Raw genomic sequence first — 86,894 nt, forward strand, 5'->3', positions numbered from 1 at the left:
CAGTAATCAGCGGTACATCTTCGTCAATCATTGTATAGCCGAGCAATAAATCAGGCTTCATAATCTGATTCAACCGAACTGGATTATTGCGGTATTCCTCTGGCGTTATTCCAAATGCGCTTTTGAATGTTTTTGTAAAATGCTCATGGCTATGAAAGCCATATTCAAGGGCAATATCCAGTATGCGCCTGCCCTTATCATCGAGCGTTTCACATGCCCTTGCAAGCTTGCGCATTTTAACGTACTCATTTACAGGACGCTTCACAAGGCGGGTAAACAGGCGTTGAAAATAGAATGGCGAAAGAGCGGCAATCTTTGAAAGCTCTTCCGGCGAATAGCTTTGTGCTAAATTGTCTTCAATGTGATCAAGTACCTTTTGGATTGATTCCCATGCGTGCATAATAAAACCTCCGTTATATATTATTATTTACTATGCTTTAATTCTATATAATAAATAAATTGCCCGCTTGTCTGTCAATGCTCTTTTTTGATTCGGTCCATGTAACAAAGACATATAGTTTCATCAATCAATAATATCACATTGCGATAAGTCATATCGTAATGTTAGCCTTAAGATTCATATTTGGAAAAGGTATAGAGATAAAAACAAGCGGTCAATAGATGGTAGAACTATCTCTTCTTTCATGCTATTTACCTAATCATATGAAAAAATTAATGCATCCCTTAATGCTTCTTAATCATTCTAAGAAAGAATATTAATAATTGGAATAATGAAACTATATGATGTATAATAACATGAAATAATTGTTGTGCATTCAGTTAAGGGGGAATCTATATGTTTGAGTTCCAAGATTTTGATTATTTGACCGATGGAGAAATTGATTTAAAGATTGAAGAAAAAGCACCATCTAATGAGGAAAAGGGCTATGTACCTGTATATAAATACAGAATTACATTACATAAATCAGACGATGACATAGGTTCTATTGACATTCGGATCGGGAACAATGAAAACTTGTACTACGGGGGGCATATTGGCTATATGATTAAAGAAAGTTATCGAGGAAATAGTTATGCGTCAAAGGCGTGTAAAATCATCAAAAATGTAGCGGTTGCACACGGGATGAATAGACTTATTATAACATGCAATCCAGACAACCTGCCATCCAGAAAAACCTGCGAAAAGGCAGGACTTAAACTTAAAGAAATAGTAAATTTACCACCATATAATGAGATGTACGAAAGAGGAGAGCGGCAAAAGTGCATATATGAATGGATTTTAGGATAGCTGTTATTTCAATTCATTGTATATTTTGAATTAAGGGAACTTTTTAGTGAGTTCCCTTAATAAATGGCAGATAATCAGCACTAACAGCAAATTTTGATGTAGAAAAGAAGCTTTTAAACCAGTCCCTTAAGGGGCTTATTTTATGCCAGAGAGGCCGGAAGGAGCATTTATGAGCAACATTATAAAAATAAACCCTAGTATTTACAATGAAATCTTGTATTTACCAGGGTAAAATAATGGAGACAACAGGGCTCGAACCTGCGACCCTTTACACGTCAAGCAAATGCTCTCCCAGCTGAGCTATGTCTCCATAGGAGCATTGTAACTGAAAACCTGAAAAAAGGCAAGCGAAATTCTTTCATAAATTTGAAGATTTTACAGCAGCCAATCCAGTTGATCGCACCTGCTTTGAAGCTCCATAAAAAACTTTGATACGTGGTATCCATCCATGAGGGCATGATTAGCCAGGATTGATACCGGTATCTTTAAATTTCCCTCTGACTTAAAATACTTCCCCCAGGTAATACGGGGATTGCTGTCTGCAGGAATCGGAACTGGTTGAATGATAGACGTATAGCTCACCCATGGAAGGCTGGAAAAGTAAAAGAGCTGATCTTCGTCTTTCCCGTCTGAAAGAGACTGGGATTGTCTGGCCATTTCCTGCCGCTGCTTCCCATCCTTTAGATAGGCGTCAAAGGGCAGCCGGTCGTCTGCGGTGCAGTAACAATAGTTTTCGCCTTCTAAGGCCAGAGTATAGGAAGGAATGCAATGGTCATATTCGATGATTCCATCTCCATGAATGCGGTGGCGGAATTCCGGGATAGAGTTGGCTGCCTGGGCGGACGCATAAAGGAATGTCAAATAAAAGGGCAGTTCCTTTTCTTTCATGGCGCTCATAAAATATGTAATGTCCAAATTTACAGTCATACCTACGTATGGGTAAGCGAATTTGCGGAAAAGGTTAAATTGATCTTTTCGCAGATAATGTTCCATGTCAAGATATTGATAACTCATAAAACATACCTCCTAATTTTATAAACCAATTGCGGCATAGAGCCTTAGGAAATGCGCAGGTAATATGCGCAATCATGATACAAAAAAAACCGGAAACCTTATAAAATAATAAGGAAAACCGGCATTCTTAAGTATATTGTCAATCCGAGTAACAGGATCTGAACTGTTATCCCGTACAAAAAACTGTAAATTCAAGCTTTTTTTGACGTGTGTATCATCTGTCTTCAAGCTTGTCTTCAAAATTAGTATAATAGAATAATGGAAAGGAGTCAATAGTGTCGTGTACAAACTTATCTGACTTCAAATATCTTGCTCCACAAGTAAGACACTTATAGAAATTTGGTGCTTCGTTCTTATTTAGCTAGAGTTTTGGAATTGCCGTATTTTCAGACTGCGCAATAGAAGCAACGCATCTATTATATTTTTCTTGTGCTATTTACACACACCACCTTTCTAATTAATAAAATAAACACTAACCGTAAGGACAGTGGTGCATGTTAATAGTTACAATATTTAATTTCTAAATGAAAGCACGGATTTATAGATTGTCGTATCATATGAGTCAAGTGCATTATGAAAACGTAAGATTCCTTATTCTATGCGGGATAATAAAATGCCGTTTGATATATCTCCTCCGATTTCACTATAAAAATAGCGAAGCAAAAGGTGCTTGACAAAAGTGTATAGCAACCATATACTATTAATATGGAAGAGATTAAAAACAACAAACATAAAATTGCATATGAATCTTTAGATTTGGCGTTTGCTCTAATGGAACTAGATAAAAAGACACGTTACTATGGAACGGATGTGCCAATTTTTCACTCTGAAATACATGTAATAAAGGCGATATACGAACATCCATGCATTCACGTGGGTGGTCTGGCGGATATTCTAGGCGTGACAAAAGGGGCTGTTTCGGAAATAATCAAAAAACTGGAGAGAAAGGCTCTGGTTATAAAGGAAGTTGATGAGCTGAATTTATCTAGATATTCACTGAGCCTATCGAAAAAAGGGGAAAAAGCTCATAAAATCCATATGCATTACCATGCTATTTTAAATGGTGTCGTGGAAACTGAGCTGCAAAATGCCACTGAGTCTGAATTGAATTTTTTGTCAAGCTTCTTGTTATCCCTTATAAGCAGGATTGAAAATTTCGATGAAAATATTGTTGAATAAAATTTTTGCACAAGTGTATGGTAACTATACACATTTTTATTATAATTAGGTTAGGAGTAACTAACATGAAAAAGAAAAGAATATCAGAAGCAGATATTACTACTGATAATATTGAAACTAATGAGCGGAGATATAGACAAATGCTTCAAACTAACGAGAGGATTTTCGGTGCTATTTATAATTCCTTTGCTTCGTATGCTCCCCTTGGTTTTTATCCATATGCATATTCAATGCTTCAACAATACAATCCTATTGACAACGTGGAGGAAAATAATAAAATTGAAGAACTTTTAAAAAAGCAAGATGAATAAATCATTATATCAAAGAGTAAGGAAACCATACACATTTTGCGTATGATTATCGTAAAAGGGGGATGGACAGCGGTGTATCAGAATATGCATTGTCATTCAAGAAAAAAACTTAGTCCTTCAAAGGAAAATTATTTAAAAGCTATATATAAGTTATCCGAAACAGAACAAGCAGTACGCTCAATTGATCTTGCTGTCTATTTAGGAGTTTCTAAACCAAGTGTTAATAATGCTGTGACCATATTGCAAAAGGAAGGATTAGTTATTAAACCTTTACGTGGGGAAATCTATCTCACAGATGAAGGGTATAACCAAGGGAAAATCATTATATCTAAATTTCAACTAATAAAACAATTCTTAGTTACCTGTTGTAATGTTAATGAGCGGATAGCGAGTGAAGATGCTTGTAAAATGGAGCATCTTATCAGTGACGAAACTACGTTTGCTTTAAAAAATATTTTAATTAACAATAAAGCGCCGTTCCTCAAACAATAAATAGAAGAGTGTATTTACTCTTCCGAATTATTTTACTTGTCTAATATTTTTAGACTTTCTAATCTTATTTAAATGTGCAATTGATTTCTGGATTCAGTTACATAATATTTCTTGTACTGGCTGTAAGTGTGATGCAGGTTACCTTCACTACCAAATGAATATCCTAATCGATGCAGCTCAGCACTTTCTGATTTTGTAATTTCTACGATTGTAAAAACCTTCTTTCTTAATATGTATTTCCGTAAAATACGGTAGCTGGCTAAGTAGGAATTGAACCTACGACATCCTGTTTAGCAGACAGGCGCTCTAATCGACTGAGCTATTAGCCAAGAAGATACCAATGGCAACGCTGCTAGAATTTGTAACGCTGCTATTAATTGACTGTTCCGGAGTTTGAATTAACTGATAAATTTGGTGGAACAGCGGTTATGGTGAAAGAAAAATAAAATGCTGATTTGAACCGCTTATCGTCAATTCAGAAACGGTGCAAAACACTTGGCTTCTTTTCTTTTTTAAAACCTTAAGAATATATCGATAAGGTCGATTATAAATATGTAGTATTATAAAAGGAAATGTGAGGTGATAAGATGAATGAAGAAACATTAGTATTTGGTAAAGGTATTAAAATTTGGAGCATCATCTGTATCGTTTTAAGCACACTTGCTTTAATTGTCAATTGTACGTTGGGATTTTTTGATTTGGCTGTTATAGGTGCCGCTGTCTGCGCAGCTTATATACTGTTGTTAATTAAGAAAAGAAAGATTGCTTTTTATGCCATTGTAGTTTTTACAATAATTATAATAGTTCTAAATGTGGCAATACATGATGTAGGTATTATAACCTCATTATCCGGTTTGATAAATCCTATCGTAACATTTGGCTTTCTATCAAAATACTGGAAACAGATGGAATAGGTTAATGCTCATAGGCGTACTGCCCGATCTATTTAGCAGAAGTCAGAACATACATGTCTATACCTGTGTACAGAGTAGAGAATTCAGAGAATATTGAAGCGAAGAGTAATAAGGTGATTATATAGAAGCAACTATCTAAAACGGTGGTTGCTTTTTTATTACGAGTAAAACAGTTTTTTATGAAAATACGGCTTGAGAGAGATATTTCAAAGAAGAAGTGAGAAAAAAGAAGATATTTTCATGCTCTCAGAATTGTGATAAAATAATAATAATATGACATCGGAGGCTGATGTTAAGGTAAGGGTTTTTCACTAGCCTCCAATTAGAAGGGACGATAGAAAATGCATATAAAAAAAGGTAATAAAATAATGCCTCCTCCTTGGCTGGCTTACCCAAAGATTGAACGATACTCAATTGGTTGGCGCATGGGTTATGGAGAGGATTACATGATTCGATTTTCCACTTGGTGGGATACCCTTTCCCAAGAAGAACGAACGGAGTACCAGACCTTATTTCCAGAACCAGTCACTTGGAAAGGCTGGTGGGAAGATGATGATACCAATCAAGTACTAACACATGAAGAATTTAATATTCCCTTATGGCAGCAACTTGGAGTGCCTAAATATACTCTAACACAACTCCAACAGAAGGTTGCCAATGGTAAGCGGCATGACTTATGCCTGTTTTGGGGGCACCAACCGTCAAAAGATGGAAGTATCACCAAAAGCTGTTTCAGTCAATGGTGGATAGAGGAATTCTGCTCTTTAGCTCAGAACTACTGTTGCATGGAACAATTTATGATGGAACAGAAAGCAAAACTGTTTGGAGACAAGGAAATAGGGCAACAGATTATTGAGATTCAAAATCCCAATCAAATTAAGACGCTTGGACGAAAAGTCCGAGGTTTTGATCAAGCGCTATGGGATAAGACCAAATATTCCATTGTACTTAATGGAAACTGGTGCAAATTCTACCAGAACCGAGCTTTAAGGGACTTTTTGCTATCGACTGGCGACAGTGTTTTGGTGGAAGCAAGCCCTTATGATGCGATATGGGGAATTCGACTCTCTGCTGACTCCTCTGATGCACAGAACCCGTTGAAATGGCGCGGACAAAACCTATTGGGATTTGCGTTGATGGAAGTGAGAGATGAGCTTCGCAGGATTACACAAAATGAATCCCTTTGCGATTGGAGCATGCTAGATCAGTGAATAATCTAATAACACTTTTTTATATAGAAAACAATTAAAGCAGCCTTTTCGGCTGCTTTTTAAATACAAGATTTGATCTGAAGTGAGGTGACTGCAATGTCGTTTTATTTTCCGATAATATCAAGCGATATCGAGGGAAGGAATATCAATCGGAGTAACAGGATTTGAACCTGCGACCTCTCGGCCCCCAGCCGAGCGCGCTACCAAGCTACGCCATACTCCGTTTTCTTGACACATATGGTATTATAGCAGAAAGTTTCCGATTGGTAAAGTATATTTCTTGAAAAAATTTCAAATTTAATATATTATGGTAAGGAGACGATTATATAGGAAGAAAAATAGGTGAAGATAGATGAAGCCAATTGTAAGCTTTGATGTAGATATGACACTGCTGGACCATAAAGACTGGACAATTCCTGCCAGTGCCTTGGAAACCATTGAAAAATTGAGGGAAAATTATACCATCGTACTAGCAACAGGCAGAGACATGGATTCTATTTTCAGCACTGCAATCCGGGATGAGGTAAGACCGGATGCGGTCATCCATCTCAATGGGACGAAGGTAACTGTGGGAGATAAGGTTATTTATGAACATACTTTTGATAAGGTACTTCTGAGAAATATTCTGGCCTATGCGGAGAAAACTCCTTACAGCGTTGGAACTACCGTTGGGGAATGGGATTATTATGTAAATCCCGAAGTGGTAAAAAGACATGATGCAACGCTTTGGGGAGAATGCGGAAGAAGATTTGAAGATCCCAAAAAGCTTATGGAGCTTGAAGTGAGGACCATGGCCTATATTGGAGATGAGGCTGGAGCAAAAGCCATGGAGGAGGAATTTCCGGAAATACATGTACATATGTTTGCTGATAAACGGGGAGCAGATGTGGTGGAACGGAAGGCTTCAAAAGCCATGGGCCTGATGAGGCTCTGCGAATATTATAAAATACCTCTTACGGATACAATAGCATTTGGAGACAGCATGAATGACTATGATATCATTAAAATAGCAGGCAAGGGAATTGCCATGGGCAATGCCATGACTGAATTAAAGAAAGCGGCCGATTACGTCACGGATCCTATTGATCAAGAGGGAATTAAAAATGCCTGCCTCCATTATGGAATGATCCGGCAGGAGGATTAAAAATGGCAGAACATTACGATATACTTGTGATCGGCGGAGGTCCAGGCGGATATACAGCTGCTATAAAAGCCGCTGGTCTGGGACTTAAGACCGCCATTGTAGAGAAGGAGAGACTGGGAGGAACCTGTATTAACAAAGGCTGTATTCCTACAAAGGCCTTGCTTCATGCCTCCAGTATTTTTGAAACTCTTCAAAACAGCGATGAATTCGGGGTATCCACAGATTTTATTTCTTTTGATTTTAAAAAGATGCAGAATTATAAAAAACGTTCTGTAAAAGCGTATCGCAAGGAAGTGGAGGAGCTAGTTAAAACAGCTGGGATAGACATCATTTGCGGAACAGCAACCATACGCCGGGGGCGGACCGTAGAGGTGAACGGCCTGGAAGGCAAGGATTATTATGAGGCAGATCACATCATCATTGCCACCGGGGCAAAATCGGTAATGCTAAAGATTCCGGGAGCGGACCTTCCCGGGGTGTTGACCAGTGACCGCCTGTTAGCTTCTGATACATGGAATTACGACCGCCTCACGATCATTGGCGGCGGGGTGATCGGGGTGGAGTTTGCCACCATTTTCAGCGCCCTCTGTTCCCACGTGACTATATTGGAGAGCAAAGCCCATTTATTAGGGCCTATGGACTCAGAAGTATCCCAGGCCCTGGAAGAGGAACTTAAAAGAAAAGGAATCGCGATCCATTGCAGGGCAAATGTTAAGGAGATCCGGGAGGAGTCCAATCAAGGACTGACTTGTATCTTTGAAGTGAATGGAGTAGAACAAACCATCCGCTCCGGACAGGTCCTCATGGCAGCCGGACGGGCTCCTTATCTGGATGGACTGATGGGACCGGATGTGAATCTTGAGATGGAAAATGGCCATCTGAAAGTAGATTCAGAATTCAGGACCAGTGAGCCGGGGATTTATGCCATCGGTGATGTAGTGGCTGACATCAAGCTTGCCCATGTGGCGGCCGCACAGGGGACATATGTAATAGAAAAGATTGCAGGAGTTGAACATACTACACGGCTTTCTGTGGTGCCCAACGGTATGTTTGTCAAGCTCCCTGTGGTACCGAGCTGCATTTATACGGAACCGGAAATCGCCTCTGTAGGGCTTACCAGGGAGGCGGCTATCGCCTGCAGCATGAAGGTGAGATGCGGACGCTATTCCATGAGCGGAAACGGAAAATCCATTATAGCCAGGGAGCAGAATGGATTTATCCATCTGGTATTTGAAGAATATTCCGGTACTCTTGTGGGAGCCCAGATCGTATGTCCCAGGGCAACCGATATGATCAGTGAGATGGCGACGGCTATTGCGAACGGTCTGACAGCAGAACAGCTTATGCTTGCCATGCGCGCACATCCTACCTACAGCGAAGGAATCGGTGCTGCTATAGAAAATTATTATGAAACCAAAGGAGAGATAAAGCGATGATTCAGGAAAGACTGGAACAGTTAAGAAAACTGATGGCGGAGCACCATATGGATGCTTATATGATCCCAACCTCGGATTTTCATGAATCCGAGTATGTGGGAGAATATTTTAAATGCAGGGAATTTATAACCGGATTCAGCGGATCAGCTGGTACGGCTGTAATTACGAAAGATGAAGCAGGTTTATGGACCGATGGCCGTTATTTTGTACAAGCAGGCAAGCAGCTTGAGGGGACCGGAATCACCCTGCAGAGAATGGGACAGCATGGAGTTCCTGAGATCGGGGAATATCTGGATCAGGTGCTTTTGGAAGGCGGCTGTCTGGGGTTTGACGGACGGGTGGTAAACTGCCAGCTGGGGCAGGACTTAGAAAAGCTTCTGGCCGAAAAACATGTGACCCTGGCTTATCAGGAAGACCTGGTGGATGTTTTGTGGAAAGAACGTCCGAAACAGTCGGCGGAACCGGTATGGATCCTTGAGGAAAAATACAGCGGAAAATCTTCTGCACTAAAAATAGAAGAATTAAGAAGCCAGATGAAGAAGGAAAAGGCAACCATTCATATCCTTACATCTCTGGATGACATTGCATGGCTTTTAAATATCCGCGGAAATGATGTGGAATGCAATCCGGTAGTTCTTTCCTATGCAATGATAACCCTGGACCGTGTCTATCTTTTCATCAATGAAAAGGTGTTAAAGGATGAAGTGAAAGCTTACTTAAAGGATCTTTCTGTAACAATATGCCCTTACAATGACATTTACACAGCAGTTTCACAGTTAAGAGATCAGAAGGTTCTAGTAGAAACAGGTAAGACCAATTATGCCATTGTAAAAAATCTTGACAGCTCCAACCGCATCATTGATAAAATGAACCCCACCGCCCTTTCAAAAGCCATGAAGAATCCGGTGGAAGTGGAAAATATGAGAAAAGCTCACATTAAGGATGGCGTAGCCATGGTAAAATTCATCTATTGGCTGAAACAGAATGTGGGAAAAGAAACGATCACAGAGGTCAGCGCCCAGGAGTATCTGGATCATCTGCGTTCCGAACAGGAGGCGAACCTGGGACTGAGCTTTGATACGATTTCCGCCTATGGCGCCAATGCAGCGATGTGCCATTATAAGGCCACAGCGGAAAGTGATGTGAAGATAGAGCCTAGAGGGCTTTATCTGGTGGATTCAGGCGGACAGTATTATGAAGGAACGACTGATGTGACCAGAACCATTGCAGTAGGGCCGCTGACAGAGAAAGAGAGAGAGCATTTTACTCTTACTGTTATCAGCATGCTGCGCCTGGGAGCGGTGAAATTCCTATACGGATGCCGGGGACTGACCCTGGACTATGTAGCAAGGGAACCGTTCTGGAGCCGTGGCATTAATTATGACCACGGGACCGGTCATGGAGTAGGATATCTGCTAAATGTCCATGAGCGACCCAATGGGATCCGGTGGCGCATGGTACCGGAGCGCCAGGATAACGGTGTTCTGGAGGAAGGCATGATCACTTCTGACGAGCCTGGAGTATATATTGAGGGCAGTCACGGCGTCCGTACAGAGAATCTGATCGTTAGTAAGAAGGCGGAAGAGAATGAGTATGGACAATTTATGGAATTTGAATTCCTGACCATGGTTCCTATTGATCTGGAAGCCATTGATCCCTCCATTATGACCGAACATGATGTGAAGCTGTTAAATGATTATCACAAAGCCGTTTATGAAGCCCTTTCCCCGTATTTTACAGGAGAGGAAGCAGTGTGGCTGAAAGAGAATACAAGAACTATTTAGATAATATAACCAGGCAGAACCGTAGATTATGGTTCTGCCTTTTTTTGATTGTCCGCGTTTGCTTTAAGCCGCAATAATATGGGAAAAACCGCTTCCAGATCTTCTTTGCTTAAGTTTCTCATCAACGCAGCGGCTTCCCTTAAAAGAGGCTGATCTTTTCTTTCCGTTTTAAAAAATTCTATGGGAGTAATTTCAAGATAATCGCAGATTTCAAAAAATTGTTTCATAGATGGCATGGAACGTCCTGAAGAAATTCCCTGGATATAGCTCTTATTTTTTCCCAAATCCAGGCTCATTTGATATTCTGAGATATTTTTTTTCAAGCGAAGCTCCGTGATTCGATTCCTGACAAACTGTTCATCCAACATTATCACCTCTAGGTTAATCATAAAGGATATTCTGCGCAGATGCTACGTATTGTATGCGTAATAATGGCAGAAAAACAGGTTGCATATACGGATGAAAAGCGTTATCATATACCTTATACGAATGGAAAAGAAGCGGGATGAATGATTCCGGCAGGTACAGGGGGAAGGATCATGGCAGGTAATTCAGGAAGGCGGTTCGAAAGGTGGAATTCGGTGAACGAGCATGAGTTCTTCCGTTATGATGAGACGGAGCAATTGTACAGAAATATAAACTTATTTAAAGATACGGTTTTATTTGAATATTCTTATGTAGATAAGAGACTATATCTGTCACCAAACGCCAAAGGACAGATAGATTTGCTGAATTTTGAACGTATTCTTATTAAGCATAGAAGCAATGCCCCCCAAGATGGAGAGATCCGTTCGTTTGAATTCTGTCTGGGAAAATCGGGGGAACCATATCACTGGTGCAGTTGCAAGCTAACTGCTCAATGGGAGGATCAGACAGAAAGCCCGGTCAAGCTTATTGGAAAGCTTCAGGATATTACCGGACTTAAGGCAAGGGAAGAGCAACTGTTACTCCAGTCCTTAAAGGATGGACTCACCGGTTTATACAATAAAATGGCCTTTAAATACCGGGTAGAAGAGAAATTAAAGTCCGGCGGACCAGGTTGGCTCTGCATGATCGATATAGATAATTTCAAGGAAATCAATGACTGCTTCGGCCATCTGGCCGGCGACCGGATCCTGATGCAGGTAGGCGGAATGCTCTGTGATATTTATCCGGATCCGGATCTGGTGGGCAGGGCAGGCGGAGATGAGTTTGTTGTTTTTACAACCAAAGATAACGTCCAGGAAAGAGCGGACAATCTGTTGGATCGAGTAGAAAAGATCATACCGGAAGAAAAGTGGCACGTTTCTGTCAGCATTGGAATTGCTCCCAGCACCGGAAAGCGCGGGGAGGATTATCAAAAGCTGTTTTCCAAAGCGGACCAGGCCATGTATCAGGCAAAACAGAATGGAAAAAACCGGATTGCTTTTTTTTATGAAGATTGATGATTTGGGAATTATGGTGATTGATGATTTAGGAATTATGGTGATGGATTATATAGAATGGAAAGGTAAAATGGGGCAGGAGATGTTTATCCTGTCCCATTTTATTTATGCTATTCCTGCTCGGAGGGTAAATCTACCAGTGTGTATTCACATTGGATTGCTGGGAGAAACTTATCCAGAAGATCCTCGGTTTTAAACTTTAAGCTGGAGGTATTTATGCAGGGGTGGCAGCCAAAGAATTCCTGAGATAGCACATCCTTGTCAATCAGCAGCCTGACACGGCGGTTTTTATCGTTCATAAGCCCAAGGACTGAAACAGAACCGGGGGTGATATCCAGGAATTCTTCCATGAATTCCGGTTCTGCAAAAGAGAGTCTGGCCGAGCCGATTTGCTTAGAAAGGGCAGCAGTACGGAACTTCTTTTCGCCAGGCAGCAGCAGGAGATAGAAATCAGTTTTCTGAGCATTGCGGAGAAATAAATTTTTGCAGATTTCTATTTTTAACAGCGCATCAACCTCCCGGCAGGCTTCTATGGTTGGGAGTGGGGAGTGATCTACACGCTGATAGGATATATTTAGTTTATCCAGTAGGTCATAGGTGCGGACTTCCTTGGGAAGACGTCCGGTTAAATCATTGGGACGCCCATTATAAAGGGTTTCATCCAGGTAAAAGGTATCGTTTGTATGAACCATGAGTTGCACTTCCTTTTGTCTTTTTATGATTTATTATATATGAGAGGAGAAAAAATTCAAGTATTTCTTGAATGTGTGGAAGTATTTAGTGGTTTTGGAGGTGGAGATGTATTATAATAGATGAGAATAAAAATGGAAGCTAAAGACCCGGCGGAAAGGTAGGATTGGAAGTATTTTTTGAGGAGGCCGGGATTTTATTATGTAAAGGGATTAAATTAGGAATGGATTAAAGATTTGAAAGAGATTAATAATAGGAAGAGTTTAAAGATAGGTGAGTTTAAAAATAGGAAGGTAGATTGCATATATGATAGATAACCGGTTGAAGAAAGAGAAATTCAGAAGTGATAGAATGGCAAAAGGCAGTGATAATAGGAAGATAGAGGGGAAAAAGGGTAAGGAAAGCGGCTGGAGCGGTAGTAAGACCGATAGTAGGAATGGCAGTAGGAACGGTAGCAGCATGGGTGGTAGGAGCGATAGTAAGAGAGATAGTAAGACTGATAGTAAGACCGATCGTAGGAATGGCAGTAGCATGGGTGGCAGTAGCGACAGTAAGAGCGATAGTAAGACTGACAGTAAGACCGATCGTAGGAATGGCAGTAGGAATGGTAACAGCATCGGCAGCAGGAGCGGTAGTAAGAACGATCGTAGGAATAGCGGTAGGAACGGCAACAGCACTGACAGCAGGAACGACAGTAAGACCGATCGTAGGAACGGTAATAGTATCAGCAGCAGAAGCGTCAGTAAAACCGATAGTAGGGACGGTGGTAGGAACAGCAACAGCATTGGCAGCAAAAGCGTAAGTAAGGCTGATAGTAGGAATGGCGGTAGGAACAGTAACAACATCGACAGCAGGAACGGCAACAACGCGGGCGGCAGTAAGTCCAATAGTAGGAACAGCGGCAGGAATGACTATGGCACTGACAGCAGGGACAGCGGTAGGACTGGCTATGGCACTGACAGCAGGGACAGAGGCAGGACTGGCTATAGCACTGACAGCAGGGACAGAGGCAGGACTGGCTATGGCACTGACAGCAGGAACAGTGGTAGGAACAGCTATAGCACTGACAGCAGGAACAGTGGTAGGAATGACTATGGCACTGACAGCAGGAACAGCGGCAGGAATGGCTATGGCACTGACAGCAGGAACAGCGGTAGGAATGGCTATGGCACTGACAGCAGGAACAGCGGCAAGAACGGCTATAGCACTGACCGCAGGAACAGCGGCAGGAACGGCTATAGCACTGACCGCAGGGACAGCAGCAAGAACGGCTATAGCACTGACAGCAGGGACAGCGGCAAGAACGGCTATGGCACTGATAGCAGGAACGGCGGCAGGAACGGCTATAGCGCTGACAGTAGGAACAACAGCAGGAACGACAGTAGTATTGGCAGTAAGAAAGGGCATAGTGGAAATATGCCTAATAGGACAAGTAGAGAAAAAAGATCCTCATCCAAATGTCCGGTATCCCGTATATGCGGAGGTTGTCAGCTTTTGGACATGCCTTATGAAAAACAGTTGGAACAGAAACAGAAATATCTGGAAAAATTGCTGAAGCCATATTGCCACGTTGCGCCGATTATTGGGATGGAGAATCCTAATCATTATCGCAATAAGGTTCATGCAGTATTTGACCATGACAAAAAAGGAAATCCGGTCTCAGGCGTATATGAGGCGAACTCCCATAGAGTTGTTCCGGTAGAAAACTGTATGATCGAGGACCAGAAGGCGGATGAGATTATCGGGACTATTCGAGGTATGTTGAAGTCCTTTAAGATACGTACCTATGATGAGGATTCGGGGTATGGATTATTGCGTCACGTACTGATACGAAGGGGATTTACCACAGGAGAGGTCATGGTTGTTCTGGTGACCGCCTCACCGATTTTTCCTTCCAAGAATAATTTTGTGAAAGCGCTGAGGGAGAAACATCCGGAGATCACTACAATTATACAGAATGTAAACGGCAGGGAAACAAGCATGGTGCTGGGAGATAAGGAACATGTGCTGTATGGGAAAGGATACATTGAGGACATTCTGTGTGGCTGCCGTTTCCATATTTCTTCCAAATCTTTTTATCAGGTAAATCCGGTGCAAACGGAGATTCTCTATAATAAAGCCATTAAGGCCGCAGGGCTCACTGGTAAGGAACGAGTAGTTGATGCTTATTGCGGGATTGGTACCATAGGTATCGTTGCCAGCAAGTATGCAAAGGAGGTTATTGGGGTTGAGCTAAACCGGGATGCTGTAAGGGATGCAGTGGAAAATGCCAAGATCAACGGTATTAAGAATGTCAAGTTCTTCTGTAATGATGCGGGAAAATTTATGGTAAATATGGCGGAAAACGGAGAGCATGTGGATGTAGTGTTTATGGATCCGCCTAGGAGCGGAAGCACGGAGGAATTTATTGATTCCGTAGCGAAAATGAAACCGGATAAGGTTGTTTATGTGTCTTGCGGGCCGGAGACGCTGGCAAGGGATTTGGAGTATTTTAAAAAGAAAGGGTATGAGGCGAAAATGGGATGGGGTGTGGATTTGTTTCCAGCGACCGAGCATTGTGAGATTTGCGTCGAAATTTGTCGCACAAAATAACAAACGATAATGTGCGCTATAGCCTCTATATGGTAAAATAAAAGGTAGCTACAATTAATTAATTTCTAAGGAATTGATGTTACTTGAAAATAGTGGTTTGAATTTCTGCTTATGCCGATAAAGATTTACATCTTAAACAGATGTAATCAAAGCAAATGCATAGAATATATTGAAAAAGTATTGACTCCCAGAATTTTTACATAATGTTCTGGGAGTCTGTTTTTTTAGGTTTCATTATCTTGTGAAAATATGTGTATGACCTCTGTACACACATATTAACGTAACTGTGGAGAAAATTCGAAATGGCACATTCTCTTTTAATCTTGGCACATTCTTATTTCTCAATGATTTTTGAGGTATCTGATTGCATCTACCAGGTGGTATAATTTTCTTATCAAAAATATGGGAAGTGATACCTGTGGTAAAATAGGTTACTTAAAAGGTTGGAATAGAAAATAAATTAATTAACATCAATTAGAGATAAAGTTGTGGAGTTGGAGAATAATATGGAAAAAAAGCATACCTTGCTTGAACTGCATGATTCTCCCAAGGTCCCCATGGTTTAGGATTAGGTGAGGCTGAACCTACGGTAGCAATCTGGCCAAAACTTTGTGAAAATTGGCTTCAAGGATTATAGTATTCCGTTTATTAATTTCAAACTCGGAATGGTTAGTTCAAACAACAGAAATAGTATCACGGTGAGTCATTGGAGAATTAAGCGTGGGGGAATATGGAGTATCTTAATAGACTTTTGCTTTATATTTGTTTTATTAATACCATATATTGCCCCCCATGTATAGAACAGAAAAAACCAGAAAAACACCTTGACGGGATATGTGTTTTCGCTTATTATAAAGGAAATATAGTATCTTTAAACTAGGAAAGGTAATAACAAATATGAACTCGATACTTAAATGGGTAAAATTGGAATCTATTATGATCGCAATATTTCAAGTTAAGGCTAGAAGTGCGTCCAAATTTAATAGATTCAAAGTTAACCATATAAGGTTTTTGGAGTATTCAGATTAATATCATTTGATATTACGGTGATAATTAAAAATTAGCAACCCAAAGCTTATTGGCTTTGGTTTTTTTTCGTTCATTTTTAAGTAAAGTGTAATGTCAGAGTTTAATTATAAGAAAGGTCAGGTAGAGTCATGATAGAATTAAGTATTAATAATTTAACGAAATTTTATGGAGCGAACAAGATATTTGAAACGATATGCTTTGAGGTGAAAACTGGGGAGAGGATTGGGTTAATTGGTAAGAATGGGTGTGGGAAGACTACAATTATGAAGATTATTATGGGCAGGTTTAAGGAAAGTAACTTAAATTTACAAGGGCGGTTTGAGGATACCGGGCAAGTGCAGGTTGGGGAAGCTTCGTATGGGGAGGAGGTTTCAGAAGATTATCAGGCAGGAGAGGTAAATCTTCGTAAAGGGATTAAGGTAGGGTATTTAAATCAGATACCTGTTTACAGTGAGGATACCAAAGCGATTGATGTAATCCGCATGGCTTTTCAAAAAGTCTTTGATTTGAAGAGACGGTTATCAGAGCTTGAAGGGGTGTTTCAGACTTCTTCGGGTGAGAAGCTTGAAAAAGCGCTGTTAAGTTACGGACGGCTCGCGGAGGAGTATGAGATAGCCGGTGGATATGAGCTGGAAACGAAGATTAACAAGATTACAGAAGGACTTAAAATTAATGATATTTTAAAGCAACTGCCATTTCACAGTTTAAGCGGCGGAGAAAAAACCAGAGTGATTTTGGCGAAGATACTTCTTGAGGAGCCAGATATTCTGCTTCTTGACGAACCTACCAACCATCTGGACTTAGAAACCACAGAATGGCTGGAGGGCTTTTTAAAGGATTATAAAGGTTCTGTTCTGATTATATCCCATGACAGATATTTTCTGGATAATGTTGCTATGAAAATCGTGGAGTTAGAGTTTAGCCGGGCTAATATTTACATGGGGAATTATAGTTATTATGTACTGGAAAAAGAGAGACGGTTCTTAATTGACTATAGGAATTATATCAACCAGCAGAAAAAGATCGAACAGATGGAAAAACAGATTGAGCGTTACCGTATCTGGGGAAATATGAGAGACAGTGAAACGATGTTTAAACGGGCAAAGGAGTTGGAAAAACGTCTGGAAAAGATTGAAGTATTGGATAAACCGGTCCTTGAAGGCAGGAAGGTGCGCCTTAATCAGGATAGCGCAAACCGTTCCGGAAAAATGGTATTAGAAACCAAACACTTAAGTAAAAGTTTTGGTGATACGGTATTACTAAAAGACATTGATATGAAAGTTTATTATCAGGATAGTGCCTGCATTATCGGGAAAAACGGCTGCGGCAAATCTACCCTGCTTAAGCTGATATTAGGAGAATTAAAACCAGATTACGGTACGGTAAAAATTGGTGCTCAGGTTAAAATCGGTTATCTGCCTCAACAGGTTGTTTTTGAAGATGAAGAGCAGACCATACTTGAGTACTTTTCTGGTCTTCACAATATTACTTATGAAGCTGCCAGAAGCCAGCTAGCAAGAGTATTATTCTTTAAAGATGATGTCCATAAGAAAATAAGATTCTTATCCGGTGGGGAGAAGAGCCGGTTAAGGTTATGTTCTTTAACCTTTGAAAAAGTGAATTTTATGATTCTGGATGAGCCTACCAATCATTTGGATATTGATTCCAGGGAAGTGCTGGAGGAAACTTTAACCGCATTTGAAGGAACCCTGCTATTTGTATCCCATGACCGGTATTTTATAAATAAAGTTGCAGGTAAAATCATCTCATTTGAAAATAACCATCTTATTACTTATCCGGGAGATTATACGTATTATCAGGAAGAATTGCAAAAGGCGGGAAAATTTGAGGACCAGTCAAACGAAAAGGCTAGGGGTCTAAGCAACTTGTTAAAGGTTTATGAAGATGATAAGCGTTATAGGAAGGAACAGTCCCAAAAGCCATATGAAAAAAAGCCTTCCATTGGGGTAGAAGTGAATCAATACAGCAGAACGGATAACAAATCCAGGAAGTTGAATACGCAAAAGTCAGATATTCTTGAGAATGAGATTGAAGCCATAGAAACTGCATTAAAAGCATTGGAACAAGAGATAAATAATAATAATTCCAATTTCGAATATTTACAGGAACTATTCTTAAAAAAAGAAACTATGGAAAAAGAACTGAATTTCGCTTATGATAAATGGGAGAACTGTCAGTAATACAGAAAAATTATCACCTAATTTTCGGTGAAGGAAATATTAATTTACTTGAAAAGCTTAATATTGTCAGGCGTAATCATTGCAGGTGTGTGATTGAAACAAAAACGGTTGCATCTTTGCAGGAGTCATTAAATTGGTTGGTAACCCATTGGAGCAATAAGTAAATGCAAGTAGATAAGCTCAAGGCGCCAACGGGTCTCTTTTTTTCTATAAGTATTAGTCAATTTAATGTCTACGCCAAGGCCAAAATGCGTCTTTCAGGAATCTGCATTACTGCCTCAACACATGTGGAGGTAATACTCTGTTGCAGAAAGCCTGAGGCAGAAGTACAGAAAAGTTAACCAATTTGACATATTAAAACGGATAAGTAAATAATACAGCAAATAAAGATAGGCATTAGTGTAATTGTACCGTAGGGTAAATATACGTTAATGTCTTGGGGGTAGAATGCTCTGAAATACAACTATCTTGAGCAAATGAAAGAAGGTTTGTAATGATTAGATCAGTAATGAAGGATGTCATTTTTCTGAGTCAGAAGTCAGAACCGGCAACGGAAGCGGACAAGCAGGTGGTTCGGGATTTGCTTGATACTTTAAAAGCGAATGAAGTAGGTTGTGTAGGACTGGCGGCTAACATGATTGGTGTCAAGAAGAGAATAATAGCAGTGAATATGGGTTTTGCTAATATTGCTATGATTAATCCGGTGATTGTGAAGAAGTCTGGTGCGTACGAGACGGAGGAAGGCTGTCTTTCTTTGGTTGGAGTTCGCAAGACCACCAGATATATGGATATCGAGGTAGAGTTTCAGGATATTAATTTCAATAAACAGTGCCAGAAGTATTCCGGATGGATTGCACAGATTATACAACATGAAATCGACCACTGCGATGGCATAGTGATATAGAAGTATAGGAATTGATGGAAGTTGTAATAGTGAAATGAATACTAAAAAGGCGGAATAGAAGGATTTAATGCTTAACAGAAGAATCAGGAGGTAAGATTATATGGTACAGGCAGGAACAAAAGCACCAGCATTTTCATTTTCGGATCAGAATGGATTGATGCACACGTTGGAGGAGTACAAGGGTAGGAAGGTTATTTTATATTTCTATCCAAAGGACAATACTCCGGGCTGCGCCAAGCAGGCTTGCAACTTTGGAAAGTTGTATCCGCAGTTTCAGGAAAAGGGAGCTGTGGTTCTTGGGATGAGTAAAGACAGTGTGGCATCTCATAAAAAATTCGAGGAAAAGTATGGACTACCATTTACATTGCTTTTTGATACGAAACTTACCTGTATTCAGGCATATGGTGTCTGGCAGGAAAAAATGAATTATGGTAAGGTTAGCATGGGAGTGGTTCGAACCACATATCTCATCGATGAAGATGGAATAATTCTAAATGCTTTTGGCAAAGTGAAGGCAGAGGAGAATCCGGCACAAATGCTGGCGCAATTTTAGGATATGAAGATAATAATTTCTCCGGCAAAGAAGATGATTGAGGATGCGGATTCCATTGAGGTTACCGGAATGCCCGGATTTATTAATGATGCTAAAATATTGATGCATGAAATGAAGGCCTTGTCCTTATCAGAGGGAAAAGCTTTGTGGAAATGCAATGATAAATTGGCAGAATTAAACTATAAGCGCTTCAAAGATATGGATTTGATGCATAGACTAACACCGGCAGTAATAGCATATGAGGGCTTGCAGTATCAGCATATGGCTCCGAAAGTGCTTACAACTAGGGCACTTTCGTACCTATCAGATCATTTGCGGGTTTTGTCAGGCTTCTATGGTGTACTCAAGCCCTTTGATGGGGTAACGCCATATCGACTAGAAATGCAGGCAAAGCTATCCGTGAATGATTGTAAAGATTTATATGATTTCTGGGGAGAACGGTTGTATCATAGTCTAGTGGACGATGACAGAATTATCCTTAACTTGGCTTCTAAGGAATACTCACAATGCATCGAGAAATATATCACACCGAAGGATCGATTTATTACGATTGAGTTTGGTGAGCTAGTGGAAGGGAAAGTGAAGCAAAAGGGAACAATATCTAAGATGGCTCGTGGTGATATGGTGCGGTTCATGGCAGAGAATAATATCTCTGATCTGAATGGTCTCAAGGATTTCAAGGAGCTAGGATTTACTTATTGCAAGGAGCTTTCCAGCAACTCAAAATACGTATTCATAATGTGAGGCGAGAGGTTGTCGTGAGAACATACCTGTTTGGGCTTCATGGCAATATGAGAATATCGGAAGACGTCCAACGGGGGCACTGGAACCGGATAAGAGGCGAGATTAGTAATTGGTACAAGACACTTTGTATCTCAAAAGACAAAATAAGATTTAGTTCACTAAGAGAGCAAGGCAAAGATAATAATCGGAACCTTGCTTTCTTAGTGTGATTTTGATTTGGGAGATAATTTTAAAGCATTAGTAATGTACATATCGAAAAGGGTAAGGCTTCTGCCAATGGATAACCATACTTTCTGGCATCATTATTGTAACGTCGAGACATATGGAGACGGTTATTCTGTTGTCCCAATAAAAACCAAAAGATAGAATTGAAGCTGACTTGGATTTGGGCGAGTTGGATGCAACAAGTGTTGAATCAAAAGCCATTTATGTCAGAGGAGGCAAGACGACCACAGTGTCTGGAGGAGAAAGAAAAGGCGATTTCGGAAGCGTCGAAGCATTTTAGGATTGTAGCTAATTGAAAAGCTTTCTATAGTAATTTCTATATAAATTCTACGATTCGTGGGTGTGATTTTATGAGTGATTGAAATATAATATCCTCAAAGAAAGGCGGTGTCGGTTTGAATCAAGTTAAAATCGGAAGATTTATTGCAAAAATGAGAAAACAGCAGAATTTGACTCAGTGTGAATTAGCTGATACTCTTGGAATTAGCAATAAAACTGTAAGTAAATGGGAATGTGGAAACGGAATGCCTGAATTGTCCCTTATGATGCCGATTTGTGAAATTCTCAAAATCAATCTTAACGAGCTATTTTCAGGAGAAAAGCTGACCGATGCAGACTACAAAAAGAAAGCAGAGGAAAATATAATGAAGCTTATAGAAGAATCGGAGAAAATGAAAAAGAACATTGTCGGTGGTAAAGTTTTAGGTAAGGTGGCTAATATTGATATGAATGTGAGCGAAGCCCATAAAACTAATATGGAGTTTTGGAATACAATAGGTAGTGAGTTTTTGGGTGTAACAGCGTTACCAAAGTGGGGAGGTTATTTACCATCAGAGGAGAAGTTGAACTTACTTGGAGATTTGTCAGATAAAAGTGTGCTCGAAATCGGCTGCGGTAATGGTCACTCCTTAAGATATGTTGCAGATTTAGGGGCAACTGATTTATGGGGATTAGATATATCTGAAAATCAAATTGAAAGAACTGAAAATTATCTTCAAACCCAGGGAATCAGTGCTAAACTAATTTGTTCACCTATGGAGGATGAATGTGGATTACCAATTGATTATTTCGATTTGGTTTATTCCGTTTATGGAATTGGTTGGACAACAAGCTTGGACAAAACCTTTAAGCGCATTCATTCTTATTTGAAAAAAGATGGAGTGTTCGTTTTCGGTTGGTCACATCCTATTCATAAATGTGTATCAGTTGAAGATGGCAAACTTGTTTTTAGTAATTCTTATTTTAATGAAGAATGGTATTGTGGTGATATGAGCGACAAAGAAATTATGCTCTCTAATCGTAAGATGAGTACATATATTAACTCTTTAGCCGGAAATGGTTTTATTGTTGAAGAACTTATTGAAGAAACTGACAAAGAAAAAGCAATGGCATCAGATAATGATTTTGGCAGAAAAGCATTAATGTTGCCAACGGCTTTTGCCATTAAGGCCAGAAAATTGTAGGATCGGGGGAATACATTTCTTTGGATAGAATATGTGAATATTATTATGGAACCTTGTTAATAGATAACTAAATATGTCAAAACAAAAGTTGTGTGATTTTGTCATTTGCTGATAAATTACCAAAAGATATAGAGCGTTACCGTATCATGACCACGAAGCCAAACGGAATAGTTACAAATTCCTAAGTAATATGATACAATATAGTAAATGATTCAGGGGGTAAGTTTTAAGGGAGCAATGGAAATAAGATAAATAAGATGAAAGATGATGGAGCTGGAAAAATGAGCAAAGGAAAAGCAAAGCATTTGGTAGTGATCTCCTATGATGCATTTTCTGAAGATAACTGGCAAAAGGCAAGTCGGCTTCCCAACCTTTCCCGATTAATAAAAAGCGGAGCATTCAGTACAAAATTAAAAAGCGTCTATCCGACTCTTACCTATGTAGTGCATACCACTATGGTGACCGGAGTTTATCCGGATAAGCATGGAATCTACCATAATACCCCTCTCCAGCCTTTCATTGATGAAGAAGAACAGGCGTGGTTCTGGTTTAAAAAGGATATCAAGGCACCTGCTGTGTATGATGCTTTGAGAAATTGTGAAATGAAATCAGCCGGAATCCTGTGGCCTGTTACCGGAAAGGCCTCCATTCGCTATAATCTTCCGGAGATAAAGGCAATCGGACGTGAGAATCAATCTCTTAAGATCTTAAAAAATGGAAGTCCATTTTTTTGCATGGGGCTTGAGAAAAAATATGGAAAATCAAGAAAAGGGATTGAACAGCCTTACCTGGATGATTTTACAGCTATGTGCGGAAAAGACACCATTTTAAGAAAAAAACCGGAACTTCTGATGATGCATTTCATTGAACTGGACGATGCGAAGCATCATTATGGGACAGACAGTCCTGAGATCGACAAGGTTCTGATCCGGATGGATGAACGAATCGGTAAGATTATCGAGGCAGTTCGGGAGGCAGGCATTTTTGAGGAAACGGTTTTTCTGGTGTTGGGAGATCATGGGCAGAAAACTGTAAGGTACAAGGTAAAGCTGAATCAATTGTTAAAAGAAGAAGGCCTTATTTATGAAGAAAAAGGGAAAATGTTTTGGAGAGCCTATATACAATCTACAGGAGGGTCTGCCTATTTGCACTTAAAGGAAAATGACGAGGAAGCGAAGCAGCGTGCACTACAGATTCTTCTAAAAGCGGCAGAAGATAAGAATTTAGGTATTGAGAGGATCTATACCAGAGAAGAACTGGAACGTTTTCATGCGTTCCCGGTTTCGGGGTATATGCTGGAAGCAAAGACTGGTTACTGTTTTGATGACAGTCTTACCGGGTTCCTTGTGACTGACTTGGAGAAAGAGAATAGAAAGTATGCAACTCATGGGTATTCACCAGAGAAACCAGAGTATCGATGTTGCTTTGTAGTATCAGGAAATTGTATTAAGAAAGAATACCAGTTGGAAGAAATCCAGATGGTAGATATAGCTCCTACGATTGCAGCAATTCTCGGCATTGATTTTGGACCTTGTGACGGCAGAGTGTTGGATGAGATATTCAGAATAAATACAAAATCGTAAAACACTTGGGAAGAAATAAGCTTTATAGTACTTATCTGCTGACATTACTATGAATAAATCGAAATATATAGGAAGATAATAGTAAAGATAAAACTATTATTGATACATGAGAGAATGTCAAATAGATGCAGGAGATTAATATGGCAGCCAAAATAAATTTAAGCGAAATAACAATAACTGAATTAAGTAAGATAATAAAAAATAAGACTTTCTCTATAAAAGAGATTGTTTCACAATATTTAGAGCAAATTGACTCTTACGACAAAGGTTTTAATGGATTAAATTCTATTCTTGAGATAAATTCTGATGTTATAACAATAGCAGAGGAGCTTGATGAAAGAAATAATGATGATTCTGGTTTGCTTTATGGGGTACCTATTCTTTTAAAAGATAATATAAATACAGCAGATTGCTTGCACACATCCGCAGGGTCACTGGCATTGGCAGATTCAAGTCCAGAAACGGACGCTGAGATTGTTAAAATTTTGAGAAAAAAAGGTGCTGTTATTCTTGGCAAAACAAATATGACTGAATTTGCCAATTATATGACGAAAGGAATGCCAAACGGATATAGCTCCAAAGGAGGAATTGTAAAATCACCATACGTTTTAGGTGAAAACCCGGCAGGTTCTAGCACCGGTTCAGGAGTTGCAGTAGCAGCTAATTTATGTACGGCAGCTTTGGGTACGGATACCTCTGGCTCTATCATATCCCCCGGTTTAAAGAATGGTATTGTAGGGTATCGTCCAGGTAAGGGTAATTTGAGCATAAAAGGCATTATACCGATAAGCTTTTCTCTTGATATGGTTGGTCCCATGACAAGAACTGTTAAAGATGCAATCATTATTTTTAATGAAATATCAGCTAATAAAATACATTTTGCAGAAAAAACAAATCTTAAAGGTACTGTAATAGGAATTGATCAATCTGCCATAGATAATATGTCGCAGGAAGAAGAAAAGAAGGCTAATGGCGTTTTAGATAAGTTAAAGGAAGCTGGGGCGATCTTAAAACGAATACATCTCGAAACAATTCCTAATAAAAAGATGGATAATATTAAGAAGTATGAGTTTAAGCATGCTATGAATCAATATTTAGCTGAGTTACCACTGGATTATAAAATAAAAAATTTAAAGGAAATAATTGAATTTAACAATATTCATAAAGAAGAAACATTAAGATATGGTCAAACATTATTAGAAGATGCCCAGAATAATACCTCTGGTGAAATGACAGAATCTATTTATCTGGATACGTTAAAAGATATAGAGTTCACTAAACTATATATGAAAGATCAGCTAAAGGATGTAAATGTGTGTATTGTATTTAAAGATCACCCAATTGTTCAATATACAGGTTTACCTGCGATTACAGTACCCTGCGGGCTATATAATGATGGAATGCCTTTTGGTATAAATATCATCGCTCAAACTGATGAAGAACTATTAAACACAGCTTATGCAATAGAACAAATCGCAGGCAGAAGAGTTAAACCTAAATTTATTGGATATTAAGTAAGCTGTGATTATACTGAAAACTGCTAAGACTAAAATTAGACATTAGAAAATAAGAGTGGAGGTATAGCGGCCTGATTGCTTGCGATAAAGCCGCAAGTTATGTTGGAACAGTGGCTGCGATGGAGGTTCAATCAAATCCGAGCATTCTTCATAATCACCACTACTATTGCCCCATTCTGAGGCAGTATGATGATGCATTTAGAGCATAAGCAACTACGGAGATTTTGAAAAGCACCTTGCTTTGGCAGGTGTTTTTTTCATAGAAGTAGAAATCTTAAATCGTTTCAGTAAAAAATGACAATACATTAAACGCTAAAATAAAAGGCGTGTGATTAAAAATTCGCGTCTTTTATTTGCGTAAAAATATAAGAGTTTATATTGGAATACGCTATGTAATATGCTAAGATAAATAAAATAATAAAAAAAATGAGGATGATTATATGAAAGTTGGTCATAAAATTATCATCTCAAAGACCAAAAAAGGAGATACTTATTAAAATAAAATATAAGAAATAATGGTGAAGTGGAGGGGAAAATGGAGAAGTTTGAGAAAACAATTGATTATTTTATTCAATATGAAATAATGAACAGATTAAATGATATCGAACTAAAAGAAGGAAAAGGTATACATCTAAGTAAAGAGACCTTTTTTGACGTTGATAATATCCGAACGATAGTTAATGAGAATAAAGTCGATAAGATTACGAATTTAGTCAAGAAAATTAAATTTAAGGATAATAAATATTGTGCGAAAATATTACCGGATATACTACAATTATTGATATACAATAACGGAAAAAATACGGTAAAAGAAAGCCTGAAAAGCATAATTGACAAAGACAAATATAGCTTTCCAGATGATTATGATGATAATATTTGCGCTGTTTCAAGTATCATTATGGATAATACATTACTGGTTCTGTATCCAATTTTAGCTTGTGGGAAAAGAAAAGTACCATTTATAACCTTTGAGTGTGAAATTGAAAAAGATAAGTATGTTATTAAAAACTATAAAGTACAACAGGAAGCTTTTAGAGTAATTGTTGCCAGTATACTGAATTGCGGAATAAGAGAAGTGCATGATGCCTTAGGCAGTGAATTTTACAAATTGCTAAGCTCTTTATCCAGTATTAAAAATCCGGATATTTTTGAAACCATAAAGATTATTAATGAAGATATGAAAGGTAAATTTGCCAATGAAGGATTTACGAGCATATGGGATATCAAGGACTATGAATGGTGGGCGGTAACTGAGGAGTTGGTAATTACCATCGAAGCGTTTAATGAATTACAGCAGCCTATTTTTCGCGAGGAATTGAAGCATTTGAAGGAACTTACAAAGAATTCAAAGGTTCCTTCTATTATTCAGAAGTATCTGTACTCAAATAAAAGAGCGGTGCCTATTGATTATATACATAATGGAACTCATTATGGCAGCTATGACAGCAATTTTTCTGTAAATGAAAAGCAATGGAAGGTTATATCAGCATATAATTCAAGCGAGCTGATATCTGTTAGCGGCCCCCCGGGAACTGGAAAAACTACAGTTCTAAAAGAAATTATTTCTGACAATTTTGTTAGAAAGATGAAAGACTTAATTTCTGTTTGGAATGAACCATGGGAAGAATTTGGTCAAGGAAACCAAAAAGTATTTTGTTCCCCTTTTAATGGAGAATGCAATAAATCTATGGTATTAACCAGTACTAATAATGATGCAATTGATAATATAGGTCTGGAGCTGCTTAGAGAAGTTGAGTATTTTAAGGATATCGCACAGAATCATTTGTCACAACAGTATAAAAATGAAAATTTTAAAGGGATTTTTTGTGCAAGGCTTGGTAGAAAAAGCAATATAGATACTTTCAACCTCGGAGCACTTAAACCGCTGATAGGATTATTAAAAGACACGGATGCTTATGACGAACAATTATCGTTGCAACTGATTGAGGACTTCAATAGTGGGTGGGAGTTAATTGCTTCTGCTGAAACCGAAATCAAAGATTATATAAACAGCCGGACAACTCTTTTAAATCAGTTAATACACAATGATATCATTCAAAAAGAAGTAACCATTGAACTGGTTCAGACCGCAAAGAATGAATTCCAAGACGGTTATGACGATTTAACTAAATTAATTAATAATAATGAAGAAATCTTGTGTGTGTACGCGGATAAAATGATTGATATTACCAGACTGCTTGCCGATACAGAAAATAATATAAAGCAGGAGAAAGTGGATATTGAGAATATAAGTAAAATAGTTGATCAAATTTGCAAATACAGAAAAGTTCCATTAATAGGAGAGCTAATTGTTAAAATTACTAAAGTTGAAAAGGAAAACGGAACGCAGGAAGAATTAGAGAAGCAATTGGAAGAGAGAAAGCGTAGGATCAGCCATTATAGTTTAATCAAAGAAAATATGTTCCGGGAATATGAGGAAAAGAATAAAAACGTTGAAGCAATAAAGTCGGAGTTGCAGGAACAAAAAAAGAAGCATAAGAAGAAAGAAGAAAATCTTATCATATTGGGACAGTTTCTAAGCTTAATAGAAAAGTTTGACTTAATTAAGAGGAAGTATCTATTAAATTGTGATTGGGATACTAATGAATACCTGCTGTTTAATGATATTGCATTTGTTAAAAAAAGAAATCACTTATTTAATCTTGGGATAAAAGTTAACGAGGCGTATATTTATAAGAATAAAAAGAAAATTATATATAATTTGGAAAAGGTATATCCTGATAGCTGGTTTCGGGATTTCTTCAGAGGGAATTTTAAATATGATAAGATTTATACAAAGTATATAAAGGTGATGTGGGAAACTTTGTTTTTATGTTTTCCCATTGTTACAACCACCCTGCATTCGTTTGATAAAAGTAAATTTCATATGATTGAAGGTATTTTTGACACAATTATGTTTGATGAATCTGGACAGGCACTTCTGCATACTGCAGTGGCACCGTTATTCAGGGCCAGAAGAGCTATTATAGTGGGAGATGTATTTCAGCTTGAACCAATACGGGGAGTTGAGGAACGTCTGGTAGAAAGCTATGAGTTTGAAGCTGAAATAGAAAGTGCTATAGACATCGAGAGAAATAGTGTACAGAATGGTGCAGACCGAGGATCTGATGTTTACGAAATGTTAAATAATCAGAGAGTTGGAATTATATTGGATGAGCATAGACGCTGTGAAAAGGCAATTGTGGAGTTTTCAAACAAATATGTTTATGAAAATCGTTTAAAAATAATTAAGGGGGATGAGAGGAAGGCGTTTTTGGAAAGAAATCTTTGCTTTATTGATGTTAGAGGCACAAAGAATAAAAATAATGAGAATCTCAGTGAAGTGAGTATTTGCAAAAATATAGTAAATTTATATATAAAGCAATACGGAGAGGAGTATAGAAATAAAATTGGGATCATCACACCATTTAAAAACCAGGCTAAACTGTTAAGCACACATATACCCAGGGTTGATATTGGAACTGTTCATTCTTTTCAGGGACAAGAAAAAGAAATAATTATTTTAAGCACTGCTGTTGATGATACACAGAGAAATAATGGAGTGAGTTTCGTTGGCCGAAAGCCTAATTTCTTAAATGTTGCATTTACAAGAGCAAAAACACAATTAATAGTAGTAGGTAATTATGAAGCATATAAATATAGCAATAACTATCTGCTGTATGCAGTGGAAACAATAGAAAAGTATGGGCATATATTTTCAATTTATAAAACTGAACTAACAGAAAATATTGATAAAGTATACATTGGGCAGTTTTTAGATTTATTTAAAATTGAAACGTCACTATCTCAAAAATACGAAGAACTATTTAAAGAATACACGGTTAATGGCTTGATGCTTACACCTCAAAATCATCATAACTTTCTTTTAAATGCAATACAAAAATCTAAGGAATCTATACACATTGTATGTCCTTGGATTACAAATGCAGTAGTGAACGATGAGATGCTTGAATTGGTAAGGCACAAAATCAATGATGAGAATCAATTTGCTATATGCTTCGGATATAATCAAACGAAATATACCCTGGATCAAGCAGAAAAGATAGTTGAAGCAGATAATTTTGGTGATAAAAAAGGACATCTTGAAGCTATTAACAAATTGAAAGATATAATAAAAGAAAACCTTAAGTATTCTCCTCCCATTCATACAAAAGCATTGATAATTGATGAAGAATTTATGCTTATTGGTTCTAATAATTGGTTGTCAAACAGTGGAGGTGGAAAGATTGCTAGGGATGAAATCAGCTGTATCATAGATGAAAAAGAAATGATTGACTATGTGAAGAGAAGATATTTTTAATAATTGACAGACCATAAAACTGTACGTATACATATGTATTGGTATCCTATTTCGGGAACTGCATATTAATGTTGGGAAGTAATATTGTTTGGTCGATAAAATGAGCTGAAAATATGGACTATATTTTGATAAATAGATATATAAGCACTTAAGAAAGGAACGTGTATCTGTGAATAAATGAACAGATGCGGAAAATTATAATGATAAAATTAAATGATTATTTATACTCAGGCGATACCGTTCTTAAGATATTACAGAGATATACTAAGGATTTGAAACAGTCGTCGAAAGAAACTCATAATCAGATTGATCTTGTGCACTGTAATTTTCTACTTCAAATTACGGAACTTTTACAGCACAACGAATTCCTGACTTCGCAGTCTCAGCGTATTCGGGAATTCTATAAATATATGGCAAATGAATATCCTTTTCTTGCGTTTTCTTTTAAGGGCCGAATTAAATCTCTAATACGCGCGGAAGCAAAATTTAACGGATACATTGTGGAATATATTTACGAGTATTATATTAAACACGGCTATTATCCTTCACTTCCTGAACTGAAAAGCTATTTAAACTGTTTTCGGGACCTGATTGCATACAGAATCGTGATTTCTCTTCCCAAATGTCATCTGAAAGAAGGTGAGATTTGTGCGGATGAAGAAAAAAAATATCTATATGATGTTGCCAACCAGTTGCTTGGTTTCATGGAGGAACGCGGATTTACTGCAGAAATCGCTTCCTTTAAGGGAGAGAATAAATCGCCTTTGTTAAGAGAGAGCATAAGCCCATATTATAGAGATTATGTTGTAAATCCAGAGTCTAGTGGCTATCGTTCACTGCATATAACATTTTATGATAACATTGCACGTTGTTATGTGGAAGTACAACTTCGTACAAAAGAAATGGACGATTTTGCTGAAATTGGTCCTGCCAATCATTTAGGTTACGAAAAACGACAGGAAAGTGAAAGAGCTAAACGAGATGCAATTCCAAAAGGAGAAAATATTTATTTTGATGATGCTTATGAAAGAGGTATCATGCTGCAGCTGCTTGAATTATCGAAATTGGATGTAAATATGTTTTCAGCAGTGAATAATTCACTTATTAACGATGGATGTGGCCTGTACCGAGGAAGACTTATTCTTCCGTACGAGCATCTTTCAAGATTCCAAAATGACCTTGTTGATTAATGATTTGTGAAGCAATGAGGGATGTGTTTTTTTGACTTGATGAGTAGTCAGGGGAAACTTATTTTACTCTGGGATAAATTTATATGTTCAAAATTGAACACAGGCTGAAAAAGCTGTTTTTTACATCCTTAAAACAGGTTAAAATATAGGTGGCATAAAGGAGATAAAATTATGAATGATAAAACTGTGGTTTTAAATGCCAGTTTGGTAAATTATGATGGGAACATTGATTACTCACAAATTGCATCTGAAGTGGCAATCTATGATGAAACGTCTGAAGATAAAATTTTAGAGCGAGTTGACGGTTTTACAATCGTTGTAACAAAAGAAATGAAAGTCACTGGTGACATTATTAGAAAATTTCCTCATAGTGTAAAGATGATTTGCGAAGCCGGAACTGGATATAATAATATAGATTTGGATGCAGTGCGTGAAAAAGGAATTATATTATGCAACATCTTTGCGTATAGCAGTGAGCGAGTGGCCCATACAGCTATTCTTATGATTTTAAACCTGGCAAGCTCAATGCAAAAACAGATTCGTATGCTTTCAGAAGGTAATCATGATAATTTTCATAAACATTTAATGGTAGACCATGTGGAATTAAACGGTAAAACACTGGGAGTTATCGGTTATGGAAATATTGCAAAAGAAATAATCAAAGTAGCTCAGGCAATGGGAATGAAGATTTTAGTATCGACCAGAACTCCCAGAGCCGATGTGGACAATATTCACTTTACAACAAATGAAGAAGTTTTAATGCAAAGTGATTTTATTTCTCTTAATTGCCCTTTAAACGAATCAACAAGACACATGATCAATAAAGAAACCTTAGCAATGATGAAACCGACAGCATATTTAGTCAATACTGCACGGGGAGCGTTAATTGATGAAAAAGCATTGATTGAAGCATTGCAAAATAATGTAATTGCAGGTGCGGGATTAGATGTGCAAGAAGCAGAACCATTAGATGATGCAAGTCCATTGTATACAATGGATAATGTTATCGTTACTCCGCACATGGGATGGCGGGGATTAGAAACAAGACAACGTTTAGTTTCATTGATCCAAGGTAATATCAGAGCTTTTTCTGATGGACAGCCGATCAATAGAGTAGACTAAATAATGCAGGCCCATTTTTGATAACAGTTCCCTGGGTATTGCCGCTGTCAATATACACTGTCCCTTGGCGCGGATGCCGTTGTCCCTCCCGACCTTTGGAGTAGAGAATTTGTATGTTGAAAGTTAAGTGGCCTTTTGCGAAAAAGGTTCTAGCAATTGTCGTTTTGGCTCTGGATTTTAGTCAGATGTTTTTATGTATAAATAGACAAAAACAGTACTATATAAATCTGTAAATTTAAAGATGGAGAGTAAAATTATCAGAGAAATATTTTTGATTTTGAAATTAAAATTGACAATATATTAAATAAGTGTTACAATAAATACGTTAGCACTCTCTGATCACAGATGCTGACAACATACAAATAAATAGAGCTAATAAAAGTCACTTTGTATAAAAGTGGCTTTTTTTATTATACGAACAGCAATGTGCGCAGTCTCATGAGTGAAAGTCGCGTGTTCGGCCTGGCGATGAGAGCATAACGGAATATCAAGGGTGTCCATCGTGAGGTGGAATCTGAAAGAAGGTGGGAAGAAACGGGGAAAGCTTCTCGGATAATTATCTGGTAGGGGAAATGCTGTGTATGAAAGAAGCTCTGGTACATTCAGGTTAGCAGAGAGCGTAGAAAGGTACAGAACTAAAGTTCTGATATCAAAAAAACAAATAAAGGAAAAAGAGGTGATTTTAAATGGGAGATAAAAATCCAAAGAAGCTATTAAAGAAGAAAAAAGTTAAGAAAGAAATTGTACAGCCGGAAATTGCAGCAGAAACAGTCGCAGCAAAGAAAACGAAGAAAAAATAATAAATAAAACGAAAGCGAGATACTTAATTTGAATAAAAAAAGAGTATTAGTTGGCAGCCCGGTTTATCAGAAAACAAAAATTTTGAAGGCGTTTTTAAGTTCATTAAAAAATCTTAGGCGGAATACCATTGAGATTGACTATATGTTTGTTGACGACAATTTTGATGATGAAACCAGTCAGTTGTTAGCTGGCTTTGAAAGAGAAGAATCGAAGGTTATTATCATCCGGGGTAAGGGACTAGGAGTGTATGAGTGTAATGACGAGTCCCATTTATGGAACGACAGCTTAATGTTAAAAGTAGCGAATTACAAAAATTCTATTATCAATTATGCAATCGACAATAATTATGATTATCTGTTTTTTGTGGACTCCGATTTAGTTTTGCACCCTAATTTAATAGAGCATTTGAAAATTCAGAATAAGGATATAATTTCTGAAATATTTTGGTCTCAATGGCATAAAAACAGACCTTTCGAACCGAATGTTTGGCTGTATGACGAATATGATTTGGTTCCTAAGAAATTAGGCGAAGTTTTAAGTGATAAAGAGATGGGAATACGGCAAACCAAGTTTTTAAACCAGCTTAAGATACCGGGCGTGTATGAAGTGGGCGGATTGGGAGCGTGTACATTGCTAAGCAGAGCATCATTGATGAAAGGCGTCTGTTTTAAGCCAATTAAAAACTTGACCATACATGGTGAAGACAGATTCTTCTGTATACGTGCAGCGGTTCTGGGCATTGATCTTTTTGTTGATACTACCTATCCGGCATATCATATTTATAGAGAGCAGGATTTGGCTGGAGTTGAAGCTTACGTAAAAGATTGCGAAGCTGACCTTGCCTTTGCGCGTCAATATAAAGAAAAAGGAAATAAAATCACTCTTTCCATGATAGTAAAAAATGAAGCAGGACGTTATCTGAAACAGGTATTAGAAAGTTTAAAGGGGCATATTGATGAAGCTGTCATCATAGATGACGCAAGCTCTGATAATTCAATAAATATGTGCAGAGCCATACTAAAAGGAATTCCGGTGCATATCATACAAAATGATAAATCTATGTTTGCGGGTGAGGCCGAACTTAGGAAAAAGCAATGGGATGAAACTGTGAAAACAAATCCAGATTGGATTTTAAACCTGGATGCTGATGAAATATTAGAAAAGAATTTTTGGAAAAATGTACAGGAACTCATTAATAACCCAGATTATGATTTGTATTGCTTTCGGCTATATGATATGTGGGATAAAACTCAATATCGGGAAGATAAATATTGGAATGCACATAGCGTTTATAGACCGTTTTTAATGAGATATCAACCTGACTTTAAATATATATGGAATGAAGCGGCACAACATTGTGGAAGATTTCCCATAAACACGTCCTCTTTTCCAAAAGCAGAATCAGAGTTCAGAGTAAAACATCTTGGCTGGGCAACGCCCGTCGATCGAGAAGAAAAGTATAAAAGGTATCAGCTTTTAGATCCGGATGCTATATTTGGAATTAAAGAACAATACGATTCCATCCTGGATACCGATCCAAATTTAGTAGAATGGGATGAGGATTAAATGCAATGAAAATTGAAAAAAAGAAGATAAATGTTGGTGTTGGTTTTGTAACAGGACGAAAAAATTTTAAAAATGTTGTAAAAACCTATGTCGATAACTGGAATGAATCCGGACTTATTGATAAGAAAAAAATTGCTGTTCATCTGTTTGTGGCATATGATTTAAAGTATTACAGTACAAAAGTAAGCGATTACAAAATTACAGACGATGAGATATTGACATTGGTGGATTCCGCTTATTATTTAGGAAATTCTGCAATAGCAAATGAAATGCAATATCTGGTAGAAAAAGATGTTATCACCCTAAAAGAAGCAAAAATGATTTTTGGTGAAGGTTATGCAATGAAAAGAAATGCAGTTTTATATTTTGCGTTAAAAAACAAAATGGACTATCTTATTTTCCTTGATGATGACGAATATCCAATCGCAACTATAAAAATAAACAACAGTATTGTTTGGAAAGGTCAAGAAGTATTATCAACACATATTAACAATATTAAATATGCAGATATGACTCATGGGCATCATTGCGGTTATATTTCTCCAATACCTCAGTTGGATTTTAACGAAAAGCTTTCGGAAGACGAGTTTAGAATTTTCATTGAATCTATAAGCAATGATATTATTAATTGGGACTCAATAAAAGAAAAAATGAACGATGGCGGTGTTACATATGCCGACCTTGATATTATTAATAGTGATACAATTGAAACAGTTAAAGAAGTAAATGGAATGAAATTTATTTCGGGTGCTAATTTGGGCTTTAACCTCAAAAATCTTGATAAATTATTTCCTTTTTATAACCCACCGGGAGCAAGAGGAGAAGATACTTTTTTAAGTACCTGCATTGTTGAATGTAATATAAGAAAAGTTCCTTGCTATACGTTCCACGACGGTTTCTCTAATTATGAACATTTACTTTTAGGAGTTCTTCCTAACAGATTAAAAGCTTTAAAAGCGGATTCAGGGGCTATTACAACTAGATTTCTAAAAGCTTCAATAGGCTGGATCAGGTACAAGCCACTTTTACTTTATATTACGCAAAGAGATAATTATGAAGCAGAAATAAAAAAAATGAAAGAGGATTTATCTGTGGTTATTCCTAAAATTTGCAATTATTTTGGGAATGATCAATTTAATAATATATTAGACGAACTTGAATTCTATCACTCACATGTTGAACAACACTATAGCGATTTTGAAAATACAAAGTTAGCGTGGTTGAAGATAATTAAGTTTTTAAAGATTAATGAAAATATATCAAAAAATGAAATAAGATTGAAGTGACACATGTTCTGACAATACAAAAGGAGGAAATAGCAGGATGAAAACAGTTATGCTGGTCTTTGGTACACGCCCGGAGGCAATTAAAATGTGCACTTTGGTGAATGAATTAAAGACTCGAAAAAATTTAAAAACAATAGTCTGTGTATCTGGGCAGCATCGTCAAATGCTGGATCAAGTATTGACAGCTTTTAATGTAATACCTGGTTATGATTTGTCAGTTATGCAGGAAAATCAGACGCTATTTGATATAACGACCAACATTCTTAATCGCATTAAACATATTTTAGAAGAAGTTAAACCTGATGTGGTATTAGTACATGGCGATACTTCTACCACTTTTGTAACTGCTCTGGCTTGCTATTACCTGCAAATTCCGGTTGGACATGTTGAAGCTGGACTTAGAACGTATAATATTTTCTCACCATATCCGGAAGAGTTTAACCGCCAGGCAGTCGGTATTATAGCAAAGTATCATTTTGCGCCCACAGAATTATCTAAGAATAATTTAATTCATGAAGGGAAAGTCCCTTCATCGATCTATGTGACTGGAAACACTGCGATTGATGCACTAAAAACTACGGTGAGAGAGGAGTATACTCATGAACAGCTTACATGGGCTAAAGACAGCAGGCTCATTATGCTGACTGCTCATCGCAGAGAAAATCTTGGAGAACCACTTAACAATATGTTCAGAGCAATAAAGAGAATTGTCGATGAAACACCAGATATCAAGGTACTCTATCCCATTCATATGAACCCAGTGGTGAGGGAAGCAGCCAGTACAATCTTTGGCAAACATGATAGAATAAGAATAATTGAACCTTTTGATGTTTTGGATTTTCACAATTTTCTTTCAAGATGTTATTTGATATTGACTGATAGCGGTGGGATACAAGAAGAAGCGCCGAGTCTGGGAAAGCCAGTTCTGGTTATGCGTGATACAACAGAACGGCCCGAGGGGATAGCAGCGGGCACTTTAAAGCTGGTTGGAACAGATGAAGGAGTAATCTATAAAACATTTAAACAGCTCCTTAATGACAAAGCGGAGTATGAAAAAATGAGCTATGCGAACAATCCATATGGTGATGGGCATGCAAGTGAAAGAATAGCTGATATATTGGAGAAATCATTTGGTTATTGAAAATTTATGATATAAAAATGTGGGAAAGGATGAAAACGATGGAATACCAATACGCCATCCTTAGGAGGAATTTACAAAAAAATCAGAAGCACGGTGCTTTTTTACTGCACCGTGCTTTCTTCGGGGATCTTACGGCTGTTTATAGAGATGCTTTATAAATTGCGAGAACATCCGCACTTGTTAAGGGATAAAAGGCATTTTCAAGACCATTAGATGCTTTTTCAGCCATAGTAACCAAATGTTCTTCGGTTACTCCAACCTCCCTTAAAGTAGAGGGAATATCCAGGGAAGCATAGAAGTTCTCTAATTTCTTAATGGCTGAATCAGCGATTTCATAGGGATCAAGACTAGAATCAATACCCCATACATTTACACCGAAGTCAACAAATTTTCCTACAGTCTTCTCGTTGAGGATATGTTTCATCCAATGAGGTGTAATGATTGCCAGACCGACGCCATGAGTGATATCGTGATATGCGCTTAGCTGATGTTCCATAGGATGAGCGGAATTTACAACATCATTTCCTCTCCAGGTAATCCCGTCAATAGCGAGACTGGATGCCCACATAAGATTAGCACGGGCTTCGTAATTATTCGGTTCATGATAAGCGATTGGTCCATAGTGGATGCAGGTTTTCAAAAGGCCTTCAGACAAACGATCCTGGACATATGCTCCTTCAATATTGTGAAAATAACGTTCCATAATATGGGACATAATATCTGCGGTTCCTGCAGCTGTCTGGTTTTTCGGTACGGTAAAGGTGTATTCCGGATCCAGGATAGAAACCTTTGGATAGAACAATGGGCTGAAGGTACCCAGTTTGTCGTTTGTATTCATGTCGGATATAACTGCAAATCGGTCCATTTCTGAGCCGGTAGCGGCGATGGTCAGAATAACGATCAGCGGAAGCGCTTCCTTAATCAGATTTCCGTTTTTCACAAGATCCCACGCATCACCCTTATATTTCACAGCTGCAGATATTACCTTAGCACAGTCAATGCTGCTGCCGCCTCCCACAGCAAGAATAACATCCACATTATTTTGCCGGCACAGTTGGACTCCTTTACGTACAGTGTCAATTCTGGGGTTAGGCTCCACACCGGCAAGTTCAAAGCTTTCAACTCCACTTTGAGAAAAGATGGTCTGGATGGTTTGATATAGGCCGGTACGCTTTATGCTTCCTCCCCCATAGACAAGCAATACCCTATGTCCGAATTTTAGAAGAGACTCTTCTAAATGTTTGATCTGACCTCTTCCAAAATATATTTCAGTTGGAATTTGATAAGCAAAGTTATTCATGATGATACCTCCGTTTTATTAGTGTTTTTCTGTTTATTATAAGCGGTTACTTGTTTTAATATTATATTTTGTACAATGATGATACCATAACGACAAGGAGGATGTTTTTCTATTCAGCTCAAATATACATGACAATTCAGCCCAAGTACTTCCCTACTCCCTAATGATATGATATATATGTATATGACAGGAAAAATCCCTTGAAAGGAGGAAGAACAAATGGTTGAAAGAGTGTTAAAAGTCCCTCAGGGTTTGGTATCACCGGAAAATAGTCAGCGCGTACTTAAGCTTAATGGACTTTCTGTTATTAAATCCTATACGTTTACTCAAAAACGGAAAGGTACTTTATTTCTGGAGGATCATCTTCTGCTGTTCGTTCAGCACGGGATTTATTCCATCAGCTATGGTGGGGAAATTTATACGGTTCATCAAAATGAGATGGTATTGCTGAAAAAAGCAATTTCAATCCAATATCAAAAAACAGAAGCCCCTGGTGACCCGTGCTTATTAGAGTATAAAATGTTCTTTTTAAAAGATGATTTATTAAGGGAATTTTTTAAAATGGCGGATATCAAAGCAAAAAATCCCCAGCTGACGGTTCCTGTTTCTGTGAGACCGGTAAATGAGCGGCTTATCAAGTATGTGGAGTCCCTGGAACCATACTTTAATGAACCGGAAAAGGTGGATGGAAACCTTATAAAAATCAAACTACTGGAGTTGTTATATGACCTTGCTGCTACAGATGAAAATCTGATGCAGCAGCTGATGCAGTTAAAACAGCAGGTACGCGGAGATATTCCTAAGATCGTGGAAGAAAACATACAAAATCCAGTATCACTGGAGGATTTGGCTTATTTATCAGGCAGAAGCCTTTCAAGCTTTAAAAGAGACTTTCAGCTCATATATAACATGTCTCCTTATCATTGGCTTAGAGAGAGAAGACTGGATCGAGCAAAAGAACTCTTGATGAACACCGATATATCGGTTACAGATATCTGCTTTATGACAGGGTTTGAAAATGTTGCACACTTTTCAAGAGCTTTTAAAGAGCGGTATGGAAATTCACCCATATCATACAAACGAAAATATAAATTTATTTAACTTTATAATATTAAATAGTAATTGCAATTAACAAAAACCAAGGCCTCACCAGACTCATCGGACTTCTTTTTTGTATACTCAAGGCAAGTAGAGTGTGTTATTCAAAAGAACCCGTTTATTTATTCAAAAACATAAGAAATACGGTAGACGCAGTCCAAAAAACAGGACTGCGTATTTTAGTTCCGAATAATACACAAAGACATTGAAAAAATGCCATATTGTGAAAGCCGGATCATTCGAAAGAAATTACAATAAAGAAAAGGGTTTGTATAAACAACGAGGAGGATTAAGGATGCATCGAAAGACAGCGCTGATTACAGGTGGAGCAAGAGGAATAGGGAAGCAGATTTCTTTGGATTTAGCTGCGGAAGGATACAATATTGTAGTTAATTACCGCAGTGATAAGGAATCGGCCTATGAGATATGCGAAAAAGCCAAAGAGAATGGGGTAGAAAGTCTGGCTGTATACGCAGATTTGGGAAGCGTCAAAGATATTGAACAGATGTATCAAATTGCCTTTGAAACATTTGATGTGATAGATTTGGTTGTAAACAATGCAGGAATCAGCAGTGAAGTATATTTTTTAGATGCAACAGAAGAAATGTTTGATGATATGACTGCAATTGACTGGAAAGGACTGTTTTTCAGCAGCCAGATTGCTGCAAAAAGGATGGTGGAAAAGAATGTGAAAGGAGTAATCATTAACATTTCATCCAATCAGGTAGAAGGGTGCTGGCCAAGAGCGACCATCTATGGACCGACAAAAGCGGCTGTTACAAAGTTTACCAAAAATGCGGCGATGGAGCTGTCATTAAAGGGAATACGCATGGTTGCAGTGGCTCCGGGCTATACGGATGTGGGCTGGGAGCCTGGAGATATCCGGTTGGAAGCGGCAGAACGGCTCCCTTTCAAACGATTCGCAACTACAAAGGAGATCGCTCAGGCGGTCGTCTATTTGGCATCGGATAAAGCGGCATATATTACAGGGACTTCCTTAATGATAGAAGGAGGGGCCACTCTTCCTGTGGTTGCCGCCAATGACTTTGTGGAGGTAAAGTAGGATGGAGGAGTATCAATACTACAATCAGCTTTTAAAAGGAGATGGAGGTGCCCTGAAAAGAGCATTGTATAAGTCTATGGGATTTACGGATTCCGCTCTGGAAAAGCCGCTGATTGCCATTGTCAATACATACACCAATGCAACGCCGGGCCATTATAACATAAATGAAATGTGTGATCAGGTGAAAAAAGGTATCGAATCAAACGGCGGTACGGCCATGGTGTTCGGTAGCATTGCACCATGTGACGGCATAGCAGAAGGGCATGATGGGATGCGGTATATATTACCATCCCGGGATTTGATAACCTCTTCGGTTGAATGCATGGTTAGGGCTCATAAATTTGATGGACTGGTATTGCTTGGTTCCTGCGATAAAATTGTACCGGGTCTTTTGATGGCGGCTGCAAGGCTGGATATCCCATCTGTTTTCTGCAATAGCGGCCCCATGATGCCTGCCGTGTATAAGAATAAACATTATGACGGAAATATAGTAACAGAGGCAATCGGCTGGAAACAGCGGGGAGAAATCACACAGGAAGAATTCCGGGAGATCGAAAATATTGCGGAGCCTTGTGTTGGTTCCTGCGCCATGCTGGGAACTGCAAATACAATGGGCTGTTTGGCGGAAGCAATGGGAATGAGTTTACCGGGAAGCGGAACCGTGCCTGCAATTTATTCCAAACGCATGCAGATTGCATACACCACGGGAGAAGTAATCGTTGATTTGGTTGCAAAAAAAATTACAGCCCGTCAGATCATCACAAAAGACTCCATTTATAATGCAATGGCCGTTTTAATGGGAATCGGCGGATCAACCAATGCCATTATGCATTTACAGGCGATACACAAAGAAGCAGGATTAGGGGAGCTGCCTCTTACCCTATTTGATGAATTAAGCAGAAAAATACCTCAAATAGCATCGGTCTATCCAGCATCTCCTTACGATATGGTGGATTTTTATGAAGCTGGAGGTGTACCTGCGGTCATGAAAGAATTGGAGCCTCTGCTCCATATGGAATGTCTCAATGTTTCCGGAAGTACCATGGGAGAGTCTTTAAAACAGTTCGGTTTTACCAGACGCAGGGAGGTAATCAAATCCACCAGTGAACCCTTTCACTTAACAGGAGGGGTAGCAGTCCTAAGAGGAAATTTAGCACCCCTTGGAGCCGTTGTAAAACCGGCAGCCATACCGGACCACATGATGAGAATAGAGGGGAAGGTCCAGGTATTCCAGAGTGAACAGGAGGCGTGCTATGCCATATTAAATGGGCTGGTGGAAAGAAATACCATAATTGTTCTTCGCTATGAGGGCCCCAAAGGCGGCCCCGGTATGCCGGAAATGTATCGTCCTATGAAATGCCTGGAAGGCATGAATTTATCAGATAGTTGTGCATTGATTACAGACGGAAGATTTTCCGGATCCAACCGGGGATGTTTTGTTGGTCATGTTTCACCGGAAGCCTACGAAGGCGGGATTCTTGCTCTGGTGGAGAATGACGATATCATTCGAATTGATGTGGACAAAAGAGAGATATCCTTATTAGTGGAAGATACCGTATTAAATGAAAGAAGAAACCATTGGATCCGTCCGGAAAAAGAAGTTTTAGACGGATATTTAAATACTTATAAAAAAATCAGCCAATCAGCGGCACAAGGCGCAGTGGTGGAATAGGAGCATAGTATGATTGAATGGAAAAATGATGATGAATTGTTTGAATTATTGAGGAGTGAATTGTATTCAGCCGTAATCGGTGACATTTTAGATAAGATGGGGTATTTTCATCAGTTTCTGCCCCAGAGAATACAGCCAATCAATACCGGAATGGTAGTGGCGGGACGTGCAATGACGGTGTTGGAGGCCGATGCGTTCGAAGAGCTTTCCAATGGGAAAAATCCCATAATGAGGAAACCCTTTGGACTGATGCTGGAAGCTTTGGATGATTTAAAAAAGAATGAGGTGTATATCTGTACCGGCTCTTCTCCTTCCTACGCTTTGGTAGGAGAACTGATGTGTACCAGGATGCAGATATTAGGCGCTGCAGGGGCGGTAGCCAATGGTTTCCATAGAGATACAAATGGAATAGAGGAATTAAAATTCCCCTGTTTCTCCTATGGCAGATACGCACAGGACCAGGCTCCCAGGGGAAAAGTTATTGACTTTAGAGTGCCCATTGAGATTGAAGGAGTACGCATTTATCCGGGTGATATTATTTTCGGTGATTTAGAGGGGGTTCTGGTAATTCCAAAAGCAGTAGAAAAGGAAGTCATTCAAAGGGCATATGAAAAAGCTACGGGGGAGAAGATCGTGGCGGAGGCAATAAAGGGCGGAATGGGTGCGAAAGAATCATTTGACAAATATGGGATAATGTAAACAACTGGAATTGCCATATCTCACCGGTTATGATATTATGATACCGAATATTGCTCTGCTGCATTTTGGTTGTATTGCACTAAGAAAGTCAAAGGGGTTATCGTATGCAGGGAATCATGAAAAACATTTATTCATTATTAAACCATGAAGATTATAAAGTGGCAATAAGAAAAGCCGGAAAATATAAGTTCCAGAAAAGTTACAGATTTGAGATGCATAAGCACCAGGAGCAAGAGATTAATTACATAAACGTAGGCTGTTGTGTCATGAAGATTCATAATGAATATGTTCCCTTAAAAGCGGGTGACTGCATTATTATTAATCCCTATGTAAGACATTCTTTTATGGTTGACATGAGCAACGCATGCTGCATTACCCAGTTAGAGTATTCGGTAACCGTTCCAAAAGAGCTTGAAGGAAAAATACCGGCATTGAATCAGACGGGAACTTATAGGAAAATGGTATCCTGTGAGAATTTGTGTAAGGCCCTGGAGAATGTGAGCAGAATTTTTCGGGAACAGACGGAAGAAAATGAATACACAAGCGCCCAGTTGGAGCTGGCTCTGGCTCAGATGTATATCGTGTTTTCGGAACAGTATATTAAAATGGAAGAAGAGGAAGATTCTGAATTACATGGGGTGGTGGGAAAAGTAATCCGGTATATCAACGACCACATAGAAGAAGAACTCAATATGGAGGAAATTTCCAGAAAGTACCATGTAAGTGACAGATACATCCGAAAATACTGCAATAAATACCTTGGGATGAATTGCACAACCTATATCACCATGCTCCGCATAGCAAAAGCCAAGGAATTGCTCTGGAACAGTAACAAGAGTATTACTGACATTGCCATGCGGACGGGGTTCAGCAGTTCTCAGTATTTCAGCCGTGTATTTCGCAAATATGCAGACATGACACCGGCGGACTACAGAGAGATGTGGAGAGGAGAAACTGCGGATGAAATATAAAAGAGATGTCATCGCCACAGATCTTCGATTAGGGGAAGGGTGTATATGGGATCAGGCACGAAATAAGGTGCACTTTGTGGATATCGAAGGATTTACCATTTATTCTTATTCCTTGCATGACGGAACCATAGAAGAATTTAATATGGGAGATTATGTTGGCTGTATTGCATTAAATGATCAAGGTGACTTGATTGCAGCGGTCAGAAACAGGATCATCCGTTTGAATCTGAGCACCGGGAAGCAAGAGTCCGTTATGCAGATCAGCCTGCCCGAATATATTCGTTTCAATGATGGAAAACTGGATCCATATGGAAATCTGTGGGTCGGGACCATGGCTATTGATCAGACCCATCCCAAAGCTCATGGGGCGGGATCCTTATACTGTATAAAAGGAGGAAGGGTCATATCCAAATACGATGGCTTCACTATTTCCAATGGGCTGGTCTGGAATCCATCAGGAGATAAATTCTATCACATCGATACCCCAACCCAAAAGATTGATGTATATGACGTGGTGGAAGAAGGAGTCTTAAGCAATAAAAAAACAGCAGTTTCCATTGATGAGAAGGAAGGGGCTCCCGATGGAATGTGCATGGATGGCCGCGGCCAACTGTGGGTTGCAATGTGGGGCGGGGGAAAAGTTTGTTGTTATGACCCCGGTACAGGAAGTAAAATCAAAGAAGTGCAGGTGCCGGATCCAAATGTATCCTGCTGCATAATAGGCGGGGCGGCTAAGAATTTATTATTTGTTACCACAGCTCAGGATGAGCATAAGAATCCAGGAAAGGTGTATGTATTTACCAGGGAACATATACAGGAAGAGTGGTATTAGCTTTATGGCATGACGGGAAGAAAAAAGGACAAGGGAGAATCGGCATTTCCCCTTGTCTTTTTGTGTGTAAAATTATTATCAATTAGTTCCGAATAATACACAAAAAACCAGATAAAGTTCCTGTGAGTTAAAGAGAATCATTGGAATGATTGATATAATGTCTATAGAAAGTCATAAAACATCAGTGTGTTTTATTTGATTTGCATAACACATATCATGAAACGGTCAAAAAGGTTTGATATTTGGTGAGGAGAAAATACACATGGGCCATGTACTTGAGTTTAAAAATATTTCAAAATATTTTCCGGGTGTGAAAGCGCTGGATCAGATATGCTTCCAATCCTTTGGGGGAGAGGTACTTGCATTCCTGGGGGAAAATGGAGCGGGAAAGTCCACATTATTAAAAGTGCTGAATGGGGATTATCAGCCAACGGAAGGAGAGTACCTGCTGGATGGGGTACAAAAGCATTTTAACACGCCTCATGAAGCAATTCAGGAGGGAATCAGTGTTATTTATCAGGAAAGGCAGATACTGCTGGAGTTAAGCGTTTCGGAAAATATTTTTCTGGGCAGAATGCCGGCCAACCGGCTGGGCGTGATAGATACTGCCAAAGCCAATAAAATGACACAGAAAATCATTGATGAGTTTGGTCTGCCGATAGTGCCGACTGCCAAAGTAAAAGATTTAAGCATTGCCTATCAGCAGATGGTTGAAATCATGAAGGCTTATAGCAGAGAGAATCTAAAGGTCATTTGTTTTGATGAGCCAACAGCCAGCTTAAGTGATTCGGAAATTGACAGTCTGTTCCGGATCATAGAAAAACTAAAAGAACAGGGAAAGATTATTATTTATGTTTCACATCGAATGAGTGAAATACAGCGTATTGCAGATAAAGTGGCTATATTCAAGGATGGCCGATACGTGGATACGGTAATAACCAAGGAAATCGAGGAGAAGAAGCTGATCAAGATGATGGTCGGCCGTGACCTGGGTGATATTTTCAATAATCTGGACCGGAATAAGCAAATAGGAGATGTCCTTTTAGAAGTAAAAGATATCTCTTCCGATTATGTGAAGGAAACTTCATTTACCTTGAGAAAAGGTGAGGTGCTGGGATTTTCCGGTTTGGTAGGGGCAGGCAGAACAGAATTAATGCGGGCAATTATAGGGGCAGATAAGCTTCGGACCGGAGAGATTTATCTGGAGGGAAAAAGGATCACCAACCGATCCCCCAAAGAGGCAATAGAAAACGGCATTGTTCTTGTACCGGAAGACCGTAAACTGCAAGGGATTTTATCCAACTTAAGTGTTTCCGGCAATGTGAATATATCCTTAATGGATAAAAATTCTAATAAATTTGGTGTAATTGATACAAAAAAAGAAAAAGTTGAAGTAGAAAAAAGCATAAAAAACTTTCGGATAAAGACTCCTTCACCGGATAAGAAGATTGTGGAATTATCGGGAGGCAATCAGCAAAAATGTATTGTTGCCAGATGGATTGCCACAAATCCCAAAGTGTTAATTCTGGATGAGCCGACCAAAGGAATTGACGTGGGTGCAAAGTCTGAATTCTATAGCATGATCTGTGAATTCGCAAAGCAAGGGCTTGGAGTTATCTTAATATCTTCAGAACTGCCCGAAGTAATTGGTCTCTCTGATCGAATTATTGTTATGAAATCGTTGCGGATATCGGGAGAAATCAAGCGTGAGGAAGCAACGGAAGATGAATTATTAAGATTAGGAATGATAGGAGAGTAATGATAATGAACAAAAATGAGAGAAAGAATAAGCCGATGAAGGCCGGTATTGCAAAGCGAATTGTCAATGGAATCGGAGAAGATAAATTAGTCCTGTCTGCTGCGATTATTGTAGTATTTGTACTGTTTACTTCCTTAAACCGAAATTTCTTAAGTATGCAGAACATGATTAATCTATTGGTAGCCGCATCCCTGGTGGGAATGGTAGCAGTGGGCCATACTTATCTGATTATTGCTGGACAGAATGATTTATCTCCAGGATCCCTGGCAGCATTTTCCGGAGTCCTTGTAGCCTTATTGTTGAACTGGGGAATGCCGCTGCCCGTTGCCATTCCTCTGACCTTATGCAGTGGAGCAGTGGTAGGGCTGTTTAACGCCTGGATGGTGAATAAAATCAAGCTGGAGGCATTTATTGCCACCTTGGTAACCCAGGCAATTGTGAGAGGATTTGCCTATATCATCTGCAACGGAAAGCCGGTTGCCATAAGCAACAAATCCTTTATCCTATTAGGAAAACTGAGGATTTTGAATATTCCGCTGGCAGTCTGGTGCATGATTTTGTCCTTTGTAATCTTTGGGTTCATTCTATCAAAAACAAAATTCGGACGCAGCATTTATGCAATAGGGGGCAGCACGGAAGCTGCGAGATTAGCAGGATTAAATCCTCAGAGAATGAACACCCTTTGCTTTGTTATTATTGGTTTGCTCACATCTTTAGGGGGAATCATATTTTCGGCAAGAATGAATGCAGGTCAGCCGTCAGCCAATATTAACCTGGAGTTTGATGCCATCACAGCGGTTATATTAGGCGGGGTCTCCTTTTTAGGCGGTGTGGGAAGCATGGGCGGAACCGTGTTAGGGGTCATTCTGATTCAGGCATTTAATACAGGACTTATTATGGTTAATGTGCCCAGTTTCTGGCAATATGTAGCCCGGGGAGCCTTGCTGCTGTTTGCATTGGCATCAGACTATATCAGAAAGGAAAGACGGGAAAAGGAATTATTGGCAGCAAGCATGAAAAATGCAATATAGAGATCGTGATATAGAGATCTCAATATAGATACATACAGTATTCAGTAACATTTCACATGAAAATGTGGATTGATATAAAAATCTTAGAGGAGGAATAAACAATGAAAAAAAGGCTGATAAGTGTATTGGTATGTGCAGCAATGGCGGGGGCAATGTTAGCAGGATGCAGCACAGCGGAGACAACTAAAACGGAAACCGGTGGGGAAAAAAAGATTCAGGGGGATGAAAAATTAGTTGTTTATGGTATTTACAAAGCCGGAGATCAGACTTGGTTTATTGATGAAGGAGAAGCTGCAAAAAAAGCAGTAGAAGCAGCAGGCGGAGAGTTTATCTATGTTGATGCAAAGATGAATCCAGAGGAGTATTTAAAGGCCATTGATAACGCAATTGCCAACAATGCTTCCGGTATTGTAACCTGTATTCCGGATCAAACCATGTCCCAGGCGGTCATTGACAAAGTACAGGCTGCTGGCATTCCCATTGTGGCCGCTGATGATGCCCTTCAGAATGCTGCTGGTGAAAAACTTGCACCCTGGGTTGGAATCAACGCCTATAAAATTGGTGAAGCAAATGGAGAATGGTTGGGGAAATACGTAAAAGATAATAATCTTTCTTCTGATGGAGAAGTAGGATTGATGGTTATGACTATGGATACTGTATCCAGCTGCGTACCAAGAGCAGAAGGTGAGTTAGATAAGTTCACAGAATTGGTTCCGGATTTCAACAGCGGCAACATTTTCAAGGCGGATTACGACGGAACCACTGATAAGGGAAATATGGCCGCGGCAGCAGTTATTACTGCTAACCCACAGATTAAGAAATGGCTGGTAACAGGTGCAAATGAGGAAGGCTGTATTGGTGCGGCGCGTGCACTGGAAAGCGCAGGGCTTGACGGGGAGGCATGCGTAGTAGGGCTTGGTGCGTACATGTCCAAAGATGAGTGGAATAATAAGGGGGCCGAAGGAACCTGCGTAAAAGCTTCCGCTTATTTCTCTGCAGAATCAGTAGGTGCTGGCTCCGTAAAGGTACTGTTGGACCTTATAAATGGAAAAGAAGTAGAAAAGGAAATTGCAGTAGATGCAATTGTTGTGACTCCAGAGACTTATAAAGAGGTTATGGGAAGCTATGCAGAATAGAATGACCTGGTAAAGATCCTCGAACCTATAAAGTCCTCCAAACCGATGACGATAACGGATTCGGTTTGGAGGTCTTTGTAGATTATCTGTTGCGGACAAAATCCCGGCCGCGCAATCAGACAAACGGCTCCCTCACGAGTATATTAAATTGTTTGTCATTATATTATTTTGATAGGATGCCAAGCTATTATTTTGCTCATTATACCGGTCTATGAGAAAAGAAAGCCGAAGCAGGAAAAGCGTATTAATGTCTGTAAGATCAATCCGGCATATTTCAGTGATACGATTTAAACGGTAGACAAGGGAATTTCGGTGGATATATAAACTTTCTGAAGTTAATTTAATGTTACACCCCTTTTCTATGTAGATATATAAGGTCTTATACAGCTGCGAACCATTTTCATGGTCATACTGATTGAGTGCTGCCAGAGCAGGATGACAGTACCACCCTAATTTATCTGGATTCTTTACTTCCGAAAACAAATCATAAATCTGATAATCCTGATAGAGGTATACCAATTCTTCCGGGTTTAATTTATGGCCCAGCTCCAATGCGGCATGGGATTGTTCATAGTGGCTTACAAAGTTTTCAATGCAGGAAAAAGAGTTACTGATTCCCATCCGTATGTGTTCCTTTTTAGAAAAATATTTCAATATTTCCAGTAGCTCTAAACCTATTTCAGTATCTTCTTTTAACGGAATAACCGCAACGATCCCGTTATTATGATAAGTAACATGGGTACCGGGTATCTGTGTTTTCAGATTCTTGCATATAAAATTTTTTAAGTAAGGTTGTCCAGGATTTCTTGCAGGACGAATGAACAAAACCCGCATTTTGGCTGGAAATTGAAGTTCTGTCAGTCTTGGCATGATATCCTTTGATGGTGTTCCGATCAACATATCAAATAAAACTTCATGATAAATGCTGTTTTTTTCAAATAAGTCCGATTTATAGTATGAAATGGTGTAGCTGATCACATGGCTTATTGTACTTAACATTTCAAAATGGGAAGGAAGAAAGTTGTTTTCTCCTTCTATCATCAATAAAAATCCAATCTGGGTTTGATTATGAAATACTTTACTGCTTAACTTACGGAAAGGAGATTTGGTGCAGGTAACTTCTATGGCGGCTGTAGTCTGGGAAGCGTTGCGTATGGATTTCAATTCTTTTACTTCATTAATAAATTCATAGCAGCAGTATCCCTTCTTTGTATTCTCTATCCAAAGAGGATCGAGGACAGGGATAGATGTAGAATTGGCAATGATTTTAAAATTCATATCACAGAACAGCAAAGAATTTCCAAGCCTTACAGAGGCAGCATCAATAACGGCTTCAATGTTATGGGTTTTATCAGCGATAGCAGTAAGTTCCTCAAAAATTCCTTTATGAGCCGCTTCAATCAAAGTTTTTGCATCGTTGAATATGGTAAATAAAGAGTCTTCTGCTACCAAAGCGATATTACTTCCCACAGTGGAAAGGGGAGGCGCTGCAGAATCCGTGCGTGCAATTATGCATTGAGATGGAATAGATACTGCATTTTCTAATTGTTTATCATAACCAAAGTAAAGAGTATTCCTAATCGTATTATCATGCTTGTTGTCAATCAAAGCAACATCCTGTATTTCTAAATCTTCTCCTTGTGATAGGATATCAATTGAATATTCTTCTGAGATTTTTTCTACAAACTTTGTAAATTTCATAGTTTCCCCCATTTTAGAAATGATCTGTTTAAAATATATTTTTACTATAGTGCACGATGAACAAATTGTCAAATTTTTATCATACATGGTACACATTGATAAATTGCTGATTTTAACGTATTCTTATGGCATTATGAAGGTTATGGCTTCATGCAGATAATCTTATATACAGGAACATCGTAGGAGGGGAAAAATGTATTACAAATTATTTGAAGAGGGAAGAATTGGAAAGGTAACGATTAAGAATCGTTTGGTCATGTCTCCGATGGGGTGCGGACTTGCCAATCTTGATGGAACGCCGTCTGATGATATGATTGCTTTTTACGAAGCAAGAGCGGTTGGCGGTGCAGGAATCATCATACCAGAGATTACCCGTATCAATGATGCGCATGGGGCAGGGCTTATGAGACAGCTGTCAGTCACAAAAGACAGGCATATCGGGCCACTGGCTGAACTTGCGGAAGCAGTACATAAGCATGGCAGCAAGATATTTATACAGTTGCATCATCCTGGACGTGAAACGGTGTCTGCACTTATTGGCGGACAGCCGGTAGTTGCACCGTCTCCGATTCCTTGTAAATTAGTAAAACAGGAGACTCGTGCACTTACCACAGATGAAATAAAACAATTGATTTTGCAGTTTATTGAAGGCGCAGTCAGAGTTCAAAAAGCAGGTTGTGACGGTGTGGAATTACACGCAGCACATGGATATCTGCTGCATCAGTTTCTGTCTCCTTATACAAATAAAAGAGAAGACGAATACGGGGGAAGTTTTGAAAACCGTCTAAGAATGATGATTGAAATTATCGATGGAATACGGAAAGAATGTGGTCCGGATTTCCCGGTCGGTGTCCGGTTAAGTGTAGAAGAATTTCTGGATAAGACAGGTGTAACAGAAGAGTATATCCACATTCAAGATGGTGTAAAAATTGCCATGGCCTTAGAGCAGGCAGGTATTGATTTTATTGATACCAGCTGTGGATTATATGAAACAGGCATGACCTGCATAGAACCTATTTCTTTCCCGCAGGGGTGGAGACATGACATGCTTTTGGCAGTAAAAAGTCATGTGAAAATTCCTGTAATCGGTGTATCGGTATTTAGAGAACCTGCAGTAGCGGAAAAATTCCTGGAAGAAGGGGTAGTGGATTTTATTTCCATGGGACGTACCTGGAATGCCGATGAAGAGTGGGGGAAAAAAGTACAGGAAGGAAGAGAAAATGAGTTACGCAAATGCATCTCCTGTCTGCGCTGCTTTGAAAGTCTGAATGAATATAACGCTGCCGGTTTACCGCCGGAATGTGCATTAAACCCCAGATATGCAAGAGAGCGGAAATATGGGAATCTTGTTCACGATACCAAAGGACATACTGCAATTGTTGTTGGCGGCGGACCGGCTGGAATGTGTGCAGCACAAACCCTTGCCCTTCGTGGAGTCAAAGTGACTTTGCTTGACCGTCAGAGTGAACTTGGAGGAACCGTTAATCTGGCCAAGAAACCGCCGTTAAAGGAACGTATGCAGTGGATTGCCGATTACTATAGCGGTGAATTCAAACGGCTTGGAGTAGAAGTAAAATTAAATACGGAAGCAACCGCAGATATGATTATGGAATATAAGCCAGATGCAGTCATTCTTGCCACAGGCTCTGCATCTATTATTCCAGGAAAAATCCCCGGAATAATGGGCGACAACGTATTTACGGTGGAATCGGTGCTGTCAGGTAATTCAGCATTAAAAGGGAAAAAAGTAGCTGTGATCGGTGCAGGGCTTACAGGACTTGAGACGGCAGAATATCTTTGTGAAGAGGGAAATCAGGTTACCATTATTGATATGCTTGATAAGCCTGCTCCAAATGCAAACCATACCAATGTAGCTGATGTCTGTGGACGCCTGGCTAAATCCGGTGCAGATTATTTGCTGGGGCATTCCTTAAAAGAGATAAAAACCGATAGTATTGTACTGGAGAGATTGGAAGATCACGCAGAAGTAAATGTATCTGCCGATGCGGTCGTACTTTCTCTTGGATTCAGACCGGATCAATCTCTGGTTTCTGAATTAGAAGCAAAGGGTGCAGAGGTGAAGGTAATAGGAAGTGCCATAAAAGATGGAGCTATCGCACCTGCAGTACGTACAGGTTATGAAGCAGGATGTGAATTATTTACGGAAAAACAAAAAGCTCCAAGCTTTCGGGTTTCAAAAGATGAAATACCAAACTTCGGCAAGATATCTCTAATGGATAATCAGGAGGGACTCTACATCAGCTATCTTACTGACCCGGCAGCAATTGCGCGGATACTTCCGCCCCCATTGAAACCATTTTCTATGCCGGTAGTTACCTTATCCATCTGCCATGTGAATAATCCCACATTTGCAGATGACTACTATGAAGCTATTTTGGGGGTTTATGCGACCTACGGCAAGACACTTGGCTTATATACGATGGGTCTGGTACTTGGCGGATCCGGAGCTGAAATGGCAGTACAATGCGGCCGTGATAATGGAAGTATTCCAAAGAAGCTGGGAGGAGAATTTGTCATTAGAAGAAATGGTGACACGGTAACTGCAGGAGTAACGAGAAGAGGAACACAGCTTGTAGAAGCAACCATGAAATTAGGTGAATATAATAATCCTCTGACCGCGGCTCTCTATCAATTCCCGGCAGCAGGCAAGCAGACATTTGGAGGCGGGTTCTATTTCCATTTTGACCGGATGCCGGATGAAAACGGTGTTTCTCATTTCCTGAACGGAGCATTGCTTATGAATCAATGCGAATATAATTATCAATCATGGGAGCCGGGAATTGTATCGCTCAATTTAAAATCAAGTATTGATGACCCATGGGCAGAGCTTCCTGTTAACACAATAATAGGCGGTGCTTATTCAAAGAACAGTTTGTTAGTACATAAACTTAATTTAGTGGAAAAATTAGAAGCCAATGATGTAATTCCATATTTGTTGACCGGACGCTATGACCGTACGGCATTTATGGAAACAGGCCGTATTTAATTCGATTTTTGGGAACATTATTTGTAGTCTCGATTGATAAAAAAGAAAGGATGTATATAAATATGGAAAATTTTTTTGATTTAACTGGAAAAGTAGCTGTAGTAACAGGAGCAAGTTCAGGTCTTGGTGCAGATGCGGCATTAGCCTATGCAAAAGCAGGAGCAGATGTTGCATTACTGGCAAGACGTACTGAAAAGTTAAACGAAGTAAAAGCAGAAATTGAGAAAACAGGCAGAAAGGTAATTGCAGTCGGATGTGATGTTACAAATGAGGAAAGTGTAAAGACAGCAATGCAAACAGTGTTTGATACCTTCGGCCACATCGATATTTTGCTAAACAATGCAGGAATTGCTGTTCGCGGCGGTGTAGACAGCATGTCCGTGGAGGATTGGGATAAATCCTTTGATACGAATGTGAAGGGAATCTTTTTAGCAAGTAAATATGTCCTTCCGCAGATGAAGGAAAGAGGCTATGGTAAAATTATTAATATCGCATCCGTAAATGCAGTTGTTGCAGATAAGTTTGATGTATTTATCAGACATTCCTATAATTCCTCCAAAGCTGCAGTGGTCGGCTTGACAAGAGGTATGGCAGCTTCTTATGCTAAATATGGTATCACTGTGAATGCCATTGGACCGGCTCTTTTTGAAAGTGAAATGACGAGTGAAACTTTATTTAAGTCAGAAAAATTTCTGAACCAATATAATACATTGAACCCGGCAGGACGTCCAGGAAGAAGAGGGGAATTAAATGGTACGGTTCTCTATCTTTCCAGCGATAGTTCCAGTTATGTTCAGGGCCAGTTCATAATCGTAGATGGCGGCGGAGCCCTTGTATAGAGTTACGTGTTTTAACTGGCAGTAGTACAAAATACGGCAATTTGCTTTCAAACAGCTTCATCTTAAAAACACGTTCAAAGTTTTGGATAAAGACAAAACCGGACGTGTTTTTATTTTGGCATATTATATTGGAAAACAGCAATGTAATTTTGAAAAAAGTGTAAACCTCCAAACTGAGTAATTTTATTTTACATCAGTTTGAAGGCTCACACAAACTTTGGGATGCTCTGTTTTTGCTGTTGTTATATCATTAAATCAAGTGATATTCTCTGAGCAGTTTTTCAATATCTGTACCCGCAATCTTCTTCATAGCTTCATTGAATACAACTTTAATATTGGGGTCAAGTTCTAAATCTGTAATCCTTTTACCATCTCCCAATTTTGAAGTGGCATTAAGCAGATCACGAACATCATACGTGCTTCCCCAGACTTCGGGTACGCCTCGGTCAATATCCAAAAGCGTATAGACACTTTCCATAGCGGTACGGACAGAGTATTCAATTGTAAAAATCGTATCACGTTTTGTCTCGGCAAATTGGCCAAGGAAAGCGAAGTTTACGCTGCCTGCCGGAATAACGTCAGGGCGGTCACCTGCTTCTCGCGGCATAAAGAATGCAGTAATATAAGGCATCATACAAGGTACCGTGTTAGCGCTGTGCTCAGCCATGTCCTTAATCTCATTTTCCGGAACACCCATGTGATACAACCACTCCATACAGATTTCCTTGCCTGTGCATTCACGCATAGGTTTTTTGACATAATTGCCGGGTTTGTCAGTAAATAAACCGTATATCCAGCCAACCAACTGATCCTTAGGCTGATTGCGGAAATGAGGCTGACGGTTAAACGTCCAGCTGAGCAGCCAGTTGGAATCCTTAACGGTTACAATGCCACCGGTAACCACCTTGCCGCTAAATGGATCACGTTTACAAATTTTCTGGATGTAAGGAGGAATCCGGTTATCAAGCGTTGTTACGGTTGCAGACATCCAGTTGCTTTGCTCTGCATCATAACAGAATTTATCCGGGTGTCCGAAGGACGGATCCTGAGCCGCTATTTTGCGCCACATATCCCAGCCGCCGCCCTGCTTGATTTCATGGTTGAAAGCTGCAGGAGCGTTTTGGCTGCCGATAGAGGAGTTTTCAACGCAGCCGCCGTTCGTGATAAATACCAAATCGTTTTCAGTCAGATCGATGTGCTCTTTCGCATTGTTCCGGATAATTTCAATGCAGGTTGCAATTTTTTTATCTTCTTGAGTATCAAATAATATATTTTCCACCTTGGTGCCGTAATGGAACTGGACATCATGAGCTTCCAAATACTTGACTAACGGCAGAATCATGGATTCATACTGGTTGAGCTTTGTGAACCGGACTGCCGTAAAATCAGGCATACCACCAATATGATGAATGAATCGTTTGATGTACAGTTTCATTTCCAGTGCGCTATGCCAATTTTCAAAAGCAAACATGGTACGCCAGTACAGCCAGAAATTGGAATTCAGGACTTCGTCGCTGAATAATTCAGAAATACGCCGGTTATACAGAGCCTCGTCCGGTGTGAAGAATAGTCTCATGATCTCCTGCATGCCTTTGTCTGACAAGGTAAACTTGCCGTCAGTGTGGGCATCTTCGCCTCGATTAACTGTTGCACGCATGAGAGAACTGTTGGGATCATGCTTATTGAGCCAATAGAACTCATCAAGCACACTGGCACCTTCCTTTTCCAGCGACGGAACAGAATGGAATAAGTCCCATAAGCACTCATAGCGATTATCCACCTCGCGTCCGCCGCGAATCACAAATCCAACGTCGTCATATTTGTAACCATCGCAGGCGCCGCCTGCAAGAGAATCCTTTTCTAAAATATGGATTCTTTTTCCATCCATCTGTCCGTCACGAACAAGAAAAGCCGCGGCAGCAAGTGAAGCAAGACCTGAACCAATGAGATAGGCTGATTTGCCGTCAACACCTTTTGGTTTCTCTGGTCGAGCGAGTGATTCATAATTTCCTTTAGAATAATACATAGTAATTACCTCCATGATTATTAGTTTGTCTCAACATCACCAGTATATTATTTATTGAAATTATTACAATCATCAATATAGCTGTTTTGTTAAGAATCACATCATGCCGGCAATATTGTATAGTTTTTAATCATTTTGAGTGATTTGATTAGATCTGTTAAATTGATACCGGTTTAAGGCTCTTGATACATCTCCATGAATCAAAGTACTGACCTGATCTATAATTAATTGGGGGTCCTCACGCATGTCCTTTTTGATCCAATCCATAAGTAAGCCCACAAAGGCAAAATTATAAAAGTTTGCGATGAACTTTTTATCTGATTCCGTAACAGACATGCCGGCTGCTTTTTCCTCGACAACTCCGATCAGCAAGTCAAAAGTGATTGCATAAAAATAGTCTTCGATCTTTTCTTTACTGATCGAATGATAAACATTTGAAATAAATGGTTTATTATCAAGAACCATTTGAAATGTTTGTAAAAAACCTTGTTGCCAAGTCTCATATGTTTTTTTACCGTTAATTGCTCTTGCCGTTTCCTCATTACAAATCCATTCAATTAAATCATAAATATCTTTGAAATGATAATAAAAGGTCATTCGATTGATTCCGCAATCATTTGCAATGTCTGAAATGGTGATTTTATTCAGTGGTTTCTGTAATAAAAGATTCTTGAGCGAGGTTTCCAGAGCCCGCTTTGTTATCTGCGACATTCAAAAGGCCTCCTTAGCGTGATTTGGATTTCATAAGATCTGTATAAGCGAAGAAAAAATACCATTAGGTTCGGTCATGCTGTTATTCTGATTTTAAGGTTTCATTATATCATATATTTCATGAACGTGAAAGTTATGAAAAATAGCGATAAGGTGATTGATTTGTGATTATCAGCTATAGCTTTGAGATGCCTGAATCGCCGGTTATTTCCGCATATCTTGACGTTATACCAAAACGCCGATATAATAAGGTGATAAAAATGACAATGCAACAACTGAATAATCTTGTTTATTTAATAGCAGGCGGGGGAAAGTGGGATTTTGACACGAAGTATAAAAGAACGGTTGCATCACATTGTGAAGTTTGTGTCAAACTATATCGGAAATAAATACCATAGGAGGTAATCATGATTAAGGTTCAAAACTTGTCCTACTCATATCCGCAAAAGGATTTATATAAAAAAGTTTCATTTACAATAGAAGATAATGTACATTGTGCATTGATCGGTACCAACGGTACAGGAAAAAGTACGTTACTCGATTTACTAATGCACTCCGAAGAGTATCTGTACGATGGGAAAATAGAAAATGACAATGCAGGCAGAATCGGATATGTCAGTCAATTTTCGCAATTAGACCCAAAAGAAGATATGACCGTGTTTCAGTATATCAGCGATGAATTTGTAAAGCATGAGCAGAAAATATTAGACCTTTGTAAGGAAATGGAGACTGCTGAAGACCTGGAAAATATCTTCGAGGAATATCAAAAAGAGTTAGATGAATGGAATGCGATTGATGGAGAGTCTCACGGAATCAATATCAAGAAACAATTAAAACTGGCTAATCTGCAAAAGTTAGAAGAACAGAAAATCAATAGTCTGAGTGGGGGAGAATTTAAGCTGGTTCAGGTAATCAGAGAGATGATGCTGAGTCCAAGGTTTCTTATTATGGATGAACCGGATGTGTTTTTGGATTTTAATCATCTGAATTCATTAAGAAATCTGATCAATGCCCACAAAGGAACACTTCTTATTATTACTCATAACCGGTATTTGTTAAACCATTGCTTTAACAAGATACTTCATATGGAAAATATGGATGTTCAGGAATTTAACGGAACCTATACAGAATATAATTATGAACTTCTCGCCACGAAGATTGATTTAGTAGAAGCAGCAGCTGCAGACCAAGCTGAGATCGACCGTCAAAGTAAAATCTTGCAAAAATCCAGAGCGAGAGCGTCGGAGATTGACAACGCATCCCTTGGAAGAGCCGTACACGCAAGACAGACCTTGGTGGATCGTCTGAAAGCAAGAAAAACAAAGGCCCCTTTCGTAGATATCAAACAGCCGGAGATTTATTTTGGACCGGAAAACGAAGTGGCAGATGAAAATATTCTGGAATTGACAGATTACAGCGTTGCATTTGATGAGCAGCTTTTAGAGCATGTGAATTTTGAAATGAAGCCTGCAGAGCATGTAGCAATTTTGGGGAGTAATGGAACAGGAAAAACAACAATGCTTTGTGAAATCTTTGAAAATAAAAAAGACACGATCAGGATTAGTGAAGATGCAAGGGTCAGCATGTTTTCCCAGATTACTGGCTCATTATATGACGATACAAAAACGTTGTTTGAAATCTTCGAAGATAAAGGCTTTGATAGAAAAATTGATATAGAAAACTATTTGAAAAAATATGGCTTTGAAGGAGAGACGCTTGGTCAGAAAGTGAGTGAATTATCTGGCGGAGAAAAGGATCTGTTTCAATTAGCGGTGCTCTCATTAGAAAAAGCCAACTTCCTGCTGTTAGATGAACCGACGGGGCATTTGGATGTTTATGCGCAGATTGCATTAGAACAGGCGATTTCTGAGTTCAAAGGTGCAATTCTTATGGTGTCCCATGATTATTATACGGTGGCAAATTGTATGGACTATGTACTTTTGATAGAAAACAACACTGTGCGCAGAATGAGCAGCCGAAAATTTCGACAGATGATTTATGCCAATCATTTCGATAAAGATTATCTGCTGCTGGAGCAAAAGAAAAAAGAGACAGAAAACAGAATTCAACAGCTGCTTCGAACGAATGAATTTGAAATGGCAAAGGTTCTGATGGAGTCACTAGAAGAGATTATTAAAAAAATGAAAATGTCAATGACATAGTTGCAATAAGTTTCATTATACAGTATAGAACTGCTGTCCCAGCACATTGCGAAATTTGCTGTCTCTTATGGAAATGACCCTGATGATATTTATAGTTCACTCAACATTTAGTATGTGAGTTGTTAGTAAAGGTGATTGCTATGCTAAAACAAATAGAAAACAGAAGAAGCATTCGGAAATATGTAAATAAAAAAGTTGAAAAAGAGAAACTTGATCAGCTATTAGAAAGCGCTAGGCTAGCACCTTCTGGAAGCAATACACAGCCTTGGACGTTCATTATCATTGAATCGGAAGATACGAAAGAAAAACTTTCAATTGCCGATCATCATCAAACATGGATGATGACAGCTCCGTTATTCATTGTGTGTGTTGCAGATATTCGATGCCGTATACCCATAGGTACTGAAGTCAGGCTGGATGAGAATAGTTCTGAGCCGGAACTTAAGCAAATTATTCGGGACACAGCAATTGCAATGGAACATATATTGCTCGAAGCGGAGCATCTGGGGTTGGCGGCCTGCTGGACAGCCTGGTTTGAGCAAGATGCTGTCAGACCTGTCTTAAACATTCCAGATGATAAATATGTGTGCGGGATCATTACTTTAGGATATGGTGATGAGACACCAAAACAGCGGCCGAGAAAAGCGATGGAGGAAATTGTAAGATACGAAAAATGGTGATGTCCGAACTGGCAAAAGGCCCGATCCAGCACAGGGAAAGAAGCGATAACAAGATAGACGAAAAACCCGGCTTATGGTAGAATGTGGACAAGACAGTAACCGGCTTCGGGCCAAAGTAGTCCGAAGTAAGATGATCGCCTTTGGCATTTAAGGCGTACAAGGATTCTTTATTTGGAGGTATTCGCGCTATGGCTGATGAACTGAAAATCAAAATGTACTCATTTACGGTGGATTGCAAAGACCCTTATGAACTAGCAAAGTTTTATGCGGCGCTGCTCAAGTGGGAAATACCATTTTATGATGAAGACTGGGCATGTGTAGGCGCTCCGGGAACGGAGCAGGGAATGTATCCAGGTATAACGTTTCAACGGAATCCTGAGTATAAACCGCCTGTGTGGCCGGATGAGCCTAAAACGCAGCAGCAAATGGCACATTTAGACCTCGCCGTCAATGATTTGGAAAAAGCAGTTGAATATGCAATTCATTGTGGAGCGACAATCGCAGATAAGCAATTTTCCGATGACTGGAGAGTCATGCTTGATCCCGCCGGACACCCTTTTTGCTTATGTCAGATGAAATCATTGATCGAAAGTCCCCATTTTGCGTTGTTATAGAAATCACAACTTAATAAAACCCCTGCGCCCTATTGGCATAAGGCGGAGGTAGTAAAAGTGGGAGAGAGTGTCAAGGATAATACGAGCGGCTACGCCGCCCTTGGCACTCCCTCCCGTTTTCGCTTATGGAAAACAAGGTAAAAAAGCCTCCGTGTGACATTCCCGCCCCATTCCATTTGGTAAAAGATATGTCTCCGGCGGCAACGGCATTTGAAACGATAACGGCATTTGAAACAGCAACGGTATTGAAACAGCAACGGCATTTGAAACGGCAATTGCACTTGAAACGGCAGCGCCTGCAGAGTGTATAACACACGACACTCTGCTTCGCAAAACCGTGTGCCAATGGGGATACTGCCACCTATGGATTCCTCACAACATAACAGCGGTATGCACTTTATCAGGTGCATACCGCCTTTTGTTGTCAGCAGTCCGTACACGGTCTGCCCGTAGTTCTTTGCAAACGAACCTAAATACAGTATAAATAAACAAGAATTTGGGAATTTGAGCAGTAAGATATGAAAATATATTTCGAATTATGGACAAGATAGTTATAAAGGACATGATGCAATTATTTTCGAAGTTTTATTTTAAAGATTGCTTCGATATTATACTTGAAGAATATCGGTATCATATGAATCCCGCAGGGAGGGTTTTATATTACCTTACCTGCTGGTCTTTCCGGAGGTGAAAATTTTACACAAATTTTACCTATAATTAACATAGATAATGCTTTAAATATCATTTATTATTGTATAATTAATATTTGTTGTGAAAAGGAAGATAGAATAAAATATTATAAAGGATAGCACTTCTTATTAAAGCTTTAATAAGGAGTCGATTAGCGAGGGTGACGAATGGATGATCAAATGTTAAAGTCTGGGCAAAAAGCCAAGATAAAAACAGATGCGGTAAACCTTTTTTATGGCAACTTCCAAGCGCTGAGAAATGTTACAATGGATATTAAGGAATGTGCTATAACAGCCATAATTGGGCCGTCGGGATGCGGTAAATCTTCACTTCTGCGTCTTTTTAATCGTATGAATGACCCGATACCAGGAGTTAGGGTAGAGGGAAAAATTTTGCTTGATGGTGTTTCTATCTATGATAAAAATATGGATGTTGTTGCACTGAAAAAAAGAGTTGGTATGGTTTTTCAAAAACCTAATCCCTTTCCCATGTCTGTGTATGATAATATGGCTTTTGGTCCAAGGCATCATGGAATAAAGCAAAGAGCCCGTCTTGATGAGATCGTGGAAAGGAACTTAAACCAGGTTGCTTTATGGGACGAAGTTAAGAACAAATTGAAAGAATCTGCTTTTGATCTTTCTCCGGGCCAGCAGCAGCGTCTGTGTATTGCCCGTGCATTGGCTGTAGAGCCTGAGGTTTTATTAATGGATGAATCCTGCAGTGCTCTTGATCCGGAATCTACAATGCAAGTTGAGGGGTTAATGGAAGAACTGGCCCAAAAATATACGATCATTATTGTAACTCATAGTATGGAACAAGCGGCAAGGGTGTCTCATATGACTGCGTTTATGATGATGGATCATGATAGAGCGGGGACATTGGTCGAATACGCTCCAACAGCAGAAATTTTTGCTAATCCTAAGGATAAACGCACCGAGGACTATATTACAGGTCGATTCGGATAAAAAATTTTAAAATGTGAACTTGCAGTTCTTTAATATATTCTGAGAAATGGAGGAAATCGAACATTGGAGTTTTATCATAGTAGATGATTTTGATGTTTGATTTTTGTGAGAGACATGAGGAAAAAGATTGTAACATGCAAATTATTAAGACGAATAAAAGGTTCTGTCAGCATAGTGATATTGACCCTTTCTATGGGGGTGCTGACTGCATGCAGCCAGGCACCTGGCTCAGCCACGATTGTTGCAGGCTCAACTTCCGTACAACCCTATGCTGAGATTCTGGCAGAAGAGTACATGGCTTTAAATCCGGACGCTGTGATTGATATCCAGGGCGGAGGATCTTCGGCCGGCATTACGGCAACCAAGACTCACAGTGCTGATATTGGAATGTCCTCCCGTGCATTGACCGATGAGGAGAAAAATCTGTGGAATGTGGAAATTGCCAAGGATGGATTGGTATTAATCGTGAACCCCAGGAATCCGATACAAGACCTTACTTCAGATCAGATCCGCGATATTTACGCAGCTACAATTACCGACTGGAGTCAATTGGGAGGCTCAAAGTCAAAGATCAATATCATAGCGCGTGAAGAAGGATCAGGTACAAGAAGTGCCTTTGCGGAGCTGTTGATGGATGAAGAAGAGATAACTCCAAAAGCTATCGTCCAGGACTCCAATGGGGCGGTACGGCAATTGGTTGCGGATGACCCCAATGCGATAGGATTCATCTCTTTGGGTTTGGTTACGGATGAAGTGAAAGCTTTACATTTAGATGGCATCGAAGCGACACGGGAAAATATAATGAATGGCAGCTACAAACTTTCCAGGCAGTTTTTATTTGTCACCGACGGTGAGCCGACCGGATTAAATAGGGAATTCATAGATTTTACCCTTTCTTCAGAGGGGCAGAAATTACTGAGTAATGAGGGACTTATTCCATCAGAAGAGGGGGCAGGGAAATGAAGAGTTTTAAGGAAAAATTATCTGAGCGTGTGTTTCTTCTAATTGCTCTTTCGACTTTATCGGTGCTGGCACTCATCACTGTGTTTATATTTATAAAAGGTATACCTATTATTGCCAAGGTTGGTATAATTAACTTTGTTTTTGGCATGAAATGGGCTCCAAGCCAAGGCGCCTATGGCATTTTCCCGATGATCGTGGGATCTGTATCGGTTACTTTAGGAGCAGCAATCCTGGGAGTTCCCATTGCCATTTGCTGCAGTATTTTTTTGGCTGAGTTTGCTCCTGCAAAACTTAGAAACATATTCAGACCCGCCATCCAGTTGTTGGCTGCCATACCTTCTGTTGTATATGGCTTCTGGGGAGTATTGTTCGTTGTACCAATGATACGTAATTACCTGGGAGGGCCGGGCTTAAGCATATTGGCCGGTTCCATCATTTTGGGTATTATGATCCTGCCAACGATTATCAGCATCACGGAAGTATCTCTCCTTGCGCTGCCGCGCCATTATAAGGATGGGGCGCTTGCATTAGGATTGACACAATGGCAAACGATACGTTCCCTGCTGTTACCTGCGGCCAAATCGGGTATTGTTGCAGCCGTAATTTTAGGTTTAGGCAGGGCAATTGGTGAGACTATGGCGGTGATTATGGTTCTGGGTAATGCTGTCGCACTTCCTGAATCAGTTCTTGACCCTGTCAGAACACTGACCACGAATATCGGTATTGAAATGGGATATGCATCTGGCGAACACCAGCAGGCGCTTTTTGCCACAGGTATTGTATTGTTTGTCATTATCATGATTTTAAATGCTACTGCCCAATACATCACACGAAAGAGGTGAGGCCACTATGAGAATTAACGCGAAAACTTCCGAAAAGATAGCAAAATTTTTAATTTGGACAGCTGCTCTTCTTGTTATTGCAATTCTTTTTTCTATAATAATCCATATACTAGTCAAGGGCATACCTATGCTCAGCTGGCAGTTTTTAACGGATATTCCGCGGGATATGGGCCGTTCCGGAGGTATTTCTTCTTCCATTGTCGGTACACTGATTGTGACTGCAGTAGCCGTTATTGTCGCAACACCATTTGGAATTGGAACAGCTATATACCTTACGGAGTACACCCGTGAGAGCAGAGTCACCCGCATTATCCGTTTCAGTGCCGAGTCCCTGGCAGGGATACCATCCATTGTTTATGGACTTTTTGGTTTTATATTCTTTGTTATATACTTAAAAATGGGATGGTCAATTTTATCAGGCGGATTAACCATGGCTATCATGATCCTGCCTACTATCATACGTACATCAGAAGAGGCGATTCGTACTGTGCCACAGCTATACCGGGAGGTAGGCTTCTCTTTGGGACTCACTAAGTGGCAGGCAATAACCAGGACGGTACTCCCATCCGCACTCCCTGGTATAGTTAATGGAGTGATTTTGAGTATAGGGAGATGTGTAGCCGAGACGGCCGCTGTTATTTTAACAGCCGGCTCAGCACTGCGTATGCCTACATCAATCTTCTCCCCAACTCGAACGATGGCAGTACATTTTTATATACTGGCGAGGGAGGGAATATCCATGGATAACGCTTATGGAACAGCAGCGCTCTTGATTATTCTTATTCTTCTGCTTAATGTTGGTTTCAATATGCTGGTCAATAGATTCATAGCTAAAGGCCGTTAAGAGGTGAAAAATGACACAGAAATCAAAAATAGAAATAAAAGGATTAAACTTCTATTATCAACAAAAGCAGGTTATTAAAGAACTAAACCTGGAGATACCCAAAAATCGGATTATGTCTGTTTTTGGTCCAGCCAACAGTGGTATAACAACACTGCTTCGCACATTAAACCGTCTGAGTGACTTGACTGTGGGAGCCCGTCATGAGGGTGAGATACTTTTAGATGGGAAAAACATCTTTGACCCGGACGTTAATGTGACAGAACTGCGCCGCAGGGTAGGGATGGTCTTTGATGTACCGACACCTCTGCCGATGTCCATCTTTGACAATGTCGCATTGGGACCCCGTATGGGTGGAATGAAAACCAAGGCGGATGTGGCAGAGGAAGTAGAAAAGGCGCTGCGTATGTCTGCTCTTTGGGATGATGTCAAAGATAGGCTGGATACTCCTGCAGCCAGATTATCCGGTGGTCAGCAGCAGCGCTTGTGTATTGCCAGGGTTTTGGCTCTTGAGCCGGAGGTTATTTTGCTGGACAGACCCTGTTCAGCTCTTGACCCAATATCAACGGCCAAAATTGAGGAATCCTTAATACAGCTTAAGGAGCAGTACACCATTATCATTGCACCACATACGGTTCAGCAGGCTGGGCGTATCGCTGACCGGGTAGCGTTCATGCTAATGGGAGATCTAATAGAACAAGGTTATACCCAAGAGGTTTTTTCATTCCCCAAGGACAATCGCACGAACGATTACCTTACCGGAAGATTTGGATAAGATTCCATAAATTTTATATTTTTTTGTAAAAGGAGATGAGCATATTGGTTAGAGAACGTTTTACACAGAAGATACTTGGCGTTAAACAAAAGGTGTTAAAAATGGGAGCTCTGGTTGAGAATATTATTGACGCGTCAGTGACTGCTTTAAAGACACAAGATCTTGATCTTGCTAGAAATGTTATTGAGAAAGATGACGAAATTGATCAGTTAGAACTTGAAATTGAAAAGGAATGTATGATGCTTCTTGCCCTTCAGCAGCCTCTCGCCAAGGATTTAAGGACAATTGCATCGGTTCTGAAAATCATAACAGATCTTGAAAGAATGGGAGACAATGCAGTAAATATTGCAGAGGTAATACTTGAGATTGGCGAAGAACCCATTATGAAATCCCTGAAAGATATTCCAAGGATGGCAGATATTGCTCAGAAAATGTTAAAAATGAGTCTTGATGCCTTTGTAAATGAGGATATTGCCCTTGCAGTAAAGGCAGCTGAGAGGGACGAAGATGTTGACAGGCTCTATGAAACCGTTATAAATGATATCCTTAACACGATCACAGAAAAAAGGGAACTTACAAAACAGGGTACAAAACTTTTGTTCTTAGGACGGTATCTTGAGAGAATTGCTGACCATTCTACCAATATCTGTGAAAGAACGATATACATGATCACCGGTGAGTTAAAGGAAATAAATTAGAGGCATGCCTCTAATTTATTTCCTTTTTTTATAATATAATATTGAACAGGAGCAAGGATATGTGCGTGGAATTTCCGTGTATTCTATATTTGTGGTAAATCTTATGTATTAATTTTTTGCCGCATGACTCTTTTGTACATATAGAAACCTAACATATCTGATAACAACCAACCTATAACAATTGCCCAGCAAATGCCTGAAAAACCTCTTATAGGTGCAAATGAATAGGCTAAGATGACTCTTAATCCTTGTGATACAATCGTCATTAAAATTGATATTCTAATAGCCCCAAGCCCTCTGAAAAATCCATAAAACATAACAATAAAGCCAAGCAGAATATAAAACACAGAGACTATCCTAAGATATCCAACACCAACGGCTATTACCTCAGTCGCATCTTTGCTAATGAAAAGTGCGATTAAGTTTGGAGCAAAAATAAATGCCACAATGCTAATTGCTGCCGATAGAGCTATAATTATCTTGGAAGTCACATGAAATCCTTCTCGAATTCTATTGACTTCCCCGGCTCCTTGATTTTGAGCAGTATAAGTAGAAAAAGAATTGCCCAAATCTTGCAATGGTGCATTAGCAACAGAGTCGATTTTGGAACAAGCTGCAAAGGCAGCCATAATCGTTGAGCCAAATGTGTTTACCAGCCCCTGAATAAGCATCATCCCAAAACTGGAAATTGACTGCTGCAGTGCTGTCAACACAGAAAAAGCAGCAATTTTATTAAAAACATTGAAACTGAAAACTAAGTCTTTTCGCTGGAAGTTTAGAAACCGTATTCGTTTTATGGTATAGATACCGCATCCTATAGCAGCAAAAGCTTGCGTAAGGAGTGTGGCAATCGCTGCTCCGGCAGTACCCATGTGAAATACGGCTACAAAAAGCAAGTCTAAAATAAGATTCGATATGCAGGAGGCAATGAGGAAATATAACGGTGTCTTAGAATCTCCAAAAGCCCGTAATAGAAAGGCAAAAGCATTATACATACCAACAAAAATAAAACCATAAAAAACATATTTTAAATAGTCGGCAGCATAGGCAGCGGTTTCTTTAGGGATTTGATAAAGGGTGATAATCTGCGGCAAAAAGACTGATGTTACAATCGTAATCAACACACTTACACAAAACAAAAATATTAATGCGGTAGAAATCGTTTTTTTCAGTTCATCATACTGCCTGCCGCCGTAGAGCTGTGAAAAAATTGCCGAAGCTCCCATGGCAAGGCCTAGTAAGATAGAAGTTATGAACACAATTACAGCACTTGAAGAACCAACTGCCGCAAACGCATCAGTTCCCACATATTTTCCTATTACAATTGCATCAATGATGCTATAAAATTGCTGCAATAAATCTCCGATAAACAACGGAATGAAAAACTTTAGAATGATCCGTGAAGGTTCTCCCTTCGTCATATCTAGTTCCATTTTTAATCCCTCCTATGAGTTTGAGGGCAGATAAGCAATTGCTAAATCGCCAGTGATTGGATTGGTGTATATTTCGCAATTTATTTCGTAGACCTGCCTTATTAGTTCTCTTGTCAATATTTCCTTCGGACTTCCTGAAGCCATCATTTTTCCGTCTTTTATTACATAGAGTATGTCACAGTATACAGATGCCATAGGAAGATCATGAAGAGCCGCAAGAACACCGATATTTAAGGACTTCACAACAGATAATATCTGAAGCTGGTACTTAATGTCCAGATGATTTGTTGGCTCATCTAGTATTAAAAGTTTTGGTTTTTGTGCAATTGCTCTTGCCAGTATCACCCGCTGCTTTTCACCGCCGGAAAGTGTTAGATAACTTCTGTCTGAATACGCTGTCAAATTAACTCTTTCTAATGCATCTCTGACGATTTTGTAATCTTCGGCATTATCTGATTCCATTAAATGCTTATGTGGAGTTCTGCCCATCATCACCATCTCATGTACAGTAAAATCAAAGCTCAGTTCATTGAATTGACCAACCACCCCCATTTCCTTTGAGATTGTACGAGGAGCTGACTTCAAAACATCTTTACCTCCCAAATGAACAACACCTTTTTGCGGCTTTATGACTTTGTAAATACTCTTTAGCAAGGTAGATTTTCCGCATCCATTTGGTCCGATGATCCCGACAAACTTCCCTTCCTCAACGTAAATACTAACATCTTTTACAATATCTGCACCCGATAGTGAAACCGATATGTTATCTGCTTTTAGATCCATCTTATTTTCCTCCAAACCCGTAGCTTTTCTTAATCAACATGTACATGAATACAGGTGCGCCGAGAAGGGAGGTTACGATTCCGATTGGAAGTTCTCCGTTAGGGATAATTGTTCGGGCAAAAACATCTGTCCATATCATAAACAAGGAGCCAAATAAAATTGACGTTGGAATAAGCCGCTTATGATCGGAACCTACAACGCTTCGTACAATATGTGGAATAATAAGGCCTACGAATCCTATAATTCCACAGGTAGAAACCAAAATACCCGTCACTACAGAAGAGATGACCATATACAATCTCCTATAAAAGTTCAAATTAACCCCCAAAGTAATTGCGGTTTCTTCTCCCATCAGCATTGTATTCAATATTCTAAACTGAAACAGGAAAAATACGATTGCTATAATAACCACCGCTGCTACAAGAGGCAGCGTTCCCCATTCAACGGATGCCAAACTTCCCATTGTCCAAAAGGATAAGGAACGTATCCCGTCAGCATTTTTTGCAAAGTAGATAATAAAATTTGAAAAAGCATTGCACAGGGCATTAATTACCGTTCCTGCTAAAACCAGTTTGACAGAGGACGTTTTTCCTCCGATACTGGAAAGACCTAAAACCAGAGCTGCGGCACCAAGCGCACCAATAAATGCCCATGATGCAACCCCAAATTCTCCAAGTATTCCTCCCGCGCCAAACCCTAGCATGATTGAGAACGTTGCTCCTAAGGCGGCACCAGATGAAATTCCTAAAATATAAGGGTCTGCCAGCGGGTTTTGCACAGAGGCTTGCATAACTGTTCCACAAAGCGCGAGGCCTGCTCCCATAACCATTGCTAATAAAACTCTGGGGAAACGAATCTGCCAGATAATATCTATAAACATCCCATTTGCAGTTTCGCCTGTGTTTCCGATTTGTCCTCCTGCCATTTGTTGTATCAGTATCCGCAAGGACTGTTGAAAAGGAATTGACACTTGTCCAATGGATACCGAGATCACCACTGATATGATGACAGCGCAAAGCAAGGCGATGAAGGCTGCAGAGAATACAAAGCGTTTTTGAAGTATACTTTTGTGAACGCCTCTGGGGGTATTTTTTTGCTCTATTTGTCCTGAACTCATTCTTATTCTCCCTTAAATAATTCGGGATGAACAAATTCTGCTACATCCTCATATAAGTCCGCCAGGTCAAGGCTTCCGCGAATCGCATTTGTATAATCGACTATGATTACGTTACCGGACTTAATCGCTGCAACATTTTTTAAACCAGGATTATTTAGCAACAAATCTTTTGCTGTTGCACTGTCGGATTTCTGAAATTCAGTCATAATAATTTTATCAGGATTAACAGCTAAAATAGATTCGGCAGACATTTCCACATAAGTATCTTCGGATACCTTTATGTACTCACCACCTGCCCCTTCTACCATTTCATCAATAAGGCAGAGGGTAGGACCGTAATAGTAGTAAGTGTCATTCTGACCACCTGCAAACAGCAAAACCCGTGGCTTTTCGGTTACCTGTGCTGCTTTGTCCTGAATGGACTTAATGCGTGTCTGCTGTTCTTCTACAAAAGCATTTGTTTTTTCTTCAATATTAAGTGCCATTCCAAGATTGTTAATATCATCAAAGAAACTATCTACTGTACGGCCTACTGTATAGTTAATACCAGTGAGAACCGAAATACCTCGTTCGTTCCAAAATGAAATATTGCCAAGGCGTTCATCGGTAAATGCCGAGGACATAGCTACAATTAAATCGGGTTTAAGCGCGATAATGGATTCCTTAGAAGGCCACATTTCCGTAAGCAATGGAAGCTGTTTAATCTGGTCTTCATATTTGGAATAGGAATTATCCAGATATGCAAGGCCAACAATTCTGTTTTCTTCCCCGAAATGAATCATTAGCTCCGCCAGTCCCTGCCCTATTACAACAATTCGTTCAGGCTCTTTTTCGATGGTTTGCTGTAATTTGTTCCCCTTATTGTCATAGATAATCAAATTAAGCGGGTAATGGCTGCCCTGCTGTAAAGGGGTGTCCTGATTGGGTGAATCAGCAGTGAATACAGCGCTTTGCCCTGTATCCTGTTGTGAGCAAGCCGTCAATGCTGTAACGCAAAGAGTGATTGCCAATAAAATAGATGCTGTCTTTTTAAACATGTATGAACCTCCTATATTAAAGTGTGTTAGATAAGCCTAACCTCGTAAATCAGATTAGCCGGACTAGTAACACATAACATATGTTACAACATATCGGCATTGCACCTATACTGCCTGCACGGTCCAATTATGTTGAATGAAAGCCCGCAACATAGAAAAAACCACAGGCATAAACCTGTGGTTAAGATGGTATATTCTAACTTCATCAAGTAAGTCCCCACTTCAATGCCGGAAAGACATAAGTGGTGGGTGAGGACTTATTTGCGCCCGATAAAGCGGGGTATGCTATGTCAGAAGGGGGGCAAGCCCCTTCTGACATGCTGTACTTTTATTCTACATTCCTCAGCAATGAAGCCTCTCTGTACTTTAGTGGTGTAACACCGTATTGTTTTTTAAATGCCGCACAGAAATTGCTGGGACTTGAATAGCCAATTTCATAGGAAATTTCGTTGATCGATTTTTCTGTATCCAGCAGCATAGCGGATGCCCGTTGTAAAGAAAACTTTCTATGATAGTTATAAATGGTGTCTCCATAAACCCGTTTGAAACCCTTCGTTAGTTTTTTGGGATTGATGACCAGTATCTCCGCTAACGTTAGGAGATTTGGCAATTCAAATGGCTGCTCTAACAGCATTTGCGGGATTTCCTTGATCTTTCGCAATTCGTATGGGCTTAGTGCAATTATTTCGCATCCTTCACATTTAATCATTTCATCTGAAACGATTAACGAAAATACTTCCATGACCTTGCTTTCATAAAACAAGGTGCGTGATTTTACAGGAAGCCGGCAGTTAAATATTTGCAGAAAAATATTGCCTATCTCTGGTGGAGTGCTTAAACCAAGGTAATACTCGGAACGAAGTTGATCGCCTAATTTTTCTATGGTATCATGCCATATTCCTATTCCTGCACTTCCAAAATAAGAAGACAAAGCGTGCTTATTCGCTGTAATCGAAATGCCCTGATATTTCTGTCCGGCACAACGTTTTATTGTTCCTTTCATGTCTTGTGACAGAGAAATTGATAGATTATTGGGACCAAAGCAAGTATCACCTGCTTTTTCTTCTTCAATGAACATACAGCCATCAATACAATACTCTATTTCAAAATAATCCTCTGCTAAATCAAAGACCGTTATTATATCTTCAGAAAACACAAAGTCATAAACGAGCAGCATGACGTTACCAAGCAAATTATATATTTGTATTGTTCCTTTCCCATACTCCGGTTTTATATCATAAACGATGCCTTTATTAATATCATGGTTGGGCAAGAAGCGAGCAGTCCCAAGCTGCTCATGCATAGCTTTATATTGCCCAAGCATAGCGGCATACCCTCTTGTTGAATTTATATAAAACTCTCTCTCCACGAGCAAGCCCCCTTCTATACTTATTTTAATAGGAATCAGTTCTTTCGGTTAGATACTGCTAACTAAAAAATTATAGCATAGTTTTTACTTTATTTCCAGCCAAAACTATTGATAACTATATTATCTAAATTCAAATCCGGCAAGCCGGAGGAGGGGAACCTGGATCAGAATTTATGCCTTAGCATTCAAGTTTATGAAAGGCAGGACAAATAAGGTTATAGATGTTAATTGATGGGTGCGTATTAAATGGATATTATGTTATACTAAATTCAACAAGCAGGTGCAGGCAAGTACTACCTGATTAAGAAGAAAGCAAAAAAAGGAGAAGAAACCATGATCACACCTTACCTTACATTCAACGGTAACTGCAAAGACGCGCTGAATTTCTACCGCGCCGTCTTTCATTGCGACGAGCCAAAAGTCCTGCCTTACGGTGACTATATGCCGGAAGGTTCAAAGACGCCGCCTGAACTGCTGCGTACTTGGGTTATGCACGCTGAGATGGTTGTCTGCGGTACGAACTTCTGGTTTGCTGATGAAGCTATGCCGCCCAGGAACGGCAGCAACATCAAATTAACCGCCACGGTGCCTACGGGTAAGGAAGCGACGGGCATCTTTGATGCGCTTTGCGTGGGTGGCGAGGTGGTGCTCCCGCCGACCGGGACCTTCTACAGCGTGTTCCACGCCGCAGTAACGGACAAGTTCGGCGTGAACTGGAATGTCGTCGCTGAAGAAGCGCCGAAGGAAATGGAGGGGGGAAGATGAATAACGAACGTGTCTACAAAATGAAATTCTCTGGCGTCTATCCTTTGTATATTCAAAAGGCTGAGCGTAAAGGACGCACGAAGACGGAAGTCGATACCGTCATCCAATGGCTGACAGGCTACGATGAACACGGATTACAGTCTCAAATCGAAAAAGATGTTGATTTTGAGACGTTCTTTGCCGAAGCTCCTCAAATCAATCCGAACGTTTCCCAAATAACCGGAGTAATCTGCGGGGTTCGTGTCCAGGAAATCGAAGATCCGCTGATGCAGAAGATCCGCTGGTTAGACAAGCTGGTGGACGAACTGGCAAAAGGCAAGCCGATGGAGAAGGTGTTGAGAGGCATGCAGCCGCTTTAGAAAAGAACTATAAAATAACCTTTTTGTTTCTGTACTGGAATTATTTAAAAATAAGATAAAAATAGAGCTAGGGCTTGTACCCTAGCTCCTTTGTCTGTAATCTGAAGCTGGTAAAACAATGTTTTACTGGCTTTTTTGCCTATCCCAGGCACTCATATGTTTAGTTGACAGATACTTGTGTGCTTTATTACGAATTATTTTTGCAACAGACGCCATAGGGTCGTACGGCTGATACCCAAGCGTTTGGCTGCGGCGGTGTGGTTGCCCTCGGTTTCGTTGACCACCCGGATCGCGATGTCTTGGCTGATCTCTGACAGAGTACGGTTTAAATCCAGAGGAGCGGCGGCATTTTCTTTCAGGGAGGAGAAAGCACCAACGTGCCGCTCCTTACGCAGTACCTGACGGACATTTTCGGCGGTGATGATTTGGCTGGTCCCCGTTATCGCAAGCTCCCCAATTACCCGGCGGAATTGGGTGTAATTATGGGGCCAGTTGTAACTTTGCAGTAGAGACAGCGCTTCCGGATCTGCACCTAAAATCTGCCGGGGCATGTTGACGTTCATATGGCTCAGACATAGATTCATCAGAGTGGGAATCTGATGGGAGAGCTGACGCAGCGGCGGCAGATACAAGGAAAGACAGGAAAGCTTTTCCCGAAAAAGAGCACCCACTTTAGAGATATATTCGCCGCTCTGGCAAACACAGGAAATCATAACCCTGTTTCGCTGGCACACATCCATCTCCTTTAGAACAGCGATTAGCTGGTATTGCCGATCCAGAGATAATACATCCACATCTGAAAAGTATAGGGTGCTGCCCTCGTCTGCCAATGGGGAGTTATGATGCTCCATAAGAAACGCCCAGCTTCGGTCGTTCAGCAGGCTGCAGTTAATGGACACTAAGGGGTTGTTGTGCAGCGGCCCCCTGATGTAAAACATGCTGACGATGGATTCCTTGCCCGTTCCATCCTCGCCTGTGAAGATGACAGGGGCGGTGCTTTGGCCTATTTGGTCAATTTCCTGCTGAAAGCCTTGGAGATTTCCTGCAAAGCTGAAAATGCTGTTGTAGTAAGCTGCTTCTGCCTCAGCTCGGCCGGAGAAACTGATACCCATCTGGTTTGAGGATACCGGCAATTTTCTTTCATCGAAGAAAAAGGCGGTGTATCGCAAAGAGCCGCTGGCAATTTGCCGAACCCGAATGGAGTAGCGCATGCCTTTCAGAGAACGGCTGATTCGCTGATCCCCCTCCTGCCCGGTTTGGGATAGTTCCTGACGCAGCAATTCCAATAATTCAGGCTTTAAATCTTCCAGCGTAGACAGAAACAGATTTCCCTGACTGTCAAAGACAATCGTATGCCCGATCTGCCCACGAATAAGCTCTCGAAAAAACAAGTTCTCATCCCGCAGGTATTGTTGGCTTTCACACAGCAGCAATGCCTGGTTAAAGGCATTTCGGATGCTGTCTATCCCGGAGGTGATCAGAAAGGAATTGATTCCCAGCCGCTGGGCTGCGGTGTTGACAATCACGTCGCAGAGGATGGTCTCGCACTGTTTATCCCGGAGACTGCAAAGGGTCGGCTCCACCGTCTCAATAGAATCTACTGTATGGATATCAATGTCGCATTCCAGCAATTCGCATAAGGGCAGCACATGGTTTCGAATATCTGCGAAGGAAATCATGGTTGTCTTTTTTTTCAGCCCGCCAGCCAGTTTGATGGCACAGAGAATATCGTACGTAGAAATTTCAATCTCGATAACCGGAATGGTTAGCTGCTGCCGCAACATCTTCGCCGTAGCACCACGGGATATTACCACATCGTAATCTCCGTGAAAGTTATTCCGAGCGATAATAAGCCCCTGCTCCATATCACCCACATAGACAGTCAAATCAATCTGGGGATATTCTTTCGCCAGATTAAGCATCTGAATTTTCATTCCCTCATAGGGCGCAATGCCCAAAACACGAATATAATTCTTCATAGTCACCTCGATATTTCGTTTCATATTTGAACGTATTATACCAAATGCACAAAAATTAAGCAACAAATTTTTCGCATGTTTCAAATAAAAACGATTTAAAGATGAAAATAACTTGACGATAGCAATGGAATTTATATAAAATGAATATAAATTTAAAGAAAAAGGGATTAACAATTTCTGTAATGTACAAAAAAGGAATTAGCCCTTCTAAACTGTTTCAAAATGAAACAAAAGGAGGTGTATGTATGGGAAAGCTTTTGATCATTGCTGATGATTTCACGGGAGCACTTGACACGGGCGTGCAGTTTGCAGCCAGGGGAGCAGCAACAATCGTGATCACAGATCTAAACTATGATTTCCGATCAATTGAAAAAACAGTGGAAGTTTTAGTTATGGTTGCAGAAACCCGGCATCTGCAGCCGCAGGAGGCCTATGAGATTGTGTACCGCACAGTGCATAGAGCATTTCAAGCCGGAATTGCTTACATTTATAAAAAGACAGACTCCGCACTGCGGGGAAATATTGGCAGTGAATTGATGGCGCTGATGGACGCAGCCGGTATCGACACCATACCGTTTCTCCCTGCCTTTCCCAAGCTGGGCAGAGTCACCCGGGAGGGGATTCACTATATCGACGGCGTGCCTGTGGATCAGAGCGTATTTGGCCAGGATCCTTTTGAACCGATTTTGGACTCGGCGGTGGCGGATATCCTTGGACAGCAAACGAATGTACCGGTGTTGATACACCCACGAAATGAAGAACATAAGATCTTAAATCCCGGCATCCAGGTATTTGATGCTGAAACAGATACAGATTTAAAACACATCGGAAGAGAACTGGGCCTGGATCGGCTGCGATTCTGTGCAGGATGTGCCGGGTTTGCGGCGGTGCTGGCTGATATGCTGAAGTTGAAGGGGCCTGCCCCGGAGATACCAAAGCTTGAAGATACCCTGTTTATAGCTTGTGGCAGTGTCAATCCAGTAACGGTCAGCCAAATGAAAGCGGCACAGGAACACGGCTTTCCACATGTAAATTTGAACCCTGTTCAAAAACTGGAAGGTTACTGGGTGGATAGTAAGGCAGCGGTGGAATGCATTCGTCAATGGCTGGCGCAGGCATATGTTAAAAAGCGCTTTATTCTTGATGTTAATGATCCGGAAGGGTGTGAGGATACCCATATCTACGCACGGGAACATAACTTGACAACGGAACAGCTTCGGGTGCAGATTTCAGACAATCTGGCAGCTTTGATCAAGCGGATGCTTGACGACGGTCTGAACGCTACTCTTTTGTGTACCGGCGGCGATACGCTGATGGCATTAATGCAAGCGGTAGGCGTTTCGGAGCTGACGCCAATTTGCGAAATGGCAACCGGCGTTGTTTTAACAGAATTTATTTACAAAGAAAAAACATATCATATTATTTCAAAATCCGGTGGCTTTGGAGATCAGGATCTGCTTATAAAATTAGCGGAAAAGATTGCCTGAAATATCAAAATATTAACTGGAGGTATATATGATGAACTACCCTGCTCTCGCCGGTTTGACTTTAGACGATCGTATCTACCGCAATGAAGAAATGGGTACTGTGGAATCCATGGTACCTTCCGGCCCTTTCGCCACCTGTCATTCTCCTGCCATGCTGGAGCTGCCAAACGGCGACATGCTGTGTTGCAGTTCCGGAAAATCCAACCAGCTTAAAGGCATTCGGCGTTCCACTCGAGGATTTGGATGGCTTAGTAGAGGCCGGTTTGCAAGTGCAGCGCTTGCTGGTAAATAATATGCGTCTTGTAACTGCAGAGGATGCAAGAAATCTGTACTTAGAAATCCTGTAAATAATTATGCAAATAAAAAGGAGAACGTTATTATGAAGGATGTTGAATTAAAAGGCATTATCCCACCGATTTTAACCCCCATGAATCCTGATGAATCGATCAATCTAAAGGAACTGGGTAACCAGATTGAACGCATGTTGGAGGGCGGCGTCCATGGGCTGTTCCCATTCGGAACCAACGGCGAAGGTTACATCCTAAGTGAAAATGAAAAAATCGAGGTTCTGGAGGCTGCGATCGACCAAGTAAAACATCGTGTTCCGGTGTACGCAGGTACCGGCTGCATTTCCACGGCTGATACCATTCGTATTAGCAGGAAGGCGCAGGAGCTTGGTGCAGACGTGCTATCCATTATTACTCCCAGCTTTGCGCTTGCTTCACAAAAAGAGCTTTACGACCATTATGTAGAAGTTGCCAGGCATGTGGACATTCCGATCGTGCTGTACAACATTCCTGCACGCACTGGCAACAAATTGCTTCCTGAAACCGTTGCAAAGCTGGCTAAAGATGTAGACATCATCATGGGTGCCAAAGACTCCAGCGGTGACTGGGATAACTTACTTGCTTACATCAACCTTACAAAAGACTTAGATAAAGACTTCCGTGTATTGTCCGGAAACGATTCACTGATTCTGCCTTGCTTAGAGGCAGGCGGTGCAGGCGGCATCGCAGGCTGTGCCAATGTATATCCTCATGTTCTTGCATCTATTTATGAACTGTTCAAGGCTGGCAAGCTCGAAGAGGCTAAAGCCGCTCAAGACTCCATTGCCTCCTTCCGTGCCGTTTTCAAATATGGCAATCCGAACACGGTTGTTAAAAAGGCTGTTTCTCTGCTTGGCTATCCTGTAGGCGGCTGCCGCCGTCCATTCAACTGCCTATGCGACGAAGGCGCCGCCGCACTAAAACAAGTTCTGAAGGAAAACGCCGATAAAGGGATGTGTTAATATGAGTATACAATTAAAACCTGTGATAGGCATTTCTATGGGTGACCCCTTTGGAAATGGCCCGGAAATAACGGTTCGTGCACTGGCAGATGCGGAAATCTACCAGCGTTGCAAACCCTTGGTAGTAGGTGACGAGACTTCCATGCGTTACGCTCTGAAGGTGGCCGGGAAAGTTCACGGCATTCATCTGGAGCTGAATGTGGTATCCACACCCGCCGAAGGCAAGTACACCTATGGCACCATCGACCTGATGGATTTGAAGCTGGTTCCTGCAGAAGAAATCCCGGATACCTCCAAACTGGATGTGCCTGAGCCTTTTGGCGTGGGAGCCTGTGCCCTGGGCGGCGAGGCAGCGTTCCAGTATGTTGTAAAAGTTATTCAGCTGGCTATGGCTGGCCAAATCGATGCTACGGTTACCAATGCTCTGAGCAAGGAAGCCATTAACATGGCTGGCCACCACTACTCAGGCCATACCGAGATTTATGCTGATTATACGGATACCCCTAAGTACACTATGATGCTGGCTCACGGCGATCTGCGGGTCGTCCATGTTTCCACTCATGTGTCTTTACGTGAAGCTTGTGACCGTGTCAAGAAAGATCGTGTCCTGGATTGCATCCGCATTGCCAACGAAGGCTGCAAAGCGCTGGGAATTAAAGAGCCTAAAATTGGCGTTGCAGGGCTGAACCCCCACTGTGGTGAGAACGGCATGTTTGGCTGGGAGGAAGTGAAAGAAATCCAGCCTGCCATCGAAGCTGCCATGGCTGAGGGCATCTTGATCCCTGAAAAGAAGCCTACCCCTCCCGATACCGTGTTCTCTAAGGCATTGGGCGGATGGTATGACATCGTTGTGGCCATGTACCACGATCAAGGTCATATCCCCCTAAAGGTGAAAGGCTTTGTTTATAACCGTGAGGAAAAGCACTGGGAGGCTGTCGAAGGTGTGAACGTAACCCTGGGTCTGCCTATTATTCGTGCCAGTGTGGACCATGGAACCGGCATCGACCTTGCAGGCAGCGGCCGTTCCAGCGAGCTGAGCCTGGTCAATGCCATAGATTATGCCATCCTTATGGTTAATGCCGGGAAAGAAGCCTGACATTGTATGGTGTATTCAATATATACGCGTTTATCCAAGCCGGTTTTCAAGCATTTCGCCAAACAGAATGCTTGAATTGATATCATGTGCCAACTGCAAAAATATTCCTGAATAATAGAGAGGAGTTCAATTAAATGACTATCCCAATGATTATTGCTCTTGCTATCACTGTAGTCATGATTATTTTAATCATGACAGAAAAGCTTCCATTCGGTGCACCTCCAATTCTTGCATGTCTGCTATTGGTACTTTTCGGCGTAGCCGATATCAAGACTGCTTTCGCAGGGTTTTCTAACTCTACCATTGTTATGCTTGCCTCCTTTATGGCAATCATAGCCGCTCTGCAAAAGACCAGCTTTATTGCTTCTTTCAAAAATGCAATGTACAACATGGCTGGCAAAGGCGGCTATAAGGCTTATGTACTGTTGATTCTTGTGGTCATGCTAGGTACCAGCCTATTCGGCACAGGCTCAACTGCATATTATGTTCTCACTTTAGGTATCCTGTCCACCATACCATTTAATGAAAAATTACCTGGATCTAAAATCATTATGACTTCCGGCTTCGCAGCCAACCATCCTCTGATTCCGGTGAACGTGGCACTGCAATACGGCATTGTTGTAGCTGTTCTGCAAGCTGCCGGAGCAGCTGTTGGTGAGGTTTCCTTAGTGAAATTTTCTGTTGTGAACTTAATACTTTCGTTAGCCTTCCTGGGATGGTGCTTAATTGCTTACAAAAGACTGCCTAGCCACCCGATCGCAGAGGTAACCGAGAATGCCAAGTTCCAAGGCGAAAACGTTACCGAAATGCCAAAATGGAAAGAATACGCTACCTATGCAGCCTTTGCGGCAGCCGTTGTTGGCATGATTCTTCAAAGCAAAATTGGCGATGCAGGCTATGTAATTCCAGGTTTGGCTGTAACTGTGCTGCTGGCTGCCCATGTTTTGGATTTTAATGAAATTCGCAACAGCATCGGATCTCCGATTATTTTGATGTCTGCCGGTGTTATCGGTGTTGCCGATGCTCTTGGCAATACAGGCCTGACTGCTTTAGTTGGTGAAACGGTGGCCCAAATGCTTGGTACCAGCATCAATCCTTTCCTTCTGGTTTTTGCTTTCTGTATACTGACAAGTGTACTTGCGACCCTTACAGGTTCTACCTTGGGTACTGTATATGTATTTGCACCTTTGGCTATTTCTACCTGCTTAAGCCTGGGTCTAAATCCGACTGCTGCTGCGGCTGCAATCGTAGTTTCAGGCTGGAACGGCCATTTCCTGCCCATAGACGGCATGCCGGCTATGATCATGGGCCTTGGCAACTACAAGCTGACCGAGTTCTGGAAATTCACAGTTCCGATGTATTTCATCCGCCTGCTTGCACTGACCGCCGGAGCGTTGCTGATATTCCCAATGTAAACTTCTGAATTACTTAAATAAATGGTAATCTTATTGCTTCATTATCCAACTTTATATGAAACGGAGAATCTTCCGACATTTTGAGAAAGAGGTATGATTATGAATCATAAATTTGAACTAGAGCATATCGGCATCAACACCCTAAATGCTGAGGAGGCAGAAAAACTGGCTCAGCTTCTGAGCATGATGTTTAACCTGGAGCCTCGTCACGGACAAAAGTCTGAATTCGGCGGCCCTTACTTCGAGTGTATGAAGGCTCCATTTCTGGGTGCAAACGGTCATATCGCTATGCGAACACCTGATTTGACCGCTGCTGCAGAAGAGTTGAAAGAGAAAGGTTTCTCCTTCAACATGGATACTGCCGCATATTCCGAGGATGGCAAATTGAAGAACGTCTATTTAGACGGTGAGTTTGGCGGCTTTGCCATACATATTATGCAAAAGTAACGGCAAAACCAGTTTAAACAACACAGAGAAATTACCCTCAGTTTTAACTGCACTCCCAAAGTCAGGCATGTGATAGAATCAACATGTTAGACGAAAGGGGTGCAGTTTTTTTATAGAGGAATACAATTTTCCAGTATATAGTTATTGAAAAGGGTATAGGACATCGTGTTGATTCAATTGGCGATTACAATAGATTAGCAGCATTGCCTGTGCCAATAGCCGAAAAATGCCAGTTGAAGATATTCTGAATTTGAAGGATGATGAAATTGTTTTATTATGAAACTAAGCAGGTACGATGGTCATAAAATTACATCACCAAAGCATTTGAAAGCATGCGTTTTATTAATTCTAAAAATATGATATAATTATTTTATTCAACCAGTTTGATGTATAATAAAACTGTGGATGTTTTATATACACTTTGATGCGTATTTTTAGACACACTCTGACTTGGCTAATCCAAAGGTGGAGAGTGCCGTAATATACGCAGTCTATAGGTCATATTCATGAAATTGAAACAGAGAAAGATAAAAACAAGGCGAGGATACTTCCGAAGAGACTGAAAGCAAACATTCCCAGTCCTGCGGTCATACCCAGCAATGACATCTGTTTATTGGCAGTAACAGAGCTCTATGATGAAATAATAAATTTAATGGTTAGATAAGGAGATTTGTTCGATATGACACAGTTTACTGAGGAGATCCTTGTAATAATAAAGGGAATACCATATGGGAGAGTTATGAGCTACGGACGGGTAGCAAGACTTGCAGGAAACACAAGAGGTGCGAGGCAGGTAGTCAGGATCCTTCATTCTATGTCTGAGAAATACAATCTCCCATGGCACCGGATAATTAACTCCAAAGGCAAAATATCAATCACGGATACAAGAAATGCAGCAAGACAAAGAGAACTTCTTATATCGGAAGGAGTAGAGGTATCTGAGGACGGATACATAGATATTTCTATATATGGAATATGAGATCAATACTACCAAAACCAATGCATATAAAATGAAAAGGAGTTGACAATATGTCTAAAATGCCGATGATGTTTATAGGCCATGGTTCGCCTATGAACGCAATGGAAGATAACCGCTATACGAGGAGTTGGAGGGAAATGGTGAAGAATATACCTAAGCCTGAGTCAATCGTATCAATTTCAGCTCATTGGTATACGAAAGGTACAAAGATTATGAATGAGGAAAACCCAAAGACTATTTATGATATGTACGGTTTTCCTAAAGAGTTATATGAAATTCAATATAACGCTCCCGGCAATCCGAAACTCGCGGAGAATGTAAAAAATTTAATCAGCAAACAAAGTGTATTTGATAATTCCTGGGGCATTGATCATGGTACCTGGTCTGTACTGGTCCATATGTACCCCGAAAGGGATATACCCGTTTTTCAAATTAGTATAGATGCCTCCGCACCGCCGGAGGTTCATTATCAGATAGGCAAGGAGTTAAAATCCTTAAGGCATCAAGGCGTACTTTTGTTTGGCACCGGAAATATTGTCCACAACCTGCGAATGATTGATTGGGGAATGAACGACAAAGGTTTTGATTGGGCATATAAGTTTGATGATTATATTAAAGAAAATATTGAAAATAGAAATCATGAGAATGTCATTCATTATCTGAGCTTGGGTGAAACAGCAAAATCAGCCGTACCTATGCCGGATCATTTTAACCCAATCTTATACATACTTGGCGCCTCCGATGAAGAGGATAAGATATCGACCTATAACAACAGCTGCATGTTGGGTTCCTTGTCTATGACAAGCTATTTATTTACATAGATGACAGCATATATACAACTGGTCAAACAGCAAAACTATTGATCTGAGAAAATTGACCCAGCCGCATGGGATTTGATTAACCATATACCGGAAGCTGAATTTCGTACAGTTAAGGAAGCCGGATATGAAGTAAATGCAGAAGTGCGGGAAAAAATCAGGTGGAACTGCGGATTATATGATACCAAATAAGAGGCGGAAAAAGCAGCAACAGATATGGGAAAGAATATGTTTCTATATAATAAATGCGAAGTTAAGGAGCCAGGAAGCATGATGTATGCTGATGTGCCTGGGATACGGGTATGCGTTCACTTGATGAAGCTGGAAAATGATTTTCTGGAAAATTAATATTACGATGATCAAGATTGTTAGGCGGCAAATTATTATTTGTGCAGATTATCCAGACGGCGCTAAAACTTGCGTGTTTGATGGAAGCAATGAGTGCGATTTACCTAAGTGGCACCCATCAATCCATATGCCGAAAGAAGGTGACCGGATCCGGTAAAAGGCAGCGGATGTGCGGGTGGATAGGTTAGTGGATATCACAGAGGATCAGGCATAAAATGATATTTAATAAATTATAGAGGTAGAAGACGTAAATAAAGAAAGACCGCTTATAAGCGGTCTTTCTTATTATGAGTTTATACAGTTTGAACGTTAATGGCCTGTAATCCGCGATTACCTTCTGTTACATCAAATGTTACAGACTGACCCTCATCTAAGGTTTTAAAACCGTCCATTGCGAGACCGGAGAAATGAACGAAAACATCGTTGCCCTGCTCGTCGCAGATAAAACCAAACCCTTTTTGTGGATTAAACCACTTTACTGTACCTTTAGTCATGAAAGATACCTCCTTAAATATTAATATTATATTTTTACTAAAACTGAAAATCGCATATATATGTAAATCATCAATAGAATAATGACTTACATATATATGCGAAATCAAGACCTTATTTAAAATATAGTTATACTATAATACAATGTTTGAAATAAGTCAAGAAAAAATCATTGGTAAGAAGAAAAAAATTGAGAAAGTCACCGAAAGAGCGCCGAAAGAGGGCCGAAAGAGCGCCGGATGCAGCTTGTATATGCGAAGAGGATCACCCAGGCTGAGGAAATAATAATGATCAGTATTCAATATAAAATTTAATTACCAAACGATTGTGATATGAAAATAATTCGCCAGGGAGTTTCTAATAATGGGGAAAAGACGGATGATTTTCAAGACTTATTATTTAAAGCATATCTCATTAGTGAAAACGATAGCACACTGGAAAGTGGGAATGAATATTCTTCATTATATTTATGGAAAATAATGAAGGAATGAATAAATTCATTTTCAATGGATTTTATGACAATATTTTGAATTCAAATAGGGGTTCAATAAAAAATCTAAAAAAGGAGAGGTTTAAATGGAAAGTAAAAAAGGGTTATATAAGGGCTTTGTATTATCGGAATCGCTAAGTAATCCTCTAGTATTAAATACCTTTGAAAAAATTAATGTAAAAGTAGAAAAACATAATGATATTAATTATCCTGAGTTTTGGCATTTATTCATGCTGCGTATATCAGAAGATGAAATCCAAAAAGCCGTTGAATTAGTATGTGAATATCTAAAAAATGGATGGTATGCGCATTTTTGGAATGAAGAAATTTTGTTTATATGTCTACCCAATCATTTATTTAAAATAGAAAGGCATATAGACAGTTTTGAAAAAGAATTTGATAAGGTTAAAGATTTCGCAGAAACTTTCGGAATTAAAAGGCAATATCTAGATTTTATTATCGAAGATTAAAAGAAAAAAGTTTTAAATTGTAACCATCTAGCATATAAAAGACGTGAGTGAAAGTACGCTCACGTCTATCTTTATTTAGAAAAGAAATTTAAGTGAATAAACTAATAGAAGTCGGGTGCTGTCAAGTTTTTTGCAAATTCATTTTAGCCATTAGTTACCAGAAAGTTAACCGGCTATATAATATGTTTCAAGCCCGTTAATGTCCTCTTGGTCTATCTGTTCCTATTAAGCTTTAATAGCCCATCGTAATTTTGCGCATCGAGCACGCCCATTGGAATTGCATTCGGCTGCTGATGGCCGAATTGCTTCAGGAGCAATTTCTCTATAGATCCCTTCACGATAGAAGCGTTTAAAAGATTTTTTAACAAGGCGGTCTTCGCCAGAATGAAAAGTAAGGATCGCAACCCGCCCGCCCTCAGCCATGGCAGCAGGAAGTTTTTCTAAAAATGTATATAACACTTCAAATTCATTATTGACATCAATTCGCAGCGCCTGAAAGCATCTTTGACAGGATTTTTTTATTTCATCGTTTCTATCCTTTTCCGGAATGAATTTCAAAGCATCTTTGATAATTTGCTGGAGCTGACTTGTTGTTGTAATATCTTCGCCTTTTTTTATTGCGGAAATAATGGCACGGGAGATTTCTGCAGAATGGGGTTCATCCGCGTTTTCTAACAACATACCATGTAATTCATCCTGTGTAATAGTTTTAAGACGATCCGCTGCAGAGATACCTTTTGATGGATTTAGCCGTAGGTCTAGCGGCCCCTCTGTTTTAAAAGAAAATCCTCTTTCAGGATTGTCTATTTGCATGGAAGAGACGCCCAAATCTGCCAATATAAAATCCAATGGTCCTGATTCGGAAGTAACTTGATCTATATTGGAAAAGTTTGTTTGCCTGACCGTTAAAATTTCCGGGCCATAACCTAAGCGTTCCAAACGATCCCTGGTTCTGGGTAATTCAATAGGATCTACATCAGTAGCATACAAGTGCCCCTTTGAATCTAAGCATTTAAGCATCTCTAAAGTATGACCGCCATAACCTAAAGTTGCATCTAATCCAGTTTGTCCTGGGGTGATTTGTAAGATTTCTAATATTTCTTTTACACAAATGGAGCGATGCATACCTGCGGGAGTATTTCCCTTTTGAATGACCTTTGCCACAGCATCAGCATATAACTCTGGTTGCAGTTCCTTATATTTATCTTTAAAAGTTCTTGGGTGAGTGCCTTTATATCTTGGGCGACGCTGATGTTTTTGCTCTTGATTATCCATTTTTGTTTCCGCCTTTTTAAATATCTATTTTTTATCTATGATACAAAGCGTCCGAGAAGCTGACAGCTTTAAATATTCTTACACATTACATGATATCAAATGCATGTCATAATAGCAAATGCATAATATATGAATCTGTAGGAAAAATCAAGTCTACCTCGGAGGGAAGTTGATAAAACAGTAGTTGTTGCATTGAACGATATTCTCATGTAAAATGGGTTAGCACATAACTTACCCCAAATTAAGGAATCTTTTTTATTATTATACAGATTTTGAATGGAAAGAAAGGCTGGATATGGATGTTAGAAAGTTTCATAATTATATAATCAGTGAGGATATCGTAAAGGCGCTTAATGGCCTTGAGTATGATATACCTACGGAAGTACAGGCTAGAGTCATTCCGGCCGCTTTGGAAAAAAATGATCTTATCGTCAAAGCCCAGACGGGCAGCGGCAAGACTGCCGCATACGTAATTCCGATATGTGAATTTATTGAATGGCTGGAAAATAAACCGCAAGCGCTTATTTTGACTCCAACAAGGGAGCTTGCAGTTCAAGTAAAAGAGGATTTTACTAATATAGGCAGATTTAAACGAATAAAGGCAGCAGCAATCTATGGAGGTCACCAGTTTTCTATCGAGAAAGCAGAGTTGAAGCAAAAAACACATATAGTTGTTGGTACTCCGGGGCGTGTCATGGATCACATCAGGAAAGGTACGTTACCTTTAAATAAGATTAACTGCTTAGTCATTGATGAAGCTGACCGAATGCTGGATATGGGATTTATTGAACAGGTAGAAGAAATTATGAAAGAATTGCCCAAGGAACGGCTGACAATGTTGTTTTCTGCTACTATGTCCGATGAAGTAAAAAGTTTATCATCAGATTATATGAGAGATCCTGTCAATATAGATGTCAGCGAGGACGGTATCGTGACGGCTGATATTAATCATTTTCTTTATATTACGGATGAAGAAGATAAATTTGACTTACTGACCGATGTTATGATTGTTGAAAATCCGGATAGCTGTATCATCTTTTGCAGTACAAAGGACCAAGTGGATGCGATATGTGAACGTCTGAATGGTTTAGGTTATTCCTGTAATAAAATGCATGGCGGCATGGAACAAGACGATCGATTATCTGCAATAAAGCGTTTTAAAAGGGGAGAGTACCGCTATTTCATAGCCACAGATGTAGCAGCAAGAGGGATAGATATAGAGAATATTTCTCTGGTTATTAACTATGACATCCCCTTGGATGAAGAAAACTATGTTCATCGCACAG

Annotated in this window: 75 protein-coding genes and 3 tRNA genes; 59 read left to right on the forward strand and 19 right to left on the reverse strand. The window is 39.9% G+C overall.

The window, feature by feature from the left end; genetic code table 11:
• Positions 1 to 400, reverse strand: a 400-nt coding sequence (locus tag RT269_RS07690; RefSeq protein ID WP_313181661.1) for a helix-turn-helix transcriptional regulator, incomplete at its 3' end; no start/stop codon positions are given.
• Positions 401 to 796: 396 nt separating this feature from the next.
• On the opposite strand from RT269_RS07690, the gene RT269_RS07695 reads away from it, so the two are divergent.
• Positions 797 to 1,249 (forward strand): GNAT family N-acetyltransferase, encoded by a 453-nt coding sequence (locus RT269_RS07695; RefSeq protein WP_313181662.1) that lies wholly within the window; start codon positions 797 to 799, stop codon positions 1,247 to 1,249.
• Between the two features lie 237 nt (positions 1,250 to 1,486).
• Here RT269_RS07695 and RT269_RS07700 read toward each other — a convergent pair.
• A tRNA-Val gene (locus RT269_RS07700) sits at positions 1,487 to 1,559 on the reverse strand.
• 65 nt (positions 1,560 to 1,624) lie between these two features.
• Positions 1,625 to 2,263: a CatA-like O-acetyltransferase gene (locus tag RT269_RS07705; protein WP_313181664.1), complete on the reverse strand. Its 639-nt coding sequence runs from the start codon at positions 2,261 to 2,263 to the stop codon at positions 1,625 to 1,627.
• Positions 2,264 to 2,968: 705 nt separating this feature from the next.
• Between RT269_RS07705 and RT269_RS07710 the strand changes: the two genes are divergently transcribed.
• From RT269_RS07710 to RT269_RS07720, 3 genes are all read left to right on the forward strand, one after another.
• Positions 2,969 to 3,442: a MarR family transcriptional regulator gene (locus RT269_RS07710; RefSeq protein WP_313181665.1), complete on the forward strand. Its 474-nt coding sequence runs from the start codon at positions 2,969 to 2,971 to the stop codon at positions 3,440 to 3,442.
• Between the two features lie 65 nt (positions 3,443 to 3,507).
• Positions 3,508 to 3,753, forward strand: coding sequence for a hypothetical protein (locus RT269_RS07715; protein ID WP_313181666.1), 246 nt, complete (start codon positions 3,508 to 3,510; stop codon positions 3,751 to 3,753).
• 72 nt (positions 3,754 to 3,825) lie between these two features.
• Positions 3,826 to 4,245: a metal-dependent transcriptional regulator gene (locus RT269_RS07720; protein ID WP_313181667.1), complete on the forward strand. Its 420-nt coding sequence runs from the start codon at positions 3,826 to 3,828 to the stop codon at positions 4,243 to 4,245.
• Between the two features lie 255 nt (positions 4,246 to 4,500).
• On the opposite strand, the gene RT269_RS07725 is transcribed toward RT269_RS07720, so the two are convergent.
• Positions 4,501 to 4,574 (reverse strand) — tRNA-Ser (locus tag RT269_RS07725).
• 258 nt (positions 4,575 to 4,832) lie between these two features.
• On the opposite strand from RT269_RS07725, the gene RT269_RS07730 reads away from it, so the two are divergent.
• Both RT269_RS07730 and RT269_RS07735 read left to right on the forward strand, forming a co-directional pair.
• A complete protein-coding gene (locus tag RT269_RS07730; protein WP_313181668.1) occupies positions 4,833 to 5,159 on the forward strand; it encodes a hypothetical protein in 327 nt (108 codons plus the stop codon).
• 341 nt (positions 5,160 to 5,500) lie between these two features.
• Positions 5,501 to 6,370 carry an NADAR family protein gene (locus RT269_RS07735; protein WP_313181669.1) on the forward strand — a complete coding sequence of 290 codons (870 nt, stop codon included), beginning with the start codon at positions 5,501 to 5,503 and terminating at the stop codon, positions 6,368 to 6,370.
• A 149-nt stretch (positions 6,371 to 6,519) separates the two neighbouring features.
• On the opposite strand, the gene RT269_RS07740 is transcribed toward RT269_RS07735, so the two are convergent.
• Positions 6,520 to 6,593 (reverse strand) — tRNA-Pro (locus tag RT269_RS07740).
• 129 nt (positions 6,594 to 6,722) lie between these two features.
• Between RT269_RS07740 and RT269_RS07745 the strand changes: the two genes are divergently transcribed.
• From RT269_RS07745 to RT269_RS07755, 3 genes are read left to right on the forward strand one after another with little or no spacing between them, the layout of a single operon-like run.
• Entirely contained in the window at positions 6,723 to 7,514 is a 792-nt protein-coding gene (locus RT269_RS07745) for an HAD family hydrolase (protein ID WP_313181670.1), read from the forward strand.
• Between the two features lie 2 nt (positions 7,515 to 7,516).
• Entirely contained in the window at positions 7,517 to 8,950 is a 1,434-nt protein-coding gene (lpdA, locus tag RT269_RS07750) for a dihydrolipoyl dehydrogenase (protein ID WP_313181671.1), read from the forward strand.
• Positions 8,947 to 10,734: an aminopeptidase P family protein gene (locus RT269_RS07755; RefSeq protein ID WP_313181672.1), complete on the forward strand. Its 1,788-nt coding sequence runs from the start codon at positions 8,947 to 8,949 to the stop codon at positions 10,732 to 10,734. Before lpdA ends, RT269_RS07755 begins: the two co-directional genes overlap by 4 nt.
• A 26-nt stretch (positions 10,735 to 10,760) precedes the next feature.
• On the opposite strand, the gene RT269_RS07760 is transcribed toward RT269_RS07755, so the two are convergent.
• The gene (locus RT269_RS07760) at positions 10,761 to 11,099 is read right to left on the reverse strand and encodes a helix-turn-helix transcriptional regulator (protein WP_313181751.1); all 339 of its coding nucleotides are present in this window, start codon (positions 11,097 to 11,099) and stop codon (positions 10,761 to 10,763) included.
• A gap of 174 nt (positions 11,100 to 11,273) precedes the next feature.
• Here RT269_RS07760 and RT269_RS07765 point away from each other — a divergent pair, with 174 nt between their 5' ends.
• Positions 11,274 to 12,158: a GGDEF domain-containing protein gene (locus tag RT269_RS07765; protein ID WP_313181673.1), complete on the forward strand. Its 885-nt coding sequence runs from the start codon at positions 11,274 to 11,276 to the stop codon at positions 12,156 to 12,158.
• Between the two features lie 110 nt (positions 12,159 to 12,268).
• Here the strand turns inward: RT269_RS07765 and RT269_RS07770 are convergent, their stop codons facing one another.
• Positions 12,269 to 12,850, reverse strand: a complete 582-nt coding sequence (locus RT269_RS07770; RefSeq protein WP_313181675.1) for a prolyl-tRNA synthetase associated domain-containing protein — start codon at positions 12,848 to 12,850, stop codon at positions 12,269 to 12,271.
• Between the two features lie 434 nt (positions 12,851 to 13,284).
• Between RT269_RS07770 and RT269_RS07775 the strand changes: the two genes are divergently transcribed.
• The 15 genes from RT269_RS07775 (at position 13,285) to wecB (ending at position 37,086) form a co-directional block, all read left to right on the forward strand.
• Positions 13,285 to 13,650, forward strand: a complete 366-nt coding sequence (locus RT269_RS07775) for a hypothetical protein (protein WP_313181756.1) — start codon at positions 13,285 to 13,287, stop codon at positions 13,648 to 13,650.
• A gap of 41 nt (positions 13,651 to 13,691) precedes the next feature.
• Positions 13,692 to 15,440, forward strand: coding sequence for a 23S rRNA (uracil(1939)-C(5))-methyltransferase RlmD (gene rlmD, locus RT269_RS30195; RefSeq protein ID WP_313181752.1), 1,749 nt, complete (start codon positions 13,692 to 13,694; stop codon positions 15,438 to 15,440).
• A gap of 1,157 nt (positions 15,441 to 16,597) precedes the next feature.
• The gene (gene abc-f / locus RT269_RS07785) at positions 16,598 to 18,670 is read left to right on the forward strand and encodes a ribosomal protection-like ABC-F family protein (protein ID WP_313181676.1); all 2,073 of its coding nucleotides are present in this window, start codon (positions 16,598 to 16,600) and stop codon (positions 18,668 to 18,670) included.
• A 493-nt stretch (positions 18,671 to 19,163) separates the two neighbouring features.
• Entirely contained in the window at positions 19,164 to 19,574 is a 411-nt protein-coding gene (locus tag RT269_RS07790) for a peptide deformylase (protein WP_313181677.1), read from the forward strand.
• A gap of 100 nt (positions 19,575 to 19,674) precedes the next feature.
• The gene (locus tag RT269_RS07795) at positions 19,675 to 20,127 is read left to right on the forward strand and encodes a peroxiredoxin (RefSeq protein WP_313181678.1); all 453 of its coding nucleotides are present in this window, start codon (positions 19,675 to 19,677) and stop codon (positions 20,125 to 20,127) included.
• A gap of 3 nt (positions 20,128 to 20,130) precedes the next feature.
• Complete coding sequence (yaaA, locus tag RT269_RS07800) at positions 20,131 to 20,871, forward strand: peroxide stress protein YaaA (RefSeq protein ID WP_313181680.1); 741 nt, start codon at positions 20,131 to 20,133, stop codon at positions 20,869 to 20,871.
• A gap of 620 nt (positions 20,872 to 21,491) precedes the next feature.
• Complete coding sequence (locus tag RT269_RS07810; RefSeq protein WP_313181681.1) at positions 21,492 to 22,559, forward strand: methyltransferase domain-containing protein; 1,068 nt, start codon at positions 21,492 to 21,494, stop codon at positions 22,557 to 22,559.
• Positions 22,560 to 22,840: 281 nt separating this feature from the next.
• Positions 22,841 to 24,142: an alkaline phosphatase family protein gene (locus RT269_RS07815; protein ID WP_313181683.1), complete on the forward strand. Its 1,302-nt coding sequence runs from the start codon at positions 22,841 to 22,843 to the stop codon at positions 24,140 to 24,142.
• Positions 24,143 to 24,282: 140 nt separating this feature from the next.
• Positions 24,283 to 25,656 carry an amidase family protein gene (locus RT269_RS07820; RefSeq protein ID WP_313181684.1) on the forward strand — a complete coding sequence of 458 codons (1,374 nt, stop codon included), beginning with the start codon at positions 24,283 to 24,285 and terminating at the stop codon, positions 25,654 to 25,656.
• A 538-nt stretch (positions 25,657 to 26,194) separates the two neighbouring features.
• Positions 26,195 to 29,980, forward strand: a complete 3,786-nt coding sequence (locus RT269_RS07825; RefSeq protein WP_313181685.1) for an AAA domain-containing protein — start codon at positions 26,195 to 26,197, stop codon at positions 29,978 to 29,980.
• A gap of 200 nt (positions 29,981 to 30,180) precedes the next feature.
• On the forward strand, positions 30,181 to 31,170 hold the full coding sequence (locus tag RT269_RS07830) for a guanosine polyphosphate pyrophosphohydrolase (RefSeq protein ID WP_313181686.1): 990 nt from the start codon (positions 30,181 to 30,183) through the stop codon (positions 31,168 to 31,170).
• A gap of 171 nt (positions 31,171 to 31,341) precedes the next feature.
• A complete protein-coding gene (locus RT269_RS07835) occupies positions 31,342 to 32,292 on the forward strand; it encodes a 2-hydroxyacid dehydrogenase (protein ID WP_313181687.1) in 951 nt (316 codons plus the stop codon).
• Positions 32,293 to 33,120: 828 nt separating this feature from the next.
• The gene (locus RT269_RS07840; protein ID WP_313181688.1) at positions 33,121 to 34,659 is read left to right on the forward strand and encodes a glycosyltransferase family 2 protein; all 1,539 of its coding nucleotides are present in this window, start codon (positions 33,121 to 33,123) and stop codon (positions 34,657 to 34,659) included.
• Between the two features lie 5 nt (positions 34,660 to 34,664).
• Complete coding sequence (locus tag RT269_RS07845) at positions 34,665 to 35,945, forward strand: hypothetical protein (protein WP_313181689.1); 1,281 nt, start codon at positions 34,665 to 34,667, stop codon at positions 35,943 to 35,945.
• Positions 35,946 to 35,982: 37 nt separating this feature from the next.
• Entirely contained in the window at positions 35,983 to 37,086 is a 1,104-nt protein-coding gene (wecB, locus tag RT269_RS07850; RefSeq protein ID WP_313181691.1) for a non-hydrolyzing UDP-N-acetylglucosamine 2-epimerase, read from the forward strand.
• 139 nt (positions 37,087 to 37,225) lie between these two features.
• Here the strand turns inward: wecB and RT269_RS07855 are convergent, their stop codons facing one another.
• Positions 37,226 to 38,386, reverse strand: a complete 1,161-nt coding sequence (locus RT269_RS07855; protein WP_313181693.1) for an iron-containing alcohol dehydrogenase — start codon at positions 38,384 to 38,386, stop codon at positions 37,226 to 37,228.
• Between the two features lie 219 nt (positions 38,387 to 38,605).
• Between RT269_RS07855 and RT269_RS07860 the strand changes: the two genes are divergently transcribed.
• From RT269_RS07860 to RT269_RS07900, 9 genes are all read left to right on the forward strand, one after another.
• On the forward strand, positions 38,606 to 39,487 hold the full coding sequence (locus RT269_RS07860) for a helix-turn-helix domain-containing protein (protein ID WP_313181695.1): 882 nt from the start codon (positions 38,606 to 38,608) through the stop codon (positions 39,485 to 39,487).
• A gap of 292 nt (positions 39,488 to 39,779) precedes the next feature.
• Positions 39,780 to 40,547, forward strand: a complete 768-nt coding sequence (locus tag RT269_RS07865) for an SDR family NAD(P)-dependent oxidoreductase (protein WP_313181697.1) — start codon at positions 39,780 to 39,782, stop codon at positions 40,545 to 40,547.
• Position 40,548: 1 nt separating this feature from the next.
• Positions 40,549 to 42,219 carry a dihydroxy-acid dehydratase gene (gene ilvD / locus RT269_RS07870; protein ID WP_313181698.1) on the forward strand — a complete coding sequence of 557 codons (1,671 nt, stop codon included), beginning with the start codon at positions 40,549 to 40,551 and terminating at the stop codon, positions 42,217 to 42,219.
• Positions 42,220 to 42,228: 9 nt separating this feature from the next.
• Complete coding sequence (locus tag RT269_RS07875) at positions 42,229 to 42,918, forward strand: RraA family protein (RefSeq protein WP_313181700.1); 690 nt, start codon at positions 42,229 to 42,231, stop codon at positions 42,916 to 42,918.
• A gap of 116 nt (positions 42,919 to 43,034) precedes the next feature.
• On the forward strand, positions 43,035 to 43,889 hold the full coding sequence (locus RT269_RS07880; protein ID WP_312441481.1) for an AraC family transcriptional regulator: 855 nt from the start codon (positions 43,035 to 43,037) through the stop codon (positions 43,887 to 43,889).
• A complete protein-coding gene (locus tag RT269_RS07885) occupies positions 43,879 to 44,721 on the forward strand; it encodes an SMP-30/gluconolactonase/LRE family protein (RefSeq protein ID WP_313181701.1) in 843 nt (280 codons plus the stop codon). Before RT269_RS07880 ends, RT269_RS07885 begins: the two co-directional genes overlap by 11 nt.
• Positions 44,722 to 44,983: 262 nt before the next feature.
• Positions 44,984 to 46,480 (forward strand): sugar ABC transporter ATP-binding protein, encoded by a 1,497-nt coding sequence (locus RT269_RS07890; protein ID WP_313181703.1) that lies wholly within the window; start codon positions 44,984 to 44,986, stop codon positions 46,478 to 46,480.
• A gap of 5 nt (positions 46,481 to 46,485) precedes the next feature.
• Positions 46,486 to 47,511 (forward strand): ABC transporter permease, encoded by a 1,026-nt coding sequence (locus RT269_RS07895; RefSeq protein WP_313181704.1) that lies wholly within the window; start codon positions 46,486 to 46,488, stop codon positions 47,509 to 47,511.
• Between the two features lie 101 nt (positions 47,512 to 47,612).
• On the forward strand, positions 47,613 to 48,647 hold the full coding sequence (locus tag RT269_RS07900) for a substrate-binding domain-containing protein (RefSeq protein ID WP_313181706.1): 1,035 nt from the start codon (positions 47,613 to 47,615) through the stop codon (positions 48,645 to 48,647).
• A gap of 132 nt (positions 48,648 to 48,779) precedes the next feature.
• Here RT269_RS07900 and RT269_RS07905 read toward each other — a convergent pair whose 3' ends face one another.
• Entirely contained in the window at positions 48,780 to 50,348 is a 1,569-nt protein-coding gene (locus RT269_RS07905) for a PucR family transcriptional regulator (protein ID WP_313181707.1), read from the reverse strand.
• Between the two features lie 193 nt (positions 50,349 to 50,541).
• Between RT269_RS07905 and RT269_RS07910 the strand changes: the two genes are divergently transcribed.
• Positions 50,542 to 53,355, forward strand: coding sequence for an oxidoreductase (locus RT269_RS07910; protein ID WP_313181709.1), 2,814 nt, complete (start codon positions 50,542 to 50,544; stop codon positions 53,353 to 53,355).
• 62 nt (positions 53,356 to 53,417) lie between these two features.
• Positions 53,418 to 54,194 carry an SDR family NAD(P)-dependent oxidoreductase gene (locus RT269_RS07915; protein WP_313181710.1) on the forward strand — a complete coding sequence of 259 codons (777 nt, stop codon included), beginning with the start codon at positions 53,418 to 53,420 and terminating at the stop codon, positions 54,192 to 54,194.
• 250 nt (positions 54,195 to 54,444) lie between these two features.
• Here the strand turns inward: RT269_RS07915 and RT269_RS07920 are convergent, their stop codons facing one another.
• Both RT269_RS07920 and RT269_RS07925 read right to left on the reverse strand, forming a co-directional pair.
• Positions 54,445 to 56,220: an oleate hydratase gene (locus RT269_RS07920; protein WP_313181712.1), complete on the reverse strand. Its 1,776-nt coding sequence runs from the start codon at positions 56,218 to 56,220 to the stop codon at positions 54,445 to 54,447.
• A gap of 126 nt (positions 56,221 to 56,346) precedes the next feature.
• Positions 56,347 to 56,931 carry a TetR/AcrR family transcriptional regulator gene (locus RT269_RS07925; RefSeq protein ID WP_313181713.1) on the reverse strand — a complete coding sequence of 195 codons (585 nt, stop codon included), beginning with the start codon at positions 56,929 to 56,931 and terminating at the stop codon, positions 56,347 to 56,349.
• Positions 56,932 to 57,338: 407 nt separating this feature from the next.
• On the opposite strand from RT269_RS07925, the gene RT269_RS07930 reads away from it, so the two are divergent.
• From RT269_RS07930 to phoU, 9 genes are all read left to right on the forward strand, one after another.
• Entirely contained in the window at positions 57,339 to 59,093 is a 1,755-nt protein-coding gene (locus RT269_RS07930; protein WP_313181714.1) for an ATP-binding cassette domain-containing protein, read from the forward strand.
• A 140-nt stretch (positions 59,094 to 59,233) separates the two neighbouring features.
• Positions 59,234 to 59,773 (forward strand): nitroreductase family protein, encoded by a 540-nt coding sequence (locus RT269_RS07935; protein ID WP_313181715.1) that lies wholly within the window; start codon positions 59,234 to 59,236, stop codon positions 59,771 to 59,773.
• 188 nt (positions 59,774 to 59,961) lie between these two features.
• On the forward strand, positions 59,962 to 60,387 hold the full coding sequence (locus RT269_RS07940; protein WP_313181716.1) for a VOC family protein: 426 nt from the start codon (positions 59,962 to 59,964) through the stop codon (positions 60,385 to 60,387).
• Between the two features lie 857 nt (positions 60,388 to 61,244).
• Positions 61,245 to 62,042 carry a phosphate ABC transporter ATP-binding protein PstB gene (pstB, locus tag RT269_RS07945; protein WP_313181717.1) on the forward strand — a complete coding sequence of 266 codons (798 nt, stop codon included), beginning with the start codon at positions 61,245 to 61,247 and terminating at the stop codon, positions 62,040 to 62,042.
• A 114-nt stretch (positions 62,043 to 62,156) separates the two neighbouring features.
• Positions 62,157 to 63,005, forward strand: coding sequence for a phosphate ABC transporter substrate-binding protein (locus tag RT269_RS07950; RefSeq protein ID WP_313181718.1), 849 nt, complete (start codon positions 62,157 to 62,159; stop codon positions 63,003 to 63,005).
• Positions 63,002 to 63,847 carry a phosphate ABC transporter permease subunit PstC gene (gene pstC / locus RT269_RS07955; protein WP_313181719.1) on the forward strand — a complete coding sequence of 282 codons (846 nt, stop codon included), beginning with the start codon at positions 63,002 to 63,004 and terminating at the stop codon, positions 63,845 to 63,847. The genes RT269_RS07950 and pstC overlap by 4 nt, the downstream gene beginning before the upstream one ends.
• Before the next feature lie 7 nt (positions 63,848 to 63,854).
• The gene (gene pstA / locus RT269_RS07960) at positions 63,855 to 64,691 is read left to right on the forward strand and encodes a phosphate ABC transporter permease PstA (RefSeq protein WP_313181720.1); all 837 of its coding nucleotides are present in this window, start codon (positions 63,855 to 63,857) and stop codon (positions 64,689 to 64,691) included.
• A 10-nt stretch (positions 64,692 to 64,701) separates the two neighbouring features.
• Positions 64,702 to 65,463: a phosphate ABC transporter ATP-binding protein gene (locus RT269_RS07965; protein ID WP_313181722.1), complete on the forward strand. Its 762-nt coding sequence runs from the start codon at positions 64,702 to 64,704 to the stop codon at positions 65,461 to 65,463.
• A gap of 35 nt (positions 65,464 to 65,498) precedes the next feature.
• A complete protein-coding gene (gene phoU / locus RT269_RS07970) occupies positions 65,499 to 66,161 on the forward strand; it encodes a phosphate signaling complex protein PhoU (RefSeq protein ID WP_313181723.1) in 663 nt (220 codons plus the stop codon).
• Positions 66,162 to 66,262: 101 nt separating this feature from the next.
• Here phoU and RT269_RS07975 read toward each other — a convergent pair whose 3' ends face one another.
• From RT269_RS07975 to RT269_RS07995, 5 genes are all read right to left on the reverse strand, one after another.
• On the reverse strand, positions 66,263 to 67,594 hold the full coding sequence (locus RT269_RS07975; protein WP_313181725.1) for an MATE family efflux transporter: 1,332 nt from the start codon (positions 67,592 to 67,594) through the stop codon (positions 66,263 to 66,265).
• Positions 67,595 to 67,606: 12 nt separating this feature from the next.
• Positions 67,607 to 68,377: an ABC transporter ATP-binding protein gene (locus tag RT269_RS07980; protein WP_313181726.1), complete on the reverse strand. Its 771-nt coding sequence runs from the start codon at positions 68,375 to 68,377 to the stop codon at positions 67,607 to 67,609.
• 1 nt (position 68,378) lies between these two features.
• Complete coding sequence (locus RT269_RS07985) at positions 68,379 to 69,398, reverse strand: FecCD family ABC transporter permease (RefSeq protein WP_334308542.1); 1,020 nt, start codon at positions 69,396 to 69,398, stop codon at positions 68,379 to 68,381.
• 98 nt (positions 69,399 to 69,496) lie between these two features.
• Positions 69,497 to 70,531 (reverse strand): ABC transporter substrate-binding protein, encoded by a 1,035-nt coding sequence (locus tag RT269_RS07990; protein ID WP_313181728.1) that lies wholly within the window; start codon positions 70,529 to 70,531, stop codon positions 69,497 to 69,499.
• Between the two features lie 328 nt (positions 70,532 to 70,859).
• Complete coding sequence (locus RT269_RS07995; protein WP_313181730.1) at positions 70,860 to 71,900, reverse strand: helix-turn-helix domain-containing protein; 1,041 nt, start codon at positions 71,898 to 71,900, stop codon at positions 70,860 to 70,862.
• Between the two features lie 333 nt (positions 71,901 to 72,233).
• Between RT269_RS07995 and RT269_RS08000 the strand changes: the two genes are divergently transcribed.
• Complete coding sequence (locus RT269_RS08000) at positions 72,234 to 72,665, forward strand: VOC family protein (RefSeq protein ID WP_313181731.1); 432 nt, start codon at positions 72,234 to 72,236, stop codon at positions 72,663 to 72,665.
• Entirely contained in the window at positions 72,662 to 73,024 is a 363-nt protein-coding gene (locus RT269_RS08005) for a DUF2200 domain-containing protein (RefSeq protein ID WP_313181732.1), read from the forward strand. The genes RT269_RS08000 and RT269_RS08005 overlap by 4 nt, the downstream gene beginning before the upstream one ends.
• Before the next feature lie 194 nt (positions 73,025 to 73,218).
• Here the strand turns inward: RT269_RS08005 and RT269_RS08010 are convergent, their stop codons facing one another.
• Entirely contained in the window at positions 73,219 to 75,003 is a 1,785-nt protein-coding gene (locus tag RT269_RS08010) for a sigma-54-dependent transcriptional regulator (RefSeq protein WP_313181733.1), read from the reverse strand.
• A gap of 245 nt (positions 75,004 to 75,248) precedes the next feature.
• On the opposite strand from RT269_RS08010, the gene RT269_RS08015 reads away from it, so the two are divergent.
• The 9 genes from RT269_RS08015 to RT269_RS08055 all read left to right on the forward strand — a co-directional run bounded on the left by RT269_RS08015 (position 75,249) and on the right by RT269_RS08055 (position 82,881).
• Entirely contained in the window at positions 75,249 to 76,490 is a 1,242-nt protein-coding gene (locus RT269_RS08015; RefSeq protein ID WP_313181734.1) for a four-carbon acid sugar kinase family protein, read from the forward strand.
• Between the two features lie 83 nt (positions 76,491 to 76,573).
• Complete coding sequence (locus RT269_RS30355) at positions 76,574 to 76,837, forward strand: hypothetical protein (protein ID WP_331664106.1); 264 nt, start codon at positions 76,574 to 76,576, stop codon at positions 76,835 to 76,837.
• A 32-nt stretch (positions 76,838 to 76,869) separates the two neighbouring features.
• Positions 76,870 to 77,778 (forward strand): 4-hydroxy-tetrahydrodipicolinate synthase, encoded by a 909-nt coding sequence (gene dapA, locus RT269_RS08025; protein WP_313181735.1) that lies wholly within the window; start codon positions 76,870 to 76,872, stop codon positions 77,776 to 77,778.
• Between the two features lies 1 nt (position 77,779).
• A complete protein-coding gene (pdxA, locus tag RT269_RS08030) occupies positions 77,780 to 78,874 on the forward strand; it encodes a 4-hydroxythreonine-4-phosphate dehydrogenase PdxA (protein WP_313181736.1) in 1,095 nt (364 codons plus the stop codon).
• A 134-nt stretch (positions 78,875 to 79,008) separates the two neighbouring features.
• Positions 79,009 to 80,289, forward strand: a complete 1,281-nt coding sequence (locus RT269_RS08035) for an SLC13 family permease (RefSeq protein ID WP_313181737.1) — start codon at positions 79,009 to 79,011, stop codon at positions 80,287 to 80,289.
• A gap of 99 nt (positions 80,290 to 80,388) precedes the next feature.
• Positions 80,389 to 80,736, forward strand: a complete 348-nt coding sequence (locus RT269_RS08040; protein WP_313181739.1) for a VOC family protein — start codon at positions 80,389 to 80,391, stop codon at positions 80,734 to 80,736.
• Positions 80,737 to 81,415: 679 nt separating this feature from the next.
• Positions 81,416 to 81,715, forward strand: coding sequence for an MGMT family protein (locus RT269_RS08045; protein ID WP_313181740.1), 300 nt, complete (start codon positions 81,416 to 81,418; stop codon positions 81,713 to 81,715).
• 59 nt (positions 81,716 to 81,774) lie between these two features.
• The gene (gene ygiD / locus RT269_RS08050; protein ID WP_313181754.1) at positions 81,775 to 82,536 is read left to right on the forward strand and encodes a 4,5-DOPA dioxygenase extradiol; all 762 of its coding nucleotides are present in this window, start codon (positions 81,775 to 81,777) and stop codon (positions 82,534 to 82,536) included.
• 213 nt (positions 82,537 to 82,749) lie between these two features.
• On the forward strand, positions 82,750 to 82,881 hold the full coding sequence (locus RT269_RS08055) for a hypothetical protein (RefSeq protein WP_313181742.1): 132 nt from the start codon (positions 82,750 to 82,752) through the stop codon (positions 82,879 to 82,881).
• Between the two features lie 293 nt (positions 82,882 to 83,174).
• Here RT269_RS08055 and RT269_RS08060 read toward each other — a convergent pair whose 3' ends face one another.
• Positions 83,175 to 83,375: a cold-shock protein gene (locus RT269_RS08060; protein WP_313181743.1), complete on the reverse strand. Its 201-nt coding sequence runs from the start codon at positions 83,373 to 83,375 to the stop codon at positions 83,175 to 83,177.
• A 330-nt stretch (positions 83,376 to 83,705) separates the two neighbouring features.
• On the opposite strand from RT269_RS08060, the gene RT269_RS30360 reads away from it, so the two are divergent.
• Positions 83,706 to 83,864 carry a DUF4865 family protein gene (locus RT269_RS30360; RefSeq protein WP_313181745.1) on the forward strand — a complete coding sequence of 53 codons (159 nt, stop codon included), beginning with the start codon at positions 83,706 to 83,708 and terminating at the stop codon, positions 83,862 to 83,864.
• 85 nt (positions 83,865 to 83,949) lie between these two features.
• The gene (locus RT269_RS08070) at positions 83,950 to 84,333 is read left to right on the forward strand and encodes a hypothetical protein (RefSeq protein WP_313181746.1); all 384 of its coding nucleotides are present in this window, start codon (positions 83,950 to 83,952) and stop codon (positions 84,331 to 84,333) included.
• Between the two features lie 225 nt (positions 84,334 to 84,558).
• Here RT269_RS08070 and rsmH read toward each other — a convergent pair whose 3' ends face one another.
• Entirely contained in the window at positions 84,559 to 85,608 is a 1,050-nt protein-coding gene (gene rsmH / locus RT269_RS08075; RefSeq protein WP_313181748.1) for a 16S rRNA (cytosine(1402)-N(4))-methyltransferase RsmH, read from the reverse strand.
• A gap of 295 nt (positions 85,609 to 85,903) precedes the next feature.
• Here rsmH and RT269_RS08080 point away from each other — a divergent pair.
• A partial coding sequence (locus tag RT269_RS08080) for a DEAD/DEAH box helicase (RefSeq protein WP_313181749.1) occupies positions 85,904 to 86,894 on the forward strand: 991 nt, incomplete at its 3' end.

The sequence above is a fragment of the Lacrimispora sp. genome (assembly GCF_032078915.1).
Lineage (GTDB): Bacteria > Bacillota > Clostridia > Lachnospirales > Lachnospiraceae > Lacrimispora.

Bases quoted from the DNA above. Each gene is read 5' to 3' on its own strand.
- RT269_RS07920 (WP_313181712.1), bottom strand. From the start codon at position 56,220: ATGTATTATTCTAAAGGAAATTATGAATCACTCGCTCGACCAGAGAAA.
- RT269_RS07860 (WP_313181695.1), top strand. From the start codon at position 38,606: ATGGTTGAAAGAGTGTTAAAAGTCCCTCAGGGTTTGGTATCACCGGAA.
- RT269_RS07745 (WP_313181670.1), top strand. From the start codon at position 6,723: ATGAAGCCAATTGTAAGCTTTGATGTAGATATGACACTGCTGGACCAT.
- RT269_RS07965 (WP_313181722.1), top strand. From the start codon at position 64,702: ATGACACAGAAATCAAAAATAGAAATAAAAGGATTAAACTTCTATTAT.
- RT269_RS07905 (WP_313181707.1), bottom strand. From the start codon at position 50,348: ATGAAATTTACAAAGTTTGTAGAAAAAATCTCAGAAGAATATTCAATT.
- RT269_RS30355 (WP_331664106.1), top strand. From the start codon at position 76,574: ATGAAGAAATGGGTACTGTGGAATCCATGGTACCTTCCGGCCCTTTCG.
- RT269_RS07830 (WP_313181686.1), top strand. From the start codon at position 30,181: ATGATAAAATTAAATGATTATTTATACTCAGGCGATACCGTTCTTAAG.
- RT269_RS07855 (WP_313181693.1), bottom strand. From the start codon at position 38,386: ATGAATAACTTTGCTTATCAAATTCCAACTGAAATATATTTTGGAAGA.
- RT269_RS07790 (WP_313181677.1), top strand. From the start codon at position 19,164: ATGATTAGATCAGTAATGAAGGATGTCATTTTTCTGAGTCAGAAGTCA.
- RT269_RS07900 (WP_313181706.1), top strand. From the start codon at position 47,613: ATGAAAAAAAGGCTGATAAGTGTATTGGTATGTGCAGCAATGGCGGGG.
- pstB (WP_313181717.1), top strand. From the start codon at position 61,245: ATGGATGATCAAATGTTAAAGTCTGGGCAAAAAGCCAAGATAAAAACA.
- RT269_RS07975 (WP_313181725.1), bottom strand. From the start codon at position 67,594: ATGGAACTAGATATGACGAAGGGAGAACCTTCACGGATCATTCTAAAG.
- RT269_RS07825 (WP_313181685.1), top strand. From the start codon at position 26,195: ATGGAGAAGTTTGAGAAAACAATTGATTATTTTATTCAATATGAAATA.
- RT269_RS07835 (WP_313181687.1), top strand. From the start codon at position 31,342: ATGAATGATAAAACTGTGGTTTTAAATGCCAGTTTGGTAAATTATGAT.
- rsmH (WP_313181748.1), bottom strand. From the start codon at position 85,608: ATGGATAATCAAGAGCAAAAACATCAGCGTCGCCCAAGATATAAAGGC.
- RT269_RS08055 (WP_313181742.1), top strand. From the start codon at position 82,750: ATGGGAAAGAATATGTTTCTATATAATAAATGCGAAGTTAAGGAGCCA.
- dapA (WP_313181735.1), top strand. From the start codon at position 76,870: ATGAAGGATGTTGAATTAAAAGGCATTATCCCACCGATTTTAACCCCC.
- RT269_RS07735 (WP_313181669.1), top strand. From the start codon at position 5,501: ATGCATATAAAAAAAGGTAATAAAATAATGCCTCCTCCTTGGCTGGCT.
- yaaA (WP_313181680.1), top strand. From the start codon at position 20,131: ATGAAGATAATAATTTCTCCGGCAAAGAAGATGATTGAGGATGCGGAT.
- pstA (WP_313181720.1), top strand. From the start codon at position 63,855: ATGAGAATTAACGCGAAAACTTCCGAAAAGATAGCAAAATTTTTAATT.
- RT269_RS07695 (WP_313181662.1), top strand. From the start codon at position 797: ATGTTTGAGTTCCAAGATTTTGATTATTTGACCGATGGAGAAATTGAT.
- ygiD (WP_313181754.1), top strand. From the start codon at position 81,775: ATGCCGATGATGTTTATAGGCCATGGTTCGCCTATGAACGCAATGGAA.
- RT269_RS07795 (WP_313181678.1), top strand. From the start codon at position 19,675: ATGGTACAGGCAGGAACAAAAGCACCAGCATTTTCATTTTCGGATCAG.
- wecB (WP_313181691.1), top strand. From the start codon at position 35,983: ATGAAAACAGTTATGCTGGTCTTTGGTACACGCCCGGAGGCAATTAAA.
- RT269_RS07880 (WP_312441481.1), top strand. From the start codon at position 43,035: ATGAAAAACATTTATTCATTATTAAACCATGAAGATTATAAAGTGGCA.
- ilvD (WP_313181698.1), top strand. From the start codon at position 40,549: ATGGAGGAGTATCAATACTACAATCAGCTTTTAAAAGGAGATGGAGGT.
- RT269_RS07865 (WP_313181697.1), top strand. From the start codon at position 39,780: ATGCATCGAAAGACAGCGCTGATTACAGGTGGAGCAAGAGGAATAGGG.
- RT269_RS07770 (WP_313181675.1), bottom strand. From the start codon at position 12,850: ATGGTTCATACAAACGATACCTTTTACCTGGATGAAACCCTTTATAAT.
- RT269_RS07890 (WP_313181703.1), top strand. From the start codon at position 44,984: ATGGGCCATGTACTTGAGTTTAAAAATATTTCAAAATATTTTCCGGGT.
- phoU (WP_313181723.1), top strand. From the start codon at position 65,499: ATGAGCATATTGGTTAGAGAACGTTTTACACAGAAGATACTTGGCGTT.
- RT269_RS07940 (WP_313181716.1), top strand. From the start codon at position 59,962: ATGGCTGATGAACTGAAAATCAAAATGTACTCATTTACGGTGGATTGC.
- RT269_RS08045 (WP_313181740.1), top strand. From the start codon at position 81,416: ATGACACAGTTTACTGAGGAGATCCTTGTAATAATAAAGGGAATACCA.
- lpdA (WP_313181671.1), top strand. From the start codon at position 7,517: ATGGCAGAACATTACGATATACTTGTGATCGGCGGAGGTCCAGGCGGA.
- RT269_RS08015 (WP_313181734.1), top strand. From the start codon at position 75,249: ATGGGAAAGCTTTTGATCATTGCTGATGATTTCACGGGAGCACTTGAC.
- RT269_RS07755 (WP_313181672.1), top strand. From the start codon at position 8,947: ATGATTCAGGAAAGACTGGAACAGTTAAGAAAACTGATGGCGGAGCAC.
- RT269_RS07990 (WP_313181728.1), bottom strand. From the start codon at position 70,531: ATGTTTAAAAAGACAGCATCTATTTTATTGGCAATCACTCTTTGCGTT.
- pstC (WP_313181719.1), top strand. From the start codon at position 63,002: ATGAAGAGTTTTAAGGAAAAATTATCTGAGCGTGTGTTTCTTCTAATT.
- RT269_RS07885 (WP_313181701.1), top strand. From the start codon at position 43,879: ATGAAATATAAAAGAGATGTCATCGCCACAGATCTTCGATTAGGGGAA.
- RT269_RS07935 (WP_313181715.1), top strand. From the start codon at position 59,234: ATGCTAAAACAAATAGAAAACAGAAGAAGCATTCGGAAATATGTAAAT.
- RT269_RS07820 (WP_313181684.1), top strand. From the start codon at position 24,283: ATGGCAGCCAAAATAAATTTAAGCGAAATAACAATAACTGAATTAAGT.
- RT269_RS30360 (WP_313181745.1), top strand. From the start codon at position 83,706: ATGAAAATAATTCGCCAGGGAGTTTCTAATAATGGGGAAAAGACGGAT.
- RT269_RS07815 (WP_313181683.1), top strand. From the start codon at position 22,841: ATGAGCAAAGGAAAAGCAAAGCATTTGGTAGTGATCTCCTATGATGCA.
- RT269_RS08000 (WP_313181731.1), top strand. From the start codon at position 72,234: ATGATCACACCTTACCTTACATTCAACGGTAACTGCAAAGACGCGCTG.
- RT269_RS08005 (WP_313181732.1), top strand. From the start codon at position 72,662: ATGAATAACGAACGTGTCTACAAAATGAAATTCTCTGGCGTCTATCCT.
- RT269_RS08070 (WP_313181746.1), top strand. From the start codon at position 83,950: ATGGAAAGTAAAAAAGGGTTATATAAGGGCTTTGTATTATCGGAATCG.
- RT269_RS08035 (WP_313181737.1), top strand. From the start codon at position 79,009: ATGACTATCCCAATGATTATTGCTCTTGCTATCACTGTAGTCATGATT.
- RT269_RS07925 (WP_313181713.1), bottom strand. From the start codon at position 56,931: ATGTCGCAGATAACAAAGCGGGCTCTGGAAACCTCGCTCAAGAATCTT.
- RT269_RS07775 (WP_313181756.1), top strand. From the start codon at position 13,285: ATGGCAGTAGGAACGGTAGCAGCATGGGTGGTAGGAGCGATAGTAAGA.
- RT269_RS07715 (WP_313181666.1), top strand. From the start codon at position 3,508: ATGAAAAAGAAAAGAATATCAGAAGCAGATATTACTACTGATAATATT.
- RT269_RS07845 (WP_313181689.1), top strand. From the start codon at position 34,665: ATGAAAATTGAAAAAAAGAAGATAAATGTTGGTGTTGGTTTTGTAACA.
- RT269_RS07910 (WP_313181709.1), top strand. From the start codon at position 50,542: ATGTATTACAAATTATTTGAAGAGGGAAGAATTGGAAAGGTAACGATT.
- RT269_RS07895 (WP_313181704.1), top strand. From the start codon at position 46,486: ATGAACAAAAATGAGAGAAAGAATAAGCCGATGAAGGCCGGTATTGCA.
- RT269_RS08040 (WP_313181739.1), top strand. From the start codon at position 80,389: ATGAATCATAAATTTGAACTAGAGCATATCGGCATCAACACCCTAAAT.
- RT269_RS07915 (WP_313181710.1), top strand. From the start codon at position 53,418: ATGGAAAATTTTTTTGATTTAACTGGAAAAGTAGCTGTAGTAACAGGA.
- RT269_RS08010 (WP_313181733.1), bottom strand. From the start codon at position 75,003: ATGAAGAATTATATTCGTGTTTTGGGCATTGCGCCCTATGAGGGAATG.
- RT269_RS07730 (WP_313181668.1), top strand. From the start codon at position 4,833: ATGAATGAAGAAACATTAGTATTTGGTAAAGGTATTAAAATTTGGAGC.
- RT269_RS08060 (WP_313181743.1), bottom strand. From the start codon at position 83,375: ATGACTAAAGGTACAGTAAAGTGGTTTAATCCACAAAAAGGGTTTGGT.
- abc-f (WP_313181676.1), top strand. From the start codon at position 16,598: ATGATAGAATTAAGTATTAATAATTTAACGAAATTTTATGGAGCGAAC.
- RT269_RS07950 (WP_313181718.1), top strand. From the start codon at position 62,157: ATGAGGAAAAAGATTGTAACATGCAAATTATTAAGACGAATAAAAGGT.
- pdxA (WP_313181736.1), top strand. From the start codon at position 77,780: ATGAGTATACAATTAAAACCTGTGATAGGCATTTCTATGGGTGACCCC.
- RT269_RS07980 (WP_313181726.1), bottom strand. From the start codon at position 68,377: ATGGATCTAAAAGCAGATAACATATCGGTTTCACTATCGGGTGCAGAT.
- RT269_RS07710 (WP_313181665.1), top strand. From the start codon at position 2,969: ATGGAAGAGATTAAAAACAACAAACATAAAATTGCATATGAATCTTTA.
- RT269_RS07930 (WP_313181714.1), top strand. From the start codon at position 57,339: ATGATTAAGGTTCAAAACTTGTCCTACTCATATCCGCAAAAGGATTTA.
- RT269_RS07705 (WP_313181664.1), bottom strand. From the start codon at position 2,263: ATGAGTTATCAATATCTTGACATGGAACATTATCTGCGAAAAGATCAA.
- RT269_RS07875 (WP_313181700.1), top strand. From the start codon at position 42,229: ATGATTGAATGGAAAAATGATGATGAATTGTTTGAATTATTGAGGAGT.
- RT269_RS07765 (WP_313181673.1), top strand. From the start codon at position 11,274: ATGGCAGGTAATTCAGGAAGGCGGTTCGAAAGGTGGAATTCGGTGAAC.